Raw genomic sequence first — 115,343 nt, 5'->3', positions numbered from 1 at the left:
TTTGCCAAGATTGAATAGATAGCTTGGCAAGGTAGGTTGGGCCGATAGGCCGGAAAAACTGGATATCAGTTCAGCAAACTAATTTGGCAGCCTCTTTGAAACTCTTCTTACAAACATGCCAGCCAATCCCAATGCGAACAACAGCGTCGCCCCAGGCGCAGAAACAGCGGTAGGGCCAACTACAACATCGATAGACGAAGAAGCTATGAGTGCTCCAGCTTGATCCAGCACCGACAAATTGTAGGTAAATATGCCATTTGCCGCAGGATCCAACAACCCTGAAAACCCAAAGCCTCTATTTAGAGAGTTTTGCGCAACGTTGTTGCTACCTAATAGGCTAGCATAGTTTGCTACGTCAACCGTGCCGCCACCTTTCCCTGTGGAATTGTTACCTAGTGAGTTGTCGGTTTTCAAGGTGATGATGTCACCACTGAAAGGCGAGAAGACAACACCTGCTGTAGGGTCAAGATCAAATTCAAACAAGTAAGTATAATCGCTTAGCACATCACCGCTTCCGTCGGTATCGACATTGACTGCATATTCAAAATTAAACACCGAGCGACCAGCAGGGATCACACTTAAAGTGGGATCGAAAGTGTAGGTTCTGTCTCCATCATAATTAAAGATGTTTTGCGGACTACCCGTTGCATCATATCTAAGCTTAGCACGCAGACCTACTTCAATACCCAAATTAACGTTGTGTTCACCGCTCCATGACCCATTGGCATTTCCAGAGCCAAAAATCACATCTGGTGTGATATCTCCCGTGCCATTAATGATAGTTGCACTGGCTACATTGGCAATAAACAAAGCTGAGGTTAAAGTGATTATATTCAAGGCGTTTTTTGCGGATTTGTACATAATGGTTCCCAACGATATAAGTTGAAATAAGTTGATTGAAATTCACGCAATTCTAGTGCCACTAAATTAAACTTAAAGATTTTCAATAATTTAGCTATATCGTTGTGTATGCAAACATGGAAGTTGTAAAGTAGCCCGACATCCAGTCGTATCAGGCCACTAATAATTGTTCACGGCAGTATTAAATCAACTCCGGCCATAACCAGGCAAAGGTCCCCGCAGTAACCGCCGCATAAATTAGTGCGTCAACTAAAAACCGAAGACAATTCGACCAGGGTTGACCCATCCAAATGCTATAAGGGATCTGTGCCCAGCCATAGGTAAGAAATGAAGCGACAAAGACTTGTCGAAACACCGCAGTAGTATCAGCCATATGGGTCATTGATATGGTCGCCAGATAACCAATCAGGAAGGAGCCAAAAATAAAAAACAATATTTGTTGAGACAAGAGCTTGCCCATGGGAGGCATGCCATTATGCATTATCGAAATCATCGCCACAGGACCATCATTAAACTTTTTTTGCATCGACTCTTCGCCCATTGCTTTCATGTCAATGCAGTGGGGAAGGGTATAAAGAGCCGGTTCAGCGGATGCTTCTTTTAGTACAGCAGACACCGCTTCTTCATTCGGAAGCGCTTTGTAATCTGCGTTGTGGTACTTAATTAACATGTGGATCAAAGCACTTGCAAACCAGCAAAACAATCCAGCCAATAAAATCGCCAACCATAAATCAGTTACTGAAACAGACATAATAAATCCTTAGATTTTTCATTGAATTTGAGACAGTAAACGACAACCTAAATCGATTCAACTCGTTTTAAATTGACACCTTTTGAGCTTAAACACTGTCCCCATTTTTATCCCGGAGTATCTCAACTCAAACCTATAATGAGATTAACTTGAAAGCATATTTAAAAGTATCGATACCAATAAAGCGAATAAACCGCAAAATGCTGCAAATACAGAGCCTACAAGCCATAGTGGTTTATTCTTGAAAGGAAGCCAAAAGAGTATTCGCTGCACAGTGCTTCTTGCTCGATCGCTATTTGCCATCAATTTTATCGTAAGCACAATGAAAAGAGGAAAAGAGCTTAGTAATAAAGAGTAAATATAAACGGACGTTAAGTTGCCAAATTTTAACTCCAATAAAACGGTATCTGGTATGGCTTTAAGTGCTAGCTCCTTGCTGCCATTAAATGCCCCTTTAAATTCCGCAAACCATATATATGAAACCGCTGTGAGAAGCAGGAAAAGCCCTATTTTTAGCAGCTGATCCATCAACATTAATAAAAATGCATTGGTAAGCCCTTCACGGACAAACCGCTCAAGTACTAGCGGGTAGGCGGATAAAATTAAGCAATTTGTAACGAAAGTGACGAAAAACCCATTACCAAAAAATTGGGCTAAAAACCCAGGCGAAGTAAGATAAGAGTAGAAGCCTGAAGTTTGAGACGTATATACCGCTAACATTATGGCCAGCGAAATGCAGGTGAGTATGAATACGTTGAGTAAGAAACCCATAAAGCCATTGGATGAAAAGCGACTTTTAAGAAAAGTATCAATGACATCTGATATTTTAGATTGCGATGGCTGCTCTGCCGTGTGGCTTATGTGGCCATACATTAAGTTGGCACCATCTTCACTTATGATTTTGTCGGAGTTCCAAATGGCAACTCCTATCAGAATCGGAGGGATAATGCCCGCTTGTGCGACTGAAAACCATTGAGTGGTATCCATCATTGTCATTCTCCTTTTTGATGTTAAAAGGGCAATGCACTGGGTTAATTGGATTCGCGTGCCTTTGCCACTTCTAAGTCTAGTTTTGCCTTTTTATATTCGAAATACAGTTTTGCGCTTCCAAACAGGGTACCAATCAATCCCGCCAAAAACGTTACGATACCAATTAAGCTCAAATCACTAAATAGCGGTTTTGCTTCTTCTACCTCACTTTGCTTTGATTGCAATACCGTTTCAGCTTCTTCGGCAATTTTAAGTGCTAAGAAGCCTTGCACCAATAGTAATTTTAGCTCCGCAGCTTCTTGTGCATATTCGAGTTTTAACTTCTCAACAGTGCGCTCAATAGACTCTATAATAGCGGGAGAAAGTGAAGAGTTTCTTAGCTCAGAGGCTTTGTTTTCAATGATATTTTCTTGGGCACGCAGATCTCTAAGCCGCTCAATACTTTGCTCAAATGCTTTTGCCGCGTCTTCGTATTTGATCCGTTTAATCGGATTTGACGCACCGTCAGCTTTGATTCTCAGCTCGCGAGCTTTTTCTGAAAATGTAGATTCGAGTTTCTGAGGATCATCTTCGGATTTCAGCATATCAACCAGCAAAGCTTCTTCAGCGCCACCTAAATCGACATTTCGCTCAACGATTGCAATTTGCTGCTCGACATTCAATTGTTCCCAATCTTCCAGCGTAATAACCGAACCCGTTAAGGTAACTAACATTGAAAAGACCAGCAACGAACCCGTTATTTTGTAGTCAAACATTGTCACCTCGCTAACGTATTAGGCTGAAAGACGACGGAATATTTAATCAGTGTGCCGATCAAACGAAAATGTTCGCATAGCTTTCAAACAGACAATAGAAGCTTTGCACATAGCACTCTGCTGGCGTAGAACCTAACTGCCAGAAAAGACTTCATTCAAAGATATAAATTCAACACTATAGCCTTTGCCCTTCAGCCAATCCTTACTTGCTTCGAGCGAACTAAAAAAACCTATTTCAATTTGGTCCGGTATGATTTGCTCCATCATCCATTTAGAAACCGCATATTCACTGCCAAACACAGCAAAATGCTTTAGATTCTTTTCCACTAATATTTGTGCCAGCTCGCTGCACATTTTCATTTCATCTGGCGGCTTCACAGGCCAATTTGATATGTCATCAATAATTGCCCAAGGACGGTCGCCAAATGTGTCTGTGAACGCCACGAGCGATTCACCAAAACGTTCTAAATAAACCTGGTGGTCCCAGTTTTCAGAATAGCGCAGCAAAAGTGCGTCTCGAGATCGGGCGATGTCGTAACCTAATTTATTCAACAGCCTAGCCTATATTAATGCTTTACACTCCAATTATAGCGCAAGCTTTCAGAGATATAATCAACAAATTTAGAGCCCAAAGGCCCTTTTTGTGTGTTTTTTTATCATTCGGGTTCGCATGCAACGTGTTTTGCAATAACGTTAAACCAACGACGCAGCATTTTGGCAAGCCTAACTGGAATTTCGGGAATCCATCTATCCCGAGCAGGAAAAAGCACCTGGTTGTCAACGATGTAAAACTGTCACGCGCCATGAAATATTTTCCAAGTTTATCGTCTCGGCAATTCAAAATAGGTTGAAATATAGAATTTTATTAAACCATTTAAGAAGATAAAAATACCGCTTAATCGCTTGTTATACATGGACTGAGAGCAATAGCTAATCACGAACTTTAGCAAAGCAAGCTGGCTTGGTATTCAATGTGCAACTCAACGCTCATTACTGAATGAAGAAGAGTCTCACATGAAAAAGCTAATATTGTTTGTCGTGATATTATTCGCGGTATCTGCCTCTGCGGTGGTTGCTGGGCAAAGTGTCCTGGCCGAGAGTAGTGACAAGGTTTCATACAAGTTGGCGGCGTTAGAAACCCTATTGAGAAATGTAGATAGAGAACCAATGGATCGAAACAGTCGACTTCGTCTTCAGCGTGCTGAGTACTATTTTTCTCGAGCGGCAGAGTTGCAAGAAGCTAACTGGGACCAGCGCGCACTTGAGCACATTCGTCGGAGCAACAACTTGCTTCAACTTCGTGCTTCCGAGTTAGAAAGTGCGATGTAACCTAGACATTGCATAGCAAGTTCCGCTGCATAAATTGGATTCAATGACAAAGTCGGGATAATCATCAACAGCCTCTATTGTTAATGCGAAGAGCACCTTAATAGTAGTCGTGTAACAGGCGCATGAGGAATTTCTGATTAAACAATTTGTACCGTTTTTTGAACTCGTGCTTTTTGACAGGATCATTCCCTTACCACCAAAACATTCACATAGCTATTGAACTGCTGCTATGCTGATTTTGTCTTCTCCAAAAGTGGCGAATTGTGAAATCTAAAATTCAACTTGGACCTTGGGTGCTCGATCCCGAATCGGGAGAGTTAACTCAGCTTGAACAAAAAATTATACTCCCTAGGCAACAACATCAGTTACTCATGGCGCTGGTCAGTGCAGGACGCAACACCTTAGTTTCACGGGAAAACATTATCGCTGCTTTATGGCCAGATGGTCGTGTGGTGGAATTTGATCAAAGCTTAAATGCCAGCATGCGCAAGTTACGCCGTGCTTTGAATGACAATTCGGATAACCCCGTTTTCATCGAAACTGTGACCGGTAAAGGCTATCGATTGATAGTCGAACCCGTAATTCTCGATACCAACAAAACGTTTATATCTAATCGGCTCATGGCACTTGTTGTGCTAATTATGTTGTTCGTTATTTATCTGGTGTATTGGCCCCGCGGACCCATGGAAAAGGTTTCTCCTGTACTGGCTGTGATGCCGGTTACCACTGTACCTGCGGACAATCTGGATCCCCTTGCTCATTCGCTAAGAGAAGAGCTGTTAAACCAATTCAGCCGCGCATCAACACAAGACTTAATCATTCTTGCCCCGGGTAGCATGTCGTCATCAGACCCTTCAAAAAAGCCAACCGCGGCAATATATCTTTATACTTCCATCAGTCAGGATCCCATTAACAAACGTATTCATCTACGCCTAGTGAACAGAGCTGAGAAGCAGATTTGGTCAGAATCCTTTGATTGGTTGAAAGGTGGCGGAACTCGATCTTATCAGTCAATTGCCACACAGGTGACTCAGTCCATTGCACAAACCTTAAAAATTGTGATCCCCCAATCGAGCGAACCGATGCAGGTTTTAACCGAGGAAAGGCTGGCTGACTTTAACCATGGTTTGTACTTGGTTGAAAGCGGCCAGCCAACGGATTTACGTAAAGCCGTTGAAAAGTTTCAACGGGTATTGGATGACCATCCCGATTTTGTCCCTGCGATAGCTAAACTGGCACACTTATACACTAAGTTAGTGTCTGTTGAAGCATCCAAGCGTTTAGAGCACTTTAAACAGGCTCAAGAATACGCGCAGAGGGCGCTATCTCTAGAGCAAAACAGCACCCAAGCGTGGGTCGCACTGGCTTATGTTCAGCTTTACCATAGTTGGAACTTCACGTTGGCTAAAACATCACTTGAAAAAGCCATAGCCATATCGCCCAATGATGCTCAAGCGCGCAGTCTTTATGCCGCTTGGTATGCCAGTCAGGCAGATGCCAAATCGTCTATCGAGCAAGCAAGAATGGCGAAGCGCATTGACCCGGGCTCAATGACAGTCAATGCAGATTTGTGTTGGTATTTGAATTTTGCTAAGCAATTTGAACAGGCTGAAGCTGAGTGCTCGCTAATGTTAACGCTTCAACCAAGCTCTACCTGGATGCGTCTAGGATTGGTGGAAGCTTATGCGCAAAAAGCAAATTGGACACAGGCGACACGTCACTTAAAGGTGGTATTGGGTGGTCGAAACGGCTCCGAGCAAGATCAACAAGTTAACTACACTGAAGGTGACTTGCAGTCATTGTATCAACAGTGGTTGTCAAAGCTTGAACCTGCCTATGAAATTGGCAAAATTGATGCGTATTTTCTGGCTACCTTACAGGCTGCAGCGGGAAACACCCAGCAGTCTATCGATTGGTTGCAAACCGCGTTACAAGATGGCAACGGATTTATGGTATTTGCCAACGTTGACCCTAGATTCGATTCATTGCGAACTAGGGATGAATTCTACTCGATTTTGCAAAACATCAAGCCAAATCAGTAAACGCCAGCAGAAATCATCAAAAGTCAGACAAAAATCACACGCTGATCATACCCAAACGACTCTGCTTAATGCCAATGTGAATTGGCCAATCCGGCAATTAACAAGGAGTCATCTATGCAATCTACATGCTTTAAATTAGTGAGTGTTTTATTCGGTTTGTTTTGTCTGTCTGCGCTGGCAAAGCCCACAATCGTGCAGGTGGGTAGTCCTCTGGTAAATGGGAACCAGTTAACCCCGTTTTCCGCCCAATGGGATCAATTTTCTACGGTAGAAGGGCAAAGAGTTAAGTCTGCCACCTATCAAGAAACCCTTGAAATAGTTACTATTGACGACATTGAACAGCTTAAGCATGTTCAAGTCGTTAGTGACCAAAGTGGTACTGTGGTTACCAACACTACCTATTTTGACCGAGTAACGTTAAAACCACTTAGCATTGAGCAGCTAATGAAGGGGGTACCAAAAGGCACCCCGGATAATCGGACATTCAAGTTTGCTGACAAGCAGTATGATGTCACGGTCATCATGCCTGATGAAAAAACACATGCGCGCACCGTCCATATGCCTGTAAACATGTTTAATGTGAGTAATTTAGGGTTGGTGTTTGCTGCAATGCCCTTAGAGCTTGGCGCCAAATATCGAATGCCTTCTGCATTTCCACAGTATCAAGACGGAATGTACTGGATGGATGTTAGCGTAAGTGGCGAGAAGACATTCAAGAACCAAGATGGCACGCAAACACCAGCGTGGCAGATTGATATTCATTGGATCAACATTAAAGAAGGGGATGAATACCCCGCCGGTCCAACGCAAAGTGGTGGCGCTTATTATATTGCGAAAAAAGGCAGCAAGGGGATCCCGCCAGTTCCTGCCTATGTTAATGACAGTATTGCTATCGAAGTGAGTTTTGCCGAAGTGAAAAAATAGTCTTTGCGGAAGATGGAGTCAAGAACAGCGTCTTGACTCCAACCCATCAGAGTTACATTTAACTCACTATGCTTTGTCCAATGCTTGCGAAACATCAACGATGATGTCATCAATATGTTCGATTCCTACAGAAATTCGCACCAAATCTTCGCTGACACCCGCTTTGGCCAACTCTTCAGTATTTAATTGTCTGTGCGTCGTGGAGGCAGGGTGGCAGGCCAACGATTTTGCATCGCCAATATTCACAAGTCGTAAAATCATGTCTAGTGAATCGATAAATCGAGTGCAAGCTTCAATTCCGCCCTTAACACCGAAACTGAGAATACCGGAGGCCTTGCCGCTAGTGATTTTCTGGCAATTTTTATTGTCGGGACTTGTGTTTAATCCAGCATAATTGACCCATTCAACTTTAGAGTGTTGGTTTAAATAGTCGGCCAGTTTTTCCGCATTTTCACAATGTCGTTCCATGCGTAAGGCGAGGGTTTCTAAACCTTGCAGGATCTGAAAAGCGTTCATGGGTGATATCGCAGCACCGGTATTACGCAACGGCACCACTCGGCATCTGCCAATATACGCGGCTTCGCCTAGTGCTTCGGTATACACTACATCATGATAAGAAGGGTCTGGTTCGTTCATGATGGGGAATCGTTCTTTGTTGGCGACCCAATCAAATTTTCCAGAATCAACGATGATCCCGCCAATAGACGTGCCATGCCCGCCAATATATTTAGTCAAAGAATGAATCACGATATCTGCACCATGTTCGAACGGACGGCACAGAATTGGCGTGGCTACCGTATTGTCAACGATGACAGGCACACCATGTTTATGGGCTATTTGTGATAAACGCTCGATATCTACTATGTTGCCTGCTGGGTTGCCGATGGATTCACAAAATACTGCCTTGGTATTTTCGTCTATGGCATTTTCAAATCCTTCAAAGTCATCATGGGAAATCATTTTCACCTCTACACCTTGTCGAGGTAAAGAATGGGCAAACAAGTTGTAAGTGCCGCCATACAATTGACTGGTACTAACAATGTTGTCTCCCACTTGAGCAATACATTGAATCGCATATGTAATCGCTGCCATACCTGAAGAGACTGCAAGTGCTCCGATACCGCCCTCCATCGCTGCGACGCGTTTTTCCAATACATCCGTAGTCGGATTCATGATACGTGTGTAGATGTTTCCCGGCACTGCCAAATTAAAAAGATCGGCACCGTGTTGGGTGTCGTCAAAGGTATAAGACGTCGTTTGATAGATGGGAACCGCGGCGGCTTTTGTGGTTTCCTCTGATTTGTACCCCTCGTGCAATGCAATAGATTCTAGTTTCATCTGTCTCTCGTTTGGCCATCAAGTGACTTTGATATTACTGAATATTTTTACCTGCGATAGCAAGTTTTTAACATAAGTTATAAGTGTCTCATTCTATAGTGACTTAAAAGGTTCTGGAATCGTGAAACGACTACCCCAATCAGTGCTTACCTGCACATATTTTGTGCGAAACCTGCTCTAGAACCATACTTAAAAATCAATAAGTAATTGAAAATAAAATAATATTTAATTTGGCTTAGGTATTGCTAAGGTTATTTTAAAAGGACACTCAGAACTTTAATTCAGTATAAACGGCAAAGGCGCCATACTGCTCCAGGCAGTATGGCGCCTTTTGCGTTTTAGGAATATCAAATGGGCATCAACGAACATACTCACATTGTGCAGCAAGATAGCCGTTCTTCCTGTACCAAAATTGTCATTGTTGGCAATGGGCCTGTTGGTGTGCATTTCGTTCGTCAGTTAATAGGTAATGGTTACCCAGGGCATATCACTATTTTTGGTGAAGAGCCTTTTCAACCCTACAATCGAGTGCTTTTGTCTTCATTTTTAAGCGGTGAATTAGGCATAGACGCTTTGACTAATTCGCTTGAAGAGCACCCCTCATTATTACAGCAGTTTCATTGCAAAATCGTAAACATCGATCATCAAAACAAAACGATCGAAGACCAGTTTGGCGGCGTTCATCACTACGATGTTCTCGTGTTGGCAACGGGGTCAAGTGCGTTCATTCCAAATATAAGTGGTAACCAAAAAACCGGAGTTTATCGATTTAGAGACATGCATGATGCTCAATCGTTGTATGCCAGAAAAACCCGTAGTCGCCACACTGTGGTGATTGGTGGAGGACTGCTAGGACTTGAAACAGCCAAGTCGATGCTCAAGTATTCCACCAAGGTTTCAGTTGTCCAGCACAGCGCCGCGCTGATGAACCGGCAGTTGGATTTGACGGCAAGTCAAATGGTTCAAGCCTACGCAGAAAGTAACGGAATTGAGTTTTGTTTAAATTGCCAGGTGTTAGAGATTATCGGTGAAGACAAGGTTGAGAGTGTCAAGCTGAGTACTGGCGAGCATTTACTTTGCGACACTGTGATTTTTACTACTGGAATAACGCCCAACACGCAACTTGCATTTGACGCAAAAATTAGTGTTCGACGAGGCATTCAAGTCAATGAAATGCTGCGCACCAGCCAAGAAGATATCTATGCTATCGGTGAGTGTGCCGACTATGAAGGACAAGTATATGGGTTAGTTGCCCCAGGGCTTGAGCAAGCAAGCACCTTGGCCGGCAATCTGTGTGGTGGGAATAGCACCTACCGCGGCTCCAAATTGATGACGGAGCTCAAAGTGTTGGGGCTGTCTGTATTCTCAATGGGAAAAGTTAGCGATGAATATGCTAATCAAATAACCAACACTTTGACCTTCCGTAAACAAGACGTTTATCGAAAATTATTGTTTTCTAGAGGTAAGTTGGTCGGTGCAGTGGCGATTGGTCAGTGGAGCGAAATTAAGGAAGTTCAGGCTGCGATCGATGAAAGCCGCTACATTTACCCTTGGCATCTATTGCGTTTCTCCACCACGGGGTATTTATTTGGGTCTCAAGAAAAACACATATTAAGCTACCCAGATGACACGTTGGTGTGTAACTGTCAGCAAGTTTCTGTGGCGCAAATTCGCCAAGAGCTAGACAAAGGCGAATGTAATTTTGAATCGCTGCAAGCATCTTTAGGTGTCTCCTCGGTATGTGGAACCTGTAAGCCACTTGTTCAATCTGCGCTGAATCAACCGCAAACAAAACAACCGGTCAAAAAAGCACTTCTAATCGCCACCTTTACCGCCTTTGTTATTGCCTGCACATTGTTGTGGATGCCTGCGATTGCGCCCACTCAATCTGTTCAGCAGGCAAGTTGGGATTGGTTGTGGACCGATAGTCTCGCACGTCAAATATCAGGTTTTACCATTCTTGGGCTAATTTCGCTGAGTTTGTTACTAAGCCTGAAGAAACGCGTAAAGCAGGTGCAATGGCTAAGTTTTGATGTATGGCGCTTTGCCCATGTCACGCTAGCTGCGTTGGGGATGAGTACGTTGTTTATTCATACCGGCATCTCTTTTGGAAACGGCCTAAATCGTTTATTAGCCATTAACTTTGTTCTGATCATTTTGGTTGGGATTGCATCAGCTGTTGTTGCGGCCTATGAAGGACAAGTTGTCACACCGGGTTTCAAACGTATTAAACGTTACCTCGTGGTGTCGCATATTGTCACATTTTGGCCGTTACCCATTCTTTTAGCGTTCCATATTCTCTCAGTCTATTACTTTTAGGGGCATACGGAATATGACCCAAAGAACACGCAGATATATGTGGCTAACCTGGTTAATTCTAGCCATTGGTATCGCTACGTTTTACGCAAATCAAATGTTTGTACAAGCGCAGAAACCAGAGCTGCTAATAGGCGAAACTAGCTACGGTCATTATCAAATCGAATTGCAATGCACTGCGTGTCATGAATCAGCATTTGGTGGCCAGGACGTACTACAAAATGCGTGTATTTCGTGCCATGGACAAGAGTTGAAAGAAGCACAAGACTCTCATCCCAAATCCAAGTTTACCGACCCTCGAAATATTGATCGGTTAGAAAAAGTCGATGCTCGCTACTGTGTTTCTTGTCATACCGAACATAACCCAGATTTGATGCGCCCGATGGGAGTGAGTTTACCTGAGGATTTTTGTTTTCATTGTCATCAAGATATTGCCCAAGAACGTCCTTCTCACGAAGGAATGGAGTTTCAAACCTGTGCAAGTTCCGGGTGCCACAATTTTCATGACAACCGAGCCTTGTATGAAGATTTCTTGGTGAAACACGCGAAGGGCAAGTGGTTAGATATGACAAAGGGGATAGCTGATACGGATATTAAGCGCTATGTCTCGTCATTAACGGATTTGCCTGAACAATTGCCTGCTATGGATGTGCCAGAAGACAAACTCACTGCCGCTTCATCCATACATGATGATTGGCTGTCTTCTTCTCACAGTGCCGCAAATGTGGGCTGCAATGCTTGTCATGGTAGCGCAGCATCATGGCAGGATAAACCGACGCACCAAGTATGCGCCTCGTGTCATGAGAACGAAGTAAGCACCTTTTTGCAAGGCAAACATGGGATGCGCTTAGCCAATGACTTGCCAGCGATGACACCGAATTTGGCCATTCAACGACAAACTCACTTGGCGTTTAATCAAACGAATCATGAGACGAGTTTAACCTGTTCATCTTGCCATGATCCCCATCAGGTAAATGTTCAGGAGGCTAAAGTTAACAGTTGCCTTAGCTGCCATTCTGATGAACACAGTGAAGCATTTCTTAGCTCTCCACACGGGCAAACCTGGCTGCAGTTTGAAGCCGGTCAAATCGAAGAAAATCAAGCGGTTAGCTGTTCTACTTGCCACCTCCCCCGAATGGAGTTTGAGCACCATGGTCAGCAAAATACGCTGGTGCAACATAATCAAAATGCAACGTTACGCCCTAACGAAAAAATGATCAGAACGACTTGCATGAGCTGCCATAGCTTGTCGTTTTCAATCGACGCCTTAGCCGATCCTAATTTAATTCAAAACAATTTTTCTGGCACACCAAGTCAGCATATTCCGAGCATCGATATGTCGTTAAAGCGAGCTCAATAACGCGAGAAACCAAAAGTGAAACAGGAGATACACATGAAATACGCAAAATCTATAGCGCTCGTAGCTGCTTTAGGCGCCACCACGCTTGTTGTCAGTTGTGGCGGGGAAACTGAGCAAGCTGGCATCGAACCCAAAGTGTTTACCGACTCTTTGTTTGCGGTAATGAAGTCAGACAGAACTAATTACACCAAGCTAATTGTACAAAGACTCGGCCCAAATAAAGGCGCATTTATTAAGCCTGATGAACATTGGGAAGATCTCGATCAGGGAGCCCCGTTGCCTGCGCAAATGTTCCGATACGGCGCTGAAGGTGTCGCTGAGATCACTGACGAGTTTACTTACTCATTGCAGTCATTATGGCCAGTAAATAAGCAAAATGCGCCCAAAACCCCAATCGAAAAGGAAGGTTTGGAGTTTATCAAAGATAACCCAGGCCAAAACTTTTATGGTCAAGAAAAATTAGGCGACGTGAATTACTTCACTGCGGTTTATGCCGACGTAGCGGTTTCACCGGCCTGTACATCCTGTCATAACGAACACAAAGATTCCCCTCGCACTGATTTTAAAATTGGCGAAGTGATGGGCGGCGTTGTGATTCGAGTGCCAGTAGGTAATTAAGGTGAAACTACTTAAATTTCAATCGCTTGTTGCTCTGCTTGTATGCATGTTAGTCACCGGATGTGCAGAAAAAACACCACATCCAGGCGAACAGGTATGGGTAAACAACTGCAAAGTTTGCCATGAGGTTGGATTGGCTGGCTCCCCGGTTTTTGGTGACGTAAACGCATGGAAAAAACGCATTGCTAGAGGCAAGGCGTCTTTGTACGAGCACGCATTAAATGGCTGGGGGGATATGCCGGCAAAAGGCGGAAACCCTGATCTGACTGACGACGAAGTGAAACAAGCTGTTGAATACATGGTGATCAACAGTCAATAAAAAATGAGGAAAACCTAATGACTCCACATGAAATTAAATTGGTGCAAAACACCTTTATGCAGGTAGCGCCTATTGCTCCAAAAGCGGCTGAATTGTTCTATGCAAAACTTTTTGAGCTAGATCCAAACTTAAAGCCACTCTTTAAAGGTGATATGACGGAACAGGGCGCGAAATTGATGAAAATGATCGGGATGGCAGTGAATAGCTTAAATGATCTTGATGCGCTAGTTCCTGTTGTGCAATCTCTGGGGAAACGACATGTCGACTATGGTGTTGAAGATGAACACTACGATACTGTAGGAGAAGCCTTGTTATGGACACTAGGTCAAGGGTTAGGCGATGCCTTCGATCAAGAGGTTGAAGCTGCTTGGACCAAGACTTATGTCACCTTGGCATCCGTGATGAAAGACGCTGCTAATGTGCAAGCTGCTTGATATGTTTGGTGTTTGCAAAGGTCTGAAAAAGGAACACAACACCTTTTCAGACCTTTGAATCATCAACATGCATGTTCTTGGAAATACCAGACATTTTGAATTTTCTTATTTTCCAGTTCATAGACAGCCATACTGCATTGGCTTTTTTTAATGCCATTTGCAACCCATGATGCTTCTTCAAGCGCGTAGACAAAGTTACCGCTTGCATTGGTGAAACGGATTTTTGATTTAGCACTAGGTGTGCTCTCAAAATAACTTTGCAAAGCCTGGCGGAGCTCTTCATGGCTTGAGGTTTCAATTGCGAACTGTGGGCCTGAAACTCTCATCCAACGCAAATCTTCTGCAGAAGAATCGAGCATGGTAGCAATGTCTTTTTTGTTGAATGCGTCAACAAATTGTTCGACCATGTCGGTGTTTCCTGCGGCCATGCTGCCATGGCTTACCAGTAGTAACGCTAAAATCGTTCTAAAAATTGTTAGTTTGCTTGTCTTTTTCATTTGATTGGTTCGTCGTTTACGTTGTCGTCAATTCGATTGTAAAGCAATCGAATGGGTTACTCTTAATTTTCAAAAAAGCAAATCATCCTTTTGTAAAATTGATCAAATCCAGATATGTCGTTGTGGCCAGCTCCCTCAATCACCACCATTTGGGCGATGCCACTGCCAAATTCGTTAAATAATTTTTCAGAATGGACAACTGGAATTAACGTGTCCTGGTCTCCTGCAATAATCAAAACAGGGGCTTTGACATCTTTAGCCAGAGATAGCGAATCGTATTGGTCTTTTAGCAATAACGAAATAGGGAATAGCGGGAATTGCTTTTTCGCCAACGCTAACACGCTATCATAGGGCGTGATTAGGACCAACCGATTTACCGGCCGATTGGCAGCAAGATACATGGCTACGCCTGATCCCAAACTTCTGCCAATTACCGCTAAGCTTTGATGGCGTGAAATTAAATGGTCGTAAATCGCGATAGCATCTGAAAACAATCCGGATTTTGTTGGTTTGCCCGTGCTGCCGCCATAACCTCGGTAATTCACCAAATAAATGGTCTGGTTTGGAAACTGAACAGTAAAATCTGCCGCATTAGCAATCACCGCTTCTGCGTTGCCACCAAAATAGATAAAGCCGTTTTCTTTTCCCGCATTTAGCACAATGATGTCAATCTTTTCATTGTCGTTTTCTAGTGCTATTCGTTGGTAATTGTGTTGATAAGCACTTGTAGGGAAATAGATGAGTGCTCGTTGAAACACATAGAGTAAAGTCACCAGAACAAAATAAATTCCAACTAATACATAGACATAGTGCAGCATCAGATTTTTTCTCATGTGAGTGGCTCCTTGGGGCCAACTTTTCCAAGGACTATTGTTGCATGGAAATTTGCAAACATAACCAAACTGTAACTCAAAACCTGTTCTTGCACATGTTTACTATATTTCGGATACCTTAGTTTGAATGATAATTAACTATCCAAGAAGTAATGTCATAAACGACCTGATCTTATGTGAAACTTTGCTAATGTTTATGTCTTGGTAGTGCAATCCAACTAGTACATATTTTAAAACAAGGAAACCTCTATGCTTCGCGCCCAATTATTTATTAGCGCCATTGTCGCTATTCTTTTCACTGTAGCAACGCCCGCTAGCGCCGCTGAAGAGCGCGAAATGAAATCCATTTTGGTAACCGGTGCAAGCACTGGAATAGGCCGGAATTTGGCAGAGACTCTTGCCCAAAATGGATATCATGTCTATGCAGGAGCAAGAAAAGATAAAGACATGGAAAGCCTCAACGCAATCGAAAATATTACCGCTGTGCGCTTGGATGTCACCAAACAAGAACAGATTGATGCCGTTGTCGCCTTGATTAAAGAAAAAGGTACGGGATTGTATGCACTGGTAAACAACGCGGGTATTGGCGGAGGTGGTCCTGTATTAACCACGCCAATTGAAGACCAGACCCAGGTTTACAGGATCAATGTAGAAGGTGTTTATCGTGTAACTAAAGCTTTTGCACCGCTAGTTGTCGAGTCGAATGGACGCATCGCAACCACAGGTTCAATTGCCGGCACATTAACTAATAGCGGCTTAAATGCTTACAGTGGCAGCAAGCACTGGATAGAAGCATTTACCGACGGGCTCGCTGACGAATTATCGTCAAAAGGTGTCTCGGTCAGTGTAATTGAACCAGGTAACTATCAGTCTCACATACGCCGCAGCACAATGCGTCGTGCCTTTGATAAAATCGTTGCTGCAGGCGGTGAGATCACAGAACAGATGCAAAAACGCTATGATCAAACTGCCGCTTACGAGCTGTCACTAAAGAAACCCGATGAGGTATCGGCTGCGTACATGCATGCATTGTTCGACGAAAAGCCGCTACGTCGTTATGTTGTTACACCAAATCAACAAGAACAGGCCATCACAATCAGCACCAAGGTCCGTCAACTTGTCGAGTTGAACCAATGGGGACCACATAGTTATACACGCGATCAGTTAATCGAAATGTTGGACAAAGCTTTGGCGGAAACAGGTCAGTAGCGAAAGTAAAGTATCTATTGTGAAAAAGGGGATTGATTAATCCCCTTTGGCCGTTATTTCCCAGTAAATTTTATTCAGAACGGGTGACAGGAAAGCCCTTATTCATCCAGCCAAATATGCCTTCGTATAACACCGCAGTATTATCAAAACCCATATCCTCAAGCTGTTCCACGATATAGTCAGCAGCCGCTCTAGGGCAAGAGCAGTATGCGACGATTTGTGCATCTCTTGGCAAGTCTTTAACGCGGTTCTCCAGATTACTGTAGTAGGGGAAGGGGATAGAGCCTTCAATGTGCGCCCTTTGCCAGACGGATGTAACACGAGTGTCTAACAACACCATTTTCTTTTTCGTTTGCATCGCAGCGTAGAGCTGCTCAGAGGTAACATATCTGCCTTCGCTCAATTCCCAGTCAGGGTTTTCATTTTGCGGGTTGACGACATATTGATCCGGAGTTGGAATTGGCCGCAAAGGCATTTTTTCTTGTTTCCAACCACTGGCTTTACTGCGAATAAACGCTGTGACGTTGTCGATATCTTCTGCAGATAAGACATTTTCAAAAGCCTGCATTGGTGTATCTTGACGACCTTTTTCTATCGCATAACGGATAAATTCGTCTTTATTGTGGGCCAATGCAGACTGATTGCCCAATGCCGGAGCGGTGATCCCTTCGCCGTCTTGACCGTGGCAACTGGCACAGTTTTGTTGATATATCTGCTCCCCACGTTTTACATCACCCTTTACAGGGTCTTCTGAGAGCTTTATGCGCTCGGCCCCTGACTGCCAAAACAACCAGTAAGTTAAATCCCATGCTTCGTCCAATGTTAACGGACCGCCCACTTCGTCAAGATAACCACCCATAGGGGTGCCTTCTCGACCATATGACAGAGGCCTTAAAATGGCGTGAGGAACACCGGATTCAAACAAACTTTTGCTTCTTAAAGAAGGGGCATGATCATTGACATGGCCCTCGCGGTTTTCACCATGGCATAAGGTGCAATACTTTTTATAGTTCGCTGCGGCATTGGCTGCCTGTTCATCCGTTAGTTGTCTGGGTGGCCTCTGTTTTTCATAGGTCTTGGCTATAGATGCATGAGAAATAACGGCATAAGTAACAGCCAGCAATACAATTAAATATTTTTTCACTACTATCAATCCTTGTGAGTTCAGCATAACGCTGCAGGTTCACTTATAACGTTTCATATATTCAATATACATTACTTTATCGAATCTAAAATAATAGTGACTTTCAGGCCAAAGAGCATCGATAGGCGATTAAATGCATTGATTGCTATCAAAACGATTTAATTATCGACCGTTAATCTGCATCATTTAGGTGTTGTTTTAAGAAGTTGTTCATAGCTTTAAAAGCGTCGTGCCGATTATGTTGGATGGACAAATAATGATCACCGTTTTCCAATTCAATATATTGCACAGGTTTACCTAGGTCTCTCAATTTTTCTTCAAGATTCTGGCTTTGCCTAACATTCACAACTGTGTCTTTGGCTCCGTGAATTAATAAAATCGGAATGTTGATCTTTTCCGCTTGAAAAAGAGGTGAGCGTTTTATCAAATCATCGGCATCTTCACCTATCTGGTTTTCGACAAATTTTCGATTGACGTAGTAGCGACTCTTAAACACTAAACTCTTTAAATCGCTGACCCCTGCAAAGCTAATTGCACACTTAAACAAATCTGGTGTTTTTACCGCGGCCATTGCTGCTGCATAGCCGCCGTAGCTTGCCCCAACAATACACATGCGCTCAGGATCGGCTATTTTCTCAGCCACTAACCAATTGGCGGCATCGGTTAAATCATCCTGCAAAACTAATCCCCAATTTCTCTTTTGGCTCTGGGCAAACTGATATCCGTAGCCTTTCGAGCCTCTGAAATTTGGGCGAAATACAGCATAGCCCCGGCTCACAAAAAACGAAGTCCAGTAATCGAACCCGCTAGTGTCACGGACACCAGGGCCTCCATGAGGAAATAATATTGTTGCGACAGGCTGCTTTGTGTTTATAGGTAAGGTTAAATAACCTTCAATTTTTGTCTTGTCAGATGCGTAATATTCAACACGTTTATGTTCGGGTAGTTTAGTCTGTCTCAACTCAGGGTATTGCGAAAGAATATGAGTAACTTTGCCCGTTCGCCTGTTCGCCAAGTAATAAGAGCCCGGTGTATGACCGTTTTCACTGTAAAAAATATAAACGTATTCATCTTCGCTGAAATCGACCAGCCTATTGGTATATTCTGGTCGTGCAGAATCTAGTCGGTGCTGTAGGTTTTTGCGTTGTTCATCCCAATATATATTTCCAGTTATATGCGTTAGGCCTATCACCTCCTGAGAATGCTTAGAATAGATGAGTGATCCATCTGCATCATAGTCCTTATCTGCAAAAACGAGTTGGTGCGTATTGGTACTTAGGTCGACTTTAAAAAGCGCTTTCTTATCATTTTTGTATTTAGTGTAGAACAACTCGTTAGGGTTTTTTGCGAAACCAAGTGGGGTAACAGGAGGGTCCTCAAGTCCATTAAATTTAAATAGACTTATCCATTTAGAATCATCACCTTGGCGCACAAAAATCTGATATTCACCACTATCATAATCGATTGATTGTCCTAGCCTGACATGGCCCTGCTGGTCGGTCATCCAATGCCTGATTTTTAATTTTCTGTTTTCAACTTTTCTAGCTTTTGAAGTGTAGATATTGAGTTTAAAAACGCTTGGCAAGTTCGCCGTTCGCGCGTCCAGACTAATTAGAATATGCTCGGGATCATCAGGTAATAGGTCGATTACCGTGTCTTCAAATTGAGAAAAATGTTGCCTGTTTGGTATTGTCGTATTGTTTATAAGTCTTCTTTGCTCGACTTTTTCCTTGCCAATATCTATTGCTAACAATTGACTATGTTTTACTTTGACAGTTGCCTTGTGACGGATGAAGTTAGCGCCGAGTATAATGGTTTGGTTATTTGCCCATTTGAACCACCTTACTTTGCCAACAAGATTGTCTGTTTGTAATAGTCTCGTAAGTAAGCCAGTATTAAAATCCGCAACCATCAAAAGTGTGAGTTCAGGGTCTTGAATATTTTGAATGAAGGCGATTTTCGTTCCGTCTGGAGAAATAGCAGGTGATTCGATGTAAGGAAGTCGACTAAAAGCCTCAACTGGTATCTCGCTGGCTTCGGCGGCTCTGCCAACTAGAAATGAAAACAATATTAGACAGGTTAAGTTAATACTGGTTACTACAAACGTATTCATTTGAAATGCTTTAGTCCCTTAAAATCGTATGAACTCGCCTAGTTTACCTTCCCGTCAATTTTTAGCCCAATAAAATTTTTAGAATGCTCATTCAGCCTCACTCAACATATTCAGCCAGTCTCTCAGGGTAGGGCCCTTGATAAAGTTGATGCGTTGCGGCGATTTGCCACCAGGAGCCGAGAAGCGTATCCATCGTCGAGGGTTGAACATTGTTTGTGCCTAGAACGGCTTTTAGCGCGTTACTTAGCTCTTTTGGCATGGATCCTTCTGCTTCAGTCTTTTGTTTAAGGAAGCGTGTCGGCTCAAAAAAGTACATTTTGAATTTGTTAATTGATGTCATGTGATCTGGAAGCGACACATCTCCGCCTTGCAGCATTTTGTTTAATTGCATGCACAAGATATGCATTGGAAATGGCGAACCCATATGGAAGCTTACCGAGACAGAGGCCTCCTCACCCAGAGAAACCACCTCATGCATGGCTCCTGTAGGAATAAATAAAATTTGACCTGGTTCTAAATCAAACACCATAGGTTCAGACGCCATTCGCCCTTCAAAATCAGCATGATTGAAAATGACATCATGAGTATGTTTTTCCGGTAAAGGCCACACGGTTACACGTTTGCGCCCAGCCATATGGAATAAAAAACCATCAAATGGATCGCAATGGGCATCGTAAACATGTTCACCGCAACTCATCCACAAAGTTGATCGCACGTAACTGCCAAACCTGTGACATTGGGTTAGTCTATTGTGGAAATGGGTATCGTATATCTGCCAGGCCCAAGAGGCATTATCTCGCACTGTGCCATCGCCTGCGCAAAAATCGATTAACGGTAGACTGCCGTGAACGGGTTTGCCATCAACAATGCGCTGTCGAAATTTTTCGAAACTAGCAGAATCTTCTTGGTCGAAATACAGCAGCGATGATTTTTCAGATGCAGTTGAAGTATCTCGATACTGCATATCTGCTTCAACAATATTGTTGGCAAACATACTCAGCGCCCAGGGAATTGAAGATTCAGGGTGAGACATATCGTCAGGAAAATTTAGTACTTTTGGCGCGTGGGTTTGAAGGCACTCATTGGGTCGGGTCATAGTATTTTCTTACCGGGAAAACGGATAAATGGAAAAGGAAAAAAGAAAAAAAGGAAAATGCCCCAATGCAAGCTTGCAGATCTACATCAGGCTTTATTCTTCGACGGAACTAGAAATTGGTACGAACCGTTAGTATGACTTGTTAGTAGGGGAATACCGACGAATTAATCAGGGAATTTTGTAAGCAGAGATGACTCGAGTCGGACTTGAATTGAGAATGAACTCTTAAAGTGAATATGAAATCTAGTAGACGATGGTCGCAGTCACGCAGGTGTCATATTGTTTTTTTACAAAAGACATGGCTTATCGGAGCATAGTGCCCAGGCACATTTTGTAAATGTTCTGCCGATGAAAAAGAAGCCAACCAAATAGTTTGGTTGGCTCCGGATATCAGAATTTGACTGATTTTTAGTGTATCAAATTAAAGACAGTCGATGTCTGTTAACACTCAGATTCGTCACCGCCAGTTTTCTTTTTCAGCTCGATGCAGGCTTCTTTAAGTTTTTGCGCACTGGCATCTTTCATGTCAGCAGACTTTTCTTCTGCAGCATCTTTTAGCTCGGATGTTTTGTCTGCTATGGCATCAGACATGTCTTCTGTCTTATCTTCAATGGCATCGGCCATGTCAGCCGATTTTTCTTCCATCGCATCGACCAGATCCTCAGCTTTGTCTTCAGTTGCTTCGGCCATTTCGTCTAGCTTAGCAGCGGCTGCTTCTTTTGTTTCTTCAGCAGAGTCTTTTTGTGCATCTGTGCAGCCAGTCATTAATAATCCTGCGGCAATTAGTGAGGCTAGTGTTAGGTGTTTAAATTTCATGGTGATTCCCTTAGTTTCAATATTGTTGTTAGTGTAGCAGTTCTTTCTTAAGCGCTTGGGTAAACGTCAATGTCACAAACGTAAATACGCCTAGGTAGCATATAGTGTTAACTGTCCAAGACATAACTAATTGTGCAAAAGAGATGCCTTTAATTTTCGCTAGTAGGGTGGTGAACATAACTGCGAAAATAGAAATCGTTAGCCAAATCATCATAGAGTTCTCCTTTTGCTATCAAATTAAACACAACGATAGTAAATCTGATAATGCTATTATTGGGCCAAAGTTAAAAATTTTAGTAAAAACAATAGGATATTCTATATTCTTATTAGGGATTGCACATGAATGGTGATTTTTCGTCTCTAATTGAAGACACTAATATTGGATTTGCCAAAAAATGGTGAGACAGAGGGTAGTAAATCTGACTAGATAAATACGCCTTAAACAAAAGAGTGCAACGTTGGCTACTACCCGAACCTAAATAAAGTTATACGAGGGTTAGAGATAAACCCTCGTTTTCGAATAATAAACTCGTATTGTATTTACAAGTAGTAGAGTAATACATAAGCAGATAACAAAATCGCTATCCACAAAGCAGTGCTACCCACTCGCCAAGATCGTGCAAATATGCCTCTTTCTTTACTATCCGCAGTATGCGGTTGGCCAAGGTAACGCACGGCAATACCGTGCAAAAAGTGCTGTGAGCGAATTCTTTGCCGTTCTATGACAGCGTTTAACGAGCTAAAGCCATTTTCAATAATCTTCAATATAGAAAACGCCAGTCGACGCCACAACCAATCTGTATCCAGACTAATGGTCATGGTGCGCTTCATCAACGGCAGAAGGACAAAAAACGCGAGGCCAGAGAACAATAAGAGCTGCAAGTAAAACAACACTTTACCAGCAGTGTAAGGTTCATAATCAACGGCATAAGGCAGTAAACCGTATAACAATTCAGGGAATACACCGAGTAAAATACACAAACCAGCAAAAATGGCCATGGCTAACCCCATATTCCATGGAGCATCTTTGGGCCTCAAACCGGAATCTTTTTGAAAAAATACAAACCAAGGGAATTTAATTCCTGCATGCAAAAATACCCCCGCAGATGCTGCGGTTAAGCCAAGATAAACCCACATCAAATTGCTGTCTACAGCTGCCTGAGAGATCATACTTTTAGTGGTAAATCCCGACGTTAATGGGAAGCTGGAAATCGCTAAAGCGCCAATAATACCGCACGTTGCGGTTATTGGCATGGTACGAAACAACCCACCCAACTCGATACATTTGTTTTTGCCAGTGCGGTAAATCACCACGCCCGCACTCATAAACAACAAGGCTTTATAAACAATATGGGCAAAGGCATGTGCAGTGGCGCCATTTAACGCCATTTCTGTCCCTATACCTACGGCAACCACCATGAATCCCACCTGGTTAACAATGGAATATGCCAGTATTCGCCGCACATCGTTTTCCAGTAGCGCATAAATAATACCGTACATCACCATAAAGAGGCCCAAGCCAATTAAAACCGGTTCTCCAGGGAATAATAAGATTAAAGCCAGTACGGCTGTTTTTGTGGTAAACGCTGATAAAAAGACCGACCCGGTTGCACTGGATTCTGGATAGGCATCCGATAACCAGGCAGACACTGGGGGGGCTGCAGCGTTTATTAAAATACCAATTAGTATCATCCATGTACTAAAATCTGTCGCCAACATTGCTTGAATTTGAATTGAGCCCGTACCGATAACAACACCCTCAATACCGACTTTCAGTATGACACCGCCCATTAAATGCATAATGGCATATCTGATACCAGCAGTACGCGCACCCGGTGTACCGCCACACCAAACAACAATCGTAGAGAACAGAGCCATCAACTCCCAATACAAAAAGAGTGTGATCAGATCACCAGCGAAACAAACGCCAATAGCACCCGCTGCATACGCATAAGCGGCAGCAAGTTCGTACCAACGCGCGATCCGAAATGCGTACAGGCCACCTACAAACACCATGATCGCGAATACCGTTGCAAACAATCGCCTTAAGGGACTGCCCTCAACTGGCTCAACGTGATAAGAAAGAAACTTTACTGTTCCTTGTACACCGTCTGGCACTTGCCATATGGCCCACAAGGTAATCAGAGGAGCGATTAAAATGACTGCTGTTCTAGCATGACCTTTAACCAAGCCGATTAACGCAGCAGCGATAAGAAGAATAAGGGCAGGAGACAACATTTCATATGGCATTGTTGTCTTCCTCTAAAGCACTTTTTGAGTTTTGGTTGTTAACCGGTTGTTCTGATTCATCGTAATAGTTTTCAGGACGTTTTAAGAAAAACCCAAGTAATTTTGCCACTAGCACCATCAGTAAACAGCTGACAAATCCATAAACCGCACCAAATCCAAACCACGCATCAACGCCGAAGTATCCTTTTACGTATATCACTGTTTGTGTCAATACGGTCAATGCCAAAATAATGCTGGAACCAATCCAGAGTTTGCGAATTGTCGAGGGCCTTACTAGCCAATGTAGTTGTTTTTCTTCTTCATTCATGATCAATTCAGCCCCTTAACTACTTGGCTTTCTAATTCAATGACCGGTCCGTTGAATAAGAAGAAGGCCAGGGTTAATAAAGCTGTGACGCACAGGGCAAAAACAGCCATAAATGGCGCTTCACCGTGTTCTTTAGCACCCTCTTGTTCTTTCTCAAACCAAGCCATATAAATGAGTGGTAGAAAATACGCAGCATTGAGCACAGTACTCGCGATAATGGTAAATACAGCAACGAGATTGTTGGCTTCAAATGCACCAGCCAGAATGTACCACTTAGATACAAAGCCTGCGGTAGGTGGAACACCGATCATGCTTAGAGCGCCAATTGTAAATGCTGTCATCGTCCACGGCATTCTTCGACCGATACCACGCAATTGATGCACTTCTGTTTTCTTAGCGGCCACGTAAATTGCCCCAGCTGCGAAAAACAGTGTGATTTTCCCAAAAGCATGAGCCACCATGTGAATAGCCGCGCCGACTTCTGCCAGAGGTTTAAGTATCGCGGCTGCCATCACAACGTAAGACAATTGTGCAATAGTAGAATAGGCTAACAAGCGTTTTATATTGGTTTGCCGCAAAGCAACCACACTCGCGGTGATAATGGTGAATGCAGCTACGTATAACAACCAGCCTGAATTTGGTGAATCGAATAAAAAGTCAACACCAAAGATATAAACAATAATTTTTGTGATGGCAAAGACGCCAGCTTTAACTACCGCTACCGCGTGTAACAATGCACTGACCGGTGTGGGGGCGACCATGGCTGCAGGTAACCATTTGTGTACGGGCATCACAGCGGCCTTACCGATACCAAATACAAATAACCCTAGTAGCAAGCCAACTGACGTATCACTGAGTTTTCCTGCGAGAATGCCTCCACTGACAAAATCACCCGTACCCGCTGCAGTGTAGGTCCAAATAATCGCTGGCAAGAATAAGCCGATAGACGTACTCAGCAGAACACCTAGGTAGATCCTGGCGGATTTTACAGTGGCTTCGTCGCCTTTGTGAGAAACCAGAGGATAGGTTGAAAGCGTTAACAACTCGTAGAATAAGAACAAAGTAAATAAGTTGCCTGCAAACGCGACGCCCATCGTAGCGCTCAAAGCAAGGGCAAAACAGGTGTAAAAGCGCGTTTGGTTTTTCTCTTTATTCCCGCGCATGTAGCCGACGGAATAAATTGAATTTATCAACCATAGTCCAGACGCCAAGGCTGCGAACAACATACCCAAGGGCTCAACTTTAAATGCAATACTCAGCCCAGGTAATACTTGAGACACTTCAACGGCTGGCCGCTCTCCGGCAATTAACGCGGGTAGCATCCCCCAAACTACAAATATCAGGGAAATCGAAGTAATTGCTGTTACCGCTTCACGAATGTTTGGCCCAAAGCGTCCGCCTAAGGCAATCAACAGGGCGCCGAGTAATGGTACAACTATCGCGGTTAATATGGCGTTTTCAGCGATCATTGCGCACCCTCCAGCAACATTCCCGCAGCTTCAGTGGCAAGCTCAAGCGGAACCTGAGGAAAGAAGCCAAAATATAGGTTCAACGCAGCAACCAACATAGTGACAGCCAATAATTGTATCGGAGCTTCTGACTGTGGGCCTACTCCCTCAACAGGCGCTTTAAAATAAAGGGCCTCAATGATGCGCCAAACATAAGCAACAGCCATCAATGAACTAAGCAAAATAATAGCCACTAAAAACCAACCCCATGGGCCAATTTGCAAAGAGGCACTGATGAGCAGCCACTTGCTAATGAATCCTGCAGTGCCGGGAATGCCAATCAGGCTCAAACCACAAATTACCACGGTTGCACATGTCCAAGGCATTTTAGTTGACGCACCGCCTAATTGGTCTAAGCGTAAATCGCGATAATGATAGGCCAGACACGCTACAGCTAAAAATAACCCGCCTTTCGCTAAGGCGTGATTAAACAAATGCACTACGCTGGCGCTCAACCCTAGGGTGCTGATAAAGCTGGCACAAAGTAAAATGTAACCAATCTGCGCAATAGATGATGAAGCGAGAAGTCTTTTCAAATGCCCCTCAAACATCGCCACCGCAGAGGCGATTAAGATCCCTAAAATGGCCATCGGCATCAGGAATAGTGCAAATTGCATGTCATGGTCGACCAATCTGGATTGAAAAACCAGATAGTCAAATTTAATCAATACATATAGCGAAACCTTAGTTGCACAGGCTGCAAGAAATACGGTAACCATGTGAGGGGCATGGGTGTAGGCATTCGGAACCCATACATGCAATGGAAACACAGCTGCTTTGAGCGCTAGTCCAATCGTAATAAAACCGGCCGCGACTAAAATTGGATTGATGTCGGTTACATCACCAATCCTATTTTGCATATCCTCTATATTGAGCGTGCCCGTCATCATATAAATCAGGCCCACACCGATGAGATAAAACGTCGCGCCAATGGTTCCCATAGTGAGGTATTTGAAAACAGCAGGCAGTGCTCTTCTATCCGGTCCACCTGCAATTAAGATGTAACTCGCCAACGAAGATATTTCCATAAACACAAAAATATTAAAGGCGTCTGCCGCAACGACAATACCAATTAGCCCTGCCATGGCGAGCATCCAAGCGGCATAAAACAGTGGTTGACGCTCTTCTTCAACCTGTTGATCAACACTGGGTTTGGCAGCAAGAAGTGCGCCGGCGCTGGCACCTGTCACTATCAAAAGCAGGACTGCGCTGAAGGCGTCAACTGATAGTGCTATTCCAAACGGAGCAGGCCATCCCCCCATAAAGTATTGAGGTGTCAATCCATTTAATACGCCAATTGCCAAAGTGGCGGCCATTGCGAAGCTCACTAGCGCAACGACTGTGGCTCCGGCCCATGCTAACCCTCGTGGTTGCAACAACACCATTAGTGGAGCGGATAACATTGGAATTACTACTTGAAGCGCAGGAAGGTGTGCTATTAAATCCATAATCGTTAGTCAGCGTCCAATATTTCGTTCTCTTCAATAGTGCCGTAACTTTCTTTGATACGCACCACCATGGCTAAACCCAACGCAAGCGTTGACACGCCTACAACAATAGCTGTCAGTATTAACACCTGCGGTAATGGGTTGGAAAATATCTGATTTTCAACGCCCTTTTGAATGATAGGCGCGGTACCGCCTTCCACTTTGTCCATGGTGATGTACATCAAAAAAACCGCAGACTGGAAGATGGAAAGCCCAATTAATTTTTTGATCAAATTAGCTTTGCTAATCACGGCATACAACCCCACCATCAGAACGATAGCGAACACCCAGTAATTAAAATATCCCAATAACTCCAGCAACTTCATGACACATTCTCACGCGCTGCAAAAGCATGAAATATGGATAAAAGCGCACCACATACCGCCATACCTACACCTGCTTCAATGACCAGGATACCCAACTGCTGTCCCCAAATAGGATCGGCTGATAAAACGGAATATTCCAAAAAGTTACCACCCATAAACATACATATCACGCCAACACTACCAAAAAGCAGTGCACCACCTATAACCATGCCTAACAGCACTGAGCGAGGAACCGCTTGCAATGCTTTGTTTTCTCCCTCAAGCAAGGCATAAAGGATAATACCTGTAGCAATAATTGCCCCTGCTTGAAATCCTCCACCAGGGCCATATTCCCCATGGAATTGTGTATACAGACCAAAAAGCACGATAAAAGGGATTACTAGCCTCCCCACAACTTGGGGAATGAGGTGATGCCGCAGCCCTTTATTTTGTTCTACCACTTTGTTGAGACGTTTTTGGGCAGGAGGCGGTACGCCCAAAATAAATAACACACCGATACACGCGGCAAACACTACAAAGACTTCGCCTAAGGTGTCGTATCCACGGAAACTGCTTAATATGGCCGTCACAACATTAGGAAAATCCATATGTTCGGTCGTTTTTTCTATGTACCAAGGTGCGATGTGTTGGTGAACGGGGGCGTCAGGGTCGCCTAAGCGCGGCTTATCAAAGGTGGCATAAATCATCAGCGACGCAAGGATGGCGACAGCGACACGGGCTGTTTTTCGCCCATTTATCCGTGGCTTTTCACGCTCACCGGTCAATGCCAAGGCGCAAAGAAATATTACTGTTGTCACGCCGGCTCCGACCGCAGCCTCAGTTAAGGCGACATCGGCCGCATCCAGTATAAAAAAGTTTGCGGCCATCAAAAAACTAAAGATAGACGTCAACATCACTGCAACAAACAAGTTAGTCGTGCGCACGATGGCGATGGAAGTGATGACCAATAGACTCAGAAGAAAAATCGCAAAAACAAAAATCATTCTGCTGGTTCCTCTTTTTCGACTTCATCATGGTTACTGCCAGTATCCGGCTTTAAACCCGAAAGCAGTGCCGCATTTGCTAAAGCGTAGGTCGCAGTGGGGCCGGTTAGCAGCAAAAATAGCATGATTGCAAACAACTTTAACGTCGCCAGCGTTAGCCCCGATTGCAGCATCATACCCACAAAAATCAAGATTGCGCCCATTGTATCCGTTAAGCTGGCAGCGTGAATTCTTGTATAAAAATTAGGTAGGCGTAAACCACCGATACCGCCGATTAAAACACAAACGCCACCTAGGATCAGTAATACCCAACTGAAGACATCTATTAGAATATCAATCATCTTCAAGCTCCGCTTTTCGCCTCGAACGTTTTTGGAAAAACTCAAGCACTGCTAATATGCCAACCATATTCACTAGGGCATAGGCCAACGCTAAGTCCAGAAAATCGGGTCGACCATAAAGAAATGCAGTGACCGATAACAACATCACGGTCTTGGTTCCAAAAACGTTAGCAGCTAAAACTCTATCGTAAACACTTGGGCCCATAAGTGCCCTCGTTAAGGCTAAAACCATGGTTGCCAAAATCGCAATCGACACAACAATATACATGGTTATCGGCGCTCCAAGGCGGCGGCTCTGCGATTTGCTTCACCTTTTTCGAGTTCTTTAGCACCTTCGCTGGTAATACAATGCACGGTTATCTCACCTTCATAAACATCCAATGTTACGGTGCCTGGCGACAACGTAATCGAATTCCCCAAAATCACCTGTCCGACGTCCGTTTTGGGTAATGCTTTTAGTTTGACTACCTTGGGACTGATGGGTAAAGATGGATTCAAGATTAATTTGGCAACATCAATACTGGATACCACTATCTCTTTGAGTAACCACATCCAATAACCCGGCAATCTAGGCATCAGTCGCAGCAAAGCTTTATGATGTTTGAAAAAGCCCATTCGGTAGGCCAGGTAAACGCTCAATAAGCACGAAAATATACCCAAGCTAATAAGTAAGGGTTTATATAATCCAGACCACAACAGCCAGGAAATTGATAGGATCACAAATAAAAGTATTACGGAAGAAGGCCGCGCTTTTCCTGTTTGAAACACTAGCGTAGTTTGATTATTGTTCATGATTTAGACGGATAATTTTTTAAAAGCATTTGATACACAACTTCCATATCAGGTTCACTATTTTTTCCAGCTTTTGAGGTTCCGAAGTCTGTCACAACAATATCGACAATGGCTCTCTGTGACAAGAGGGTCTTAAACTGTGTAAACATTATGTACTCAATTTGTTGCTTTTATTTTGAATATGGATCTACCTTAGATTAAATCACCTACTCTCAACAAGTGCTTTAAGACTAAATGCTTAAAAAACAGTCATATCATAGTGTTATGCGAGTTAACAGTTCGCAAGATTTTTGGCATACTGGCGAACGCTTACCAAGTTACATCATTCATTAATCAAGGAGTTAATCCAACGAATGGGTAAACTATACCCTCATCAAGGTGTTTTAGATGTCTGATGTGTCAGAACTTTTTAAAGAAAAAGGGCTACTGTCAGCGGCGATCGAGGGGTTTAGCCCTCGTCAAGCGCAGTTGGAAATGTCTCAAGCGATTGAAAAGACTATCAAAGGTAAGTCTCAACTAATTGTTGAAGCAGGAACTGGCACAGGAAAAACCTTTGCTTATCTTGCCCCCGTTATGGTGAGCAATCAAAAAGCGATCATCTCTACGGGTACCAAAAATCTACAAGAGCAGCTTTTCCACCGAGACTTACCGCTACTTAAAAAAGCCTTAGCAAGTAACCGACAAGCCGCTTTATTAAAAGGCCGGTCCAACTACCTGTGTTTGCACCGAATGGGTCAGCATAGTGGCAACAGTACGTTATTAGAAAAACAAACATTAAACGAGCTAACAGCAGTCAGGCAATGGTCGAGCACAACCAAAACCGGTGATATCGGTGAACTTAAAACGCTCGCTGAGGATGCCAGGGTTTTGCCGCTGGTCACGTCTAATGTAGAAAACTGCCTGGGGCGAGATTGCCCGGACTACGAAGATTGTTATTTGGTTAAAGCCCGTAACAAAGCGCTAGAGGCAGATATTGTTGTGGTTAATCACCATTTGTTTTTTGCTGATATGGCGCTCAAAGATACAGGTTTTGGCGAACTCATACCTGAAGCTGATGTAGTAGTGTTTGATGAAGCGCATCAGATCCCAGATATTGCCAGTGAATATTTTGGCGAAGCGCTTTCAAGTCGTCAGATCCATGATTTAGCGCGCGATATTGAAGTAGTAAAACGAACAGTGTTAAAAGACGCAGATCAACTGGTTAAAGTTGCCGAAAAGTGTCGCTTGATCGCAGCGGATTTGCGCATTCTGTTTCCTTACGATCCAGAAAAAGGTAACTGGCGAAAAATGCTTAATCGCCCCGAGATCCAAGCACAAATGAGCAAGTTGGATGAATCTTTGAATCTCCTTTACGAAGTCATAAAACTGCATCTTGGACGAGAGAAGGAAATTGATTCTTTATTTGAGCGGGTCACTCAAGCTCGGGACAAACTCAAGGTACTAACTGATATTAACCAAACTGGCGTCAGTCTATGGTACGAAACCACACCTAAACATATCATTTTGCATTTGACACCACTTAGCATTGCCAAACGTTTTGCAAGCTTTATTGAAGAGGTAGAACGAAGTTGGGTATTCACTTCTGCGACCTTAATGGTTGATGGTGGATTTAGTCATTTCCAGCGCTTAATGGGATTGGATGGTGCGAACACGCTAGCGCTGGATAGTCCTTTTGACTATGACCAGCAAGCCATCTTGTGTGTACCGCGCTATCTACCAGAACCCAGTAGTTGGGATATGAAAAACACCTTACTGGAAGTTGCCATAAAATTGATTGAAGCGAGTAATGGAAGATGCTTCCTACTTTTTACTTCTCACGCAATGCTTAAGGAAATCGCGCACAAGCTAGAAGATCGGATAAGTAACCCAATCCTGGTGCAAGGCACCACATCTAAACGAGCGTTGCTAGAAGAATATGTCAACAACAAAAAGGCTGTTTTGCTAGGGACAGGGGCGTTTTGGGAAGGCGTCGATGTTCGAGGCGATGACTTAACGTGCGTAATGATAGACAAGCTGCCTTTCGCTGCGCCGGATGACCCCTTGTTACAGGCGCGGATCGAAGATTGTCGCAAATCGGGGGCCAATCCCTTTGCGCAGATCCAAATTCCCCAAGCCGTGATATCGTTAAAGCAAGGCGCAGGAAGACTTATTAGGGATGAGACGGATAAAGGGGTGTTGGTGATATGTGATAATCGATTAATCACCAAAGATTATGCCAAAATCTTTCTGGCCAGTTTGCCACCCATGAAACGCACTCGGGATTTAAATCAAGCATTAGCTTTTTTAACCGAACTGCAAGAATAATTTAGATGAGTAAAGTGAAGGTTAATGAAAATACTTGCCATTGATACCGCTACAGAGGCTTGCTCTGCAGCATTGCTTTTCGACAACAAGATTGAAAGCCAGTTTGAAATATGTCCACAGCAACATAGCCAAAAACTGCTGCCTATGGTGGACGCCATTCTCCAATCCTCCGAACTAAGTGTTAAACAGTTAGATTGTTTAGCCTTTGGTCGTGGACCAGGCAGTTTTACCGGCGTGCGCATTGCTACAGGCATCATTCAAGGGTTAGCGTTAGGTGCTGATTTGCCCGTAGTTGGCGTCTCAACCTTGGCTGCAATGGCACAACAAGCGATTGATTCACAAAATCGCTCAGAATTAACAATTGCGGTAGCAATTGATGCGCGAATGGAAGAAGTGTACTTTGCTCAATTCCGCAACAACAATGGGGTTGCCGAGCTAATTGGCGAAGAGCAAGTCTTGGCACCAAAAGATGCGGCGAAACAAGTTGCCTCGGACACAAAAATATTAGCGGGTACAGGTTGGCAGGCCTACCCACAACTCAGTGCTTGGATTGAAAAACTGGGTGAACCACAGATCTTGTATCCCGATGCAGTAAGTATGTTAAACATAGCAAGACAGGCCTTTAACGCCGGACAGGCGACAGATGTTGAGAACATTCAACCTGTTTATCTACGAGATAAGGTGACTTGGCAGAAATTACCCGGTCGGTAAATTCATGTTCAAAGGCCCTTACAGAAGGCTTAGTTGAGCGAAAGCGATTATACAGCTATAAACAGTTGAACAGTGTTTGCAGACTCAAAAGAGCACGGCCATGAATGATCTGGATATTGCTTACAAGTTAAACAGTGAAATTGTCACCTTTTGGCAGTTTTACGTGGCGGGCTTTTCAGCAGTGATCGGCTGGATTTTGTCTAGGGACAATCAGTGGTCTGAATCCAAGCGCTTGGCGGTCCTGATAGGAGTCTGTCTTTTTATTATTTTTAATGTGTCCGGACTCTACCGCACCACTTCAGCGATGCACGATATTGTTTCGGTCTTGATGCTTGCTTCTTACCAAATACCTACAGAAATTTCTCCAGAGGTATTTGCATCGATTATCGACCGGCTAGATACCGGTGATTGGCACCTGCACATTGGCGCACACGCTGTTGCTGATGCAATTTTATTGTATTTTATCTGGGTGGTAGCCGGCCGCAGACCCGACAAAAAATCTGACGGGTAAGAGATGTTTGCACGAATTTTGCAAAACTTCCGGGTTGACACAAAAGATTTTAATCTTATTAGTCGACATTGAGCCGATATAAAAAGAGCAACATGGTAAAGATATTTGGGGGAGTTAATTGGAGATTGAGTCGTCACTCGTTGCTGCGCAAAATCAGCTAACGATTGCACCAACTGCACCTGAGCCGCAAAGACAAGCGGAGGCAAGGGAGCAGCAAAATCAGCGTCGCAGCACTGAATTGCCGCGCCAACAGGTGGTGGTGCGCCAAAACAATCCCGAAGCATTTGCCCAGGCCGAGCGTTTTCGCCAAGAATCTCAAGCTACGGCTGAACAAACTAACCCTCGTGCACGTCAAGCCATTGACACTTACCAGTCGTTTGCCACTTTACAACAACGGGCAGAAATTCAATCATTGTTGGGCGTCGATACTTACGTTTAGTATTGCTTGTCAGTGATCATTAGCGGAACTAAATTTTTAATTTCACGGTCTAGATAAATACATTCAGCCTATATTCAGTTGTAACAATCTACTTTTATGGTAGGTTCAGCGCTACAAGCAGTTAAAAAGGATACCTATGTTCGCAAGATTAGTCTTAATCTCTATCACGCTGGTGATGACAGGTTGTGCCAATGTGCCAGAAAGTATTCAGGTTGCTGAGAATGTACCGCTATCTAATTATCAACAGGTCAGTGCTGATCCTGCAGGTAACCAAGAAAAAACGGTGCGTTGGGGCGGTGTTATTGCAAAAGTAGAGAATCTGCCGGAAGCAACCATGGTTGAAGTGGTTCATTACCCCCTCAGATCCTCCGGTAGGCCTTTAGTCTCAGATCAAAGTATGGGGCGTTTTCGCGTCTATGTTGATGGCTTTTTAGATCCTATGGTTATTGAGCAGGGGCGCTCTATTACATTTTTGGGAAGTGTCGTGGGGACCGAACCCGGCACGATTGGTGAGCATGAGTACGTTTTTCCTACGGTAAAGTCTCAGGGCTACCATCTCTGGAAAAACATCGAACGTGTTGAAGTCAGCACTATTCACTTTTGGCCATATCACTCATACTGGGGATGGGGGTTGCATCATGGCCCATTTCACCAGCGGGTGATAATACGTGGTAGTCATCGTCAAAGTGGTGCAAGTGGAACTTCCTCTGGATCGTCTTCACGCAGTAGCACTGGAAGTGGCGCTGGAGCACCTCGGTCTTCATCTGGAAATGATGGTGGCTCATTAAAAGAGTATTAATACCACTTCTTTATGTGGATTGGTATAACGCAATATCAGCAATTGAAATAGCCATACATCACGGCAGAAAATTTCCGGCTCCGGCAATAACATGGTTAAAATGCGGCAATACATTGCCGCATTTTTCGTTTTGTAACGCCAAAAAATGCACCAAGCACTAAGGATTTTTTAATGCACGACGTGCGTTTTTCGCTCTCTAACTTACACATTTCTGGACTCACTAACGGAAATCAGGGTAAACCTCTCATCATTGCGCTTCATGGTTGGCTTGATAACGCTGCAAGCTTTTTACCTTTAGCCAAATACTTAAAAGACTATCATTTGGTCGCAATCGATTTCATTGGTCATGGTTTGTCAAGCCATCGCAGTCCCGATGCACATTATCATCAAATAGACTTTGTGCACGATCTTCATGAGTTGGTTGTAACCCAAGGCTATGAGAATTTTATATTGTTAGGTCACTCTATGGGGGGCATTGTTGGATCTATGTATACCAGCAGTTTTCCTGAATTTGTTAGTCACTATATTACGATTGAATCTTTTGGCCCCTTAACCAAAACTGCACAAAGCAGCCCAACACAAATGCGTGAATCTATCGAAAGCCGTCTTAAGCTTGCAGCTCGGGAGGCTAAGCATCCAGAAAACTTTGACACCGTTGTAAAGGCTCGGGCCAAGGCTGGTGATTTGAGTATTGAAGCCGCTGAATTGTTGGTCAATCGCAATATCTACGAACAAGATGGAGCCTTACGTTTTCGTACCGATCGACGCTTGCGCACCATCTCCTCTTTACGAGTCACCGACGATCAGGCGCAGCACTTTATGCGCAATATTCAATGCCCCACATTGGCAATTATGGGAGACAAAGGGTATGAAATGATGCGCGACAAAGTGAAAGAAAGATTTAATTGGGTGGAAAACTTACAACATGTGACCTGTAAAGGAGGGCATCACCTTCACATGGACAATCCTCAGGAAATCGCTTTACACATTTTACAGTTTTTGCAAAGCGCACCTCAAATTGAGTGAATTTGAACTACAATAAATAACTTGATGGTTTTACTTTGGGTCGGCTTTGGTTAACATACTAATAACAACGGAGCATAGTCCTAAGCGATTGTTGGCAAAGGTATTTGCTTTAAAAAAATAAAAAGCCCTTGGAGGTAAAGTGGAAAAAATCTGGTTAGAACATTACGACCCTAGGGTACCCGCCGAAATAGACCCTGATCACTACTCTTCTATCGTAGACATCTTTGAACAATCCGTGAAAAAATATGCTGAGAATACGTCTTTTATTAACATGGGACATAGCATCAAGTTTGCGGAACTTGACCGTTTATCCACGCAATTCGCTGCATATTTGCAAGATGCCGGACTGCAAAAAGGCGACCCGGTTGCGATCATGATGCCCAACATCATTCAATATCCTGTTGCCATGTTTGGTATTCTTAGAGCTGGAATGTCGGTAGTGAATGTAAACCCCTTGTATACCACTCGCGAACTGAAGCATCAGCTAAATGATTCCAATGCTAAAGCTATCGTTATCATCGAAAACTTTGCATGTACTTTAGCTGAAGTCGTAAAAGACACACCTGTTAAGAAAGTACTGTTAACACAGATTGCCGATATGCTACCTGCACCCAAACGATGGTTGATGAATTTTGCCGTCAAACACATTAAAAAGATGGTGCCAGATTTCGATATTGCTAATGCTGAATCCTTTATCGGTGCGCTGAAACAAGGCGCTGGCCTCACCTACACCAGACCTGAAATCACGTCAGATGATATTGCATTCTTGCAATACACCGGTGGCACAACAGGGGTGTCCAAAGGCGCGATGCTGACTCATCGAAACATGGTTGCCAATTTAGAACAAGTTTCAACAATACTGGAAACGGTGATTGAACCGGGCAAAGAATTGGTTGTTACCGCTTTACCCCTTTATCATATATTTGCGTTGCAAGGTAATTGCCTAACCTTTGTGAAGTTTGGTTGCCCAAGTTTGCTGATTACCAACCCTCGCGATATGGCTGGGTTTGTTAAAGAAATGGCAAGTCATCCGTTTACTGTTTTAACCGGCGTGAATACGTTATTCAATGGCCTGTTAAACACGCCTGGTTTTTCAGAGCTTGATTTTACCAACTTCAAGTTTGCCCTAGGTGGTGGCATGGCAGTTCAGCGCCCCGTAGCCGAAAAATGGGAAAAAGTTACAGGTAAAGTATTGCTCGAAGGCTATGGTTTAACCGAATGTAGCCCTGTTGTAACGGTCAACCCTCCGCAGCTTGAAAGCTACAAAGGTTCCATCGGTATGCCGGTTTCCTCAACAGACATCAAATTGTGTGATGATGATGGTAATGAGGTAGAACCCGGTGAACCTGGAGAAATGTACGTGAAAGGTCCTCAGGTCATGAAAGGGTACCTTAATCGTCCTGAAGCCACAGACGAAATTATTCATGATGGTTGGTTGGCAACAGGTGACATAGCAACCGTTGACGAACAAGGTTATTTCTACATTGTTGATCGCAAGAAAGATATGATTTTGGTATCTGGATTCAACGTATTCCCTAACGAAGTGGAAGAGGTTGCAGCGATGCATGACGATGTGGTGGAAGTTGCAGCGATTGGGGTACCTAACGAAGCGTCAGGCGAAGCCGTGAAGTTATTTGCTGTCAGGAAATCTGAATCCTTGAGCGAAAAAGACCTGATTAACCATTGTCGCCAACACTTGACCGGGTACAAAGTACCAAAATTTGTTGAGTTTAGAGACGAGCTTCCCAAGACAAATGTTGGTAAGATACTGCGTAAAGAGTTACGTGGTTAAATCGAGCTGATAATTCGTCCGCTATTATATTTAAAAAACCGGCGTAAGTCGGTTTTTTTAATTCTTCGTATTTAGGGATTTATGCAATACACACTCATCACTTCTGATCAGGCGCTTGCGTCATTTTGCACTAAAGCTCAGAACGCAGCCGCAGTTGCCGTTGACACAGAATTTGTTCGCACACGCACACTATATCCAAAACTTGGGCTTATACAGTTATACGATGGTGAGGATCTAGTGCTTGTAGACCCACTATCCATCGAAAATTTTTCACCGCTTGTTGATTTGCTAACAAATCCTTCAGTGATAAAAGTATTACATTCATGCTCAGAAGATTTGGAAACATTTTGGCAGAGCCTAGCAGTCATCCCTGCGCCCATCTACGACACGCAATTTGCCGCCTGTTTATTGAACATGGGCGCGACATTAGGCTATGCAGCGTTGATTGACAAAATGCTAGAAATCAAGGTGGACAAAGGCGAATCAAGGACTGATTGGATCGCCAGACCTTTGACAAAGCAGCAGTTACATTATGCTGCAAACGATGTGTTGTATCTTCATCAAGTTTATTCAACGTTAAAAAAACAAACCGATGAATTGGATAGAACAGAGTGGATATTTCATGAAATGGCTCAGTTGGCCAAGAAAAAAACTATTGCTCCGCCAGCGGAACTCGCTTATCTGGGTTTTAAAAATAATTGGAAGCTGGAACCCAAAGCCCTTTACGTTCTTAAATTATTGGCAAAGTGGCGATTAGAGCAAGCACGCGCCCGTGACCTGGCACTAAATTTTGTTGTGAGAGAATCTAACCTAGTTGAAATCGCCAGACTACAACCTACACACAAAGGTGCATTGTTTGCTATTGACGGCATGTCACCTCAGGAGGCGCGTATCCATGGTGAAGCCTTGTTGAGTATTGTTGAAGAAGCACAGCATGCGCCAGAAGAAGTCTATCCACAGCCCATTGATCGCTTGATGGAACAAAAAGGTTTTAAAAAGGTCGCCGCAGAAATCCGAGCCTACTGCCAACAAAAAGCTGCAGAATTGGCGATACCAGTAGAAGTGTTGGGGTCGAAGAAACAAATTCAGCAGCTTTTAAAATGGCACTGGAAGCTTCAAGACGAGCTCAGTGCGATGGGTTTAATGCCAGATCTCATAATTGGCTGGCGAGCAACGGTGCTACAAGACGGGGTCGAGCAAATTTTGTCTCGTTATCCAGGGAATTAGAGGAACTAAACGATGCTAGTTTACGTCTATAAAAGTCCAAAGAAACTCGATACCTATTTGTATGTAAAAGGTAAAGGTGATTTTTCCCCCGTACCTAAAGCATTACTGGACACCTTCGGCGTTCCTAAGTTTGTCATGACGCTACCTTTGACAAAACGAGAGAAGTTAGGTGTTGTTGACAAGCAAAAACTGATCGATGAACTTGAACTAAAAGGGTTTTATTTGCAGCTTCCACCACCGCCTGAAGATCTGTTAAAACAACATCGTCAGCAAAATCAAAACAACAATTGAGAGTTATTTACATTGAGAACAATGGTTAAATTAGTAAGCATATTTTTTGGATGTGTCTTTGCGCTACAAATCGCAGCACAAGACGCTAAACCGAGTTTTGAAGCCTATGTTGAATCACTCAAGCATGAAGCGAAAGCCCTAGAGTTTAGTGATGCATTCCTACAGCAGGCGTTTACCGATGTAACGTTTTATAAACGTGCGATTAAAGCCGATAAAAATCAGCCGGAATTTAAAATTACCCTGGATAAATACTTGAAAACTCGCGTTCCTGACTGGAAAGTGAAGCAGGCCGTAGAGCTATATAACACTCATCAGCCTTTACTGGAGGAAATCGGTAAAACCTACGGAGTTCAGCCACGCTTTATTGTTGCCTTGTGGGGTAACGAGAGCAACTTTGGAAAAATTCAAGGGAACTATTCGATTGTTTCAGCCCTTTCAACCTTGGCTTATGAAGGGCGCCGTGAAGCGTTTTTTAAGAAACAGCTGTTTGCAGCGTTACAAATTTTAAATGAAGGGCATATCTCACAAGATAAGTTTGTTGGCTCATGGGCGGGTGCCATGGGTCAAAGCCAATTTATGCCTACGTCATTCTTAACCTACGCCGAGGATTATGACAAAGACGGTAAAAAAGACATATGGTCAAACCCAGCCGACGTATTTGCCTCAATAGCGAACTATTTAGCGCGTGAAGGGTGGAACGATCAAATTACCTGGGGGCGGCAAGTTCGATTGCCAGAGAATTTTGACCTATCGCTAGCAGGATTAAATAAAAGTAAAATGCAGTCATTAGCTGCTTGGCAAACATTAGGGGTTCGCCGTTTTGATGGCTCAGACTTACCTAACGTCGATTTGCAGGCGTCGCTCATTATGCCCGACGATGAACATGGTCGAATCTATCTGGTTTATTCCAATTTCCACACACTGATGCGTTGGAATCGCTCAACCTATTTCGGTAGCGCCGTGAGCTATTTGGCCGACCGGATAAAAAAAGGTGCTTAGATGAATTACCAGCATCATGATATAGGTGGGTGTCCTATTGACCTTCCTGTTGGAAAAGTCGTGTGCGTTGGGCGTAACTATGCCGACCATATTGAAGAGTTGAATAACGAAACCCCACAACAGCCTTTGTTATTTATGAAGCCATCAGATGCATTATGTGATGTGTCTCAGCCGATTGAGATCCCTGTTGGCCTTGGGACTTGCCACAATGAACTGGAAATAGCAGTACTTATCGCTCAGACCCTAAAAAATGCGGACGTAGAAAGTTGCGAAGCCGCCGTTTGGGGAGTGGGGCTTGGCTTAGATTTGACGCTGAGAGACCTACAAAGTCAGTTAAAAGCTAAAGGTTTACCTTGGGAGCGCGCCAAATCGTTTGATCAATCATGCCCTGTCAGCCGATTTGTACCAAGCTCGTCAATCGAATCAATTAGCAATTTGTCATTCTCGTTAACTGTTAATTCAGAGGTCCGTCAGGTTGGTGACTGTACATTGATGTTGTGGAGCATTCCAGAATTGTTAAGTGCCATCTCATATGTTTTTACTCTGCGCCCAGGGGATGTTGTCCTTACTGGCACACCCAAAGGGGTAGGGCCTCTAAAGTCAAACGATCAGTTGTCATTGGATTTAGATAATCACTTTAAAACAACCACAAGCGTAGTGTAAGGCATATAAGCATGGCTACAGATGATAAATTCTGGGAAAGTAAAACGTTGGAGCAAATGACTCGCAAGGAATGGGAGTCAGTGTGCGACGGTTGTGCAAAATGCTGTTTACATAAGTTCATCGATGAAGACGCGGATGAAAACGACAACCCAGGATTTGAGGAATTACACTACACCAACATTGTCTGCAATTTGCTTAATACAAAAACCTGCTCATGCACTCAATATGCAAAACGCAGTGAACTTGTGCCGGACTGTGTCACGTTAACTAAAGCTAATCTGGACAATATCGATTATATGCCCCCCAGTTGCAGTTACCGGCGACTGCGAGAGGGAAGAGGGCTGCCCTCATGGCATCCTTTGCTCAACAAAGGTAAAAAGTCCAGCATGCATAAAGTCGGTATGTCAGTAAGAGGTAAAACGGTATTTGATAAAGACGTCGATTTGGAACAATTTGAGGACTATATTGCGTTATGGCCGTTGCAGGATCTGGATTGATAGTCAGGTATAACAGCCTCTTTAACACTAGTGAATGGGTTAGCCATCACACAGCTTAAACCTAACAGCGTTAGCTCTTTGCAGTAGGCGATATATGATCAAGAAAGAGGTGAGTTACCTTGAATCATTGTTTGTGCGAGCTGCTCACATTCCGACAGCTCACTAGTATTCGAAATTGCATGAGGACAGGGGCCAACCGATTGTCCTTTTTTGTGCATGGCAATCAAATACTCTAAAACCTTTGGATGAATATAATATTTCTCACAAATTGCTGGTGTGTTTCCCAGTGCGCCAGCCACTTTTTTGACTAATGTAGACTTAAATCGTTTTCGCGGATATTGGCTGACGATGTATTCACACTCTGCAGCATACTCAACCGCGAGTCGAGTGCCTGCCCAGGTTCGAAAATCCTTACTCGTAAAGTCTGCACCAGAAATAGAGCGAATGTACTGATTCACTTCGTCACTGGTTAGGTCATACCATTTACCTGACTCTTTGTAGCGTAAAAGTGAGTAGCCAGGTTTTTCCGCACTACTTTCAATTAAACTAACAAGCTGCGTGTCTTCAATGGTTACTCGACGACGTTGACCGTGCTTACCTTTAAAATCAAGTTCAATGAAATCGTCACTGGAGTTAAGATGTTTTCGACGTAATGTCGTCAGACCAAAAGTTTCGTTTTGCTGGCTATACTGCTTGTTACCTATTCTTATCCCGGTTTCATCTAAAATTCTTGTTGCCAATGCGGCGACTTTTTCTATATTCCAGGTTGGTTGTTCTGAGTTTTTCAAGATAAGCCCGCGCATGTGAGGCAATGCTTGTGAGAAGTCGAGTAACTTTGCAAACTTTTGTGCTTGCTGTTGTGCCACCCAATCAGGATGATAGATATATTGCTTTCTTTTTTTAACGTCGTAACCAATTGCCTGTATCCGGTATTGTTGGTCAGTGCTGATACCTACGTCTTGCCACATTGGCGGAATAGCTAAATTCTTTACGTAACGCAGAAACCCCCTAGAGCGAATTTTAAGACGATTTTTATCGAAGTACTCAAATCCGCGACCTCGGGGCTTACGAGTTATCGAGCAAATCTCTTCGATGTCTACATTTTCAGCCATGTTGTCACACTCCCTGCTCTTTGCTGCGATGACCTTGAGTAAAATCTACATAAGATGGATAAAAATTTCAAAAGTCGCTCATCATTAATGCATACCAATTCACTACATACGTTTTTTCTTACGATTTGTATCAAGTAAATGCTTCTGTTTTAAGAGCGATAAGTGACTGAGAGCGAATTTATCAGCAAGTTTAATTGGAGCAGGTCATTTAACGCTAAGAGGTAAACAAAATTACGATGCCAAACACACGAACAGTTGCCTCGGGAAAAGATAGGCAATACATTTGTCGATTAGTTGGCAGTGTGTGTCATAAAAAATTGATTTAGATAAATAAATAACTACAAATCAATAATTTAAGTGGCGATTCTGGCATTTGTGAGAGCGATTGGTTTGATCGAATAAGAGAAGCACTTAGGCATTCCCGAGATGTGCTCAAATTCCTCGATTTGAAAACCAACCCCCTTCGCAATTCATTTTTTAGTTTGATCAGAAAGTATCAATATTACGTTCTAACTTTTTATTTTGAAGAAGTTTGAATAATTAGCGCACCTTTAAAATACTTGGGTTACGTCGTCCAGATTTCCCAAAGTTCATGGTGGCACAGGGTTCGCATCTTCAACACGAATTTATCTAATAGGAATCAACAGCAATGAAGATGATAAAGTATTATTTGGCAATCAGTATTATATTTGCCTTATTGGCAGCTTACTCAAATAATATGCTGCTAACCATCGTTTTTGGATGGATTGCTCTGTCAGTATTTGCTGTAACCTTTGCTTACCTGGTTAACAAGCCCCACATATTCAGGAAACGAGCCGATGGCAGTATTCCTTCCTCAGTGAGATGGTTTTTTATTCCTTTTTTACTTGGCGCATCCTTATACAATTCGTTTGCTAGAAGAACTGACAAAGTACCTGCGGTTCAAAAAATTACCGATGAGATTTTTCTCGCCTGCCGTTTATTTCCGTCTGATATTGACCTACTCAAAAGTTACGGCGTAACGGCAATTTTGGATGTCACAGCAGAGTTTGATGGGATGGATTGGAGCTCGCAGGATGCGGGTTTGCATTACTTGAATATTCCTGTACTTGATCATACCAGTCCGACAACAGAACAGCTTAGACAAGCGATATTTTGGATCGACCAACAAGTTGAGAACGACGGTAAAGTTGTCATTCATTGCGCACTGGGTCGGGGTCGGTCGGTGCTAGTGACGGCCGCCTATTTGTTGTCTCGCGACGACACATTATCTGTGGTCGATGCAATGAATCAAATTCAATCGATTCGGGCGACAGCGAGGTTAAACAAGCGTCAACTAGCAGCGTTGCGTGAAGTAAAAAACGCAGGTCGTTTACGCATGAATAATCAACTTGCTCTGATAGTGAACCCAGTCGCTGGAGGAGGAAAGTGGGCAAAAGAAAAAACTTATGTATTAGAGCGTCTAGAAACCCACTTCGACATTACGATATATGAAACGACAGAATCGATTACCGCTAATAGCCTCGCAGAAAAAGCCGTTTCGGAGGGACACGATCTCCTGATTGCTTGCGGGGGTGACGGCACACTCACCGAAGTTGCCGATGTCCTGTGTGGGTCCCAATGCAAAATGGGGATTATTCCGATGGGGACAGCCAATGCGTTGAGCATGGTTGTGTTCGGCACTGGCAGTAAATTTGCACCCATTAGTACGGCATGCGACGTTATTCTGTCTGGAGTTTGTCAGCAGATTGATACAGCGGTATGCAACGACAAGCGCATGTTGCTTGTTTGTGCTGTGGGTATTGAAGCTGACATGATAATACGCTCAGACAGAGGTGCTAAGGACGAGAAAGGGCAGTTGGCCTATCTACAACATTTTTTTGATGCGACTGTACAGGCAATGCCACAATCCTTCGAAGTTTGTATCGATGATGCCTCTGCATTTACTGTGAACACCCAAAGTTTCGTCGTCGCCAATGCTGCTCCGCCATCAACTGTTTTAGCACAAGGTGCCGGAAATCCTGATATATGCGATGGTCTTTTGGATTTAACCTGGTTTAAAGAAGAAGCCTCTGACAACAATTCATTTTCTGCCGTCGCAGGGCTGACGGTCAGTGGTCTACTGGATGGACAGCATAGCGATCTGGTTGAAGTTCAACGCTGCCAAAAAGTGCAAATAAAATCAGCTAAAACCTTCGATTATGTTATTGACGGTGAGCCTTTCAAATCAGACGAATTAAACATTCGTTGCGACGCAGGCTCACTTAATTTGCTCTGTGCCGAAAAAGTTAGTGACAATTTCAATAGTTAACGAATAAGGGATAACGATGACGTATCAGTCGAACTATGATGTATTTATAGATTGGCTCAGGGCCAACAACCAAGGCCAAGATGAATTTATCCAAGCCGCAGAGGATGTCGCTAAAGACGTAATCCCGATCATTAACGCAAATGAAGCGTATAAGCGCCACCAGGTACTTTATCGGTTGGCTGAACCCGACAGAATAATTTCTTTTAAAGTGGTTTGGGAAACCGACAGTGGAGAATTGAGAATCAATCGCGGGTGGCGTGTCCAGCAATCTAATGTTTTGGGGCCTTATAAAGGCGGACTTCGTTTTCATCCTAGTGTAAACGAGTCGATTTTGAAGTTTCTAGCGTTTGAACAGTGTTTCAAAAACGCACTAACAGGTCTCTCATTAGGCGGAGGAAAAGGTGGTAGTGACTTTAATCCAAAAGGTCGCTCGGACAGGGAAATCATGCGGTTTTGCCAATCATTCATGCTGGAACTTAATCGACATGTTGGGCCCAAAACCGATGTTCCAGCAGGGGATATAAATGTTGGTCAACGAGAAATAGGCTATCTCTACGGTCAATATAGGCGGCTTGCCAATGAGTTTGGTGGCAGCATAACGGGTAAGCAAATTGAGTTTGGAGGTAGTCACGTCAGGGAGGAGGCTACTGGCTTTGGTGTTGTGTATTTTACCGAAAATGTGTTGGCGACTTCAGGCGATGATTTAGCGGGCAAGCGGGTAAATGTGTCAGGTGCAGGCAATGTAGCAACTTATGCTGCCCTCAAAGCCGCTGAACTGGACGCGTGCGTCACGACGCTATCGAATAGCAAAGGAACCCTGCATGTCAAAGATGGACTATCCGTTGGCCAAATAAAGCAGCTTATTGAAGATGACGTTAACCCAAATCCACTGCAAAGCATTGCGGGGGATCTTAATGGTGATTGGCTGGTTGACACAAAACCATGGTCAATACCCAGCGATATCGTACTGCCTTGTGCCACTCAGAATGAAGTGGACGAAAGTGACATTGCGTCGATTGTAGAGGGTGGCGCGCAATACTTAATTGAGGGCGCAAATATGCCGCTCACAGCCAAAGCAACTGAATTGGTAAAAGCGTCTAACGTGACGTACGTTCCTGGCAAAGCGTCCAACGCTGGCGGCGTGGCGATGTCAGGGTTTGAAATGGGGCAGAACGCACAATTTGAGCAACTATCTTTTGACAAGCTTGACGAGAAATTAAAAGGCGTTATGCAGCACATACATGAGGTGTGTGTTAACGATGGACGGCCGCAAAGTAATGAGAGTGACAAAATAGATTATGCTCGTGGAGCAAATGTCGCTGCATTTAGGCAATTAGCGGATGCGATCGTCGCACAGGGATATTGAAAGGTCCAAATTTGCCAAACTATCGTACTAGCGCACAGATATTGAACTTTGCAATCGCGCTTAAAAGTCAATTCAATAGATTGGCTGTAAAAAAGAAAGATTGTGAAATTAACAATAAGCGCTGCTTAGCAGCGTAAGAAATCGCACAAATGTACATCAAAACAATTTATTCATTAATCAGGAGCAATACAATGCAAATTTTTGAAGCTATTCGCCAGGATCATGAGCGCCAGCGCCTGCTGTTGAAGGTGTTATGTGAAACAAGTGGTGCGTCTGAAGCTCGCGAAGATTATTACAAGAGTCTCAAGAAAGAACTCGGCCAGCATGCAATTGCAGAGGAGCGTTATTTTTACTCGCCCTTGATGGAAAGCGACAACACTATCGAAGATTCACGACATGGGATCGCTGAGCACCATCAAATAGACAAGCTGATAGCGAAATTGGACGAAACTAGTATGAGTAGTCCAGTTTGGCTTAAAACATTGAAAGCGTTACAAGAAAAAGTGGAACATCATCTAGCAGAAGAAGAGCGAGAGTTTTTCCAAAAAGCCGGTAAAGTATTTAGCGAGTCTGAAAAAGAAAAATTAGCGAATGAATACAAGGCTGAGATGGAGCCAATCAGAGAATAACCATGAAAGATTTTGCAACCAATACAGAAGTTCAGTGGCAATGGGGCAATGGCTCCGCCACCGGATACGTTCGTGAAAAATTTACCGAGTCAGTAACTAAAACCATTGACGGAACCGACGTTACACGAAATGCAGACGGCAGTAATCCAGCTTATTTAATTGAGCAATCTGACGGTCAACGGGTACTTAAATCAGCTAGCGAGCTTAAAAAAGTAAATGACTAGAAAACAGAAGTAGCTCTTTTTAAAGACAAACGCGCTAGCGCTTTAAGGGGAGCTGCTACTTTTTTCCCTATCTGTCAAACGTGCGATGGATACTGTCTAGGCCAGTGCATGGCACTCGTCTTGCTGAAACATAGGGCTAGCATGATTAGATAAATGTGGTCACCTAACCGGAACGTTCAAATCTCATTATTCCTTTATCTGCAAGCTCGCGCTTATAACAGCGATAGGCAAATGAACTCTTCACACAGGAGTCTAATTCTCTGTAAAGGTCACATTGTGGCGCTGACCGATATCCGGCATCTTGCGCAAGTCTTCGGGGAAATTCGTTACGTTATCGTTAATCTCCTCAAAAAATCGATGAGAATGGCCTGGAGATTCGAAAGCAATCATCAGTCCTTCTTCGTCCGACAGGCCTTTGAAGGCATGGGGTATGTCAGCGGGAGCCAAGATGTAATCTCCTTCACCCAAAACATGTTTGGTATCACCGACTAAAAACTCTACCTGACCTTTTAAGACATAGAATGCCTCGTCCCAGGGATGTTGATGAGGTGGCGCTCCTAGCCCTTTAGGAACCGTGTTTAGCATGCTCGAGTAGCGACCTTGAGTATCATCACTAGTGCATAGGAACTTCAGTTGCATCCCCAAGACGTTGAGCCATTTGCCTTCGTCTGCATGTTTGATTATTGGTTGGGTTGCCATGGGCCACATCCTTTTATTTTAACTATTGTATGGATAAAAAATAGATGGTGACTTATGATAAGTCAATATGACACAGTGTATGACATTATTATTTCATGAGTTCACTCTTAGAAAAAAAAGCCGCCTTTACCGTCAACCTTTTGCTAGATGCCGCCTGTGAACTTACTCAAACGCTGGGTATTGATGAGTTAAGCTTTAAGAAAGTCTCTGACCATGCCAACATCTCACAGCGAACCATGTTTCGTTACTTCAAAACCCGGGATTCGTTTCTAGACGCACTGACCAAACGGCTTTACAGCGAACTCAATTTACCTGACATTCCATACCAAATCGAAGAATTGTCGAACTACATTGCCAACCTTTACGAGAAGCTCGATGCACAGCCGCGAACCGTTATGGTATTACTCAGCGCGGATTTACTTCCCAGGGTACTGAGTACCACCGCCAAACAGCGTTATGTCGCCTTAAAGGAACTACTCAGTCGAACCTACCCGAACGCTTCAGAGCACGATATAAAGAAAACTGCCGCTAACCTGCGGTATGTCATGAGTGCCAGCAGTTGGCGCTACTACCGTATGTACTTTGATTTTGACAGTGAAATGGCTACTGAGTGTGCCCAGTTACTGGTTGGTCAGTCAATTCGATATCTAGAGGAAACACCTCGTTAAGGAACAGATACTTTGGTTAAGGAAACGGCGTCTATGTTCGGTTGAATATTCAACCACTGCAATTCGCTGATTGCCGATAGTGAGCGGCAATTTCATTCCTTCCAAGGACCCAATATTTTATAAATGCTAAAAAACCGAACCACCCATTCTACCTGTGTACGATAAGTTTGTATTTGTACAAACAAAATTGCGCAATAAACTGATACGTTTTCGCACTGAAGACGTAATATTCAATATGTGTTTTTTGCGTAAGCCTATTATGAAATTTGGAATTTTTATATTTTTTGCTGTACTTCTCAGTGGCTGTTCAGTATTTGGTGATAATGGAGTAGAGTCAGCACCGTACGACCTGATCCGTGCGGATGAAGCTGTCGGTATCGAAATTCGCAACTACCAATCAATGATATTGGTGACCGCGAGCATGGATGATGGTAATGAAAATCCGGCTTTTCGCAAGCTGTTTAATTACATAACCGGCGATAATCAAGGTGCTACGGAGATATCCATGACTGCACCAGTATTCATGGATAGTGAGCAGACAGAAGGAACCGAGATTGCTATGACGGCCCCCGTGTTTATGGCTGAAAATACCGATGAACCTTCAATGTCATTTGTGATGCCTAAGCATTTTACTTTGGAAACAACACCAAAGCCTAATGATCCTACTATCACTGTGAGTAAAGTGACGGATTACAAAGTTGCTGCTATCAAGTTTAGCGGGACTTTAGGTGATAACAACGTCAATGAGCACACAGAAATTCTGCGTGAATGGATGTTAAAAAATAATGTTGAGGCGGTTGGTGCACCTGTTAAAGCCGGCTACAACGGTCCACTTACCATCCCTTTTTTTCGTCACAACGAAGTCTTAATCCCTATCCAATAGGACTAATGTGCCAACAAAGCATATCTTGCGTGGCAAGGTAACTGATGCTGCCTCGGGGAGGTGGTAATTTTATTTGGCACGTCTAAAAAGCCCTGCGCGTAAACAAGCGGCTAAATAAAACCAGTGCAAACACAGCGCTGTATGCAGCAAAAATCACGATCATCCATTGGGGCATGCTCATGCCTAAAAACTGCCAGTCGATATTTCCACAATCTCCTGTTGCAGCAAAAATATTGGGCAACCAATGATGTAGCGGCATAAATGAGGGAAAATTGGGGACAATCTCACAGGAGACAAAAAATGGATTAGTTTCCATTTGCAGTCCAACATGCTCAATGGCGATGAATAGTCCCCAAATTGCTGATATACCCCACACTAAAAAGCCAATAAGACGTGTGATAACGTTATTGATGAGTAGAGGAAATAATCCAGCGAACAACACGCCAAACACTGCCGTACGCTGGTAGATGCACATGATGCATGGCTCCAGCCCCATCCCATATTGAAAATACAAGGCCACTGCTTCTAGCACTGCGGCAGAGCCTAATAGTGTGCCCCAGGCCCATTTTTGTTCAGCCCAATTTCCCATTGTTTGAAACCAACTCATTACGTCATAGCTCCAGTTTAGTGTGCAGGTGGGTTGCCAACGTCGGTGGCGGTATGATGTTCAATCCAATGCAACTCATAAAGCGTTTCAGTCAGCTCATACAAGCCAAAATATGTCGCTGCGAGGCCTACCAAGGTCAATACTATGGTGTAAGGCAACGCCATATACACCATAGTTCCGTATGACAATCGAAGAAGTGGTGCGATAGCCGAAGTTAACAAGAATAGAAACGCCGCTTGCCCATTAGGAGTGGCAACACTAGGAAGATTCGTTCCGGTATTGATTGCTACTGCTAACATATCAAATTGGTCGCGGGTGATTTGACCATTTTCTAAAGCTGTAGTGACTTCGGTGATATAAACCGAGCCTACAAATACATTATCGCTGACCATAGACAGTGCTCCATTGGCCAAGTAGAACATCACTAATTGGGTTTTTCCTTCAAAGGTCAGTACCCAATCGATTACTGGCTTAAACAACCCCTGATCGATGATTACGGCGACGATACCAAAAAATATACATAACAATGCGGTAAAGGGCAGGGCTTCTTCAAAAGCTTTGCCTAAAGAATGCTCTTCGATAACTCCGCTCATGGTGGTGGCTAAAACAATGACAGACAGGCCGATTAATCCTACCTCTGCAAAATGTCCAGCCAAGCCAACAATAAGCCAAACTCCAATCAAAGCCTGTGCAATCAACCGAGCGTTATCACGTTTGGTGCGCTGCTCGTCCATATGCTGGTTGTAGTCAGCTAAAATCTCACGCACAACAATGGGTAATTTGGCACCATAACTAAACCATCCAAGTTTTTCGACTAAGTATGCGGTGATAAGGCCTGCCAAGAATACCGGCAAGGTGATAGGTGACATTCTGATAAAGAATTCGCCAAAATCCCAGCCTGCTTTGTCAGCAATGATAAGGTTTTGCGGTTCACCCACCATGGTCATGACGCCACCCAACGCAGTACCTACCGCTGCATGCATCATTAAATTTCGTAAAAATGCTCGGAAGTTATCCAAATCATCACGACTTGGTTGACCAACATCATCGTCTGAGGAATGGTCATGATCATGATGAAAGTCTTTACCAGAGGCGACTTTATGATAGATGCCGTAAAAACCCATTCCCACAGCGATAATGACTGCAATCACCGTTAACGCGTCGAGAAACGCTGATAAGAAGGCAGATGCTGCAATAAACGCTAGTGACAATGCACGCTTGTTTTTCACATTAATCAGTAATTTGGTGAATAGGTACAGCAAAAGCTCTTTCATAAAGTAGATGCCAGCGACCATAAAGACCAGAAGCAGAACGACACTGATATTGGCTTTTATCTCGTGAAACATATGCTCGGGGCTGGTCATGCCAATAAACATTGCCTGTATCAGCAATAATCCACCGGGTTGCAAGGGATAACATTTCAGTGCCATGGCCAAGGTGAAAATAAATTCTAGCACTAACACCCATCCCGCCAAGTAGGGACTGACAAATATAAATAGTAGAGGGTTAATAATAAGAAAAGCGACGATGACTTGCTTGTACCAATCAGGTGCGTGCCCTAAAAAGTTTTTATAAAAAGCTTGTGTCATTGAAAGTTGCATAGCTTTGTCCTGTCGACAGGGAATGTTTCCCCTAAGTGCCTCATTATAGGCAAAAATATAGATTGCGTCTTTTGTAAGAGTTACGGGACTCAAATGCAAGGTAATTCTTAATATAATCAGTCTTTTGCCCTTTAAATGAACAGTTTTAGGTACTGAATCGGTTTAGTTTGCATATGCTTATTTTTACAACTTGTTAAAGTTTCGTTGTTCCATCTAAAATTCCTCTGGTACAATCAGTTACGAACATGACATATTAAAACTATAAGAAGAGAGCCGTTGCATGATTTACAAGGCACAAAGCCCCGCAGGGTTTGCTGAAGAGTATATCGTTGAGTCAATTTGGAGTGGCAGGTTTCCCCCAGGCACTATTTTGCCAGCCGAGCGTGAACTGTCGGAACTAATTGGTGTAACACGGACAACGCTACGAGAAGTTTTACAGCGTTTAGCCAGAGATGGATGGTTGACTATCCAACATGGCAAGCCAACCAAAGTAAACAATTTTTGGGAAACTTCAGGTCTAAATATTTTGGAAACTCTTGCGCGCTTAGACCAAGATGGAATTTCAGAACTTGTTGACCATTTGTTGGCGGCTCGCACTAACCTTAGTGCTGTATTTATTCGCGGTGCGATCAAGAACAATGCAGAGCGCGTGAAAGAGATCCTCAAAGGCTACAAAGACATCCCAGAAGATGGAGCTGCGTTTGCATTATTCGATTATCAAATCAATCACGATATGGCGTTCGCATCGGGCAACAAAGTGTATGTATTGATGATGAATGGTTTTAAAGGACTTTATTCAAGAATAGGAGGATTTTACTTCTCTTATCAAAAATCTCGGGATCTCTCGCGCAATTATTATCAAAAATTGATGGAACTAGCCGAAAAAGAAGATTTTGTGGGTGTAGCCGGAGTTATCCGTGAATACGGTATCGAATCGGGTAAAATTTGGCAGGAAATTCGTGCTGAGATGCCCAAAGACATCGTAGACTGATTTATTTCCAATTATTCAGCCAAAAACTCCTCAATTTTTGGCTGAATTAAATTTCCCATAAAATCAAAGGGTTAAAATTTCATTCCAATTTATTTTCAATAAATCGTACGTTTAGTATGCGGTTTCTAATTTACATCGTTAATCTTCTCCACAGTCAACACAGCGAGGAATTAATCATGACTAAATTAGACGCAATCAAAGGTAAAGTATCTGAAGCAGAAGATTTCGCACGTAAAATCTGGTTAGCAGGTTTAGGTGCTTACGGTAAGAGTTTCGACGAAGCTCAAGGCCAATACGAAAAATTGACTGCAGAAGCAGGTAAGGTTTTCGAAGACCTAGTTGCTAAAGGTGAAGTTCTTGAGACTGAAGCTAAAGCTAAAATCAAATCAAAAACTAACGTTGAAGAGCGAGTAGCTGAAGTACGTCAGAAACTTGGTTTGGACAAAGCTTCTTCAGAAGACAAAGTTGAAGAACTTTCTGCAAAAATCGACGCGCTAACTGACGCGGTAGCAAAACTAGCTGCAAAATAAATTGAGCCGCCCGTTTAACACGGGCGTCTTATTGCCATCTCACAAATATTTAAGGGGATAACAATGAAAGCAGTTAAGACTGTCGAGCAAGCCGGACGTAAGTCTTGGTTAGCAAGCGTCGGCGTTTACAGCGAAGGTGTTGAAAAATCTACCGATAAACTGGACAAATTATACGTTGACGGTAATGCTTTTGTACAAGACCTTATTGTGCGAGGCGAAACTGTTGAAGCAGAGCTAAAAGCAAAGTTCAACGAAAAATTTAAGGGGAAAGTGATGTTAGAAGACAAAATAGCAATGCTCAAAGCCAAATTAGGTATGCAAAGCGATAGTCGCGATATTCAACTTGAAAAATTGTCAGCAAAAGTCGACAACCTTATTGAAGTCGTTGCTAAGTTAGCTCAGCAAAAAGCTGCCGCAAAGCCTGCTGCCAAACCAGCTGCTAAAGCGACTCCTGCTAAAAAAGCAGCAGCGCCTAAGGCTAAGGCAGCACCTAAAGCTGCGGCTAAGCCAGCTTCAACAACTGCAAAAACAAAACCAGCAGCGAAAAAACCAGCGGCAGCCAAAGCGCCAGCTAAACCTCGCACGCGTAAAACTGTTGCTAAAAAGCCAGCTGCAGGTAAAGAATAACTCCAGATTTAAGTTGTACAGAGGTTAGACACTGAGTTAAGTAGTCCAGCTCTACCTCTGGTTTAAGTTGTACTGGAGTGAGGTATAAGAAATACGAGCAGGATGCCGGGAAGTTGTTTTCTTTAAGGGAAAATAAATTTGATAAGCGCCAATAGGCGCTTTTTTGTTTTCTGCGGTTTGATGCATGACTAGAAACATATGCAGTCTTCGCTGCAGTTATAATTACCACATCATCCGCGAAGTAAAAAAACACCAAGTCATCCATGTGGTCAAAAACTCCACGTTATCCGGAGAAGTCTAAACTCCCACGTTATCGAGAGAAGTTAAAAATAAAGCGTCTTCCCCTCGAAGGAGGGGATCTTTTAAACCATCGGTTGCTGTTACGAGATACCCGTTAAGAGTGTGCAGATTTGACGTATATTCACGCCGCCTCCTCTAGCCCAATAGGTCACCTTAGGGTTCTTTGCGGCGCAAACAGCGCACAGAACAGGCAAAACCGCTGATCAATTATGCACTTTTTTGCCCATCAACCAAACGCAATCCATTGTGTTGTGTAAGCACGCGTTCTTCTCTTGCTTTAAGTGCTTTTAAATGTGTGCGGAAGGTTTTACTTATTTTGGTATCACGCTTGATCCTGTCCAATTGAGACCAGGTTGCGCGCTCAGCACTATGAATAAGCTTTTCAATGCTCGTCAAAGAGGGGTTGGCAAAAATATGTTTCAAGCTGCTAAACCCATGCTCCGGCAATATATTAATATCTCCCACATATTGCTGATCAATGATCGAGCGAACTTTGTGAATACCTAACTTGGCAGCCTTATTGGAAATTGCTCCCTCAAGCACGTCGAACGCATAGATGCTATTTAACTTAGTAAGGTTAGCCATGTGTCGCCAAGTCAACGCCATCAGTCCATGAGTGTCTTTCTTGTCACGCGATAAAAATGGCACAGCTATGGGGTTGGTTTGACTAACAATACTGTGGTTGACGCCATACAATCTCGCAAGTTGTTTAAATGGCATATCTGCCATCAGTGATCCATCTGCGAAACGGCGGTTTGGAATGTAGGGAACCACATCGCCGGCCTGATTCTTTGCCTTGAGTTGCACTGGGCTAAATACCAAGGGAATAGCGCATGAGGCTCGCACTGCCTGAGTGATGATCGCGTTGGGTGATGTTTTGGCGTTAAGCAGTCGAGAAAACTGATGCAGATCTGAAGGAGAGACTGTGACGGTCACATGACGACCAGTCTTTTTGTAGGCTTCTTCAAAGGTCGTGATATCGAACAGTTCGATCAGTGCATTTTCTAGGTTGGTGCTGTCTAACAGACTATTGCGGCCAAACCCTTGCCATAAACGCCATTGACTAAATTTCTCATGAATGTTTTCAGGCTCTAAAGCCTCGCACAACTCTTCGTTAGTGCGAGTTGCAATCAAACTCGCAATGATCGAACCTGCGCTGGCACCTGACACAACATCAGGTAAAACGTCATGTTCAGAGAGTGATTTCACCACTCCTCCGTGGAAAAAGCCCAAACCAGCTCCACCACTTAGCATCAAACATGAACGTCCAAAGGCGTGTGCAGTTTCATCGAAAAATGATAGTTTTTCGTAAAAATCGACTTCGGTTTCATCTGCTTGATAAATGAAGTCCAGGGATTCGCATACTTGGTCAATAAACTCCTGAATAAGTAGTTTTGTACCTATCTTGCTACTGTTTTTCAATGCAGGGTTAGCGATGTTGCCCAGGTTTCCGTGGATCCCCTCGTGCAGAATCGACATTAAACCTAATGCGTCTCCGCGTGAGCGTGCGAGTTTGATACGCTGCACACGTTTGCGGATTAGTCGGTAATCATATTCTTTACAGGCATCCTTGGCTTTCCAGTCATCTGCACCAGAGAGCTCATCATGTGCTTCACAGGCTTCCTTGTATTCTTCGTAATCTGCTGCATGTTTAATGGCAGCATCTAGATCGGCAAGCTTTGTCATAGGATTTACTCTGTCTCTTTTACAACGTCTATTATGAGTTAATAATGTAAAAAGTTAGAAAACGCTACCAAATCGCCGGGTATTTGCAACATTCGCCTCGCAAATATTTGGCAATCTATGTTAACACTTTGTTATCAAATGAAATTTAATTTTCTACTGTAAAGGCTGAATTGAAGCTTATTTGCGCAAATTAGATTGACCATTCTAATTGCAAAGTTTAGCCTGACAACATGAGCCAGACAATCACACTAATAAAGGCCGCCTAGCTGCTTATGCAATGGATTTTTGATAACTATGTACTTCTGTTGATCCCATTCACCAGTGCATTAGTCGGTTATGCGACAAATTACCTTGCGGTCAAAATGATGTTTTATCCAATAGAATTTATTGGTATTCGTCCTATCTTTGGTTGGCAAGGTTTGATCCCGATGAAGCGTCGGGAAATGGCTGAGATAGAAGTCGAGCTAGTACTGGGTAAGTTGCTCAGTGTGCAAGAACTGACAGATCGCCTCGATCCGCATATGCTTACCCAATCCATCGATCGTCGCCTCAAGCAAGTATTAAGAAAGATTGTCAATCAAGTTATGCAAGAATCTGCGCCGCAGTTATGGGCCAGCATGCCGGTGCAAGCCAAGAATTTGGTTTACAAACGAGTAGAAGCGGATATCCCCAATGTTGTGCATAAAATGGTTGAAGATTTCAAACACAATGTGGATGAAATCATTGACATTAAAGAACTGGTTGTCGGTCATCTGGTTGATGAACCCGAGTTAATTAACGAAATTTTCTTAAAAGCCGGCGAAAAGGAATTTCCTTTCATCGAAAAGTCAGGCTTGTACTTTGGTTTCCTTTTTGGCTTGGCGACCATGGCGATTTGGTATTTTAATCCAATCTGGTGGGTGTTACCTGCCGGTGGTTTAGTGGTGGGATACGCTACCAACTGGATCGCAATAAAAATTATCTTTGAACCCAAGCAACCGATTAAGTTTTTAGGTTTGACAATTCAAGGCATGTTCTTAAAACGCCAAAAAGAAGTGTCAGAGGTGTATTCCGACATCATCGAAAAGAAACTGATTAATGCTAAGAACATCACCGACATCGTATTAAATGGCTCCGGCTCTGAACAGTTGCTTGAACTCATTGAGCTTCATGTGAATGATGCTATTGAGCGTTATGTCGCCATGGCCCAGCCGTATTTTGCCCTAGGTGTTGGTTCTGAAAAATACTATCGAATGAAAGAGTTAGCCGTTCAGCAGATTTTTGATAGCTCAGACAAATACCTCCAATACGCCCACGAATATGCCGATGGCGCGTTAAAAGTGGGCGACGATTTGTGCGCTAGAATGCAGGAACTCTCGCCCGAGGAATTTGAGGGTGTTTTGCGTCCTGCTTACCAGGCTGATGAATGGAAGCTCATTGTCGTGGGTGCAGTACTGGGCATGCTCGCTGGTTTTATGCAGCTATACATTGTTTAAGGGTTTGATGATCGCTGTTTAAGAGCTGCTATGCGTTTTGATGTTTGCTTTTTATTCGCGGTCCCACCAAAGTGCTGAATAACCTCTACGGTTCTGATATCTGGTTGTAAACTCGCTATATCAAGCGGAAACTGACCTAATTCATTGGCTTGATTAAGTGCTCTTCTCGCATTCGCACTAAATTCGCTGTGCTGCAACAACTCATCGATAAAATCAAATTTATGCTGTTGTGCGGCTAAATGTAAACAATTGTTGTTTTTATCATCGCGTTGCCGTTGCTCTGCTACTTCCGTTACATTGACCAAAAGCGCCATGTCTCCTCTAGAACAACTGCCTAATGCTAAAAGTGTTTGTTGCGCGTGTGCACCTTTTGCCACCATGGCCTTTATTGCCTGAGACACCTCTTTATGAGTCGCGGCCGAAAACACCAGTACATCGAGCGCCGATGGCTGCTGAATGCCATCAAACTCGACCTCCGCTCTTGCATTCGCATCGGCGCCTGCATATAACAGCAGTTCCATGGCGGCCAGATCTCCATAACTTGCAGCGACGACAATAAATGGAATCTTTACCGTGCCGTGAATACTGCCGTTAGGATCTGCTCCTTTTGATAGCAGTTCAGCTATCACTTCATGGTTGACTCGAGGCCCGCGTGAAAATTCCTTTCTCAGTTCTGAAAGTTGAGGCGCACTTTGGTATGAAGCTTTTTCATCAATGTTGTCGATAAGCTTATCAAAAAATCCAAGCTGGAAGGCGAGGGCACCGTGACCCAACAAATTGACAATCACGAACATGTACAAAATAGCGTTGGAGGACTTTGCATTACTTATTGCGATGGTGCTAACAAAAAGCAGTGGCAGACAAATGAATAGGAAGCATACGATTGATACAAAGCCATAAAAAGTAGAAGTGTCACCACTACCAGCCTCGGCAGCAAGAAAAAAAATAAAGCTAACCAATCCTGAGATCGCGCTAAAGGTGGCAAATAAAACTAATTTTTTAAGGCTTAAAACAGTTTTGGCCATCTATTGCTCAAGAATATCAAAGATGCCCACTAAAGACTGAGTCAACTTATGATTGGGAGCTAATTTTATCAGAGGCTTTTTAGCTTGATGAGACTCGCGCATTTTGACCGATTGAGAAATGTATTGTGGCAGCACCGGGTAGTTTTCGGCGATTAATTCCTCAACAATTTGTTTTGGCAGATTAGCATTGCTCATATATTGATTGGCAATGATCCCTTCAACTTCCAATTCATCATTATGATCTTCGCGGATCTCTGCGATTTTTTGCTGAAGGCTGTACAAGCCTTGGCGGGCAAAGTCATCGCAGTCGATGGGTATCAGGCAGCGTTTGGCCGCAATCAACGCCGACATACTGTAAAAATTCAAAGCTGGAGCAGTATCAATAAATATCCGATCATAGTCTTCACTCAATGAAGTTAATGCTTCTTTCAACTTGTAAATTTTATGTCGGCTATCCAATTCACTTTCCAATTCAGCTAAGCGGGGCGAGCCTGCGATAATGTCAAGATTCTTCACATCTGTGGTCTGGCAAAACTCCTTGGCATGTCGGCGATGTAAGTGAAAGGTAATGGTTTGTTCAAATAGATCAGCAATGGTGTTTTTATCTTGTTCTTTTTGCGCGTCCAAATAGGCAGTGCTGTTGCATTGGGTATCTAAATCGACAATTAATGTCTTGAGGCCCCGATGCGCCGCGATAGCTGCCAAGTTTACCGAAAGGCTAGACTTCCCAACACCACCTTTTTTATTGAACAAGACTCTTATCACGGTATTTTCCTTTAATTTGTACAAAGTTTTCGCAATGTGAAATGATAAGCAATATTACGACAGTAATCGACAACTTGGTCTTTATTTATGAAAACAGCTGAAAAAATCCTTGTCACCTCACTCGATTTATTCAATCAAAGGGGAGAAAGTAACGTCAGCAGCGTCGATATAGCCCTTGAACTCGATATTAGCCCGGGAAATCTCTATTACCATTTTAAGGGCAAAGAAATTATTGTCGCTGCCTTGTTTGACTTGTATCGAGAGCAAATGGACAGAGTAATCAACTCCGCGCTACACAAGTCTCTGAGTATTGAAGATTTTTTCTACTTTTTGTATTTAGTTCTAGAAAAAGGCCATCTGTTTCAATTTCTTTATCACAATCAAGCTAATTTGGCCGAAAATCACCCAGCTGTAGCCAAATCGTTCAAGAAAAATCTGGCTTCGCAGGAAAAATGTATCGAGAAGTTACTCAACGATTTTATTCAAAACGGCAGTATAAAAGCCAGCCAAGTCCAAAGCCTGCAAATTGTTGAACTCATTGGACTGGTGTTTACGCAGTCAGCTAATTACTATGCTTTAAAGGGGCAGGATATCAGCGACGAAACCCATTTGTACAAGGGACTAGCAATGATAATGTTTGCCGTATTGCCCTACATTAATATCCCACAAGGCGAGCTGCATCAACTGCAAGAAGCGATTGCAACACATTCTCTTGTGAGTGAATTGGTGGAATAATAGGTTTTAATTGGACTTTGAAGGAATACAAGATTGAGTAAGAAAATCACGTTTCTTGATAAAACTTTTTGGATTACTGAATCTGAAGATAATCCCAAACACGTTGCTAGTTTGCAATTGTTGGAAATGCCAGAAGATGCACCCGCTGATTATGTCGACAATCTCTGTGAAGAGGTTCGTCAATTCGACGAGGCCAGCAGTCCATTTAATGGCAAAGTGAAAAGCTTTTTGGGTTTTCCTACTAGTCTTCAGCCCGTTGAAAAATTAGATATGAATTATCACGTTCAGCTTCACGAAGTGGACGATTTGAATGACCGTGAAAGTCTTCATGTACTTATCGCCAAACTACATGAAACTTGGTTGGATCGAGATAAACCCTTGTGGCAAAACCATTTTATTAAAGATGGCAAAAGTAATCAGTTTGCTATTTACGCTAAAGTTCACCACATGTATGGTGATGGAGCGACCTTGATTCGATGGTTTCAGGCGGGGTATTTACCAGAAAAAAACACCGACAAGTTTGTTCCAGTTTGGGCTACCAAACGTAAGTCGCGGGCTAAACGTAAGCAAAATATTTTCAAATCGATTTTTGTCGGTTTGTTCGAATTTGTTATGGTGCTGTTCGATCTGCTTTATATATTCCTACGCTTATTAATGAAAATCACCTACGTCAACCCCACCTATATGCCTATTCCTTTTTCCGGGACTAAAACCCTGTTGACCGGACAGGTTAAAAAGGGCCGGGTTGTATCCACGGTTGATATGGACTTTTCCCGAGTGAAGGCGCTAAGCAAAAGGGCGAGGGCGTCTGCCAATGAAATTTTATTGTGTTGTTTTGACATTGGCGTTCATCAGTTTTTGAAAGGCTACGGGCATTCGTTTGATAAAGCGTTGTATACCAATATGCCAATTAACCTGCGAAAACCCGGAGAACAGACTGCAGGGAATAAAATTGCTATTGTGCCAGTAAGGCTAGCTCATGGTAAAAATGACCCCTATTTGCGATTGCGTCAGATCATCGAAAATCATCGTATTGTTAAACGGGCGGCTAAACGTTCACGGCCTGCTGCCTTTAGTTATTACACCCTGTTGATTCAGTCTTACGCACTGTTGTTCGAAATGATACGACTGTCTGACTTTGTGCGTCCTATTGCAAATATTTTAATATCCAATGTTCCTGGTCCTTCAGATTTACGTTATTTGAAAGACAGTAAATTATTGGCTTGTTATCCTATCTCAACCATGACCCCAGGTGGTGGTGTGAACATTACGCTTATCACTTACAATGGCGTAGCAAACGTGGGGATGGTCTGCTGTGACAAAAACATTAAGTCGCTAGAACCATTGGCTCAGTATTTCACCGAAGCATTCGATATGCTTGAGAAGTGTATCGATGACCCTTCTCTGAATATTGATGATATCGGTGAAAAGGTTCGCGATGATCACTTGTCGATAGTTGAAGAAGAGGTGCATCACGAAGAGAATTTGCCTGAAGATGACAAAATTGTGTCTGAATCTGTGCGAGATTGATGTAGGGAAGCCGCCATGGAAGCCAAAGACATTGAAATTACAGAAATTACCCGAATCGCCAATGACAAAATAACGTGGTTCGAGACTCGTGCCAATGCGTGTATGCGGTTGTTTTGGGTGTTTTCTGTTTTGCTCGGGTTGTCGTCTACCTCATTGCCTCTGTTTGCTCTTTTTACTGACATGGGACAAAAAAACTACATCGTTGCCGGGCTAAGTGTGTTAGTTGCCTTCTGTTCATTCATGCTGCAAATCGGCAACTATCATATGCTTTGGCAAAATTATCGACGTTCTGAATTTGCGTTGAGGCGTTTGCGCGATATGACTGTTTTTCATTTTCGTCGTCTGAATGCTCAGAAAAGCACAGATGAAAATGAAATAAATAAATTACTGCAGAATTTTTACGCTGAGTTTGAAGAAATAGAAACAGCAGAAACCAGCACCTATTTTACTACGTTAAGTCCTGCAAAAGATGTAAATCCTCAATAACAGTTTTCTGAGAAAAAACACGACTTGGGATGAGTGTTAAAACTTAAACCTCACACACCCCTCTTCAACAACGACTTGCTTGCCGTATTGCCGAAATAGCTTTTCTTGCCAGTCAGATTCATCCATTTCATAGATCAGTTCTGGATCTTGTTTTAACTCTTCAATTAATTTTGTGAGTTGCGGCTTGTGATAATCCAACACTTTTTGTTTGCTACCAGACAAATAAATATGCAAATAGTCAGAAGCTAAATCTGAACTGCCTGCCGTAACTATACCTAACGCGGATTTGAAGGTGCCGGTGATCAGGTTTTGAACACCTCGGGGCAACACTAAATCAAGTAACTGCCTAGAATCGTTGAGCAAAGAATATTCGTCTTGAATCAATCGAATGGATTCTAAAGTCATGTCTTTGATGAATACGGTTTTATGCTCGACATCGTATTGGGGTGCAATGTGTATCACGATTAACACATGGGCTCGGTACAAAGGATTGCCCACTGCGTCTATATCTAAACTGCTAAGAAGCTGCACATGCACGTTGTTTTCACGGCGGGGAATATCAATTTCACCCTCTAAAATTGTAAACACCCCTTTCCCTACTGGCACATCGACTTTAAAGGTCTGCGGAAAGAGCGGCTTGGCCAAATCGTTTAGTTCTTCTATTGTGTAATCCACATGCGTCAGTTTACCTAACTTGATCATCCATTTAGCGATCAAGGGCTCATAGCGTGTGATAAGAGACTGTAGCCAAGGTTGAGACAATGTTACTTTCATTAAGCAAGTATGCAGATACTCACTAGTGTGAATTCCTCGGACAAGATATGTCAAGCTTTGCATGGTTTCTGTTAACCAATACACCTGCTCTATATGGGGCACATCTAGACTTCAGTCATCCCCAAATGTGTGGTTGAATCGTTGATTAAAGGTGAAAATTCTACCAAATTAACGGTGAGTTAATAGCACTATGTCCATTTCCATCTAAGCTTACAGATGACTGCGAAATAAGGACACGCCAATGAATATCGTCGATTTCCCTACCAACACTTCTCAGTGGAGCTTGGTGTTTCATAAAGTGACACAAACTTCTGCCGTACTTTGGGCCGGAACCTTGTTCCCCACTTTGCGAAAGCCCAAATTAGCCAGGTTAATTATTTATGCTAATGGTAACGAAGTGCAGAGAATCGAAATACTCCAACATAGTTGGCAACGACCTTTTAACAAACTCAGTCAACGATTTTACCATACAGCACGCATTTCAAATTTAACGGCGGGGACTGAATATTCGGTAAATTTTTATCAGCGTTTAGAGAGTGATGAATTTGAAGGTAACGACCAATGGCAGTTACTACGGCGTGGCACCTTTTCGACCCTCCCAGACTCGCTTCCAAGCGATAAGAACAAAGCGTTCACCGTCGCTTTGAGTAGTTGTTTTTACGAACACCGAGATTCAGGCCGAGCCGCGCAAGCATTTAAAGGGTTGTATGAACGAGGTGACACGGCATTTAAACCTGATGTTAAGTTTATGGTGGGAGATCAGGTGTATTTAGACATTGGTCTAGATTCATTGTCTCCTCTGACTAACGAAGTACGTCAACGGGTTGCAGATGACTATGCAAAGCATTGGCAAGCGTTGGGCAGCATGCTAACCCGAGGAGGCACTTGGATGCTGCCCGATGACCACGAATATTGGAACGATTATCCGTTTTACGACAGTTTATTGCCCACACTCTTTATGCTCAAAGTAAAGAAAGTGCGTCATGCATGGAAAGCCGCTTCGCGAGACGGGGTAATGAATGTGCAGCAAACCAGTAAGATAGAAGTGTTTGATATTGGCAATGATCTGTCTTTTTGCGTGGCTGATTTGCGCTCATATCGCAGTAAAACCCAATTTATTGATAATGCCGGTTTTGACAAACTTGTAAATTGGGCAAAAGGATTAACCAAACCTGGTGTGTTAGTTATCCCTCAAGTATTGCTTGCCAACAAAAATAAACTCGAACGAAATTTGCTAAGCTTTCAGCCTCAGTATTCGAAACTGATTGAGGCTATGGCAATCTCAGGGCACGATATTGTGGTCATGTCAGGTGACGTGCACTTTGGGCGCATTGCAAAAGTAAAAATCGGTGATAAGGGAGCCAGGTTGATTGAAGTGGTTTCCTCGCCGATGTCCAATTTAACCGGTTTAAACAGTTTTGCCTCAGCAAAAGCTAGCAATTCGCCCAAGCTATTCCCTGATCCTGATATGGTTGAAGTGAAAGGCGTTGAACCAAAAACAGTGGAATACGATAAAGCATTTAATGTGAAAACCAAGCGCGGCTACCCGTTTTCAGCATATTGGCGTGAACGCACCCGCGAGCACTTTATGACCATTGGCTTTCATAAAAATACTGATGATATCGGCATGACCGTGCAGGCCTGGAGAATTCGGCAACCAGACAAAAATCGACTCCCTGCAAAAGATTTTAAAAAGGCATTTACGATCACACTCAAATAATCATCTTTGATATCGTGTTGTAGAGTATGGAGCAATAGTGGTAAAGAAAAAAACGCAGATTGTTTTAGTGTTGTCCTCAGCATTGTTGTGTTTGATCGGGTTCTATATATTTATTGAATTTCAGGATAAAGCCAAACAAACAACATCGGGGCGCGAAAATACTATCTCGCACTATGCTGAAAGCTCAGCATTAGAAGGTGACGCCAAACTAGGTCCTAAGGAACCTGTTTATTCAAGCGCTAAAGATGAACCTTATGTTTCTAAAAACTTTTCCATCCAAGAAATCAAGAATTTTGAAATTAGCCCTTATCCAGAAGCAATTTCAGCGACTGGATTATTCAGTATTTATCCTTCTTCACCCTTCAAGATATACAAAGAGAATATCGACAAGGCATTGGCTGGCGATGATGCTGCACAATATAGAGTTGCTTTAGCGTTGCGCGAATGTGTCGGCGTCTCTAGTAAAGCGACTATTGATAGACTAGAAGTTGAAAATGAATACTATGATCTTATCGGACAGTAAAAGGCGCATTATATTTATTGCCAAGACCTTATTGAAACCGTCTCTATTGAAAAGCTTAGCTCGAATGAAACACACTACGAATGGATGCTTAAAAGCCACAAACGTGGTAATTCGCATGCAAGTGCATTTGTCTATTCAATACACCCCGAAAGGTTTGAACCTGACGAAGCGTTGGATATTATCGTATCGGCACTAAAAGTAAGAGGGCAAGATGACATTAATGCATACGATGCACTAAAAACTTACATTGCTCACAATCACGAACTCAGTTCAGAATTACAACCAGTCATTGACGTTGCTTTGTGCAATATTAGAGATTGGTGCAATCAAGATGTTATTATGGCCTATGTCGAATACGTCGAGAAATATATTGATGCTCAACAGATAAGACGACGTAGTGATGAAGTCACCGAGCTGATAAAAAACAATGATATATCTGGATTGATTGACTATTTGGATATAGATAATTGAAACTTCCGTAAACTTAACAATCCAATGAGTTAAAACCTAAGACGGTAATTCTGGTCTCCGTAAGTCTTAAGGTAATGAACGTGCAGCGCACTGGAGCAGCTCATCACCCGGCGACAGCATTGCTGGAGCATAATAATAGTCTAGATTTGAATACCATTACATTTCAGTAACACCCATTTGACTTTTTTGATACACTCACTGGTATGACATCAGAGCAGTTGCTGAGTAATTTTTACTGGTAATAGAATTTTTTATCGTTTTCAGTGACTTAGATTTTCCATAGTAGTAGTAAAGAGAATAAATGCACGATTTAACGCAGACTCAATTCGATTTTATTATTGTCGGAGCCGGTTCCGCTGGCGCTGCCTTAGCATCCCGATTGACTGAAAATCCAAAGGTAAGCGTATGTTTGCTTGAAGCCGGGGGCAAAGATTCCAATCCACTTATCCATATTCCTTTTGGCCTGTCTTTACTTGCTCGTATTGACGGTGTGGGTTGGAAGTATGATACGGCGGAGCAAACAGAGTTGGACAATCGTGAGTTGTATTGGCCGCGTGGTAAAACGTTAGGCGGATCAAGTTCAATTAACGCCATGTGTTATATCCGTGGTGATCAAAAAGACTATGATGACTGGCATGAACAGGGAGCGACGGGCTGGGACTGGCAGTCGGTTAAACCTTATTTTTTAAAGTCCGAGAAGCAGCAACATGGTGCAAGCGACGATCACGGTGACCAAGGGTTATTGAGTGTAAACGACTTACGCCACCACAATCCGTTGTCTGAATCCTTTGTGAAAAGCTCAGCTGAAGTTGGGATGAAGACCTTACAGGATTTTAATGGCTCAGAACGGGAAGGGTTGGGGTTCTATCAAGTGACGCAGGCTAACGGTCAGCGTTGTTCAACCGCTAAAGGTTATCTTAAGCCCGCGCTGGAGCGGACTAATTTGACCGTGTTGACTCACGCTCAAGTAGAACGAATCGTCTTTGAGCAAAAACGTGCAACGGGCGTTTCTTTAACCTTAAAAGGCAAGCCTGTTCAATTGCAAGCCAGCAAAGAAGTGATTGTCTCCGGTGGCGCGATTAACAGCCCACAGGTGCTGATGCTTTCTGGCATTGGCCCGAAGGAACATTTGGCAGAGCATGGTATCGAAACCTTGGTTGATTTGCCTGGCGTAGGCCAGAACTTGCAAGATCACCTAGATGCTATTGTGCAGCATCGCTGTCAGGCCAAAGAAGGCTACGCAGTGGCGTTTGGCTCGATTCCTATGTATATCAAGGCGGCATTTCAATATATGTTCGGTCGTAAGGGCGTTTTATCGTCAAATATTGCCGAAGCGGGCGGCTTTGCAAAAACCAAACATGCAACTGACAGACCGGACATTCAGTACCATTTCTTACCGGCAATCTTGTTAAATCATGGTCGCAGCACCGCGTTTGGATATGGTTATGGTGTGCACGTCTGTTGTTTGTATCCAAAAAGTCGAGGCGAGATCCGCTTACGTTCAAATGATCCTCTTGCTCCGGCAATTATTGATCCCAAGTATCTTACCCATGAAGATGATGTAGCTGTGATGATTGATGGTGTGAGAAAAGCCCGCGAAATCCTTGCCGCAGAAGAGTTTCAGCAATACGGGTCCTGGGAAATTGGCCCAGGACCTGAAGCCCAATCTGATGAAGAGATTTTAGCCTTTATCCGCAAACGCTCCGAAACCATTTATCATCCCATTGGCACCTGCAAGATGGGCCAGGTTGACGATGAAATGACTGTAGTGGATACGGAATTAAAAGTGAAAGGGGTGAAAGGATTGAGAGTGGTTGACGCGTCGGTGATGCCCAGTTTGATTGGTGGTAACACTAACGCACCAACGATTATGATCGCTGAGCGTGCCGCTGATATGCTCAAACAGGAACATAATATTTAACCCCAATTGGGGTTAATTAGCGCTTTGCGTTGATGTGGTAACAAACAACTCTACTGCAGTTTCACACATTTCATCAATATGGCTGGCATCTGCATAGATGCCATCTATTAATAATCGAGCGATGCCGTGCATCGTCCCCCAGGTTACCTGAGCTAGACGCAGTGTATCGGCATGTTTTGGCATAACGCCCTGTTCTTGCCAGGTTCGGGTCATCTCAACTTGATACTGAAAACTCGGGTAAGCAACAGCTTTCAGTGAATCAGTAGCCGCCTGATTTTTCCAAATGGTGCGACCAAACATAAGATCATAGAGTTCTGGGTTATCAGCAGCGTAATTGATGTAACCATGAATAAAGCGTCGGTATTTTTCTTTGTTACTGACATCGACTTGGTTAAAAATCTGCTTAGCTTGTTGCTTCCAGTGGGCAAAACCTTGCTCAGCAATAGCACACAGTAACTCGTTTTTATCTTTAAAATGATGGTAAGGAGCGGTTCGTGATACGCCAACCTTATCGGCCAGCTTACGCAGTGATAAACCTTCAACGCCTCCATCTTTTAACATCTTAGTTGCAGTATCAAGCAGGCTTTTACGCAAATCGCCATGGTGATAAGTTGTTTTCGACGTTGCAGTTAATTTGGGTTTACGCATAAAAAGATGTTGGCTATTTATAATTGTTGTCGCTATTTTCTGAACCTTATCACAGATCTTGACAGCGTCAACATAAGCTCGTATCTTTAGCTTCATCTTGACAATGTCTAGATTGTGTAAAGTGATGACTAACGGGCAATTCATCTTGCTTATTGCACTCCATAAATCAACTAAACTGTCGTTGTTGATAAGTCATGTTTAACTTACACAACAGCTTAATCGCGGAGAGAACCAAAGTGGAAAACGCAGAATCTAATTTGTCTTTTGAAGGGCTTAAGACCCTTAACGTCACTATCGAAAATCAAATCGCGCATATCCAATTATGCCGCCCTGAGCAACTTAACAGTATGATCCCAGAGTTCTGGCTAGAGCTGCCAGTGGTGGTTAACAAGATCGATGAACATTCCGCAGCGCGAGTCATTGTGATTTCTTCAATCGGTAAGCATTTCAGCGCAGGCATGGACTTATCTGTGTTTACAAATATGGCCAAAGACTTCAAAGGTGAACCTGCAAGGCGTGCGGAAAAAATGCGTCGCTCTGTACTGGAGTTACAAGGCTCTTTTAACGCGCTGGAAGAAGTGCGTATTCCTGTTTTGGCAGCGGTTCAAGGTGGTGTCATTGGCGGTGCCGTTGACATGATATGTGCAGCAGATTGTCGCTATGCAACAAAAGATGCGTTTTTTACCATTAAAGAAACTGAAATTGGCATGACGGCAGATGTCGGAACTCTTCAGAGGTTGCCGCACCTCATTCCTCAAGGATTAATCCGTGAACTTGCTTTTACCGGCAGAAACTGGAGTGCCAACGAAGCCCTGGCACAAGGGTTCATCAATCAGGTCTATGATGATCAAGAGACCATGCTCAAAGAAGTTATGGACATTGCGAAGCGCATTGCTATGCACTCCCCGATGGCGGTTGCAGGCTGCAAAGAAATGATCAACTACACCCGTGATCACTCCGTCGCCGATAGCCTGAATTATATGGCCACCTGGCAAGCCGGTATGTTTCAAATGCCAGATATTCAAGAAGCCATGACGGCTCAACAACAAAAACGCATGCCATCTTACCCAGAATTATTAGACAAAAAATCAATGATGTCTGGCAAATAGTCAGACGTCGACAGGAATTAATACAATGACAGCAGACTTAAAAATCACTGAACCCTATCCACATTTGTTCCAGCCTTTGGATTTAGGATTTACCACACTAAAAAATCGCGTATTGATGGGCTCCATGCATACGGGCTTGGAAGAAGCACCCGGCGGACATGAGCGTATGGCAGTATTTTTTGCCGAGCGCGCCCGTGGTGGGGTTGGCCTTATTGTCACCGGTGGAATTGGCCCTAATGATGAGGGCGCTACTCATGCCAAAACAAATCGTCTGGACAATGACGAACGAGTTGCACAGCACAAAATGATCACCGACGCTGTGCATGCCGAAGATGGTAAAATCTGCATGCAGATATTGCATACAGGGCGTTATGCTTACAACCCAAATCTGGTTGCACCTTCCGCAGTACAAGCCCCTATCAATCCATTCAAACCTAAAGAATTAGACGAAGAGGGGATCCAAAAGCAGATTGACGATTTTGTTTTCACCGCCAAACAAGCACAAAAGGCCGGCTATGACGGTGTCGAAATTATGGGTTCAGAAGGCTATTTTCTGAACCAATTTATCGCCTCTAGAACCAATTACCGTGAGGATAAGTGGGGTGGTGAGTACCAGAACCGGATCCGCTTGCCGATTGAAGTCGTGCGCAGAGTGCGCGAAGCCGTTGGCGAAAAGTTCATTATCATCTACCGTTTGTCGATGCTCGATTTAGTTGAGGGGGGGTCGACCTACAATGAAGTGGTTGAGTTAGGTTTAGAAATTGAAAAAGCCGGGGCTACCATCATCAACACGGGTATTGGCTGGCATGAAGCGCGCATTCCGACGATTGCTACGAAAGTGCCTCGAGCAGCTTTTACCTGGGTGACCGCTAAATTCAGACAAGCGTTGAATATCCCTGTCATTACATCAAACCGCATTAATACCCCACAAGTAGCCGAAGAAGTATTGGCTCGTGGCGATGCCGATATGGTGTCAATGGCTAGACCATTTCTTGCCGATGCAGAATTTGTTATTAAAGCAAAAGAGGGCCGAGCAGATGAAATTAATACCTGCATCGGTTGTAATCAGGCGTGTCTTGACCATGTGTTTGAAAACAAAAATGCCAGCTGTTTGGTTAATCCAAGAGCCTGTCATGAAACTGAGCTTAACATTGTCGCCGCTCCGGTTATTAAAAAAATGGCAGTGATTGGCGCTGGTCCCGCTGGCCTCGCAGCCGCAGTATCGTTGGCGCAACGGGGTCACAAGGTTAGCTTATTTGATTCAGCTTCTGAAATTGGTGGGCAATTTAATATTGCCAAACAAATCCCCGGTAAAGAGGAATTTTACGAAACACTAAGATATTTTGGGAAGCAACTTGAGCTGCAACATGTTGATTTACATCTCAACACTCGTGTTGACGCTGCCATGCTCAATGAAAGCGATTTTGACGAAGTCATCATTGCTACAGGGATTAAACCGCGTACCCCGGAAATTGAAGGGATTGGGCATGAAAAAGTGTTGGGATATTTAGATGTGATCCGCGATAAAAAACCGGTAGGTAAAAAAGTTGCGGTAATCGGAGCGGGCGGTATTGGTTTTGATGTGTCAGAATATTTAGCGCACGCCGGAGAATCAACCAGCCAGAATATTCCCGCATTTATGAAAGAATGGGGCATTGACATGACCTTTTCTTCTCGCGGCGGAATAGAAGGTATGAAGCCCCAACCTACAGCATCAGGTAGAGAGATCTTCTTGCTGCAGCGAAAATCCACCAAAGTGGGCGCTAATTTGGGAAAAACCACAGGATGGGCACACCGTGCAGGTCTTCTGGCTCGCGGTGTAAATATGCTTGCGGGGGTTGAATACGTAAAAATTGATGATCAGGGTTTGCACATTAAGGTAAATGATCAATCTCAAATACTGGATGTCGATAATATTATTGTTTGCGCAGGGCAAGATCCGCTTAAAGAGCTGGCTGAAGGATTGAATAAACCCTTCCACTGCATAGGTGGTGCCGATGTCGCTGCTGAATTAGACGCTAAGCGCGCGATAGATCAGGGCACTCGTTTAGCAGCAATACTTTAACCAATTCTCCTATTCCCGTTTAGCTGGGTGTGCAAAGCGCACCAGCTGCGGGATTTTCACCCAAAGTAGTCACCAGCATAAGTAATAAACCTGACTTGCGACATTCTTTAATAGGGTTCAATGGGTGATTAATAAATGCACAGTTTATGTCGATTAATTTTACACCCCCGTCTTTTATCTTGAAAAAATTTATAAAAATCAATGGCATGAGAATTGGTCTGAATTCTGCATTGTACTCTTTAACATATCATTCGATTTTCTTGTGATTAATTAACGAGGTACACATGAAAGCATTTACGAATATTAAATGTGCTTTAGCTGCAGCAATTCTACTTCCAATCTCTTCGGCTCACGCCGAATTAATTCAATTTGACTACACAGGTGCAATGCAACAGTGGGTCACACCAGACAATGTATCGTCAATCACCGTGAGAGCGTGGGGCGCGCAAGGCCAATCAAATGCGCTTAATGTCATCGGCGGATTGGGTGCTTTTGTTTCTGGAACCTTAGATGTCAATGCTGGCGACGTGCTGAATATCTTTGTTGGTGGCGGCGGCGAAGTATCTGCTTTTGGTGGTTTTAATGGTGGTGGAAATGCAGGATTAATTGGTGCTACTAATGCATTTGGCGGTGGAGGTGGCGGTGCTACTGACATTCGCATTGGCGGAGCAGATCTTTTTGACCGTGTAGTCGTGGCTGCAGGCGGCGGTGGAGCGGGCGGTAATCGTGTTCGAGGACAAGGTCGCGGCACTGGTGGAGGCGGTGGCGCTGGCTACTATGGCGGTGGTGGCGGTGCTGCATGGCCATTCGCATCACAGACACTGGCTACTGGTGGTACACAAAGCCAAGGCGGTACTGGTGGTACTTCTACTTATACCTCGGCTGGGAATAACAATGGAAGCCAAGGTGCTTTGGGATTTGGTGGCAATGGTGGCAATGAAGTCACTTCCAATCAAGCGGGCAGCGGCACGGCATCGCAAGGTGGTGCAGGCGGTGCTTTAGTCGGAGGTTCTGGCCAATACGGTGTGAACTGGACAGGGCAATCGGGTGCTGGTGGTTCTTCTTATGCGGGACTGCTATACGATGTCTCGATGCTCGGTGGCATACGAACAGGTAATGGCTTCTTAGAGATTGAATTCGAAAGAACAAGCGTTCAAGTTCCCGCACCTGCAACAAGCTTGTTGTTAGTTTTGGGTTTGTCTTCATTCGCTCTGGTTAGACGCCGCAAAGCGAAGGCATCAGTTTAGGATTTAGATTTATCCGCAAACTTTGCGTTGTATGTTTAGTTAAACGAGATAATGTGCGCATAAAAAAACCAGTTCATTTGAACTGGTTTTTTTGTACACGTAATGGTTTAAGCGAAGTTTGCCGCCGCAAAATCCCAGTTTACCAGTGACCAAAAGCCACCTAGATAATTAGGACGAACATTACGGTAGTCAATGTAGTAAGCGTGTTCCCACAAATCCACAGTGATAAGTGGTGTCAAACCTTCTTCAGTAATCGGTGTACCAGCGTTGCTAGTATTAACGATATCTAAACCGCCATCAGCAGTTTTTACTAACCATGTCCAGCTAGAACCAAAGTTGTTGACCGCTTTGTCGTTGAATGCCGCTTTGAACTCATCAAATGAGCCCCATTTTGCGTTGATCGCGTCTGCCAATGCGCCAGTCGGTGCACCGCCGCCGTTAGGGCTTAAGCTGTTCCAGTAAAACGTATGGTTCCAAATCTGTGCAGCATTGTTGAATACGCCGCCGTCAGATTGTTTTACCACGTCTTCAAGGCTCATATCTGCCATTGGCGTGCCTTCAACCAAGCCATTTAGCTTAGTGACGTAAGTTGCATGGTGTTTGCCATGGTGGAACTCTAGCGTCTCGGCTGAGATATGAGGCTCTAGTGCGTTCTTTTCGTACGGTAACGGGGGTAGTTCAAATGCCATGTTAGGTCTCCATTGATTGAGCAATAACTGTATTTAATGCTTGTGCCGCTAAATGCTAGCTTGAATCGTCATAAAGTAAAGCAACTAATATGCATAACTGATTCAAACAACACTTTCGATTTCCAGTGTAATGGGGGTACTTTTTCTAAGTTCAACCCACAAATAAGTTTTACTAATGCTAACACCTTTAGATCACTTTATTATCCTATAGCAACTAAACATTTATCTAGTTGGTCTTGAAACAGGTAAACTCGTACTTATATTATCGGTAATTAAACGTTGAGAGTGGTTAAATGGATACTGTAGATAAAATTAAACAGCAAATTGCTGAAAACCCCATCCTTTTGTACATGAAAGGTTCACCTAAGCTCCCTAGCTGTGGATTCTCTTCACAGGCCTCGCAAGCATTGATGTCATGTGGAGAGCAGTTTGCTTACGTTGATATCCTGCAAAACCCAGATATTCGAGCTGAATTACCTAAATATGCCGACTGGCCAACCTTTCCTCAGTTGTGGGTAGATGGTGAATTGGTTGGTGGATGTGACATTATCATGGAAATGTTTCAGCAGGGTGAGCTTCAGCCACTAATCAAAGAAACTGCCGCAAAAAATAATGAAAACGCTGAGTAGACTAGGTCGCGGTAACAGTGATTAATCCTGAAATAGGTGTCAAGGTTATTTAAGACGTGGCATAGATAACAAAAAAGGAGCTTGAGCTCCTTTTTTTGTGAGTTATTTACAATAATCGTTAACAGACTTCTTTAAACAGCGATTCATCAATAATGGTGGTATCGATTATTTCCTGCGCCATTTGAATGCAGCGTCCACATTGACTACCAACGCCAAGCCTGCTGCGCAACTCACGGGTGGTGCCCACGCCGTCTTCCAGCACTGCTTGTTTAATTGCTTTGTCAGTTATGCCATGGCACAAACATACGTACATAAATAGCCCTCAATCTTTATGCAAATGATAATAGTTGTTATTTGCATCTTTATCAAGGTTTTTTTCGTTCAATATTTACTCTGAATAAGTGCAAAATCTAACTCTATGTCATATCTACAATTTTTTTAGGCAAAAACACTAAAAATGCCTTGGATTTTATTGATCAGGTCTTATATCTCGTACGTATTACAAAATTCATCATCAAATTTGGTGATGCCTTATCTCGAAACTAAGTTTAATGTCTAATTGGAGAATAAAATGAGTGTATTAGTCGGTCGTCCAGCGCCTGATTTTACTGCAGCAGCAGTACTTGGTAGTGGTGAAATCGTTGACAGCTTTACGTTGAGCGAAAATATTAAAGGCAAAAAAGCCGTATTGTTTTTCTATCCGCTGGATTTCACTTTTGTTTGTCCTTCTGAGCTAATAGCATTTGATAAACGTTTCGATGAATTCAAAAAACGCGGCGTTGAAGTGATTGGCGTGTCAATCGACTCTCAATTTAGCCACAACGCATGGCGTAACACGCCTGTAAATCAAGGCGGTATTGGTCCGGTAAAATACACCCTAGTTGCAGACGTAAAACATGAAATCTGTCAAGCCTACGACGTTGAGCATCCGGCTGATGGTGTTGCGTTCCGTGGCTCATTCCTAATTGATGCAGAAGGTAACGTGCGTCACCAAGTTGTTAACGATCTACCGCTAGGTCGTAACGTCGACGAAATGCTACGCATGGTTGATGCGTTGAACTTTCATGAAGAGCACGGCGAAGTTTGTCCTGCTGGCTGGCAAGAAGGTAGCAAAGGTATGGATGCAAGCCCGGAAGGCGTAGCTAAGTATCTTTCAGAGAATGCTGAAGGGCTTTAACAAGCTCATATTAGATTTAAAAAAAACCGCTTCAATGAAGCGGTTTTTTTATGTCTAACGAAATAAGAGCGCTGTTAATGGGTGAAGACCGGGTCGCCTATGACGCTCCACATCAACACTGACCCGACCATCAATACCACTAACAATATGAGTCCAGCAGTTACCACTGAGCTTGAATAAATGAAGCCTTTGTCTTCAGGAATGTGCAGCATAATGGGCACGCCGGAATACAACAAATAAATCGAGTAGGAGACACCCACAAAGGCAACCATCATCACAAACCACAATGCCGGATAGAAGGCTGCAAACCCACACATAAATAAAGGAGTTGCCGTGTATGCGGCTAATTCAAGGGATTGTGTGTAGGTGGGTTCTGAATCAAACACTTTGGCTAATTCATGAATAATAATTGCCAACGCAACAACGCCGGCCATAAGGCCGAAGTACATTCCGATGCCAAGAGAAACGGCTGAACCTTGATCGAGTTTAATAGCTTCGCCAACGCCTATACTCCAACCCAAATGGTAGGAAGAATAGTAACTCAATAATGCAGGTATAAGGGCAATAATACAGATATGACTCAAGCTATAAATATAGCTCTCATGTCGTTCATCTATTGCGTGCCACTCTTCTTTTGGATGGGTGTAGATTCCCCATAGGTGATTCAATATCACAGTACAACTCCTTGGATGGCTTTATCGGATTGTTCGTTTAGTGAACACTGGTTAAATAAAAAGTAACCCTCTGATTACAGTTTGTTAACAACAGTGTCTTTCACTACGCCAATCAGGTCAACCAATTTGTGTAATTTTCAATCTAATTTGTTGTTATTTATGTACAAAAGGCGAAAAGCCAATGCCGTCAGGTCCATCACCGGCAGGTAATTCAAACAGCGTTTTTCCCGATGGGATATCGATGGCCAAAATTTTATCTTGTGAATATAGGGATAAAAATAGTGTTGTATTATTTGGATGGAAAATCACGCCCTTGGGACCAGTGCCTGTTTCAAATTGAACACGTTTTATTTTGGCTCTTCTTTTAACATCGAAGATGTCCAGGGTGTCCTGCCGATAATCGGGCACCACCGCATATTTTTGATTTGGCGTGAGTAGTATCCGGTACGGAAATGTGTACCCTGACCACTGCTTTACCTGCGAAAAGCTCTCAGTCTCAAACAACGTCACTAAACCATTTTTATTGCTTCCCACCCACAACTCTTTTCCATCTTGGCTAACGGTCACAGCCTCAGGGGTTGTTGGCATAGGAATATTCTTAATACGTCTTGCGGTAGCAACATCTAACACAGATACTGTATCGTTCTGCATATTGGTGGTGTATATCACGTCCGATGCTTCAGGCACCGCCACCATATGCGAGCCTTTTTGTGCGGTATCAATAGCGTTTACAATGTCACCGGTATGTATGTTTACCACAACGGCAGTATCTGAACCTTCTGATGAAACGGCAACATGTGCTTGGTCATTAAAAAAGAGGATACCATGGGGGCGAGGGTAGTCTTTTAATGAAATTGTTCGGCTGACCTTGGCGTTTTCAACGTCAAATACAGTCAGACTATTTCCGCCTACATAATCTGTGCTAACCGCCCATTTCCCGTTTTTGCTCATCGCTAATTCATGTGGGCCTTTGCCGGTAGGTAGGTTCTTGATAATCGAGCGGCTTTGAATATCGACAAAGGTCACATCATCTCCCAATTTGTTCACGACGACGATAGTGCCTTCAAGGCTAGCGTCTTGAGCAAAGGAAAAAGCCGTGGTTAAAACCCAAAGCGATGCCAAAAGCCAAGATTTTCGTAAAAACATAGTATTTACCTTACATTTGAAATTTTTCAGATACAGAATTGCCCTAAAATTTAGGTTACTTTGTTTTGAGGGGGAATACACCTACGTCACTGAAATTTGAACGTGCTGGCAAATTATTAACGGGGAAAGGACAGAAAAGTCGAAACGTTAGAAAAACATAATGTAAGACTATCCACCGGTGGTTAGCCCTACATTACTCATTTATTTTATTTTCTACGGCAAAAACCTAGCCCAAGTACCGTGAAAGCCAATAGCGCTAAGCTGCCGGGCTCAGGTACGCTAACCGCATCAAATTCTAAGTCATCCATTGCCCAAGCCCAGTCGTTGTTGGGTTGCAGTCCTTGAATTCTAGAAACACCAGCAGCTGCGAAACTGACGGGAACAAATAACGAACCATTAGATGTTACAGATTGCGTTTCCAAGAGAACATCATTGGAATCGAACAAATTAAAAGTTACTTCCAAACTTCCAAGGGTATCTAGCATAAAGGAAATGTTCGAAGCAGCGGAAGCAAAAAATATTTCAATACTGTCTGCTCGACCACCAGGACAACCTGGACTCGCGTCGCTGCAGTTGGTAAGGACGTTAGGAGCACTAGGAGCTGCATTTCCGTCTGGCTCTGGCGCAGCATTTATATCTACCGCATTTCCATCCTCCAAGCCCAAGAAAGTCACTCCCCAAGCCTGGTACTGATCGGTGATAGGAGTATTTGCACTAATGGCGTCACCATTGGCATCAACATCGAAATTTATTAACACAGCAAAAGCTTGACTACTCAATAAGCTTAGAGCGAATACAAACAGTATCTTTTTCATTCTTGTTTCCTTCGGTATACAAGTGCTCAAATTTTAAGCATTAACGGTGCCATGAATAAATATCTCTGTTAAATCAGCGGTTTGGAAGTTCTAGATATAATTGGCAAACGTTTATTGTTAAAAAAGCTGACAAAGGGCTTCCAAAAGCATCGGGTAATAATAGACGAGGCGTTTTTCATTTAACGCCAATCCAAATTAAAAAACTTGCCCTTCATCCCCAGTCTCATTCAAACTATAGTGCAAAAATAGTCGTTGGAAGTTAAATGTTAAATCGCACAAAAATCGATGCTTTTGAACAGAATGGATATCTTGTCCTTTCTGAATTTTTTACTGTTGAACAAATGAATGCGCTTAAATCAGCAGCCCTTAAAATCGTTGATGATTTTGATCCAAATTCCACTCGCTCGGTTTTTTCAACAAAAACATCTGATACCAATAGAGACGATTATTTTCTAGATTCTGGTGACAAAGTTAGATGCTTCTTTGAAGAAGATGCGTTTGATGAACAAGGCCAGCTACAGCAGCCAAAACATCTGAGTATCAATAAAATAGGCCATGCACTGCATGTGTTATCGCCGGTCTTTGCAGAATTTAGTCAATCAAAAGACATTGCCAAGATCGCAACAGATCTTGGCGTGAAAAGCCCCGAAATTCGCCAATCCATGTACATTTTTAAGCAGCCGAAAATTGGTGGCGTGATCCGCTGGCACCAAGACGTTTCTTATTTTATGACACAACCCACGTCAGTGGTGACATTTTGGTTTGCAATCGAAGATGCTACGCTACTCAATGGCTGTTTGCAGGTAGATAAAAATGGCGCAAATTTTCCTATAAAGGAGCAATTCAAGCGCTATATTGACGATACTACCGAATTAGTTTCTTTAACCGATGTTGGCTGGCCGGCAAATGATCAAGCGGTACCACTCGAAGTCAAGGCTGGCTCTTTGGTGATTTTCAACGGTAATCTACCGCATTTTAGTGAAGCTAATCGTTCAGACAAGTCACGCCATGCGTTCACCTTGCATATTACCTCAGGAAAGACAAAATATGATGAACACAACTGGCTTCAAGCGCAGCCAGTTCCGTTAGTTGTTTAATTGTCGGTGTCTGCATCTTCGTTATTGAGCCAAGGGATCATCGTTGACTGAAAAAGTGGTAGACCTTTGAACCTAGCCAAGCTAGCCCTATCGCAATGAAGAACTGGCTAATGGCTCCGTGACTGGCTTCAAGGGTTTCGTACAAGGTTTGCATGCGTTCTACTGGAGTTGGGATGATAAACCAGTCAAAAACTTTAATGTCAGACCCTCTTGCCCAAACGGTAAAGAATCCCGTGACGAACAAAACACCTAACGTTAGCCAAAACAGATTGTCTAATACCTTGACAACCTGAGAGAGATTTCCCTTTGATTGACGGGTCTTTAGGAACATTACATAGGTTAAAACGGGTAGTAACCACACCACGGCAAAACCCACATGATCCCAAATGGCTGCGATCAGCTGCGTTCTGTCAGGTTGTTTGTGAATAATGCTCCCTGTCCAAAACACCCAAAGGATAGCCATTAAAATGGCTATCCAAATCAGCGTATTGATAACTTTTTCGGTCATTAATAGTTGACCATTGTTGAATAGTCAACGCGAGGAAAGTCGCTCAATTCATTCGTGGTAAATTGCTCTATGGTTTGCAAAGCGTTCTCAATGGCCTCGTTCAGTGGCATCTTGCCTTCTTTGACATACCCCGCGTACTCTAGCAAGGGCATGTATAAAGGTGTCGGTTCACCCTGTACGGTCAACTCATATTGTGCGTGTTGCTCGTCGAGCTGGGACCATTTGTCTCTAACGCCTTGCCAGTAGGCTTCGGTGGCCTGCCAATAATCATCTGCAACGTTAAATGCAAAGTCATCGTTATGCACATAACGATTAACACCAATTTCTCGGACCAATAACTCTGGGCCCTGTGGGCGCAAAATTAGCTTTGAATTATCCTGCTCGTGCACCCAGCCCGTTGGTGTGATGGCGTGGCGATTGCTTGCTAAAATGGCGTGATAATCGTCTCTTTTAGTCATATCGCGACGTGGTAGGGGACGCAGGCTGGCTTCTGAGGTCCATTGGGATATGCCATTTTCATGGTGCCAAGCGGCGATGCCTGCATAACGGGGACTATCATCCACTTGATAAACAACCTGCGCCCATTTTCCAATACGTTCATTGTCTACCAATGTTCTTTTCTGCCAGGAATTGAACCCAACAAACTCATGCACTGAGGTAGGCTGATATATCCAATCCTGACGCCAGTGCTTGATGGGAAAAGGCTTGTCCTTACCGACAATGAGTATGTGTTGTAAGCTAATAAAACCAGGTTGATCGGCAATGACTCTAACCACTTCATGGGCACCTGTTACATAGGGTTCCTTTTTCTCATAGTCCGCTGCAAAGCTAACTGTTTCAGTGAAATCAAAAGTAACTTCGTAGTTTCCAGCCATAGCAAGAATGGCTTGTCGATCTTTTTCGTCTGGCAGCACTTGAGTTGATTGATTGGATAGTGTTGATGAACAGCCGGCTATGCCAATAAAAATTGATGCGTAAAGCAGTGCTGCAAAAGGTGAAATGATTTTTTTCATTAGTATTCCTAGTTAGATTTTGTTTTTAAATCTTAATAAGAATGATTATCGTTTGCAACAAGATAATTGTTCATGCATTATTTAAATGATAATTATTATCATTTGGAGAAATGAAACACAATGAAACAACCGATTAAACCCATCGCGCTTCTTCTAGCCTCAAGCGCTTTGGCGCAACCATCAGTACTTGCCGAAAACTTATCTTCCGCAGACAACACTTCAATTACGCCTGATGCGATGGCAAGCCTGGAGCAAATGACTGTTTACGGTACCAGTAATCCTTTGCCAGTATTGGATTACCCAGGGCAGGTGAGTGTGGTAGATAAAGATGAGATTGAGTTGCACAACCCGAGTAGTATTTCTGACCTGCTACGAGATGTGCCAGGTCTGGAGTTTTCTGGCGGACCCAGGCGGACAGGGGAAACACCCAGTATACGAGGCAGAGGTGGAGAAAACGTCCTTATTTTATTAGATGGTGCCAGACAATCATTTATTTCTGCCCACGATGGTCGATTTTTTGTTGATCCAGAGCTGATCCGCAAAGCTGAGGTGGTGAAAGGGCCAGCTTCAGCCTTATATGGTTCAGGCGCTGTAGGTGGTGTTCTAGCCTTCGAAAGTATTAAGGCAAAAGACTTTCTCAATAAAAATGAAACCATGGGTTTTCGGGTCAGAGCAGGGTATCAAAATGCCAATCAAGAACACGTATATAGTGTTACGGGTTACACTCTCACTGAAAACGCTGATATTTTAGCCAGCATAAATGTTAGGCAGTCTGGGGACATTGCGCTTGCGTCGGATGTGGATCTTCCTTCTGATGACGATTTATACTCTGGTTTATTCAAACTGACTTATCGTGTCAATGATGAATTGTCACTCAACGGTTCATGGCAGCGTTTCAGTAATACCGCCATAGAGCCCAACAACGGCCAAGGTGTCGTTATTGCCGATGGCGACAATACACTGAATGTAGAAAAAGACATTTCCAGTGATACGGTGCGTCTTGGTGCTCATTATCAACCTGCCAATCAATCTTGGATTGACTTAAGTCTCACTACCTATCAAACCGACTCTGAAGTTGAGGAGTTTGATATTAGCCTGCCAAGAACGACCACAAGAAAAATCGAAACCAACGGTGTTTCTGTTCGAAATGTAAGCCAGTTTTCGTTTGAACAATCAGACGTGCAATTTACTGTTGGGGCTGACTGGTTTCGTGATGAACAGACAGGCAAAGACGACAATACGCAATCTGGATTGAGAGGCGGTGTACCCAATGCTCAGGCAAGTTTTACTGGGTTATTCGCGCAACTGGAACTTAATGTAAATGAACCAATGGGATTACCCGGCGAGCTACTGGTTGTTCCCGGCGTTCGCTATGACAGGTTTGAAACTAAGACTTTTGATTTGTCGGTAGAGGATATCGAAGACAGCGCGATGTCTCCGAGGCTTGCCGCAAGTTACGCTCCAAATCATTGGTTGCGCGTATTTGCCAGTTACGCTGAGGCATTTAGAGCGCCATCGGTCAACGAATTGTATTTAGACGGTGTACACTTTTCCTTACCTCACCCGACGCTTTTTGATCCACAAAACGGCCAGTTTGTGTTCATCAACAACAATTTCATTGCCAATCCAGATCTAAAACCCGAGCGCTCAGACACTGTTGAAGTAGGTTTTTCTATTGATCTGAATGATATTTTTACTGATGGCGACATTTGGCAAAACAAAGTCTCCTACTATAAAAGTGATATTGAAGACCTTATCGATTTACAAGTGGATTTTGCCTTCGATCCCGGTTGCTTCAGTGTGCCTTTTTTACCTTGTACAGCAGGAACATCTAGCAGCGCAAATGTCGAGTCCGCTTCCATTGATGGCGTTGAATTAGAGAGTCGCTATGAAAATCAACATGTAGCGATAAATTTGACTTACAGCAGCATTGACGGCACAAATTTAAGTGACGGCAGCGATTTGGGCACCTTAACGCCTGACCGACTTAATGTCGACTTACGTTATAAACTGCAGAGCTTACAACTCGAGCTTGGAACGCGATTACAATTGGCCAAGGCCTTTGAGAGAAATACCTATGATAGCGAAACCGACTCCTTGGTGTTGAGTGAATCTCGCTCTGGTTATGGCGTAGTTGATATCTATGCATCATGGCAAATGGAATCAGTCGATGGGCTTTATCTGACATTAGGCGTTGATAACCTTTTCGATCGTCAATACGAACGGGTGTTTGAAGGAGTGACTGAGGTGGGCCGTAACGCTAAAGTGTCGTTAGCTTGGACGGCAAATTTTTAGTCTGTAATAGGTGGCTTTTCTCGTAGCCACCTATATTATTCACGACGTAAGGCCTTGTAATCGGTTCAGTATATCGAACGACTATATCAAAACCGATCATCAATTTTTAAGTATAGACGCACCCGGCCGTAGCGCGCGGGATTTCCAACTTTTAGGATCAGCTCCCATTTTCTCTCCCAATTCAACGAGCTCTTGCATGGTTTGGCTATCAAAAAGGTCATCTGAGGTGCGAATTTCAAAATGTTGAGGTATCGAGACAAAGCGCATTTCCACATCAAAGTCACTGCGTTTATTGATCATATGTGAAAAGGTCTCGATGTCTTGAATCGTTTGCAAGGTTGAGCCTCGCATTAACGACACCAAGCTGCGCGTGGCAATAGACGACCAGGCATTGCGCACAACGTCCGGATCAAGAACAAGTTTATTATTTACGATAATCCATATTCTGAGGCGCAATGGCCTGTTAGCTTCAACAAACTCCATCGACGTGCTGTTCTCTTCATACAGCCAACTTCTATCATCAATTCCGCTGACCACCTGCATTGATGCCCCTCCATCCACGTACAAATGGCCGTCAATGGTAACGGGTGGAAATGCGCTTGGAATGGCTGAGGAAGCAATGAGTTTTTGGGTAATATCCTTCCTGGCATTCTGAGAATCTTGGGTTTTCGCGATTTCAGACAAATCCCAAACGCGCATTACGCCATAGTCGAGATTGGTTGCGCCAACAATCAGTGTGCTGTTCTTGCTGCCTTTTTCAGAAATGGTGTTGACCAGAGAGGGTGTGATGCTTTCGTTGATCCGTTTGTGTAAAACTCGTGCGTCATAATAAGCTTGACTGCCTGTTAGGAATGAAATGATCGAACGCGGAACAACCATACCTTTATCTGGGTTACGGTAGAGGTTTACGATCTGCTCGTAAGATTCTTCAGTGCCAACAAAAGCAAAGGGTGCGATCAAAGCGCCAGTACTAATACCACTGACACTGTCAAAATCAGGCCGGGCTAATTCGCTATCCGATACGTTTCCCCAACCTTTTAAAAACCCAGCACCAAATGCACCGTAAGCGCCACCGCCAGATAACACCAAAATGTCATAACTTTGTTGCGCTTGATGATGATACTCGGTGGCCAGGCGAACTTGGCTTTTTTTGGCCATCACATTCAAATCATCTTCATACTCTTGTGCAAACGCAGCTTTGTCTTCGATTAGCTGCTGTTTTGTCAACGTACGTACAGGATTTGCACAAGCCACTAAATAACCAATAAGGGACGCAATGAGCATTTTCTGTAGCATTTTTTTTGTCATGTTAGGCCTGTGTTGAGTGCGCTAGTGATTGATTTTTATTGAAATGAAGCAATTATCTGCGAAAAAATATAGCATTAAATGTATCGTTGGCGTTACTGTTTGACACTTGAAGCGTCATAAAAAAATAATACATATTTAATTTGTCAAAAACTGAAATTTGATTGTCCTATTGTGACGGATTTCGAGCGACTATCGAACAATAAGCATCATTAGAGGTGATATTCTCTAAGAGGCACTCTAATAACAACGGGTTTTGCTATGAATCAAAACTCAGTTTTAAATTAATTCGTGCGCAAAGCGCGTAATTTTTTTCACCGTATTCAAATTAAGATTCTAAAACCATGATCGAACAAATTATAGTGGGTACTTTAGTGATATGCGGAACGGTTGTTTTGCACGTATTGTTCATCAATACATTGACTCTTTGGTTGACAAAAAATGGCCAGTGGATTGCATCACCACCGATCATGACAAAACGAACCATTGTTCTGATTGTCATGGTATTGTGGTTAGTATTGGGACTGACGGTCAGTTCTTGGCTATGGGCAGTAGTATTTTTGTTAAATGACGTTTTTACTGACCTTGAATCGGCACTTTATTTTACCGTAGTGACGTTCACCACGCTGGGGTATGGCGATATCACGTTAGAAAAAGACTGGCGCTTGTTGGCAAGTTTTACTGCAGCAAATGGGCTTATCATCGTTGGGTTGAATACCGCATTTCTGGTTGAAGCATTAACGAGAATTAATTCTGCACAGGAAAGCAGTAGATGACAGAGTTGTCTTTCGATAGTTTTATGTCTTACACCATTGGCATTTTGGTGTTTTTTGTTGGTGTGTATCTCACAAAGAAGATTGATTTTCTTAAAGATTACAATATCCCAGAGCCTGTTACAGGAGGGCTGTTGGCGGCGCTGGTGATTTATCTTGTCTATGCGACAACCGACAGCGAAATTGGCTTTGACCTCTCAACTCGCGATCGGCTGTTGGTATATTTTTTCACAGCGATTGGGCTAAATGCCAGATTTTCTGATCTGGTCGAGGGCGGTAAACCCTTATTGATACTGTTAGCACTGACCTTGTCATTTATTGTGATTCAAAATGTCATTGGGATTGGCAGCGCTTTATTTCTAGAGGTGCAATCTCCCATCGGAGTACTTGCTGGTTCCGCTTCATTGATTGGTGGTCATGGTACCGCTATTGCCTGGGCGCCGGAAATTGCCGCGTTAGGTGTTACCAATGCGTTGGAAATTGGCGTTGCAGCTGCGACCCTTGGGTTAGTCATTGCCAGTCTGGTTGGGGGCCCTATAGCCAAATTTTTATTGGCCAGACATCAGCTTAAAAGTGAGTCAATTGAGCAGCCCTCTGTGGGGATTGAGTATCACAAAACCGATACCGAATCTTTTAATCATCTAAGTTTCATGGCTGTCTTATTAGTTATCCATGTATGCATTATTTTGGGTTACATCGCAAATAGCGCGTTGACTGAACTCGGATTTAAGTTACCGCTCTTTGTCACTTGTTTGCTTACTGGAATTATTCTGTCCAACACAGTGCCAAGGATATTTCCGAAACTGCACTGGCCGGCTCGCACAAGGTCGCTAGCCATTGTTTCGGATTTTTCCTTAAGCCTTTTTCTGACCATGTCATTGATGAGTATGCAATTATGGAGCATCGCAGGATTAGCTGGCCCGTTATTGATTATTCTGGGATTGCAGACCCTAGGTGCTGTCGTGTTTATTATCTACGTGTTATTCCCGTTGATGGGGAAAAATTACCAGGCTGCTGTGCTAAGTGCAGGGTTTGGAGGCTTTGCATTAGGGGCGACCCCTACTGCAATTGCTAACATGACAGCCGTGACCAAAGCCCATGGACCAGCGCCAACGGCTTTTATCATTCTGCCCTTGGTCGGGGCGTTTTTTGTCGATATATCTAACTCTTTTATTATTAAATTTGCACTAAGCTTTTAATTACAACTTAGGTTAAACGTATTTACTCATTGCATTGTGACAGCAATCAAACAAGGTAGAACAATGATTTCAAAGAAAAATATACTTCTGATTACAACCACTTTAAGCATCCTTAGTGGTTGTGGACAAGAACAAGCACCAGAAAAAGTAGAGGTTGTTCGGCCTGCCAAATTGATCGAAGTAACTGCATCTTCGAATATCAAACACTTTAATTTTCCTGCCGTTGTGGAAGCGTTAAGTTCAAAGGATTTGACCTTTCAGGTTTCAGGGCAGATTGAGAAACTCAATGTCAGAGAAGGGCAAGAAGTTAAACAAGGAGACGTGATCGCAACTTTGGTTCAGCGCAGTTTTAACAATCAATTGCAAACTGCCCAGACTCAGTACGATGCCGCTAAACTGGATTTTGATCGTGCGCAGAGACTTATCAGAGAAAACGCCATCGCTCAAACAGTGTATGACCAACGCTTGACTCAGTTGAACGTCACGAGTGCGCAACTGGATACGGCGAAAAAGGCCATGGAAGATACCGTGTTGCGTTCGCCGTTTGATGGGGTTGTTGCGGTAAAGCATGCAAAAGAATTGGATACAGTAAGCCCAACTCAGCCTGTTTTCACTTTGCAAACCGAAGGTGCGGCAGAAGCCATGGTGAAAATTCCAGCTAGTCTGGTTACCCGCTCAAAACAAATCGAACCAATTGAAACTGTGGTTGTGCTCGATGCTGCGAATCAATATGAGATTGAAGCTGAGTTTGTTGCTGCATTAGCCCAAGCTGACGAACGGTCGCAAACCTTTGAAGTGCGGTTTGGATTTACCCCTCCTGAAGATTTGGTCATATTGCCTGGAATGACTGGAGTCGTTAAAGCGAGCCTTAGGTTGTCTTCAGATGCGCAAGAAGAAGGGCAAATATCGATACCTTTAAGCGCGGTATTGTCTGACAGCGAGGGGCAATATGTCTGGAAAGTCAATTCCGAAACCATGACAGTGGCGAGGCAAAATGTACAAGTTGGCGCAGGTGTAGGGGAAGCACTGGCAATCGAATCGGGTTTGGTAGCTGGCGACACCATTGTTGGCGCTGGTGCTTCGTATCTGCATGACGGGATGAAAATCCGCCGTTTAGAAAACTAGTCTGCCATTTAGCCTAACCCAACAGGAATGATGTTATGAATCCAGGAATTTTCGCGATGAAGAATCGCTTGATAACAATGATTGTTATTCTTGCGTCGCTCATAGGTGGATGGAATGCCTATAAAAACATGTCGCGCTTCGAGGATCCCGAGTTCACCATACGCACTGCGGTAGTGATCACGCAATATCCAGGTGCCACGCCTACAGAAGTTGCCAATGAAATTACCGAACCATTAGAAAGTGCCATTCAGCAAATGCAGGAAGTCGATACGTTAGAATCCACCTCGTCTGCTGGCCTTTCCAGAATTAATGTAGATATCAAATACGAGTTTTCACCATCTAAAGAAGCACTTCAGGCGATCTGGTCAAAGCTTCGTAACAAAGTCAGTGATGCGCAAAGTTCGCTGCCTCCTGGCGCTTACACATCGATCGTAAACGATGATTTTGGTGATGTGTATGGCGTCTATTATTTGTTAACAGGCGAAGGGTTTACCTATAAAGAATTAGAAGAGTACGCAAAACAGTTGCGTACCGATGTTTTGACCGTGGAAGGTGTCGCAAAAGTTTCTTTATCAGGGTTACAAAGTGAAGCGATCTACGTAGAAATATCTCGCGACAGAGCCGCCGCACTGGGGCAAACAGTTAACACAATTTATCAGGTGTTAGAGCAGCAAAATGCGGTGAGTCCAGCCGGCAATGTTCAAGCTGGTAATCGTCGGTTAGTCATTCAACCTTCTGGCTCGATTGATTCTGTTGAAGAGATTAGAGATCTCGTGGTGTCTACCGACAATGAAGGTACGCTTATCTATCTGCGCGATGTGGCAACAGTCACCCGCTCTTATCAGACTCCTCTCACTGACGAAATTCGTTATAACGGTCAACCTGCCATAGGCTTTGGAATCTCGAATGTGACAGGCGCCAATGTGGTGAAAATGGGCAATGCAATCGAGGCTAAACTTGCCAGTGTTGAAGATCAGCGTCCGATAGGGATAGAACTGCATGAATACTATCATCAAGGCAAAATCACCGATGCAGCAGTGGAAAACTTTGTATTAAATGTCGCTGCAGCCTTAGTCATCGTGTTGGTGACCTTGTTTTTCTTCATGGGAATTAAGTCGGCCATCATTATCGGTGCAACGCTTATCATCACTATTGCCGCCACACTTGCCACTATGTATTTAATCAATATTCCCATGCACAGAATATCATTGGGGGCGCTGATAATTGCGCTGGGCATGCTAGTGGATAATGCCATTGTGGTGACCGAAGGGATCCTGGTAGGGACACAGCGTGGTGAAAAGAAACTCAATATCGTTAAAAAAATTATCGAACGGTCTATTTGGCCGCTGTTGGGCGGCACTTTAGTCGGTATTATTGCCTTTGCACCTATTGGTTTAGCGCCAGGCTCAACTGCAGAATACACCGGACATTTATTTTGGGTAGTCATGATTTCTCTTATGTACAGTTGGGTGTTTGCCATTACAGCTGTGCCTTTTCTTGCTGACTTGATGTTTAATGAAGTTCCTGCAGGCGCTGAGCCGCCCAAAGAAGGAAAATTTATATCTTCTTACAAGGGATTTATGCGCTTTATGCTTAAAATCCGCTGGGTGCCGATTGGTGCAACAGTGGCCCTTTTTGCCGTGTCAGTGTGGGGATTTCAGTTTGTAAAAGCAGGTTTTTTCCCTGCTTCTACAACGCCACAAGTGGTCGTTGATTATTGGTTACCGGAAGGCACAGATATTTCTCAAACTAAAGCTGACATGCTGAAGATTGAAGAAGAACTGCTCACCTATGATGGCATTGCAGATGTGCAAACGTTAATTGGCAAAGGCGCATTGCGTTACATGCTGGTGTACGGTGGAGAAAGTGGCAACTCGGCGTATGGTCAATTCCTGTTAAAAGCAGACGACTTTGACGCGGTTGGCGGCCTAATTCCGAAGATCCAAGCTTATCTGGATGAAGGTTATCCCGATGCTCAATCTAAAGTATGGCGCTTCCAGCTAGGACCCGGCGGTGGTTCTAAAGTCGAAGCTGAATTTAGCGGACCAGATCCAGCCGTATTACGTGACTTGGCCGACCAAGCTAAGGCCATCATGACAGCAGACGGGCGTGCTATTTCCATCAAAGACGACTGGCGACAGCCGGTCAGTATAATAGAGCCTATATACTCTTCGAATAAAGGGCGTCGATTGGGCATATCACGTCAGGATCTTTCACAGGCATTACTCACAAATTATTCTGGTCGCTCGGTTGGCGTTTATCGAGAAAACGATACGCTTATCCCTATAATTGCTCGGGCTCCTGAATCAGAACGCTTAGATGCCGAGTCCATGGCGCAGATCCAAATCATTAGCCCTGCAACAGGTGCAGCGGTGCCGTTAAACGAAGTGGTTGATAGTATTGATATGGTGTGGCGCAATTCATTGTTGTTGCGTGAAGACAGAGTGTGGAAGATTAAAGCGCAAGCGGACCCTGTGGCGGGCGATCTCGCCTCCGATTTGCAAGCTCGATTGCTACCTCAAATTGAAGCGATTGAACTACCGCCAGGCGTTACCCTTGAATGGGGAGGTGAGTCTGGTGATAGTAGCGAGGCGAACGAAGATTTAGCCAGTACTTTACCATTGGGTTTTCTCGCCATGGTGTTAGTCGTTGTGATTTTGTTTAACGGCTTGCGACAACCTCTGGTTATCTGGTTAGTAGTACCGCTTTCGTTAATTGGGGTAGTGCTTGGATTACTGACAACGGGCACGCCTATGGAGTTTATGGCCATACTCGGGCTTCTTTCCCTGTCTGGTTTATTGATTAAAAATGCAATTGTTCTGGTCGATCAAATGGACATCGAAATTGCCGAAGGTAAGGCGCGATTTGATGCGGTGGTTGATTCTGCAGCGAGTAGGGTGCGTCCCGTGATGATGGGTGCACTCACCACCGTATTAGGCGTTATTCCTTTATTTGGCGATGCTTTCTTTAAATCCATGGCAGTTGTATTGGTTTTCGGTTTAACTTTCGCGACATTGCTTACATTAGTCGTGGTGCCTGCGCTTTACGCTGTAGTATTCAAAATTAACAACACTGAAAGTGAGGTGGCGTAATGCCTTTGCCAATGAGTTCCTCTATAAAAACTAAGTATTTGAAATCAGCAACAGCGGTATGCTTAGCATTTTACTTAAGTGGTTGTGCGACGGGCGATTTGTCTCGCGTAGAAGATGCTCGAGCGGCAACCGCAGCAAGTTTGCCTGACCTGCCAAGTCAATGGGCTATGATGAAAGAAAAAGTCGGCGACGTTGATGTAGACTGGCTGGCCCAACTTCAAGATCCGATATTAGACGCTTTGGTCGCAGAGGCACAAAAAAACAATCAAAGCTTACAGGCAATAGCCGCAAGTGTTGACAGCGCCAGAGCTTTATCAAATCAGGCAGCATCTGCGTTATCACCGCAGTTAAATGCAAGCCTGGGAAGCTCGTCAGCCGGCGCAGTTGAAGGCAGTGGCAGCAACAATCTGAACGTAGGGGTTCAAGCCAGTTGGGAAGCCGACCTTTGGGGACGTATTCGTTCGGGTAATCTTGCCGCGCAACAAAGCGTCGCTGCTGCAGAAGCAGAGTACAAATTCGCCCAATATTCATTAGCTGCCAACGTTGCTAAAGCATATTTCGTAGCAATTGAGGCAAACCGACAATTAGACATAGCACAAAAAAGCGTTGATACGGTAGTTGAAACCAATCGTATTGTTCAAGTGCAGTTCAACAACGGCCTGGCTGACCAACAAAATGTGTCTTTAGCAAAAGCAGATCTTGCCAGTGCACAAGATAGCCTGATTTCAAGTAAGGCAGGTCAGCGAGATGCCACGCGTGCTTTAGAGCTATTATTAGGCAGATACCCCAGTGCAGAACTCGCTACGGATAAAGAACTCCCTGATTTGCCTGATACGCCCCCCGCGGGTATTCCGTCTGACCTGCTAGAACGCAGACCCGATTTGGTTGCAGCAGAGCGAAATGTCGCCGCAGCCTTTAATCAAGTCGATGTAGCAAAAGCTGCTAAACTGCCGAGTTTGTCACTAAGCGGCTCATTGGGCGGTACATCCAATTCCCTAAGTAATATTCTTGACCCTGCTAATTTAGCCTGGCAGGCGGTTGCTAGTTTGGCCGCGCCACTGATTGATGGCGGACGCCTTGATGCACAAGTCGATGCGGCGACTGCTGATCAAGAAGCAGCAGTTGCCAGTTACGCACAAGCTGCACTCAACGCCTTTGCTGATGTAGAGCAATCCCTGGATCAAGGCACTGTATTGCGCGAGCGAAAAATAGCGCTTACTACCGTGTTGGTTGAATCTGAAAAAGCCCTCAATATTGCCAATCTTCAATATAATGAAGGGGAAATTAGTTTATTGGATGTGTTAACTATTCAGCAGCGGGTTTTCTCGGCACGCAGCAACCTCTTGTCCATTGAACGCGCGTCGCTTTCTCAATTTGTTGACTTAAACTTGGCTCTAGGTGGCGGCTGGTAACATACGGCCGCCAATTGAGTTTGCCATAATTAGGATAGTTCAGTTAAAAACACCAATTAATGTTATGCTGGAGGCCGTCTAACTCAATAAGTTGATCATTTGTCTTCCTCAAAACAGGATGAACGGGGCGACCACGCTTCCAAATCCGACCTCCAAAGTGCAAACCAGTTAATCGTGGATGCGATTATTGCTATTACGAATATAGTGGAATCTATGCATCATCGCATCAATCCGCTATCCAAGTTTTCTTCAACACCCAATAAAGAACATCAACGCGGCATGACCCGAATGGTTTACCAAACCATTCAAAATATTACTGAGTTGGTAGGCAAGGGGCTCGACGTTCCGCTTGGCATGATTAGTGAGGCGCTTGGAAAAAAAGGTAGGTCACCTAGCGGCGAGGCGCTCATTGCTGCATTAAACGGCGTGTTGGGGGATCATTTGGTCAAGCAACAAAGTCCGTTGGCGATCCCCATGGCACTCTATCAAGATGGGAATAAAATCAGCTCAGAAGCATTAGCCGAATCGATTAAACAATCTGAAGGCAAGCTGCTTATTATGGTCCATGGTTTGTGCATGAATCATTTGCAATGGCAGCAAAGAGGGCATGATCATGGCAAAGCATTGTCAAACGATCTAAATGTCACAACGGCTTACCTGCACTACAACACTGGACTGCACGTCTATGAGAATGGCAAGGCTTTTAGTCACACCCTTGAAAAACTGATTACTCAAGTCCTTGAAATTGAACCAGACATTGAATTGGAGATATCAATCGTTGCCCACAGCATGGGCGGGCTAGTTGCCAGAAGTGCTATGCATCAAGCGCAGTCATTTGAACATAAATGGCCTGAGTATATTGAAAACATTGTATTCCTTGGCACTCCGCATCATGGCGCTCCGCTAGAAAAAGCGGGAAGTTGGCTAGATATGTTGTTAGGTATCCATGGGTACACTGCACCATTAACACGCTTAACAAAGTTTCGCAGCGCTGGGATCCGTGACCTTCGACACGGCAATTTACTTGCTTCTGACGCTGAAGAACGCAAACCGTTCGAATTTCATAAAGACAAACGAACGCCTACACCACTGCCAAAAGACGTCAACTGCTTTACCGTGGCAACAACGGCTTCGGACAGTCCCAATAAAACGACTGAGACATTAGTTGGTGATGGTTTGGTGTCAGTGAATAGTGCTTTAGGCAAGCACGAAAGTAAGCCTTTCACATTACTTTTTCCAGTGCGGCATCAATGGATAGCTCGCGATATAAACCATATGCAATTGCTCAGTCATCCCGACGTTTACATCACATTAAGAAACTGGTTAGAGAAATAAAAAGTCGATTTGAATGTGAACATAGATTTGAATATAGGTACTTTACTCAAACCCATCAGCGATTTCCAAAAATGTCCAACCCCGCAACGCTGGAATGAACAGGTCATTAAACCCGAATATTCGCCGTCATTATTAGTCGAACATGCAACTTGCAAGCTAAAGGCCTAAGTGTGCAACTGTGTTTTTAGTGCCAGGCTTTATCATCCCATCGGGTTTAAAGAATGCTTTAGAAATTCCTAACAGACTAAACTTTCGATCTCATATTTACTTTTGGTAACACTCTTAAAAAAGAACTATAATCTCATCAATAGTATGAATATTTCATACCTTTGGGGGATCTTATGTCAACAACTCGTAAAACTATTACTGTTACAGACCAACAAGATGAATGGATAAAAGCGCAAATTGTTGCTGGTCGCTATACTAACGACAGCGAATATATACGCGCGCTTTTACGTGAAGATCAGGAAAAAAATAGCCATGATGATGCCATAAGAAAAGCGTTAATTGAAGGTGAAGCCAGTGGAAAGCCGCAGCCATTCGATGTGGACGATTTCAAAGCAAAAATGATGGCAAAAAATGCCTAATTACCGCCTTACTCCTTTGGCTGAGCAGGATCTGCAAGCTATTTGGCAATATTTGTTTGAACATTGGGGTAACAGCCAAGCTAACTATTATATTGATGAAATGGTTTGTGCTTTTGAAGGTTTGGAAGTTTCATCTTTACAGGGAATATCCTGTGACCATATTCGAGTAGGTTACAAATACTATCGCCAGGGTAAACATCTGATCTATTTTAAAACTGCTAACTATGGGGTAGCTGTTGTAAGAATATTACATCAGCGAATGTTGCCTAGTCTTCACCTTTAAATTTCAACCAAACTGGAATGCTTTCTTGAATATTTCTGAGTTACTTTTGCCCATCAGCGATTTCCTTAAATGCCCAACCCCACAAAGTTGGATTGACGAGGCCATTAAACCCGAAAATTTGCCGACACTATTAGTCGATCATGCAAATTGCGAGCTAAAGGCAGCGCAAACTGCGATGTTGCTATTGCGTCGTTATGCGGTAGACAAAGACAGCGGTGATGCATTATTGGCTTGGCTAAAGCCCTATGAAGATTTTGTTTATCGTAAAGTCGGCAATGGCGATTTTTCTGATCATGTCAATCTATCTAAAAAACTCATCAGTAAATCTAATTTTGAACATGGTGATGAACTGATCAGCAAAATGGTGTTATTGATCAAAGAAGAATTGCATCATTTCCAACAGGTTTGGGAGATCATGCAAAGCCGCGGTGTAGAATACGACAATTTGACTGCATCGCGCTATGCCCGAGGCATGATGAAGCATGTGCGTACCCATGAACCGGCAAAACTAATAGATACCTTGATTTGTGGTGCATACATTGAAGCCCGGTCTTGCGAGCGGTTTGCAAAATTGGCTCCGCACCTAGATCAAGAGCTCAACACTTTTTACGTCTCGTTACTGCGTTCTGAAGCGCGGCATTTCCAAGATTATTTAAACCTAGCGCAAAAAGTCTCGGTTGAGGACATTACTCAGCGCGTCGATTTTTTTGCAAAAGAAGAGGCGCAGTTAATCGATAGTGATGACAATGAATTTCGTTTTCACAGCGGATACTGATTTAACTTGGGCTGGTTATAAAATAGAAAGGTTTTCAGACTCACGGCAGCATAAAGGCAAATAGTTAAACCGTGATTTAATCCCTTTTCTAAAACGCCTCAAGTGGCCGCATAAGCATCTTGATATGATCCTGTGTTAAGCGCGTTAAATCACTCTCGCTGGCATCACTTAACAAGGTTTTGGCCAAATTGCTTTTCTGAGATTGCAGTTCGAGAATTTTTTCTTCTATCGACCCCTCAACCACCAGTTTATACACGAACACGGGTTTATTTTGGCCAATGCGATGAGCACGATCTGTCGCCTGATTTTCAGCCGCTGGGTTCCACCAGGGATCACAATGAATGACAGTATCGGCCTCTGTTAAATTTAGTCCAGTGCCGCCTGCTTTTAAGCTAATAAGAAATATAGGGATTTCACTTTGTTTAAATTTAACGATTTGCTGTTGCCGGTTACGTGTCTGTCCAGTCAATTTAGCATAGGTGATTTTTCGTTGGTTTAACGCGCGCTCTATAATTTCCAGCATGGATGTAAACTGTGAAAAGACAATAATTTTGCGTCCGTCTAGTAACAACTCGTCTAGCATATCCAATAATAAGTCGAGTTTGGCAGATGTGTTGTCTTGCTTTTGTTTGACGTTGAGTAAATCTGGATGGCAACAAACTTGCCTTAACTTAAGCATCGCACTGAGAATATCAATTTGACTTCGGTTAATGCCTTTGTTTTGAATTAATGCTGTGAGCTTTTTGTCCATAGAAAGGCGAATGCTCTCATACATTTGTGCTTGTTTACCTTCTAATCGCACCTTGCGAATGATAGTGGTTTTGTCACCCAACTCATCAGCGATACATTCTTTGTCACGGCGCAAGATAAAGGGGCGCAGCCTGTCGTTTAATCCCCTTTGTCGCTCGCGATCTTGATGCCCTTCAATCGGCGTTTTGAAGAGTCGATTAAACTGACTTTGACTCCCTAATAAACCTGGCAGCAACCAATTAAATTGCGCCCACAATTCACCTAAATGATTTTCCATCGGCGTTCCGGTGAGACAAAAACGGTGCTGAGCAGTAAGCTGGGTAATAGTCTGGTACAAGCTGGTCTTAGTGTTTTTAATGTATTGGGCTTCGTCGGCTACAATGGTATGAAAGTCGATTGATATATAGTCATTGATGTCTCTTACTAATAGCGGATAACTGGTGATTACAACTTCGGGTTTAAAGGGCAGGTTTGCTATTGATTGACGCTCATTACCATGGATAAGCACCACGTTAATTTTCGGGGCAAAATGCTTAATCTCAGCTAACCAATTATGTACCACGCTGGTGGGTGCCAATATTAGAAACGGGTTGTCAGTTAGATCCCTTTTTTGTTGTTCAATGCAAATATGGGCAATGCTTTGTACGGTTTTCCCTAAACCCATGTCATCGGCTAACATGCCAGACAAACCGTTTTTAGTATGAAATTGAAACCAGTTTACGCCATCTTGCTGATAGTCGCGCAATTGTCCTTTAAAGCTGTTCGGTATTTTGGCTATTTTTGCTCGATTGAATGTTTCAATTTTTTTAGCAAAGGTTTGTAACTGTTTTATGCCATCGACTGCAATGTGTGTGTCTTCAAACGCCTTGAGTAGTTGATGACTCTGAAACTTCGAAATATTGATTCGTTTTGCGCTTTTCCCACTCGCCGGTAGCGTCAGTTCAATAAATTGTTGCGTCAGCTGTTTCAGCGTGTCAACGGGAATAGAAACATGTTCATTTTCGGCGACAGGCACGTAGATTGGCCGTTCTTGAATCTCAGTTGACTTATGCTCAGGTGTTGAAGTTCGCCAGAAATCAGCAGGCAGCTGCGTGAGAGCCGTGTGCAGTATCGGCGCAAGTGGTACCGATTTACCATTGATTTGGACTCCCATTGAAAGCGCGAAATAGCCATTTTTTTGATCGGTTACTTTAGCTTTGATCGCACCTAAGTCATGGACTTGAAACGGGAACCCTTTAGAACGTTTTATCACCCAACCTGACTTTTTTAAGCGAGGTTGATGATAATGTATGAATACGGCCCAGCTCTCTTTTTCCAGCATAAAGCGGTTATCAAGGTGTTGCGTCGTTTGTTCAGAAGCTTCTTTTAATTGTGCGGTAAAACCTAAAGATTCAAGTGTCGTAATAGCCGAAGTTTCGAATTCGGGTTGGCGAGGAATATTGCCCAAACTTTCTGTCGAGATGTAAAAGCCTGGAAGATTGGCTTCGACAATTGCATCGTGATACTTGAAATTCAGCGTGACATAGGGCTGAGAGGTCAATTCATCAGGTTGGCACAATGTCAGTAAACACCTAGGCTGGATAATCGCATCAACCCATTCAGAGGACTTCCCTTTGCTGCGAGCTTGGGTGGTTCTATTACGGAATAAAGCACTTATTTGTGGCATCACCCAGCTACGCTGCTCAACATTCAATGAAGGCATATCCAACAACTTGTATTGAACATCAGCATCAACGTCTATGTCCAAAGGTACAATTTTGTTGCCTTGCGCATCATAAAGGCTCAGAGGAATCGTAGGTAACACGAGTTGTGATGAAAAACCCTCCGGTAGATTAAGCATCAATTTATATAACCCGCTAGCATCTTGGTTCCAATCAAACGTCGCTTTGTGAGACGACGAATTGCTCAGTGGCGTTTCATGGGAAGATTGCCAATAAGCACACTTGGCCACAATCAGTCGTTCAACAAGATTATAGGAACGGATTGCGCCATGCACAGCCAACTCATTGATCACATCGGCAAGAAGATAGCGCTCATTGCTGGACAACCAAGACCTTTTTAGCATCTCATCTGGGTTTTTCACCAATAAAATGCTTCGGCTTAGCTCGCCACTTTTAAGCCGTTTCACGCGCACAATTTCAACATTTAGTTGTTTGCTGTTTTTCGTTTGGACCAGGCCAAAAAGATAGGCAAGCTCAAAATGAGATCCACGCTCTTCATTGCTCGACTCTGACGGCGAAATCAAGTCGGTTAACCATTGAGTGACGCCTTGGTTGTCTGCTTCATAACCTCGTCCACGTTTGATATAAAGTGCCGCTATGGCTGCGGCATGCTCGCACTGGTAGCCTATTTCGCACGTACACTGGCTATCAACGCCGTTGCGACTGAATGTAACCACAACATCTTCTACTTCATCTTGATTAGAACTAAACACCTGTCCTTGCAGTTTTTCCCGCTCAAACACAACGGAATGCTCAAGTATGCGCCCCTGGCTCATTAAATGCGTTCCTCGTCGCCAAAGGCGTTCGGGGAAACTGTTTTTTAACGTAGAAGCTTTGATCATGATTGCCTGATTCGGATTTCTTCACGATTTATTGAAGGAAAAGGATCCATGTTATGTGAAAGTCGCACGAAAACCTAGCATTGACCGAATTCAATTGTCCTCGATTGAACGGCCATAAAAAAGGGCGCTTAGATAGCGCCCCAAATCAGTTGGCTATGGCTACCAAATCCTTACACGTTCTTCTGGTGCAAGGTACAGAGCATCTTCAGGCTGGACATTAAAGGCTTCATACCATGCATCGTGATTACGCGGTGCCAGCGCTCTGAATCTGCCTGGCGCGTGGGTACCGGCTTTCAACTGCGAAAGCATACTTTGCTCAGTGCGTTTTTCGCGCCAAACTTGTGCCCATGCCAAGAAGAATCGTTGGTCGCCTGTGACACCATCAATGACAGGTGCTTCTTCGCCGTTTAGGCTCAGCTTGTAGGCATGATAAGCCATTGCAAGGCCACCCACATCACCAATGTTTTCACCGAGGCTATTACGGCCATTTACGAAGTTTCCTTCTATCGGCTCGTAGGCACTGTATTGGGCGGCAAGCATATCAGCTTTTGCTTCAAACGCTGCGCGATCTTCATCTTTCCACCAGTTTTGTTGAATACCGTTGGCATCAGATTTAGAGCCTTGATCGTCAAAACCGTGTCCCATCTCGTGACCAATTACGGCACCGATAGCGCCGTAATTGACCGCCGGATCTGCATTTGGATCGAAGAACGGAGGCTGCAAAATAGCGGCAGGGAAAACAATTTCATTGAATGATGGATTGTAATAAGCGTTGACACGCTGCGGTGTCATACCCCAACGTTCGCGATCGGTTTTCAACAACTCTTTGGACGCACTGTCATCACGGAAAAACTGGCGCATTCTTACAATGTTACCAACCAAATCATCTGCTTTGATTTCTAATCCGTCAAAGTTTTGCCATTGGTCTGGGTAACCAATTTTAGGGCGAAATGCTGCAAGTTTTGCTTGAGCGTTAACCTTAGTTTCGTCGCCCATCCAGTCTAAGTTTTCAATACGTTCGCCCAGTGCCTTACGCAGGTTTTCTACCAACTCAGCCATCTGCTCCTTCGAGCTTGCTGGAAAATGTTTTTCAACATAGGTTTTGCCAATCGCAAAGCCTAAGGATTGGGTGCCAGACATATCAGCGATAGCGCGTTTCCAGCGAGGACGGGGCTCTTGTTGCCCGCTAAGTGTTTTTCCATAAAAGTTGAAGTTTGCAGTAAACACGTCGTCTGACAAGAATCGTGCATTATTCGATAGCGTGTGATACGTCATATAATCTTTCCAAACCGATAAAGGTTCGGCATTAACAACACCAATTACGTCTTTTATTGGATCCGGTTGTGAAACATTGATGTGAGGGATTTGGTAACCGGTTTGTGCAAAATAGGTGTCCCAATCAAAATTCGGGTATTCGGTGTTCAAGTTTGCCCGGTCTACCTGGTTTAGCGTCAGGTCGCGATTACGACGTTTCTCACGTGGCCATTGAACTTCAGCAATTTTGGTTTCCAGTGCCATTATGTCTTGTGCTTTTTGCGCGGCATCTTCGACCTCGGCAAAATTCAACATCTCTTCAATGTGTGCCACATAAGCTTCGCGAATTTTTACAAAGCGTTCAGTATCTTCAAGATAATAAGAACGATCTGGCATACCGAGCCCCGCCACCCCAATCGACATTTGGTATTGATCAGGATCTAAGCGATTGAACCACATGCCACCGGCAATGGGACTGACCGAGCCATCTAACCAAGAGCGCCCGAAAGCTTCGGTCAATTGTGTTTTATTTTCGATATTGTTTATACGCTCAAGCACAGGCGCGATGGGCGTAATACCCTTAGCATTCGCTGTCTCTGTATCCATATAGGAAGCATAGAAATCGGCAATCATTTGTTGTTCAGCGTTTAAGTTCTGTGCGCTGGCAACTTCGTCAATAATCGCTTTGATTTGTTTTTCGCTTCGTTCAGCAAGTTTGTCAAAAGCGCCATAGCGTGTTTTGTCGCTAGGCATTTCGAAATTGCGGTACCAGGTTCCACCGGCATAGTTGAAAAAATCGTCACCGGGTTTAACTGATTCATCTCGCGCATCAAGCTCGATACCAAAACTGCCTAGTTCGGCATTGGTTACCTGTTCAGTTTGTTGTGCTGGCGATTCAGATTGGGTTTGCTCTGCGGGTTTGCTACATGCGCCTAGGATAAATACAGAAGCCACGCTTGCTGCTAGTAGGGTCTTTTTCATACTTCCTCTTCACTGTCGTTATTTTGATGGTGTCTTCCTATATGCGACTGTGCTTAGAAAAGCTCACTCTCAACAGGCCCATTTCTAATTTAATTCACTAAACTAATGAATTTTGCGACCAAATGACAGATTTTTAGGTTAAAACCTGCATTTTTTGCGGGCAGTTACATGGCGTATATGTGATATTCAGTGTTCGGATTGGGTGTGAGAACAGTGAAGCGAATTCCGTTAAAGGATACACTTGCTTCAAGATAATTAGGAAAGCTTCGCGAAGAGTATGACTGTACAAAAAAGACCGGACAAAGTGTCTTCGTTGTTAGCGGTGATTCAGCAACAACAGTCTCCGAAATTATTGGCAGTGCTCGTGCGAGTCTTTGGCGCACACAATCTTGAACTCGCCGAAGACGTGTTGCAAGAGTCGATGGTCAGCGCTCTGGATCAGTGGCAACATGATGGAGTGCCCGATAACCCAAAAGCGTGGTTGCTCAAAGTGGCAAAAAATCGCGCACTGGACAAGATCCGCCAAACCCGTACCCAGATAAAATATGCACAAGAGTTTAGTCATGTTCTACAAAGTGACTGGACAGCCAACAGCACATTGGATGCCTGCTTCTCTGAGGAGCGCATCCAAGATGACCAACTACGTATGTTGTTTATGTGCAGCCATGAAGATATTGCTCCCCAAAATCGATTGCCTTTTATGCTTAAAACCTTATGTGGATTGAGCATCAGCGCCATTGCTAAAGCCTTGTTGCTTAGCGAGGCAACGGTTAAAAAACGTTTGCTTCGTACCAAACAAAAATTAAAGGAACATCAATTTCGTATTCCCGAAGAACAGCACTTACCTTATGCGTTGAATTCGGTTCATACCACCTTGTATTTATTATTTAACGAGGGTTTCCATAGTACGAGTGACAAACATCGTACCGATACCATGCTGTGTAAAGACGCTCTGGCCCAAACTCAACTGTTAATGAGTGAAAAAAATATCGCCAATCAAGACACTTTTGGCCTGAGTGCATTGATGCAGTTCCTCATGGCCAGATCGGAATCAAAAGTGGATAGCCAAGGAAGGAATATACCTATTGATGCTCAAGACCGAAGTTTATGGGATGGCGAGCAAATTGTTTCTGCTTCGGCGTTGCTAGACTACGCGACACATATGAACAAGCTGGGCACAGGGAGATATTTTCTAGAAGCATGTATTGCACAACAACATTGCATTGCTGCGAGTTTCGAACTTACTAACTGGCCGCGAATATACGCGCTATATCAGCAATTGTTTATCGTAACAAAATCACCAGTTACTCAATTAAACCTAGCTGTCGCGCAGGCTTATTGCGGCGAAGTTGAACAAGCTATACAAAGCGTTGAGCGTCTAAAATCTGAGCCGATTTTTATACAATCTCATCTGCCATTGGCTACGCTTGCCCATTTGTACGCGATGAAGGGCAATAAAAACGCAGCACATCAATGCGCGGATGAAGCCATTAAAAAAGGCGGAAGTAAGCATGAAAATGCAGTCATGTTGTCACAGATAAATAAGTTGATAGGTGAGAAGGGGTAGGGAGTTATAATCTGGTGCGTCTTCTCCGAAGTATAATTTGGCACGTCGTCTCCGAAGTATAATCTGGTGCGCCATCCTTGAAAGTTTAATTTAGCGTATCGTTCCCGAAGTTTAATGTAGCACGTCGTCCCCGAAACGTTCTTGATCGGGGATCTCTATGGGTATGAAGAGATCTCCGATAAGAGCGCTCGGAGATGACGTAATTGGAGCGCTCGGTGATGACGTAGTGAGCACGTTCGAGATGAAGTAATGGACGCGTTCGGAGACGACGCTAGTAAATTAGTTCTTCCCCGAAGTTTAATTTAGCAAGTCGTCCCCGAAACGTTCTTGATCGGGGATCTCTATGGGTATTAAGAGATCTCCGATAAGAGCGCTCGGAGATGACGTAACGGACGCGCTCGGAAATGACGTAATGGACGCGCTCGGAGACGACGCTAGCAAATTAGTTCGTCCCCGAAGTTTAATGTAGCACGTCGTCCCCGAAGTTTAATTTAGCACGTCGTCCCCGAAACGTTCTTGATCGGGGATCTCTACGGGTATTAAGAGATTTCCGATAAGAGCGCTCGGAGATGACGTAGTGGGCACGTTCGGAGACGACGCTAGCAAATTAGTTCTTCCCCGAAGTTTAATGTAGTACGTCGTCCCCGAAACGTTCTTGATCGGGGATCTCTACGGGTATTAAGAGATCTCCGATAAGAGCGCTCGGAGATGACGTAACGGACGCGCTCGGAGATGACGTAGTGGGCACGTTCGGAGACGACGCTAGCAAATTAGTTCGTCCCCGAAGTTTAATTTAGCACGTCGTCCCCGAAACTTTCTTGATCGGGGATCTCTATGGGTATGAAGAGATCTCCGATAAGAGCGCTCGGAGATGACGTAGTGGGCACGTTCGAGATGATGTAATGGACGCGCCCGGAGATGAAGCCGCAGTACTACTCCGCCCCTGGGTTAGCGACTTCGCGGATTTCTACAGTGATGTCAGGGTACAGAAATATCGGACAGTCCTTGGCAATTGCAATCGCTGCGTCCATGTTGTCTGCGCGCACTATACTAAAGCCGGTGACCAGTTCTTTAATTTCAGCTAAAGATACATCCGTCACAACGCCGTCACCTGTGAGATTTTTGCCAGAGTAGTGCAAAGGCGAACCACCAGTAGAGAGTTGTCCTTTTGCTTCTAAATTACCCATCCATTGTCCCCATTTTTCCATGGTCGCAGCCAGTTCTTCCGGAGAAGTTTCGGTCATCCAGTTAGGGTTACCACCTTTGTAAATCAGCATATAGTCATTCATTTTTTAATTTCCTTAATAGTTCTCATTGATACGGCTAACAACGATTTTGTTGTTTGCCTATTTCAATGACGTATCAACGTTAAAAAAGGAGACACTGTCTAACATTATTTTTCAAAAAACTTATTTGTCAGATTGCCAACTTTTGAGCAATTCATCGTAAGCGACGGTTTGACCTTGGGGTTTTTCGTTAGCCAATTTGGCTTTGGGGGCGCCCGGTTTATTCAACCAATACTCTGCGCTTTGTGGTCGATTAAGTTTTGGTCCACATTCACCTTGAACATTTGCGCGCTGCAATCTTTGCAAGATGCGATCTTGTGCTTTGGCTAAACCGTCAAGGGCTTGTTGAGCAGTGCTTTCGCCACTGGCGACCTCAGCAATATATTTCCACCACAATTGCGCCAACTTGGGGTAGTCGGGCACGTTAGTGCCGGTAGGTGTCCATTGTTTTCGTGCTGGGCTGCGATAAAACTCCACTAATCCACCGAGTTTGGGTGCCGCGTCGGTCATTTGCTCAGAGTCAATATCTGATTCTCGGATGGGTGTTAATCCAACTAAGGTTTTTCTCAAAGATACGGTTTTGGAAACAGTAAATTGTGCGTATAACCAGGCAGCAAGGCGACGTTTAGCGGGCGTTGAATTAAGAAACGTCCATGCACCGGTATCCTGATATCCCAGTTTCATGCCTTCTTCCCAATAGGGCCCTTTAGGGGAGGGCGCCATGCGCCATTTTGGGGTACCGTCTTCATTTACCACTGGTAATCCTTCAGTGTTCATACTGGCGGTAAATGCGGTATACCAGAATATTTGTTGGGCGATATTACCTTGAGCGGGAACCGGTCCCGCTTCAGAGAAGGTCATGCCTTGGGCCTGTGGAGGGGCGTAGTTGCGCAACCAGTCCACGTACTTTTGCGTGGCATACACCGCAGCAGGACCATTGGTAGCGCCACCACGTTCCACACTTGAGCCTACTGGTTGACAACCTTCAACACGAATGCCCCATTCATCTACCGGTAACCCATTTGGGATCCCTTTGTCTCCCGCGCCTGCCATCGAAAACCAGGCATCGGTAAAGCGCCAGCCCAAAGAGGGATCTTTTTTGCCATAGTCCATGTGTCCATAAACACGTTGCCCATCAATATTTTTCACGTGCAAACTGAAAAACTCGGCAATATCTTCGTAGGCAGACCAATTAACAGGTACACCCAACTCATAACCATAACGCTGTTTAAACTGTTCTTTTAGGTCGTCACGGGCAAACCAATCCGCTCTAAACCAATACAAATTTGCAAATTGCTGATCCGGTAATTGATATATCTTGCCATCTGGACCTGTGGTGAAACTCAAACCAATAAAATCGTCTAAATCTAGGGTGGGTAATGTGAGATCTTTGCCGTCAGTCGCTATCATGTCAGATATTGCCACCACTTTTCCGTACCGAAAGTGGGTGCCAATTAAATCTGAGTCGTTAATGTAGGCATCATAAATATTACGGCCCGATTGCATTTGAGTTTGCAGCTTTTCGACAACATCACCCTCCTGTATCAAGTCATGGGTGACTTCAATTCCAGTGATCTCAGCAAAGGCTTTGGCAAGCACTTTGGATTCATATTCGTGGGTCGCAATGGTCTCTGAGGCAACGGATATTTTCATCCCTTTAAATGATTCGGCCGCATCGATAAACCAGCGCATTTCCTGCATTTGTTGCTCGGGCGTTAAGGTTGAATCACTAAATTCTGTCTCCAGCCATTTTTTCGCCGCCTGTTCATCGGCTAATGCTGGCAACACACTAACGCTTGTTAAGCAAACGCCAAGTGCGACAGAATTGAGTAGCATTTTTAATTTCATTTTTTATCCTTTTACCAAATCTAAAAAGTCTAGTTATTCGAATTTATTTGAATCCAAAGGGTAAATTGAGATAACTATTTAACCCCATTTCAGCGTCACCAATAACAGGGTGACAGACAGTCCAAAAGCGGTCCATATGCTCCATTCTGTTGCACCGACCACTGAAAGGTGAATAAAACCACTGGTGATCAAGCTGATAAACAAACGGTCGCCTCTAGTTGTCGCAATGGGTAAAAAGCCCTTACGTTCGGTGCAAGGTCGCTTGATTTCCCAAATAGTCATACAAACAAGAATAGACCCTATTCCGATGAAAAATAGCGCGGTAGGTTGAGTCCAGGCCATCCATCCAAAAAACGAGACAGTTTCCATTACATAGGGTTCCTATTCATAGTTGTTGTTGATGATTAGACTCTGCCCAAGGCAAAGCCTTTGGCCACATGATTACGCACAAACCAGATCACCAGTATGCCTGGAATGATAGTGAGCACGCCGGCGGCGGCCAACAATCCCCAATCAATTCCGGCCGCACCAACAGTGCGCGTCATAATCGCCGAAATGGGCTTTGCATCCACAGAGGTTAAGGTTCGTGCCAACAGCAATTCAACCCAGGAGAACATAAAACTAAAAAATGCGGTGACACCAATACCTGAGCGGATCATCGGGACAAAGACTTTGACAAAAAAGTGGCCAAAGCTATATCCATCAATATAGGCAGTTTCATCAATTTCTTTTGGCACGCCAGACATAAAGCCCTCGAGGATCCAAACGGCCAATGGAATACTGAACAAACAATGGGCCAGGGCAACAGCAAGGTGGGTATCAAATAGACCCACCGACGAATACAACTGAAAAAATGGCAATAGAAAAACTGCCGGAGGTGCCATGCGATTGCTCAAAAGCCAGAAAAACAGATGTTTGTCTCCGACAAATTTGTAACGACTAAACGCATAGGCAGCTGGCAAGGCCACAACCAATGTGATCAGGGTATTCATCACCACATAAATCATCGAATTAACATAGCCCATGTACCAAGAGGGATCGGTAAATATGGTGACGTAGTTGTCAAAGGTGAATTGCGCAGGCCATAGGGTTAATTGGCCAAGAATTTCTTCGTTAGTCTTAAAAGACATCATCACCAACCAATAAATTGGCAACAATACAAACAAAAGGTATAGCAACAAACCTAGCAACTTGCGCACGGAAAACGCGTTGGCACCGATCATCATTGACGCTCCTTATCCATATGCGTGATGGTGGTAAAAAACAGCCAACACACCAACAGAACTATCATGAAATAAATTAGCGAGAAAGCCGCTGCCGGGCCGAGATCGAATTGACCCACTGCCATCTGCGTCAGAGATTGACTTAAAAAGGTTGTGGCATTTCCTGGACCGCCGCCCGTTAACACAAAAGGTTCGGTATAGATCATAAAGCTGTCCATGAACCTAAGCAACACAGCGATAACTAAGACACCTTTTAAACGCGGCAATTGAATATATCTGAATATCGCCCACCGAGAAGCCCGGTCAATCATTGCGGCTTGATAGTAAGCCTCAGGAATGGCGCGTAATCCTGAATAACACAGCAAGGCAACTAAGGGTGTCCAGTGCCAGACATCCATCAACAATACCGTTAACCAGGCATCTAAGGCGTTTGCGGTATAATTGTATTCAAAACCCATCGCATTAACAGCCCAGCCAAATAAACCAATATCACCGCGGGCAAACACCTGCCAGATGGTACCCACCACGTTCCAAGGGATCAAAAGCGGCAGTGCCAGCAAGATCAATACTAATGATGTTTTCCAATTGGCTTCCTTTGGCATCAATAACGCCACTAAAATACCCAATGGGATCTCAATGGCCAAAACCGAAAATGAAAAGATAAATTGCCGTAGTAGTGAATCATGTAGTCGCGTGTTTCGCAGTACTTCTTGGTACCATTCCACGCCAACAAAATAGGCGGTATTTTGGTCAAAAATATCCTGAACAGAATAATTTACCACCGTCATCAACGGAATGATTGCTGAAAATGCTACCAACGCAAACATTGGCAACACTAACCACCATGCTTTATTGTTGTGGGTTTTATTCACAGGAATCTCCCTCGATTGGAGATTGCGCCTCACCGACTAAGTACTCGTCGATGTAAAGCTTCAAGTGATCTGCGGGCAATTCGAAATGCAGATTATTGCCAGAAATGAGGATATGTTCTGCTGCGCGGATCTGCCATCGAGTCCCTAAAAACCTCACAGTGACAATCTTATGCGTACCCAAATCTTCAATAAATTCAATGTTTGCCTCGAAGCTGTTTGGTGCACCAGGCTCAACAATATTGATAAATTCAGGGCGAATGCCGAGTTTGATATTTGAACTGGATGATTGCGTTATTACATCGAGTTGCGCGGCTGTTAGATCAAAGAGCGTATCTTGAAGCGCTACGCCGTTATTTCGTTTTTCTACCGACAAAAAATTCATGCCGGGACTGCCAATAAAATATCCCACAAAGGTATGATTTGGCTGTTCAAAAAGCGACTGGGGTGTGCCAAATTGCACGATTTTTCCTTCGTACATCACGGCAATTTCGTCAGCAAAGGTCGCCGCTTCTAATTGGTCGTGGGTAACGTAAATCATTGTGATATCCAGCTTTTCATGGATTTCTTTGAGCTTGCGACGAAGCTTCCATTTCAAATGTGGATCGATAACCGTTAAGGGTTCATCAAATAAAATGGCTGAAACGTCCTCTCGGACTAATCCTCGACCCATGGAGATCTTTTGTTTGTCATCGGCACTAAGATTTTTAGCCTTTTTGTGCAAAATATCGCTGAGATCCAATAGCTGCGCAATTTCGTTAACTTTACGTTCAATCTGCGCTTTTTCTGTTTGCATGTTTTTAAGTGGAAACGCGAGGTTTTCCCGTACTGTCATGGCGTCATATACCACAGGAAACTGAAAAACTTGCGCAATGTTGCGTTGTTGTGGCGAATGCTCATTGACCCGTTGCTGGTCAAATAAGACTTCGCCTTGAGAGGGCGAAATCAATCCAGAAATAATATTCAATAGGGTACTTTTTCCGCAGCCAGAAGGACCAAGTAACGCGTAGGCCCCGCCTTGTTTCCAGGTATGATTTAACGCCTCCAACGCATAGTGTTTGCCATCATAGGAATGGGCCAGATCGCGAAGTTCGATATTGGCCATCAGACAACTCCCTCAATGTCATGATTGACTTGACTGGGCACACGCAAGGCTTTGCCTTGTGGGTCAAATACAAAGAGTTTTGATATGGGAACAAACAAAGACAGCTTTTTCTGATTAGAAAAGGTGTGAATGCCATTTAAATGCAAAACCCAGTTCAACCGCCCAAATTCTCTATAATCAAAACTCACATGCAGATATGTCTCTGACGCACTTATCTCAGCCAAATCAATATCCGCTTCTATTTGCATACTTTCTTTGTCTAGCGGATGCAAGGAAACCTGATCCGGCCGCACGGCAATTATACTATCGCCATTGGCAAGTAATTTATCGCCAGCTAAGCCGCTCAAATTGATATGTTCGGCACAAACGAGGGCTTTGCCAACGGCTAGGCGATTTAGCGGCGGTTCGTGATACAAATCAGCCGCATTGAGATCCACCGGATAATGGAACTGCTCAAGGGCAGGGCCGCTTTGAAGCACTTTACCTTCATGAAGAAGTGTTGTTTGACCGCCTAATGCCAGGGCCTCGTGTGCTTCAGTGGTTGAATATATGACAATACTGTCTCGCTGCTGGGTAATTTGCTTTAGCTCTATACGCAAGGATTCACGCAATTTGTAATCTAGATTCACCAAGGGTTCGTCAAATAAAATAATTTGTGCGTCTTTGACCAACGCTCTGGCCATGGCACAACGTTGTTGCTGACCACCGGATAACTCTAGCGGTAAGCGCTGCAAATAGGGGGAAATCTGCAGCAACTCTGCGGTTTGTTCTACTCTGCGTTTTATTTCATCTGGTTTAACCCGATTAAGCTTTAAAGGTGACGCAATATTTTCCCAAACGGTCATATGGGGGTAGTTAATAAACTGCTGATACACCATGGAAACATTACGTTTTTGCACTGGCAGGGCAGTAATATCCTTTCCATGTAGCATCACTTTTCCGTTGCTTGGCTGTTCTAAACCTGCAATAACCCGCATAAGTGAGGTTTTTCCGGCAAGGGTTCTTCCCAGCAGCACATTAAATGCGCCTGGCGTAAATTCTAAATTGATTTTTGCCAGGTAATCAACCTGATCAATACGCAGGTCTAGGTCAAATAGCTGAAGCGCCAAAGTGTGTTTCCGATGTTGTAAAAGCTTTTATTTACAAAAACATAACATAAAGTGCTTTGTCTGACAGCGAATTATTTAATTGTTTCAAAAGGAAAAGTCACTTCTTGCACGCACGCTATTTGTTGCATGATTGTTACCTGTTCATGTGCCCACCAATCCCTTTTATCGCAAAACGCTGTGAAACCTAAGTCCATCCGATATGCTGGAATAATAATCTTAGTATGAATGATTAACTGATATTCGAATCATCAACAACATTGAAAGGACATGATATGAATGTGGCTGAAGTCGATTCTGCTCACCGTGCATCAAAATTGACAATTGGATTGAAGTCTTTCGGACTGCTTTGTTCATTCAGCATTTTAATGAGTTGCGCAAATGTCCCCGTAAAGCAGGCTGAAGAACAACCGGAGTTGATCTGTAAATGGGGGACGCAGCAATTTGACTTGTGTCAATTTGACACTCAGCAAGAACGCATCGATGCGCTGTTGGCTGAAATGACTCTGGATGAGAAAATAGGTCAGATGACCCAATCTGTGTGGCACAACAATGTCACCCCTGAGGTTATTCAACAAAAAGCCATAGGCTCTATTATTCATACCGAAGGTCCAACGCCCGGCCCCAGTGCGCTAGACTGGATCGCAAATTTTAATAACTTCCAATCCCATGCATTAAAAACCCGTTTAGGTATACCGCTGATGATCGCCGTAGATGCGGTGCATGGGCAAAATACCTTTGAAGGTGCAGTCATATTTCCTCACAACATTGGTATGGCGGCGACACGAAATCTCGACCTTATCAAACGTGCTGCACAAATCACTGCGATTGAAGTCGCAGGCACTGGCTTTAATTGGACATTCTCACCCTGTATTGCCATGCCGCAACACGAGCATTGGGGCAGGGTTTACGAAGGCTTTACCGAGGACCGTGACCTGACAACAGCGGCAGTGATTGCTTCAATTCAAGGGCATCAAGGCAGCAGTTTGGCGCATCGACATACCATTGCGGCCACTGCAAAGCATTACATTGGTGACGGGGCAACCGAAGGCGGAATTGAAGGTGGTAATGCCATCATATCCGATGAATTACTACGTGAACGTTACCTTCCTCCTTACGCAGAGGCGGTCAATCAGGGGATCGCGTCAATTATGGTCGGCTTTAATTCCGTAAATGGCATTAACATGCACCAACATACGCATCTGGTTACCGACGTGCTAAAAAATGAACTGGGTTTTGATGGCGTGGTGCTGACCGATTGGAATGGCGGTATTCGTTTTGGTGAACCTCATACTGTGATAAATGCTGGCGTCGACATTGCCATGCAACCAGGCAACCACGAAGAGTTTATGGGCAAACTTAAAGCATCAGTTTTAGACAACATTGTTCCCATGACCCGCATTGATGATGCAGTGAGACGAATTCTAAAAATGAAGTTTGAATTGGGTCTATTTGCTGACCCCTTTGCGAAAAGTGAGTATGCCGTCAAAGTCGGAGCGCCATCCCATCGAGCCGTCGCACGACAAGCGGTAAGAGAATCTTTGGTATTACTAAAAAGTGACAATAACGCTTTACCACTTAGTCCGGATGAAGCCATTGCGGTCGTTGGTGAGCATGGTCATAACAGCGGATTGCAAAGTGGAGGCTGGTCGATTCATTGGCAAGGTCAAACTGAAAGCTACCTTGGGGCCACAACAATTTTAGACGGAATAAGCGCTGTAGCCAATCAAGTTGAATACGCACAAAATGGCTGTTACGAGGGAATGGAAGCACAAAAGGCCGTGGTTGTGGTGGGCGAAAAACCCTATGCCGAAGGCGTGGGTGACACTGATAAACTCTACTTAACAGACGAACATAAAGCGTTAATTGCTGGTTGCAAAGCTCTGAATAAAAAAGTGGTCGTTGTGCTCATTTCCGGACGGGTGCTATTAATCAAAGATGACCTGGAACTCAGCGATGCTTTTGTTGCGGCATGGCTTCCTGGCTCTGAAGGGGCAGGAGTTGCTGACTTCTTGTTTGCTGCCGATGGATTTAAACCAGTTGGCAAATCCCCGTTTTCGTGGCCGGAAAAGTATGAAGACATTCCCATTGAAGCAGATGCTGAGCATGCATTGTTCAAATTTGGATATGGACTCACCAATTATTAATCACGCTCTAGAAGTCAAATGATAGCGCAAACCTAAATATTAACTGGAGAACCCATGAAAACTCTCACGATAACACTCGCTGCATTACTTTTAACTGGCTGCACCGGGTTGTCAGACAACTCTTCAGAAAATGCCAGTGCAACGGATCCAGTGGTTGTAAACAGCAACGAATGGCAAGTCGACTTTTTTGATGATTTTGACAGCTTCAATGAAGACAATTGGCAAGACCAACGAATTTGGGTGAACGACGAAAAGCAGTGTTACGTTCCCAATGGTGAATACGGTACGCGAGAAGTGAGCGATGGCACACTCAAGCTAAAAGTCGTTAACATAGGCGATCCAATTAGTTGTGACAACCTCGACAAGTTTGGTAAGCAACATCCCGATACGCCATATGTTGCAGGAAGAATTGCGTCTAAAAACCGCAAAGAGTTTATTAAAGGCAGGTGGACCGCTCGACTGAAACTATGGAGCAGCGGGGAAAAAAGTATGTTTCCTGCTTGGTGGCTGTTAGGTGCTCAAAATAATGAATCACCGGTGCAAGAGGCGGATGAAAATGTGTGTTGGCCGCTGACAGGATCTGGCGAAATCGATATTTTTGAGCATCATGGAGATCATGACGCAGACAAATTTACCACGGGTGCTATTAAAAGCTTAGGAGAGTGTGACAAGGGAGACTGGTGGAGTTTGAGAACCGACATCAAAAACGACTTAACAGCTTATCATGAATACTCTGTTGAATGGGAAGGTAGTGACCTCGTTTATCGGGTTGATGGCAAAGAGGTATACCGAAATGTTGGCGAGGGAGACAAGTACCCCGAGCCATTATTTGCCATTCTCAATTTCGCCAAGATCACAGACTCACCAATGACAGGCGAATGGGTGATGGAAGTGGATTGGGTGAAACACGAAAAACGCGTGAAATAATGTTCTAAATTCGTAGCATCGCAGTTTCTTCTGCGATGCTACCGTGTAGATAAAAACTTAGTGTATTAACGTTTGCAGTTCAAAGGAGTCTGCAGACACTTTTAATACACTGCCTTGATCATACCAATCTCCCAATACAATGCGTTGGGCATCCTTCCCGTCAACTTGATGCTGATGAATAAACGGACGATGGGTATGGCCATGGATCATGCGCAGAACCCTGTGTTCACGCATAGCTTTTACAACTTCCTCTGGCGTCACGTCCATAATGTCCATGGTTAGCTTTGATTGATTTTTCTGGCTTGTTTTTCGCCCGTTCTCAGCTATTTTTTTGCGAGTAGACAGCGGTAATGCCAGGACCATTCTCGGCCACCACCAACCACGGGCTTTTTTGCGGAATTTTTGATAAACCACATCTAAGGTGCAGAGTTCATCGCCGTGCATTATAAGAGTAGGAGTTCCATATAAATCTACAACGTGTTGCTCGTCCAGCAATGTCATGCCGGCACGCTTTGCAAAGGCTTGCCTGATCAAAAAGTCTCGATTCCCATGGATAAAATATATAGGAACACCTTTATCCGCCAGGGCTTTGAATATTGAAGCTATATGTTCGTTAAAATCACTGCGATCATCGTCACCTATCCAATATTCAAACAAATCCCCTAACACATACAACGCATCTGCCTGGTGAGCTTGCTCGGATAAAAATACTTCAAGGCATTCGGTAATGTCTGGCCTTTCAGCACTTAAATGTAAATCAGAAATGAAATAAGTGAACGCTGTCATAAATCGATTCAAGGTAAAGGCTGGTGATAACCCAGCCTATTTGCAATTATTCTTCAATTAGCTCTACTTTTTGGATAACGACATCTTCGACTGGCACGTCTTGATGCATACCGTGTCGACTGGTTTTGACGTCTTTAATTTGCTCAACCACGTCCATTCCGTCGGTAACTTCGCCAAACGCGCAGTATCCCCAAGCGTCCATTGATTCACCGCGGAAATTCAGGAAACTGTTGTCGCTGACATTAATAAAAAACTGTGCGGTAGCTGAATGAGGTTCATTGGTGCGGGCCATCGCAATTGTGCCTTTATTATTCGCCACGCCATTGTTCGCTTCATTTTCAATCGGATCGTTTGGCGTTTTTTGCTCCATGCCCGGTTCAAAGCCGCCGCCTTGGATCATAAAACCGTCGATAACGCGATGGAAAATGGTGTTGTCGTAATAGCCATCTCGTACATAACTTAAAAAGTTTTCCACGGTCTTAGGGGCTTTATCAGCAAACAGTGTAAGCGTGATAACGCCATAATTAGTGTGAAGTTTTACCATCTAGGTATCCTGTCGAAGTAAGTTTTTTAATTTTGTAAAGCGCGCTAGTGTATAACAAATTTTAAATTAGTTCAGTAAGTGCATTTTTTCCCAGCAGACCGGTTTATGTCGGGTCTGGAGGGTGCTAGAATCGCCGTCACATTGATTGAACTTGGAAAAACGACAGAATGCAACAGATATACAATACCCTTACTCGCAAAAAAGAGACCTTTAAGCCGCTAGTCGCTGGAAAGGTAGGGTTATATGTGTGTGGTATTACTGTTTATGACCTGTGCCACATGGGACACGCCAGAACCTATCTCAGTTTTGATCTTATGGTGCGTTATCTACGTCACAAGGGATTTGACGTCAATTACGTGCGCAATATCACCGATGTTGATGACAAAATCATTCAACGAGCCAATGAAAACAGCGAAACGGCAGACGAGCTTACGGCTCGCACCATCGCGATGATGCATGAAGACTTTGCATCAATAAATCTGTTGGAACCCGATATCGAACCTCGTGTAACAACGCATATGCCAGAGATAATTGACGTTATTCAACGGTTGATTGACAAAGGGCACGCTTACCAAGCGCCAAGCGGCGATGTGTTGTTTGATGTCAGCACCTATGAGGCCTATGGCAAGCTAAGTCGACAAGATTTGGAACAGCTCAATGCTGGAGAGCGGGTTGAGGTATCGTCGGATAAAAACGATCCGCTGGATTTTGTGTTGTGGAAAACGGTTAAACCCGGTGAACCATATTGGGAATCGCCTTGGGGAGATGGACGCCCTGGCTGGCATATTGAATGTTCAGCAATGAACAGCAAACATCTTGGTACTCACTTTGATATTCACGGTGGTGGTTCTGATCTGATTTTTCCTCACCATGAAAATGAAGTAGCGCAATCCTGCTGTGCCTTTGATACCCCGTACGTCAACTACTGGGTGCATACCGGAATGGTTCAGGTTGATCAGGAAAAGATGTCAAAATCTCTTGGCAACTTTTTCACCTTACGTGACGTGCTAAAAGAATACGACGCTGAAACCTTACGCTATTTTTTGATGTCAGCTCATTACCGTAGTCAGTTGAGCTATTCAGAAGACAACATCAAGCAAGCCAAATCAGCGCTAGAACGTCTTTACACGGCACTACGTGATGCCGAGCCTGATATGAATGCAGACCTGGCTAAAGGTAGCTATCTGAAACGGTTTGAAACAGCTATGGATGACGACTTTAATACGCCGGAAGCCTTTGCAGTATTGTTCGATTTAGCCAAAGATTTGAACAAAGCCTCTGGTCAAGAAAAAGCAGAGCTAGGCGGCGTGTTGAAAAAACTGGGTGCTGTGTTGGGTATTCTGCAACTTGAACCCACCAGTTACCTGCAAGGTGGCAATTCAGATGATGATGAAGTTGCACACATCGAAGGTTTGATCAAAGCCCGTAACGACGCTCGTGCCAACAAAGACTGGCCTGCCGCCGATCAAGCGCGTGATGCACTGGCTGCACTTGGCGTAGTACTTGAAGATGGCGCTGGTGGAACAACTTGGCGTAAAGGGTAGCCTTTACGCTGTCAAGAACAGTGCGTCAGCTGGCGCACTGGTTCTGCGTTTTTAGCGTTCCTTTCGATTTGAATCCAAATTATCCTCGCGATTCTAATGCATATCATCACCTCGATTTTAATTCACTTCATCCTCGCGAATTAATTCCTCGTCATCCTCGCGAATGCGGGGATCTTTTCAAATGCGACATTTGAATTGGGAGATACCCGCCAAAAACACGCGGGTATAATGTAATGGACCCACCCTTTTATACGGCTTCGCAATGAGCCATGATGAATTTGAACAAACATCAAACAAGGGTAGGTCCGATATGAAGATTACAATAGCTGGGTTAGATATTGCAAAAACTGTTTTTCATTTTTACGGTGTGAATCGAGCAGGCAAGCTTGTGAAGAAAAAACTACTAAAGCGAGGGGCGTTATTGCCCTTCTTTGCTCGGCTGGCGCCTTGCACTGTGGTGATGGAAGCGTGTGGAAGCGCTAACCACTGGCACCGCCAACTCAGCCATTTAGGCCATCAGGTCAAACTGATACCTCCTCAACATGTGGTGGCATATCGTCGTAAGAACAAAAATGATTTTAATGATGCTCAAGCCATCGCTGAGGCCGCACAGCGAGACAATATGACGTTTGTTGAAGCCAAGACCATTGAGCAGCAAGACATTCAGATGTTGTTGCGTATCCGCGATAGACAGGTTTGCATGCGCACCAAGCTAAACAACCAGATAAGAGGTTTGTTATCTGAATATGGGCTCACACTAGCCCAGGGTAAAGCGGCTCTGACCAATCAGTTACCGGATATCATTGAAGATGCCAGCAATGGACTGACTCTGATAGCCAGGTCGGTATTCAATGAGTTATATGACGAATACTGCTTACTCGACAAACAGATTACAGCATGTGAAAAAAAGATAACGTTGCACACCAAAGACAATCCGGTGTGTATTCGCTTACAAAGTATCATTGGGATTGGCAAGCTGACCGCAGCGGCCTTATATGCCGCCGTCAATGATGCCAAGCAGTTTCACAATGGACGACACTTGTCCGCTTGGTGCGGACTGGTACCCAAACAGTATTCTAGTGGCGGGAAAACCGTATTACGGGGTATCAGTAAACGAGGGAGCCCTTATTTACGTAGTCTACTTATCCATGGAGCACGAGCGGTTTTGCAGTATTGTCCAGGTAAAACCGACAGGCTCAGTGTCTGGGC

At 43.9% G+C, this 115,343-nt stretch carries 109 protein-coding genes and 1 pseudogene; 60 read left to right on the top strand and 50 right to left on the bottom strand.

All coding sequences use genetic code 11. From position 1 onward, the window contains the following. Positions 1-78 precede the first annotated feature (78 nt). The 5 genes from FM019_RS18020 to FM019_RS18000 all read right to left on the bottom strand — a co-directional run bounded on the left by FM019_RS18020 (position 79) and on the right by FM019_RS18000 (position 3,909). Positions 79-861 (bottom strand): PEP-CTERM sorting domain-containing protein, encoded by a 783-nt coding sequence (locus tag FM019_RS18020; protein WP_143837363.1) that lies wholly within the window; start codon positions 859-861, stop codon positions 79-81. Positions 862-1,042: 181 nt separating this feature from the next. Beyond that, positions 1,043-1,612, bottom strand: a complete 570-nt coding sequence (locus tag FM019_RS18015) for a hypothetical protein (RefSeq protein WP_143837362.1) — start codon at positions 1,610-1,612, stop codon at positions 1,043-1,045. Between the two features lie 144 nt (positions 1,613-1,756). Beyond that, on the bottom strand, positions 1,757-2,602 hold the full coding sequence (locus FM019_RS18010) for a hypothetical protein (RefSeq protein ID WP_143837361.1): 846 nt from the start codon (positions 2,600-2,602) through the stop codon (positions 1,757-1,759). A 41-nt stretch (positions 2,603-2,643) separates the two neighbouring features. Next, positions 2,644-3,357 carry a hypothetical protein gene (locus FM019_RS18005; RefSeq protein ID WP_143837360.1) on the bottom strand — a complete coding sequence of 238 codons (714 nt, stop codon included), beginning with the start codon at positions 3,355-3,357 and terminating at the stop codon, positions 2,644-2,646. 132 nt (positions 3,358-3,489) lie between these two features. After that, positions 3,490-3,909 (bottom strand): hypothetical protein, encoded by a 420-nt coding sequence (locus FM019_RS18000; RefSeq protein WP_143837359.1) that lies wholly within the window; start codon positions 3,907-3,909, stop codon positions 3,490-3,492. A 462-nt stretch (positions 3,910-4,371) separates the two neighbouring features. Between FM019_RS18000 and FM019_RS17995 the strand changes: the two genes are divergently transcribed. The 3 genes from FM019_RS17995 to FM019_RS17985 all read left to right on the top strand — a co-directional run bounded on the left by FM019_RS17995 (position 4,372) and on the right by FM019_RS17985 (position 7,652). Continuing rightward, positions 4,372-4,686 carry a hypothetical protein gene (locus FM019_RS17995; protein ID WP_143837358.1) on the top strand — a complete coding sequence of 105 codons (315 nt, stop codon included), beginning with the start codon at positions 4,372-4,374 and terminating at the stop codon, positions 4,684-4,686. A 263-nt stretch (positions 4,687-4,949) separates the two neighbouring features. Further along, the gene (locus FM019_RS17990; protein WP_143837357.1) at positions 4,950-6,728 is read left to right on the top strand and encodes a winged helix-turn-helix domain-containing protein; all 1,779 of its coding nucleotides are present in this window, start codon (positions 4,950-4,952) and stop codon (positions 6,726-6,728) included. Positions 6,729-6,842: 114 nt separating this feature from the next. Further along, positions 6,843-7,652: a hypothetical protein gene (locus tag FM019_RS17985; RefSeq protein WP_143837356.1), complete on the top strand. Its 810-nt coding sequence runs from the start codon at positions 6,843-6,845 to the stop codon at positions 7,650-7,652. A gap of 66 nt (positions 7,653-7,718) precedes the next feature. Here the strand turns inward: FM019_RS17985 and FM019_RS17980 are convergent, their stop codons facing one another. After that, a complete protein-coding gene (locus tag FM019_RS17980) occupies positions 7,719-8,990 on the bottom strand; it encodes an O-acetylhomoserine aminocarboxypropyltransferase/cysteine synthase family protein (protein WP_143837355.1) in 1,272 nt (423 codons plus the stop codon). A 351-nt stretch (positions 8,991-9,341) separates the two neighbouring features. Between FM019_RS17980 and FM019_RS17975 the strand changes: the two genes are divergently transcribed. From FM019_RS17975 to FM019_RS17955, 5 genes are read left to right on the top strand one after another with little or no spacing between them, the layout of a single operon-like run. After that, positions 9,342-11,309 carry an FAD-dependent oxidoreductase gene (locus FM019_RS17975; RefSeq protein ID WP_143837354.1) on the top strand — a complete coding sequence of 656 codons (1,968 nt, stop codon included), beginning with the start codon at positions 9,342-9,344 and terminating at the stop codon, positions 11,307-11,309. Positions 11,310-11,322: 13 nt separating this feature from the next. Further along, on the top strand, positions 11,323-12,666 hold the full coding sequence (locus tag FM019_RS17970; RefSeq protein WP_143837353.1) for a cytochrome c3 family protein: 1,344 nt from the start codon (positions 11,323-11,325) through the stop codon (positions 12,664-12,666). 33 nt (positions 12,667-12,699) lie between these two features. Next, the gene (locus FM019_RS17965) at positions 12,700-13,284 is read left to right on the top strand and encodes a DUF3365 domain-containing protein (RefSeq protein ID WP_143837352.1); all 585 of its coding nucleotides are present in this window, start codon (positions 12,700-12,702) and stop codon (positions 13,282-13,284) included. Between the two features lies 1 nt (position 13,285). Then, positions 13,286-13,603: a c-type cytochrome gene (locus FM019_RS17960; protein WP_221934396.1), complete on the top strand. Its 318-nt coding sequence runs from the start codon at positions 13,286-13,288 to the stop codon at positions 13,601-13,603. A gap of 17 nt (positions 13,604-13,620) precedes the next feature. Further along, positions 13,621-14,037 carry a globin family protein gene (locus FM019_RS17955; RefSeq protein ID WP_143837351.1) on the top strand — a complete coding sequence of 139 codons (417 nt, stop codon included), beginning with the start codon at positions 13,621-13,623 and terminating at the stop codon, positions 14,035-14,037. Between the two features lie 62 nt (positions 14,038-14,099). Here the strand turns inward: FM019_RS17955 and FM019_RS17950 are convergent, their stop codons facing one another. After that, entirely contained in the window at positions 14,100-14,534 is a 435-nt protein-coding gene (locus FM019_RS17950) for a nuclear transport factor 2 family protein (protein WP_143837350.1), read from the bottom strand. A 62-nt stretch (positions 14,535-14,596) separates the two neighbouring features. Next, a complete protein-coding gene (locus FM019_RS17945) occupies positions 14,597-15,367 on the bottom strand; it encodes an alpha/beta hydrolase (protein WP_260681664.1) in 771 nt (256 codons plus the stop codon). A gap of 249 nt (positions 15,368-15,616) precedes the next feature. On the opposite strand from FM019_RS17945, the gene FM019_RS17940 reads away from it, so the two are divergent. Next, positions 15,617-16,576 (top strand): SDR family NAD(P)-dependent oxidoreductase, encoded by a 960-nt coding sequence (locus tag FM019_RS17940; RefSeq protein ID WP_143837349.1) that lies wholly within the window; start codon positions 15,617-15,619, stop codon positions 16,574-16,576. Between the two features lie 70 nt (positions 16,577-16,646). On the opposite strand, the gene FM019_RS17935 is transcribed toward FM019_RS17940, so the two are convergent. From FM019_RS17935 to FM019_RS17870, 14 genes are all read right to left on the bottom strand, one after another. Continuing rightward, positions 16,647-17,720 (bottom strand): c-type cytochrome, encoded by a 1,074-nt coding sequence (locus FM019_RS17935; protein WP_260681663.1) that lies wholly within the window; start codon positions 17,718-17,720, stop codon positions 16,647-16,649. Between the two features lie 172 nt (positions 17,721-17,892). Continuing rightward, positions 17,893-19,833 carry an alpha/beta hydrolase family protein gene (locus FM019_RS17930; protein ID WP_143837347.1) on the bottom strand — a complete coding sequence of 647 codons (1,941 nt, stop codon included), beginning with the start codon at positions 19,831-19,833 and terminating at the stop codon, positions 17,893-17,895. Between the two features lie 97 nt (positions 19,834-19,930). Next, complete coding sequence (locus tag FM019_RS17925) at positions 19,931-20,929, bottom strand: JmjC domain-containing protein (protein WP_143837346.1); 999 nt, start codon at positions 20,927-20,929, stop codon at positions 19,931-19,933. A gap of 441 nt (positions 20,930-21,370) precedes the next feature. Further along, on the bottom strand, positions 21,371-21,745 hold the full coding sequence (locus FM019_RS17920; protein ID WP_143837345.1) for a hypothetical protein: 375 nt from the start codon (positions 21,743-21,745) through the stop codon (positions 21,371-21,373). 28 nt (positions 21,746-21,773) lie between these two features. Continuing rightward, positions 21,774-21,959 (bottom strand): hypothetical protein, encoded by a 186-nt coding sequence (locus FM019_RS17915; protein ID WP_143837344.1) that lies wholly within the window; start codon positions 21,957-21,959, stop codon positions 21,774-21,776. 326 nt (positions 21,960-22,285) lie between these two features. After that, on the bottom strand, positions 22,286-23,995 hold the full coding sequence (locus tag FM019_RS17910) for a Na(+)/H(+) antiporter subunit D (protein ID WP_143837343.1): 1,710 nt from the start codon (positions 23,993-23,995) through the stop codon (positions 22,286-22,288). Beyond that, positions 23,985-24,302 carry a hypothetical protein gene (locus FM019_RS17905; RefSeq protein WP_143837342.1) on the bottom strand — a complete coding sequence of 106 codons (318 nt, stop codon included), beginning with the start codon at positions 24,300-24,302 and terminating at the stop codon, positions 23,985-23,987. The genes FM019_RS17910 and FM019_RS17905 overlap by 11 nt, the downstream gene beginning before the upstream one ends. 2 nt (positions 24,303-24,304) lie before the next feature. Beyond that, positions 24,305-25,771 (bottom strand): monovalent cation/H+ antiporter subunit D family protein, encoded by a 1,467-nt coding sequence (locus FM019_RS17900; protein ID WP_143837341.1) that lies wholly within the window; start codon positions 25,769-25,771, stop codon positions 24,305-24,307. Further along, on the bottom strand, positions 25,768-27,258 hold the full coding sequence (locus FM019_RS17895) for a monovalent cation/H+ antiporter subunit D family protein (RefSeq protein ID WP_143837340.1): 1,491 nt from the start codon (positions 27,256-27,258) through the stop codon (positions 25,768-25,770). Before FM019_RS17895 ends, FM019_RS17900 begins: the two co-directional genes overlap by 4 nt. 5 nt (positions 27,259-27,263) lie before the next feature. After that, entirely contained in the window at positions 27,264-27,623 is a 360-nt protein-coding gene (locus FM019_RS17890) for a cation:proton antiporter subunit C (RefSeq protein WP_143837339.1), read from the bottom strand. Then, positions 27,620-28,606, bottom strand: coding sequence for a DUF4040 domain-containing protein (locus tag FM019_RS17885; RefSeq protein ID WP_143837338.1), 987 nt, complete (start codon positions 28,604-28,606; stop codon positions 27,620-27,622). Before FM019_RS17885 ends, FM019_RS17890 begins: the two co-directional genes overlap by 4 nt. Then, entirely contained in the window at positions 28,603-28,947 is a 345-nt protein-coding gene (gene mnhG / locus FM019_RS17880; RefSeq protein WP_143837337.1) for a monovalent cation/H(+) antiporter subunit G, read from the bottom strand. Before mnhG ends, FM019_RS17885 begins: the two co-directional genes overlap by 4 nt. Continuing rightward, entirely contained in the window at positions 28,940-29,215 is a 276-nt protein-coding gene (locus FM019_RS17875) for a monovalent cation/H+ antiporter complex subunit F (RefSeq protein WP_260681662.1), read from the bottom strand. The genes mnhG and FM019_RS17875 overlap by 8 nt, the downstream gene beginning before the upstream one ends. 2 nt (positions 29,216-29,217) lie before the next feature. Continuing rightward, positions 29,218-29,739, bottom strand: a complete 522-nt coding sequence (locus tag FM019_RS17870; protein ID WP_143837336.1) for a Na+/H+ antiporter subunit E — start codon at positions 29,737-29,739, stop codon at positions 29,218-29,220. Between the two features lie 387 nt (positions 29,740-30,126). On the opposite strand from FM019_RS17870, the gene FM019_RS17865 reads away from it, so the two are divergent. From FM019_RS17865 to FM019_RS17810, 12 genes are all read left to right on the top strand, one after another. Further along, positions 30,127-32,043: an ATP-dependent DNA helicase gene (locus tag FM019_RS17865; RefSeq protein ID WP_143837335.1), complete on the top strand. Its 1,917-nt coding sequence runs from the start codon at positions 30,127-30,129 to the stop codon at positions 32,041-32,043. Positions 32,044-32,067: 24 nt separating this feature from the next. Next, positions 32,068-32,754, top strand: coding sequence for a tRNA (adenosine(37)-N6)-threonylcarbamoyltransferase complex dimerization subunit type 1 TsaB (gene tsaB, locus FM019_RS17860; protein WP_143837334.1), 687 nt, complete (start codon positions 32,068-32,070; stop codon positions 32,752-32,754). Positions 32,755-32,854: 100 nt separating this feature from the next. Continuing rightward, a complete protein-coding gene (locus FM019_RS17855) occupies positions 32,855-33,265 on the top strand; it encodes a hypothetical protein (RefSeq protein ID WP_143837333.1) in 411 nt (136 codons plus the stop codon). Positions 33,266-33,383: 118 nt separating this feature from the next. After that, positions 33,384-33,704 (top strand): hypothetical protein, encoded by a 321-nt coding sequence (locus FM019_RS17850; protein WP_143837332.1) that lies wholly within the window; start codon positions 33,384-33,386, stop codon positions 33,702-33,704. A gap of 136 nt (positions 33,705-33,840) precedes the next feature. Beyond that, positions 33,841-34,503, top strand: coding sequence for a Slp family lipoprotein (locus FM019_RS17845; protein WP_143837331.1), 663 nt, complete (start codon positions 33,841-33,843; stop codon positions 34,501-34,503). A gap of 171 nt (positions 34,504-34,674) precedes the next feature. Next, positions 34,675-35,529, top strand: a complete 855-nt coding sequence (locus tag FM019_RS17840) for an alpha/beta fold hydrolase (RefSeq protein ID WP_143837330.1) — start codon at positions 34,675-34,677, stop codon at positions 35,527-35,529. Between the two features lie 139 nt (positions 35,530-35,668). Then, positions 35,669-37,321: a long-chain-fatty-acid--CoA ligase FadD gene (gene fadD, locus FM019_RS17835; RefSeq protein WP_143837329.1), complete on the top strand. Its 1,653-nt coding sequence runs from the start codon at positions 35,669-35,671 to the stop codon at positions 37,319-37,321. Between the two features lie 81 nt (positions 37,322-37,402). Next, positions 37,403-38,548 carry a ribonuclease D gene (gene rnd, locus FM019_RS17830; RefSeq protein ID WP_143837328.1) on the top strand — a complete coding sequence of 382 codons (1,146 nt, stop codon included), beginning with the start codon at positions 37,403-37,405 and terminating at the stop codon, positions 38,546-38,548. Positions 38,549-38,560: 12 nt separating this feature from the next. After that, positions 38,561-38,839, top strand: a complete 279-nt coding sequence (locus FM019_RS17825; protein WP_143837327.1) for a YcgL domain-containing protein — start codon at positions 38,561-38,563, stop codon at positions 38,837-38,839. Positions 38,840-38,860: 21 nt separating this feature from the next. Further along, complete coding sequence (locus FM019_RS17820; RefSeq protein ID WP_143837326.1) at positions 38,861-39,838, top strand: lytic transglycosylase domain-containing protein; 978 nt, start codon at positions 38,861-38,863, stop codon at positions 39,836-39,838. Beyond that, entirely contained in the window at positions 39,839-40,501 is a 663-nt protein-coding gene (locus tag FM019_RS17815) for a fumarylacetoacetate hydrolase family protein (RefSeq protein WP_143837325.1), read from the top strand. A gap of 11 nt (positions 40,502-40,512) precedes the next feature. Then, complete coding sequence (locus tag FM019_RS17810) at positions 40,513-40,998, top strand: YcgN family cysteine cluster protein (protein ID WP_143837324.1); 486 nt, start codon at positions 40,513-40,515, stop codon at positions 40,996-40,998. 236 nt (positions 40,999-41,234) lie between these two features. Here FM019_RS17810 and FM019_RS17805 read toward each other — a convergent pair. Next, positions 41,235-42,110 (bottom strand): annotated as a pseudogene (locus FM019_RS17805) (DNA topoisomerase IB); the annotation flags it as partial. Positions 42,111-42,759: 649 nt separating this feature from the next. On the opposite strand from FM019_RS17805, the gene FM019_RS17800 reads away from it, so the two are divergent. The 4 genes from FM019_RS17800 to FM019_RS17785 all read left to right on the top strand — a co-directional run bounded on the left by FM019_RS17800 (position 42,760) and on the right by FM019_RS17785 (position 46,619). Beyond that, positions 42,760-44,400, top strand: coding sequence for a diacylglycerol kinase family protein (locus FM019_RS17800; RefSeq protein ID WP_143837322.1), 1,641 nt, complete (start codon positions 42,760-42,762; stop codon positions 44,398-44,400). A gap of 16 nt (positions 44,401-44,416) precedes the next feature. Then, the gene (gene gdhA / locus FM019_RS17795; RefSeq protein ID WP_143837321.1) at positions 44,417-45,766 is read left to right on the top strand and encodes an NADP-specific glutamate dehydrogenase; all 1,350 of its coding nucleotides are present in this window, start codon (positions 44,417-44,419) and stop codon (positions 45,764-45,766) included. A 191-nt stretch (positions 45,767-45,957) separates the two neighbouring features. Continuing rightward, positions 45,958-46,395 carry a hemerythrin domain-containing protein gene (locus FM019_RS17790; RefSeq protein ID WP_143837320.1) on the top strand — a complete coding sequence of 146 codons (438 nt, stop codon included), beginning with the start codon at positions 45,958-45,960 and terminating at the stop codon, positions 46,393-46,395. Between the two features lie 2 nt (positions 46,396-46,397). Then, positions 46,398-46,619 carry a DUF2945 domain-containing protein gene (locus FM019_RS17785; RefSeq protein ID WP_143837319.1) on the top strand — a complete coding sequence of 74 codons (222 nt, stop codon included), beginning with the start codon at positions 46,398-46,400 and terminating at the stop codon, positions 46,617-46,619. A gap of 252 nt (positions 46,620-46,871) precedes the next feature. Here FM019_RS17785 and FM019_RS17780 read toward each other — a convergent pair whose 3' ends face one another. Then, positions 46,872-47,318, bottom strand: coding sequence for a cupin domain-containing protein (locus FM019_RS17780; RefSeq protein ID WP_143837318.1), 447 nt, complete (start codon positions 47,316-47,318; stop codon positions 46,872-46,874). 95 nt (positions 47,319-47,413) lie between these two features. Here FM019_RS17780 and FM019_RS17775 point away from each other — a divergent pair, with 95 nt between their 5' ends. Together FM019_RS17775 and FM019_RS17770 are read left to right on the top strand one after the other, a co-directional pair. Further along, on the top strand, positions 47,414-47,986 hold the full coding sequence (locus tag FM019_RS17775) for a TetR/AcrR family transcriptional regulator (protein ID WP_143837317.1): 573 nt from the start codon (positions 47,414-47,416) through the stop codon (positions 47,984-47,986). Positions 47,987-48,245: 259 nt separating this feature from the next. After that, positions 48,246-48,869 carry a heme-binding protein gene (locus FM019_RS17770; protein WP_143837316.1) on the top strand — a complete coding sequence of 208 codons (624 nt, stop codon included), beginning with the start codon at positions 48,246-48,248 and terminating at the stop codon, positions 48,867-48,869. An 82-nt stretch (positions 48,870-48,951) separates the two neighbouring features. Here the strand turns inward: FM019_RS17770 and dsbB are convergent, their stop codons facing one another. Further along, positions 48,952-49,476, bottom strand: coding sequence for a disulfide bond formation protein DsbB (gene dsbB, locus FM019_RS17765; protein WP_143837315.1), 525 nt, complete (start codon positions 49,474-49,476; stop codon positions 48,952-48,954). Positions 49,477-49,493: 17 nt separating this feature from the next. Then, entirely contained in the window at positions 49,494-51,077 is a 1,584-nt protein-coding gene (gene nhaB / locus FM019_RS17760; protein ID WP_143837314.1) for a sodium/proton antiporter NhaB, read from the bottom strand. A gap of 280 nt (positions 51,078-51,357) precedes the next feature. Between nhaB and fadR the strand changes: the two genes are divergently transcribed. The 3 genes from fadR to FM019_RS20855 all read left to right on the top strand — a co-directional run bounded on the left by fadR (position 51,358) and on the right by FM019_RS20855 (position 53,225). Beyond that, on the top strand, positions 51,358-52,068 hold the full coding sequence (fadR, locus tag FM019_RS17755; RefSeq protein WP_143837313.1) for a fatty acid metabolism transcriptional regulator FadR: 711 nt from the start codon (positions 51,358-51,360) through the stop codon (positions 52,066-52,068). Between the two features lie 176 nt (positions 52,069-52,244). Beyond that, positions 52,245-52,598: a phasin-related domain-containing protein gene (locus tag FM019_RS17750; RefSeq protein WP_143837312.1), complete on the top strand. Its 354-nt coding sequence runs from the start codon at positions 52,245-52,247 to the stop codon at positions 52,596-52,598. 63 nt (positions 52,599-52,661) lie between these two features. Then, positions 52,662-53,225, top strand: a complete 564-nt coding sequence (locus FM019_RS20855) for a hypothetical protein (RefSeq protein WP_185969337.1) — start codon at positions 52,662-52,664, stop codon at positions 53,223-53,225. Between the two features lie 507 nt (positions 53,226-53,732). On the opposite strand, the gene FM019_RS17740 is transcribed toward FM019_RS20855, so the two are convergent. Beyond that, a complete protein-coding gene (locus tag FM019_RS17740) occupies positions 53,733-55,211 on the bottom strand; it encodes a DUF3336 domain-containing protein (RefSeq protein WP_143837311.1) in 1,479 nt (492 codons plus the stop codon). Positions 55,212-55,483: 272 nt separating this feature from the next. Here FM019_RS17740 and FM019_RS17735 point away from each other — a divergent pair, with 272 nt between their 5' ends. Further along, entirely contained in the window at positions 55,484-56,686 is a 1,203-nt protein-coding gene (locus tag FM019_RS17735) for a DUF445 domain-containing protein (RefSeq protein ID WP_143837310.1), read from the top strand. Here FM019_RS17735 and FM019_RS17730 read toward each other — a convergent pair. Together FM019_RS17730 and FM019_RS17725 are read right to left on the bottom strand one after the other, a co-directional pair. Next, entirely contained in the window at positions 56,683-57,711 is a 1,029-nt protein-coding gene (locus FM019_RS17730) for a hypothetical protein (protein ID WP_143837309.1), read from the bottom strand. The two genes, FM019_RS17735 and FM019_RS17730, sit on opposite strands and share 4 nt — an antisense overlap. Continuing rightward, positions 57,712-58,476: a ParA family protein gene (locus FM019_RS17725; protein ID WP_143837308.1), complete on the bottom strand. Its 765-nt coding sequence runs from the start codon at positions 58,474-58,476 to the stop codon at positions 57,712-57,714. 87 nt (positions 58,477-58,563) lie between these two features. Here FM019_RS17725 and FM019_RS17720 point away from each other — a divergent pair, with 87 nt between their 5' ends. Genes FM019_RS17720 through FM019_RS17710 form a run of 3 tightly spaced genes read left to right on the top strand, consistent with a single transcriptional unit; the run spans position 58,564 to position 61,227 of the window. Continuing rightward, positions 58,564-59,211: a TetR/AcrR family transcriptional regulator gene (locus FM019_RS17720; protein WP_143837307.1), complete on the top strand. Its 648-nt coding sequence runs from the start codon at positions 58,564-58,566 to the stop codon at positions 59,209-59,211. Between the two features lie 33 nt (positions 59,212-59,244). After that, positions 59,245-60,741 carry a wax ester/triacylglycerol synthase domain-containing protein gene (locus tag FM019_RS17715; RefSeq protein ID WP_143837306.1) on the top strand — a complete coding sequence of 499 codons (1,497 nt, stop codon included), beginning with the start codon at positions 59,245-59,247 and terminating at the stop codon, positions 60,739-60,741. 15 nt (positions 60,742-60,756) lie between these two features. Beyond that, complete coding sequence (locus FM019_RS17710; RefSeq protein ID WP_143837305.1) at positions 60,757-61,227, top strand: DUF4231 domain-containing protein; 471 nt, start codon at positions 60,757-60,759, stop codon at positions 61,225-61,227. Positions 61,228-61,263: 36 nt separating this feature from the next. On the opposite strand, the gene FM019_RS17705 is transcribed toward FM019_RS17710, so the two are convergent. After that, the gene (locus FM019_RS17705; RefSeq protein WP_185969336.1) at positions 61,264-62,001 is read right to left on the bottom strand and encodes a hypothetical protein; all 738 of its coding nucleotides are present in this window, start codon (positions 61,999-62,001) and stop codon (positions 61,264-61,266) included. A gap of 241 nt (positions 62,002-62,242) precedes the next feature. On the opposite strand from FM019_RS17705, the gene FM019_RS17700 reads away from it, so the two are divergent. The 4 genes from FM019_RS17700 to FM019_RS17685 all read left to right on the top strand — a co-directional run bounded on the left by FM019_RS17700 (position 62,243) and on the right by FM019_RS17685 (position 66,636). Then, positions 62,243-63,721 carry a hypothetical protein gene (locus FM019_RS17700; RefSeq protein ID WP_143837303.1) on the top strand — a complete coding sequence of 493 codons (1,479 nt, stop codon included), beginning with the start codon at positions 62,243-62,245 and terminating at the stop codon, positions 63,719-63,721. A 37-nt stretch (positions 63,722-63,758) separates the two neighbouring features. Further along, on the top strand, positions 63,759-64,244 hold the full coding sequence (locus tag FM019_RS17695) for a hypothetical protein (RefSeq protein ID WP_143837302.1): 486 nt from the start codon (positions 63,759-63,761) through the stop codon (positions 64,242-64,244). Positions 64,245-64,328: 84 nt separating this feature from the next. Next, positions 64,329-64,715 carry a hypothetical protein gene (locus tag FM019_RS17690; RefSeq protein WP_143837301.1) on the top strand — a complete coding sequence of 129 codons (387 nt, stop codon included), beginning with the start codon at positions 64,329-64,331 and terminating at the stop codon, positions 64,713-64,715. 301 nt (positions 64,716-65,016) lie between these two features. After that, complete coding sequence (locus FM019_RS17685; RefSeq protein ID WP_143837300.1) at positions 65,017-66,636, top strand: GMC family oxidoreductase; 1,620 nt, start codon at positions 65,017-65,019, stop codon at positions 66,634-66,636. 12 nt (positions 66,637-66,648) lie between these two features. Here the strand turns inward: FM019_RS17685 and FM019_RS17680 are convergent, their stop codons facing one another. Beyond that, the gene (locus FM019_RS17680) at positions 66,649-67,284 is read right to left on the bottom strand and encodes a TetR/AcrR family transcriptional regulator (RefSeq protein WP_143837299.1); all 636 of its coding nucleotides are present in this window, start codon (positions 67,282-67,284) and stop codon (positions 66,649-66,651) included. A 194-nt stretch (positions 67,285-67,478) separates the two neighbouring features. Between FM019_RS17680 and FM019_RS17675 the strand changes: the two genes are divergently transcribed. From FM019_RS17675 to FM019_RS17665, 3 genes are all read left to right on the top strand, one after another. Beyond that, entirely contained in the window at positions 67,479-68,393 is a 915-nt protein-coding gene (locus tag FM019_RS17675; RefSeq protein WP_143837298.1) for a crotonase/enoyl-CoA hydratase family protein, read from the top strand. Positions 68,394-68,418: 25 nt separating this feature from the next. Further along, positions 68,419-70,458, top strand: coding sequence for an NADPH-dependent 2,4-dienoyl-CoA reductase (locus tag FM019_RS17670; protein ID WP_143837297.1), 2,040 nt, complete (start codon positions 68,419-68,421; stop codon positions 70,456-70,458). A 284-nt stretch (positions 70,459-70,742) separates the two neighbouring features. Next, positions 70,743-71,705: a glycine-rich protein gene (locus FM019_RS17665; RefSeq protein WP_143837791.1), complete on the top strand. Its 963-nt coding sequence runs from the start codon at positions 70,743-70,745 to the stop codon at positions 71,703-71,705. A 107-nt stretch (positions 71,706-71,812) separates the two neighbouring features. On the opposite strand, the gene FM019_RS17660 is transcribed toward FM019_RS17665, so the two are convergent. Beyond that, a complete protein-coding gene (locus FM019_RS17660) occupies positions 71,813-72,394 on the bottom strand; it encodes a superoxide dismutase (protein WP_143837296.1) in 582 nt (193 codons plus the stop codon). Positions 72,395-72,687: 293 nt separating this feature from the next. Here FM019_RS17660 and FM019_RS17655 point away from each other — a divergent pair, with 293 nt between their 5' ends. Continuing rightward, a complete protein-coding gene (locus FM019_RS17655; protein ID WP_143837295.1) occupies positions 72,688-73,023 on the top strand; it encodes a Grx4 family monothiol glutaredoxin in 336 nt (111 codons plus the stop codon). A 118-nt stretch (positions 73,024-73,141) separates the two neighbouring features. On the opposite strand, the gene FM019_RS17650 is transcribed toward FM019_RS17655, so the two are convergent. Further along, the gene (locus FM019_RS17650; RefSeq protein ID WP_143837294.1) at positions 73,142-73,336 is read right to left on the bottom strand and encodes a bacterioferritin-associated ferredoxin; all 195 of its coding nucleotides are present in this window, start codon (positions 73,334-73,336) and stop codon (positions 73,142-73,144) included. Positions 73,337-73,594: 258 nt separating this feature from the next. Between FM019_RS17650 and FM019_RS17645 the strand changes: the two genes are divergently transcribed. Further along, positions 73,595-74,200 (top strand): peroxiredoxin, encoded by a 606-nt coding sequence (locus FM019_RS17645; protein ID WP_143837293.1) that lies wholly within the window; start codon positions 73,595-73,597, stop codon positions 74,198-74,200. Positions 74,201-74,274: 74 nt separating this feature from the next. On the opposite strand, the gene FM019_RS17640 is transcribed toward FM019_RS17645, so the two are convergent. The 3 genes from FM019_RS17640 to FM019_RS17630 all read right to left on the bottom strand — a co-directional run bounded on the left by FM019_RS17640 (position 74,275) and on the right by FM019_RS17630 (position 76,835). Then, positions 74,275-74,874, bottom strand: a complete 600-nt coding sequence (locus FM019_RS17640; protein ID WP_143837292.1) for a Yip1 family protein — start codon at positions 74,872-74,874, stop codon at positions 74,275-74,277. A gap of 153 nt (positions 74,875-75,027) precedes the next feature. Next, the gene (locus tag FM019_RS17635; RefSeq protein ID WP_143837291.1) at positions 75,028-76,020 is read right to left on the bottom strand and encodes a YncE family protein; all 993 of its coding nucleotides are present in this window, start codon (positions 76,018-76,020) and stop codon (positions 75,028-75,030) included. A 206-nt stretch (positions 76,021-76,226) separates the two neighbouring features. After that, entirely contained in the window at positions 76,227-76,835 is a 609-nt protein-coding gene (locus tag FM019_RS17630; protein ID WP_143837290.1) for a PEP-CTERM sorting domain-containing protein, read from the bottom strand. A gap of 263 nt (positions 76,836-77,098) precedes the next feature. On the opposite strand from FM019_RS17630, the gene FM019_RS17625 reads away from it, so the two are divergent. Then, the gene (locus tag FM019_RS17625; protein WP_143837289.1) at positions 77,099-77,932 is read left to right on the top strand and encodes a phytanoyl-CoA dioxygenase family protein; all 834 of its coding nucleotides are present in this window, start codon (positions 77,099-77,101) and stop codon (positions 77,930-77,932) included. Between the two features lie 37 nt (positions 77,933-77,969). Here FM019_RS17625 and FM019_RS17620 read toward each other — a convergent pair whose 3' ends face one another. After that, the gene (locus FM019_RS17620; protein ID WP_143837288.1) at positions 77,970-78,440 is read right to left on the bottom strand and encodes a hypothetical protein; all 471 of its coding nucleotides are present in this window, start codon (positions 78,438-78,440) and stop codon (positions 77,970-77,972) included. Continuing rightward, complete coding sequence (locus FM019_RS17615; RefSeq protein WP_143837287.1) at positions 78,440-79,453, bottom strand: DUF6607 family protein; 1,014 nt, start codon at positions 79,451-79,453, stop codon at positions 78,440-78,442. The genes FM019_RS17620 and FM019_RS17615 overlap by 1 nt, the downstream gene beginning before the upstream one ends. Before the next feature lie 120 nt (positions 79,454-79,573). Between FM019_RS17615 and FM019_RS17610 the strand changes: the two genes are divergently transcribed. Then, positions 79,574-81,748 (top strand): TonB-dependent hemoglobin/transferrin/lactoferrin family receptor, encoded by a 2,175-nt coding sequence (locus FM019_RS17610; protein ID WP_143837286.1) that lies wholly within the window; start codon positions 79,574-79,576, stop codon positions 81,746-81,748. A gap of 99 nt (positions 81,749-81,847) precedes the next feature. On the opposite strand, the gene FM019_RS17605 is transcribed toward FM019_RS17610, so the two are convergent. Further along, a complete protein-coding gene (locus FM019_RS17605; protein WP_143837285.1) occupies positions 81,848-83,056 on the bottom strand; it encodes a patatin-like phospholipase family protein in 1,209 nt (402 codons plus the stop codon). A 341-nt stretch (positions 83,057-83,397) separates the two neighbouring features. Between FM019_RS17605 and FM019_RS17600 the strand changes: the two genes are divergently transcribed. From FM019_RS17600 to miaE (FM019_RS17555), 10 genes are all read left to right on the top strand, one after another. Further along, positions 83,398-83,829, top strand: coding sequence for a potassium channel family protein (locus tag FM019_RS17600; protein ID WP_143837284.1), 432 nt, complete (start codon positions 83,398-83,400; stop codon positions 83,827-83,829). Then, the gene (gltS, locus tag FM019_RS17595) at positions 83,826-85,025 is read left to right on the top strand and encodes a sodium/glutamate symporter (protein ID WP_143837283.1); all 1,200 of its coding nucleotides are present in this window, start codon (positions 83,826-83,828) and stop codon (positions 85,023-85,025) included. The genes FM019_RS17600 and gltS overlap by 4 nt, the downstream gene beginning before the upstream one ends. A 63-nt stretch (positions 85,026-85,088) precedes the next feature. Next, positions 85,089-86,150, top strand: a complete 1,062-nt coding sequence (locus FM019_RS17590) for an efflux RND transporter periplasmic adaptor subunit (RefSeq protein ID WP_143837282.1) — start codon at positions 85,089-85,091, stop codon at positions 86,148-86,150. A gap of 35 nt (positions 86,151-86,185) precedes the next feature. Then, on the top strand, positions 86,186-89,242 hold the full coding sequence (locus FM019_RS17585; RefSeq protein ID WP_143837281.1) for an efflux RND transporter permease subunit: 3,057 nt from the start codon (positions 86,186-86,188) through the stop codon (positions 89,240-89,242). Continuing rightward, entirely contained in the window at positions 89,242-90,654 is a 1,413-nt protein-coding gene (locus FM019_RS17580; protein WP_143837280.1) for an efflux transporter outer membrane subunit, read from the top strand. Before FM019_RS17585 ends, FM019_RS17580 begins: the two co-directional genes overlap by 1 nt. A gap of 99 nt (positions 90,655-90,753) precedes the next feature. Then, entirely contained in the window at positions 90,754-91,989 is a 1,236-nt protein-coding gene (locus FM019_RS17575; RefSeq protein ID WP_143837279.1) for an esterase/lipase family protein, read from the top strand. Between the two features lie 15 nt (positions 91,990-92,004). Next, on the top strand, positions 92,005-92,157 hold the full coding sequence (miaE, locus tag FM019_RS21150; protein ID WP_185969335.1) for a tRNA isopentenyl-2-thiomethyl-A-37 hydroxylase MiaE: 153 nt from the start codon (positions 92,005-92,007) through the stop codon (positions 92,155-92,157). Positions 92,158-92,330: 173 nt separating this feature from the next. Further along, a complete protein-coding gene (locus FM019_RS17565; protein WP_143837277.1) occupies positions 92,331-92,576 on the top strand; it encodes a type II toxin-antitoxin system ParD family antitoxin in 246 nt (81 codons plus the stop codon). Continuing rightward, positions 92,569-92,859, top strand: coding sequence for a type II toxin-antitoxin system RelE/ParE family toxin (locus FM019_RS17560; protein ID WP_143837276.1), 291 nt, complete (start codon positions 92,569-92,571; stop codon positions 92,857-92,859). The genes FM019_RS17565 and FM019_RS17560 overlap by 8 nt, the downstream gene beginning before the upstream one ends. A gap of 25 nt (positions 92,860-92,884) precedes the next feature. Continuing rightward, positions 92,885-93,634 (top strand): tRNA isopentenyl-2-thiomethyl-A-37 hydroxylase MiaE, encoded by a 750-nt coding sequence (gene miaE / locus FM019_RS17555; RefSeq protein ID WP_143837275.1) that lies wholly within the window; start codon positions 92,885-92,887, stop codon positions 93,632-93,634. An 88-nt stretch (positions 93,635-93,722) separates the two neighbouring features. On the opposite strand, the gene FM019_RS17550 is transcribed toward miaE (FM019_RS17555), so the two are convergent. Together FM019_RS17550 and FM019_RS17545 are read right to left on the bottom strand one after the other, a co-directional pair. Then, a complete protein-coding gene (locus tag FM019_RS17550; RefSeq protein ID WP_185969334.1) occupies positions 93,723-96,881 on the bottom strand; it encodes a DEAD/DEAH box helicase in 3,159 nt (1,052 codons plus the stop codon). A 225-nt stretch (positions 96,882-97,106) separates the two neighbouring features. Further along, positions 97,107-99,182, bottom strand: coding sequence for a M13 family metallopeptidase (locus FM019_RS17545; protein WP_143837273.1), 2,076 nt, complete (start codon positions 99,180-99,182; stop codon positions 97,107-97,109). A 277-nt stretch (positions 99,183-99,459) separates the two neighbouring features. Between FM019_RS17545 and FM019_RS17540 the strand changes: the two genes are divergently transcribed. Further along, complete coding sequence (locus FM019_RS17540; RefSeq protein ID WP_143837272.1) at positions 99,460-100,749, top strand: RNA polymerase sigma factor; 1,290 nt, start codon at positions 99,460-99,462, stop codon at positions 100,747-100,749. A gap of 932 nt (positions 100,750-101,681) precedes the next feature. On the opposite strand, the gene FM019_RS17535 is transcribed toward FM019_RS17540, so the two are convergent. The 7 genes from FM019_RS17535 to FM019_RS17505 form a co-directional block, all read right to left on the bottom strand. After that, positions 101,682-102,038 (bottom strand): YciI family protein, encoded by a 357-nt coding sequence (locus tag FM019_RS17535; protein WP_143837271.1) that lies wholly within the window; start codon positions 102,036-102,038, stop codon positions 101,682-101,684. A gap of 120 nt (positions 102,039-102,158) precedes the next feature. Beyond that, positions 102,159-103,883 (bottom strand): ABC transporter substrate-binding protein, encoded by a 1,725-nt coding sequence (locus FM019_RS17530; RefSeq protein ID WP_143837270.1) that lies wholly within the window; start codon positions 103,881-103,883, stop codon positions 102,159-102,161. A 78-nt stretch (positions 103,884-103,961) separates the two neighbouring features. Continuing rightward, on the bottom strand, positions 103,962-104,252 hold the full coding sequence (locus FM019_RS17525) for a DUF2160 domain-containing protein (RefSeq protein ID WP_143837269.1): 291 nt from the start codon (positions 104,250-104,252) through the stop codon (positions 103,962-103,964). A gap of 35 nt (positions 104,253-104,287) precedes the next feature. Then, a complete protein-coding gene (locus tag FM019_RS17520) occupies positions 104,288-105,106 on the bottom strand; it encodes a carbohydrate ABC transporter permease (RefSeq protein ID WP_143837790.1) in 819 nt (272 codons plus the stop codon). After that, complete coding sequence (locus tag FM019_RS17515) at positions 105,106-105,978, bottom strand: carbohydrate ABC transporter permease (protein ID WP_143837268.1); 873 nt, start codon at positions 105,976-105,978, stop codon at positions 105,106-105,108. The genes FM019_RS17520 and FM019_RS17515 overlap by 1 nt, the downstream gene beginning before the upstream one ends. Then, complete coding sequence (locus FM019_RS17510) at positions 105,971-107,080, bottom strand: ABC transporter ATP-binding protein (RefSeq protein WP_143837267.1); 1,110 nt, start codon at positions 107,078-107,080, stop codon at positions 105,971-105,973. The genes FM019_RS17515 and FM019_RS17510 overlap by 8 nt, the downstream gene beginning before the upstream one ends. Continuing rightward, positions 107,080-108,189 carry an ABC transporter ATP-binding protein gene (locus FM019_RS17505; RefSeq protein WP_143837266.1) on the bottom strand — a complete coding sequence of 370 codons (1,110 nt, stop codon included), beginning with the start codon at positions 108,187-108,189 and terminating at the stop codon, positions 107,080-107,082. Before FM019_RS17505 ends, FM019_RS17510 begins: the two co-directional genes overlap by 1 nt. Positions 108,190-108,461: 272 nt before the next feature. Between FM019_RS17505 and FM019_RS17500 the strand changes: the two genes are divergently transcribed. Together FM019_RS17500 and FM019_RS17495 are read left to right on the top strand one after the other, a co-directional pair. Further along, on the top strand, positions 108,462-110,333 hold the full coding sequence (locus FM019_RS17500) for a glycoside hydrolase family 3 protein (RefSeq protein WP_260681660.1): 1,872 nt from the start codon (positions 108,462-108,464) through the stop codon (positions 110,331-110,333). A 54-nt stretch (positions 110,334-110,387) separates the two neighbouring features. Next, on the top strand, positions 110,388-111,260 hold the full coding sequence (locus FM019_RS17495) for a family 16 glycosylhydrolase (protein WP_143837265.1): 873 nt from the start codon (positions 110,388-110,390) through the stop codon (positions 111,258-111,260). Between the two features lie 57 nt (positions 111,261-111,317). Here the strand turns inward: FM019_RS17495 and lpxH are convergent, their stop codons facing one another. Together lpxH and FM019_RS17485 are read right to left on the bottom strand one after the other, a co-directional pair. Beyond that, positions 111,318-112,046, bottom strand: coding sequence for a UDP-2,3-diacylglucosamine diphosphatase (gene lpxH, locus FM019_RS17490; RefSeq protein ID WP_143837264.1), 729 nt, complete (start codon positions 112,044-112,046; stop codon positions 111,318-111,320). A 46-nt stretch (positions 112,047-112,092) separates the two neighbouring features. Beyond that, on the bottom strand, positions 112,093-112,590 hold the full coding sequence (locus FM019_RS17485; protein WP_143837263.1) for a peptidylprolyl isomerase: 498 nt from the start codon (positions 112,588-112,590) through the stop codon (positions 112,093-112,095). Between the two features lie 167 nt (positions 112,591-112,757). On the opposite strand from FM019_RS17485, the gene cysS reads away from it, so the two are divergent. Continuing rightward, positions 112,758-114,134 carry a cysteine--tRNA ligase gene (cysS, locus tag FM019_RS17480; RefSeq protein WP_143837262.1) on the top strand — a complete coding sequence of 459 codons (1,377 nt, stop codon included), beginning with the start codon at positions 112,758-112,760 and terminating at the stop codon, positions 114,132-114,134. A gap of 310 nt (positions 114,135-114,444) precedes the next feature. After that, the coding region (locus tag FM019_RS17475) for an IS110 family transposase (protein ID WP_185969333.1) at positions 114,445-115,343 on the top strand (899 nt) is incomplete at its 3' end.

Source organism: Aliiglaciecola sp. M165 (assembly GCF_007197995.1).
GTDB lineage: Bacteria > Pseudomonadota > Gammaproteobacteria > Enterobacterales > Alteromonadaceae > Aliiglaciecola.
This window is presented reverse-complemented; position numbering and strand designations above follow the sequence as displayed.

What these genes read in the sequence shown, in the direction of transcription:
- FM019_RS17980 (WP_143837355.1), bottom strand. Translation starts at nt 8,990, where the DNA reads ATGAAACTAGAATCTATTGCATTGCACGAGGGGTACAAATCAGAGGAA.
- FM019_RS17735 (WP_143837310.1), top strand. Translation starts at nt 55,484, where the DNA reads ATGCAATGGATTTTTGATAACTATGTACTTCTGTTGATCCCATTCACC.
- FM019_RS17925 (WP_143837346.1), bottom strand. Translation starts at nt 20,929, where the DNA reads ATGACCCGACCCAATGAGTGCCTTCAAACCCACGCGCCAAAAGTACTA.
- FM019_RS17520 (WP_143837790.1), bottom strand. Translation starts at nt 105,106, where the DNA reads ATGATCGGTGCCAACGCGTTTTCCGTGCGCAAGTTGCTAGGTTTGTTG.
- FM019_RS17780 (WP_143837318.1), bottom strand. Translation starts at nt 47,318, where the DNA reads ATGGCAACCCAACCAATAATCAAACATGCAGACGAAGGCAAATGGCTC.
- FM019_RS17930 (WP_143837347.1), bottom strand. Translation starts at nt 19,833, where the DNA reads ATGAATACGTTTGTAGTAACCAGTATTAACTTAACCTGTCTAATATTG.
- FM019_RS17545 (WP_143837273.1), bottom strand. Translation starts at nt 99,182, where the DNA reads ATGAAAAAGACCCTACTAGCAGCAAGCGTGGCTTCTGTATTTATCCTA.
- FM019_RS17500 (WP_260681660.1), top strand. Translation starts at nt 108,462, where the DNA reads ATGAATGTGGCTGAAGTCGATTCTGCTCACCGTGCATCAAAATTGACA.
- FM019_RS17550 (WP_185969334.1), bottom strand. Translation starts at nt 96,881, where the DNA reads ATGAGCCAGGGGCGCATACTTGAGCATTCCGTTGTGTTTGAGCGGGAA.
- FM019_RS17525 (WP_143837269.1), bottom strand. Translation starts at nt 104,252, where the DNA reads ATGGAAACTGTCTCGTTTTTTGGATGGATGGCCTGGACTCAACCTACC.
- FM019_RS17875 (WP_260681662.1), bottom strand. Translation starts at nt 29,215, where the DNA reads ATGTATATTGTTGTGTCGATTGCGATTTTGGCAACCATGGTTTTAGCC.
- FM019_RS17535 (WP_143837271.1), bottom strand. Translation starts at nt 102,038, where the DNA reads ATGAATGACTATATGCTGATTTACAAAGGTGGTAACCCTAACTGGATG.
- FM019_RS17665 (WP_143837791.1), top strand. Translation starts at nt 70,743, where the DNA reads ATGAAAGCATTTACGAATATTAAATGTGCTTTAGCTGCAGCAATTCTA.
- FM019_RS17495 (WP_143837265.1), top strand. Translation starts at nt 110,388, where the DNA reads ATGAAAACTCTCACGATAACACTCGCTGCATTACTTTTAACTGGCTGC.
- cysS (WP_143837262.1), top strand. Translation starts at nt 112,758, where the DNA reads ATGCAACAGATATACAATACCCTTACTCGCAAAAAAGAGACCTTTAAG.
- FM019_RS17785 (WP_143837319.1), top strand. Translation starts at nt 46,398, where the DNA reads ATGAAAGATTTTGCAACCAATACAGAAGTTCAGTGGCAATGGGGCAAT.
- FM019_RS17690 (WP_143837301.1), top strand. Translation starts at nt 64,329, where the DNA reads ATGCTTAAAAGCCACAAACGTGGTAATTCGCATGCAAGTGCATTTGTC.
- FM019_RS17650 (WP_143837294.1), bottom strand. Translation starts at nt 73,336, where the DNA reads ATGTACGTATGTTTGTGCCATGGCATAACTGACAAAGCAATTAAACAA.
- FM019_RS17530 (WP_143837270.1), bottom strand. Translation starts at nt 103,883, where the DNA reads ATGAAATTAAAAATGCTACTCAATTCTGTCGCACTTGGCGTTTGCTTA.
- FM019_RS18010 (WP_143837361.1), bottom strand. Translation starts at nt 2,602, where the DNA reads ATGATGGATACCACTCAATGGTTTTCAGTCGCACAAGCGGGCATTATC.
- FM019_RS17890 (WP_143837339.1), bottom strand. Translation starts at nt 27,623, where the DNA reads ATGAAGTTGCTGGAGTTATTGGGATATTTTAATTACTGGGTGTTCGCT.
- fadR (WP_143837313.1), top strand. Translation starts at nt 51,358, where the DNA reads ATGATTTACAAGGCACAAAGCCCCGCAGGGTTTGCTGAAGAGTATATC.
- FM019_RS17720 (WP_143837307.1), top strand. Translation starts at nt 58,564, where the DNA reads ATGAAAACAGCTGAAAAAATCCTTGTCACCTCACTCGATTTATTCAAT.
- FM019_RS18020 (WP_143837363.1), bottom strand. Translation starts at nt 861, where the DNA reads ATGTACAAATCCGCAAAAAACGCCTTGAATATAATCACTTTAACCTCA.
- FM019_RS17840 (WP_143837330.1), top strand. Translation starts at nt 34,675, where the DNA reads ATGCACGACGTGCGTTTTTCGCTCTCTAACTTACACATTTCTGGACTC.
- FM019_RS17770 (WP_143837316.1), top strand. Translation starts at nt 48,246, where the DNA reads ATGAAATTTGGAATTTTTATATTTTTTGCTGTACTTCTCAGTGGCTGT.
- FM019_RS17645 (WP_143837293.1), top strand. Translation starts at nt 73,595, where the DNA reads ATGAGTGTATTAGTCGGTCGTCCAGCGCCTGATTTTACTGCAGCAGCA.
- FM019_RS18005 (WP_143837360.1), bottom strand. Translation starts at nt 3,357, where the DNA reads ATGTTTGACTACAAAATAACGGGTTCGTTGCTGGTCTTTTCAATGTTA.
- FM019_RS17540 (WP_143837272.1), top strand. Translation starts at nt 99,460, where the DNA reads ATGACTGTACAAAAAAGACCGGACAAAGTGTCTTCGTTGTTAGCGGTG.
- gdhA (WP_143837321.1), top strand. Translation starts at nt 44,417, where the DNA reads ATGACGTATCAGTCGAACTATGATGTATTTATAGATTGGCTCAGGGCC.
- FM019_RS17905 (WP_143837342.1), bottom strand. Translation starts at nt 24,302, where the DNA reads ATGAATGAAGAAGAAAAACAACTACATTGGCTAGTAAGGCCCTCGACA.
- FM019_RS17815 (WP_143837325.1), top strand. Translation starts at nt 39,839, where the DNA reads ATGAATTACCAGCATCATGATATAGGTGGGTGTCCTATTGACCTTCCT.
- FM019_RS17705 (WP_185969336.1), bottom strand. Translation starts at nt 62,001, where the DNA reads ATGAAAGTAACATTGTCTCAACCTTGGCTACAGTCTCTTATCACACGC.
- FM019_RS17940 (WP_143837349.1), top strand. Translation starts at nt 15,617, where the DNA reads ATGCTTCGCGCCCAATTATTTATTAGCGCCATTGTCGCTATTCTTTTC.
- dsbB (WP_143837315.1), bottom strand. Translation starts at nt 49,476, where the DNA reads ATGAGTTGGTTTCAAACAATGGGAAATTGGGCTGAACAAAAATGGGCC.
- FM019_RS17485 (WP_143837263.1), bottom strand. Translation starts at nt 112,590, where the DNA reads ATGGTAAAACTTCACACTAATTATGGCGTTATCACGCTTACACTGTTT.
- FM019_RS17900 (WP_143837341.1), bottom strand. Translation starts at nt 25,771, where the DNA reads ATGATCGCTGAAAACGCCATATTAACCGCGATAGTTGTACCATTACTC.
- FM019_RS18015 (WP_143837362.1), bottom strand. Translation starts at nt 1,612, where the DNA reads ATGTCTGTTTCAGTAACTGATTTATGGTTGGCGATTTTATTGGCTGGA.
- mnhG (WP_143837337.1), bottom strand. Translation starts at nt 28,947, where the DNA reads ATGATTGATATTCTAATAGATGTCTTCAGTTGGGTATTACTGATCCTA.
- FM019_RS17620 (WP_143837288.1), bottom strand. Translation starts at nt 78,440, where the DNA reads ATGACCGAAAAAGTTATCAATACGCTGATTTGGATAGCCATTTTAATG.
- FM019_RS17740 (WP_143837311.1), bottom strand. Translation starts at nt 55,211, where the DNA reads ATGACAAAGCTTGCCGATCTAGATGCTGCCATTAAACATGCAGCAGAT.
- tsaB (WP_143837334.1), top strand. Translation starts at nt 32,068, where the DNA reads ATGAAAATACTTGCCATTGATACCGCTACAGAGGCTTGCTCTGCAGCA.
- FM019_RS17985 (WP_143837356.1), top strand. Translation starts at nt 6,843, where the DNA reads ATGCAATCTACATGCTTTAAATTAGTGAGTGTTTTATTCGGTTTGTTT.
- FM019_RS17625 (WP_143837289.1), top strand. Translation starts at nt 77,099, where the DNA reads ATGTTAAATCGCACAAAAATCGATGCTTTTGAACAGAATGGATATCTT.
- FM019_RS17660 (WP_143837296.1), bottom strand. Translation starts at nt 72,394, where the DNA reads ATGGCATTTGAACTACCCCCGTTACCGTACGAAAAGAACGCACTAGAG.
- FM019_RS17895 (WP_143837340.1), bottom strand. Translation starts at nt 27,258, where the DNA reads ATGGATTTAATAGCACACCTTCCTGCGCTTCAAGTAGTAATTCCAATG.
- FM019_RS17615 (WP_143837287.1), bottom strand. Translation starts at nt 79,453, where the DNA reads ATGAAAAAAATCATTTCACCTTTTGCAGCACTGCTTTACGCATCAATT.
- FM019_RS17675 (WP_143837298.1), top strand. Translation starts at nt 67,479, where the DNA reads ATGTTTAACTTACACAACAGCTTAATCGCGGAGAGAACCAAAGTGGAA.
- FM019_RS17585 (WP_143837281.1), top strand. Translation starts at nt 86,186, where the DNA reads ATGAATCCAGGAATTTTCGCGATGAAGAATCGCTTGATAACAATGATT.
- FM019_RS17560 (WP_143837276.1), top strand. Translation starts at nt 92,569, where the DNA reads ATGCCTAATTACCGCCTTACTCCTTTGGCTGAGCAGGATCTGCAAGCT.
- FM019_RS17955 (WP_143837351.1), top strand. Translation starts at nt 13,621, where the DNA reads ATGACTCCACATGAAATTAAATTGGTGCAAAACACCTTTATGCAGGTA.
- FM019_RS17610 (WP_143837286.1), top strand. Translation starts at nt 79,574, where the DNA reads ATGAAACAACCGATTAAACCCATCGCGCTTCTTCTAGCCTCAAGCGCT.
- FM019_RS17655 (WP_143837295.1), top strand. Translation starts at nt 72,688, where the DNA reads ATGGATACTGTAGATAAAATTAAACAGCAAATTGCTGAAAACCCCATC.
- FM019_RS17510 (WP_143837267.1), bottom strand. Translation starts at nt 107,080, where the DNA reads ATGGCCAATATCGAACTTCGCGATCTGGCCCATTCCTATGATGGCAAA.
- FM019_RS17995 (WP_143837358.1), top strand. Translation starts at nt 4,372, where the DNA reads ATGAAAAAGCTAATATTGTTTGTCGTGATATTATTCGCGGTATCTGCC.
- FM019_RS17845 (WP_143837331.1), top strand. Translation starts at nt 33,841, where the DNA reads ATGTTCGCAAGATTAGTCTTAATCTCTATCACGCTGGTGATGACAGGT.
- FM019_RS17820 (WP_143837326.1), top strand. Translation starts at nt 38,861, where the DNA reads ATGGTTAAATTAGTAAGCATATTTTTTGGATGTGTCTTTGCGCTACAA.
- FM019_RS17580 (WP_143837280.1), top strand. Translation starts at nt 89,242, where the DNA reads ATGCCTTTGCCAATGAGTTCCTCTATAAAAACTAAGTATTTGAAATCA.
- FM019_RS17775 (WP_143837317.1), top strand. Translation starts at nt 47,414, where the DNA reads ATGAGTTCACTCTTAGAAAAAAAAGCCGCCTTTACCGTCAACCTTTTG.
- FM019_RS17825 (WP_143837327.1), top strand. Translation starts at nt 38,561, where the DNA reads ATGCTAGTTTACGTCTATAAAAGTCCAAAGAAACTCGATACCTATTTG.
- FM019_RS17600 (WP_143837284.1), top strand. Translation starts at nt 83,398, where the DNA reads ATGATCGAACAAATTATAGTGGGTACTTTAGTGATATGCGGAACGGTT.
- nhaB (WP_143837314.1), bottom strand. Translation starts at nt 51,077, where the DNA reads ATGCAACTTTCAATGACACAAGCTTTTTATAAAAACTTTTTAGGGCAC.
- FM019_RS17920 (WP_143837345.1), bottom strand. Translation starts at nt 21,745, where the DNA reads ATGAAATTTAAACACCTAACACTAGCCTCACTAATTGCCGCAGGATTA.
- FM019_RS17700 (WP_143837303.1), top strand. Translation starts at nt 62,243, where the DNA reads ATGAATATCGTCGATTTCCCTACCAACACTTCTCAGTGGAGCTTGGTG.
- FM019_RS17670 (WP_143837297.1), top strand. Translation starts at nt 68,419, where the DNA reads ATGACAGCAGACTTAAAAATCACTGAACCCTATCCACATTTGTTCCAG.
- FM019_RS17680 (WP_143837299.1), bottom strand. Translation starts at nt 67,284, where the DNA reads ATGCGTAAACCCAAATTAACTGCAACGTCGAAAACAACTTATCACCAT.
- rnd (WP_143837328.1), top strand. Translation starts at nt 37,403, where the DNA reads ATGCAATACACACTCATCACTTCTGATCAGGCGCTTGCGTCATTTTGC.
- FM019_RS17945 (WP_260681664.1), bottom strand. Translation starts at nt 15,367, where the DNA reads ATGAGAAAAAATCTGATGCTGCACTATGTCTATGTATTAGTTGGAATT.
- FM019_RS17730 (WP_143837309.1), bottom strand. Translation starts at nt 57,711, where the DNA reads ATGGCCAAAACTGTTTTAAGCCTTAAAAAATTAGTTTTATTTGCCACC.
- FM019_RS17800 (WP_143837322.1), top strand. Translation starts at nt 42,760, where the DNA reads ATGAAGATGATAAAGTATTATTTGGCAATCAGTATTATATTTGCCTTA.
- lpxH (WP_143837264.1), bottom strand. Translation starts at nt 112,046, where the DNA reads ATGACAGCGTTCACTTATTTCATTTCTGATTTACATTTAAGTGCTGAA.
- FM019_RS17685 (WP_143837300.1), top strand. Translation starts at nt 65,017, where the DNA reads ATGCACGATTTAACGCAGACTCAATTCGATTTTATTATTGTCGGAGCC.
- FM019_RS17710 (WP_143837305.1), top strand. Translation starts at nt 60,757, where the DNA reads ATGGAAGCCAAAGACATTGAAATTACAGAAATTACCCGAATCGCCAAT.
- FM019_RS17790 (WP_143837320.1), top strand. Translation starts at nt 45,958, where the DNA reads ATGCAAATTTTTGAAGCTATTCGCCAGGATCATGAGCGCCAGCGCCTG.
- FM019_RS17870 (WP_143837336.1), bottom strand. Translation starts at nt 29,739, where the DNA reads ATGAACAATAATCAAACTACGCTAGTGTTTCAAACAGGAAAAGCGCGG.
- FM019_RS17975 (WP_143837354.1), top strand. Translation starts at nt 9,342, where the DNA reads ATGGGCATCAACGAACATACTCACATTGTGCAGCAAGATAGCCGTTCT.
- FM019_RS17910 (WP_143837343.1), bottom strand. Translation starts at nt 23,995, where the DNA reads ATGCCATATGAAATGTTGTCTCCTGCCCTTATTCTTCTTATCGCTGCT.
- FM019_RS17635 (WP_143837291.1), bottom strand. Translation starts at nt 76,020, where the DNA reads ATGTTTTTACGAAAATCTTGGCTTTTGGCATCGCTTTGGGTTTTAACC.
- FM019_RS17590 (WP_143837282.1), top strand. Translation starts at nt 85,089, where the DNA reads ATGATTTCAAAGAAAAATATACTTCTGATTACAACCACTTTAAGCATC.
- FM019_RS17865 (WP_143837335.1), top strand. Translation starts at nt 30,127, where the DNA reads ATGTCTGATGTGTCAGAACTTTTTAAAGAAAAAGGGCTACTGTCAGCG.
- FM019_RS17970 (WP_143837353.1), top strand. Translation starts at nt 11,323, where the DNA reads ATGACCCAAAGAACACGCAGATATATGTGGCTAACCTGGTTAATTCTA.
- FM019_RS17950 (WP_143837350.1), bottom strand. Translation starts at nt 14,534, where the DNA reads ATGAAAAAGACAAGCAAACTAACAATTTTTAGAACGATTTTAGCGTTA.
- FM019_RS17605 (WP_143837285.1), bottom strand. Translation starts at nt 83,056, where the DNA reads ATGACAAAAAAAATGCTACAGAAAATGCTCATTGCGTCCCTTATTGGT.
- FM019_RS17915 (WP_143837344.1), bottom strand. Translation starts at nt 21,959, where the DNA reads ATGATGATTTGGCTAACGATTTCTATTTTCGCAGTTATGTTCACCACC.
- FM019_RS17630 (WP_143837290.1), bottom strand. Translation starts at nt 76,835, where the DNA reads ATGAAAAAGATACTGTTTGTATTCGCTCTAAGCTTATTGAGTAGTCAA.
- FM019_RS17810 (WP_143837324.1), top strand. Translation starts at nt 40,513, where the DNA reads ATGGCTACAGATGATAAATTCTGGGAAAGTAAAACGTTGGAGCAAATG.
- FM019_RS17885 (WP_143837338.1), bottom strand. Translation starts at nt 28,606, where the DNA reads ATGATTTTTGTTTTTGCGATTTTTCTTCTGAGTCTATTGGTCATCACT.
- FM019_RS17565 (WP_143837277.1), top strand. Translation starts at nt 92,331, where the DNA reads ATGTCAACAACTCGTAAAACTATTACTGTTACAGACCAACAAGATGAA.
- FM019_RS17855 (WP_143837333.1), top strand. Translation starts at nt 32,855, where the DNA reads ATGAATGATCTGGATATTGCTTACAAGTTAAACAGTGAAATTGTCACC.
- gltS (WP_143837283.1), top strand. Translation starts at nt 83,826, where the DNA reads ATGACAGAGTTGTCTTTCGATAGTTTTATGTCTTACACCATTGGCATT.
- FM019_RS17965 (WP_143837352.1), top strand. Translation starts at nt 12,700, where the DNA reads ATGAAATACGCAAAATCTATAGCGCTCGTAGCTGCTTTAGGCGCCACC.
- FM019_RS20855 (WP_185969337.1), top strand. Translation starts at nt 52,662, where the DNA reads ATGAAAGCAGTTAAGACTGTCGAGCAAGCCGGACGTAAGTCTTGGTTA.
- FM019_RS17750 (WP_143837312.1), top strand. Translation starts at nt 52,245, where the DNA reads ATGACTAAATTAGACGCAATCAAAGGTAAAGTATCTGAAGCAGAAGAT.